The following is a 110952-nucleotide window of genomic DNA, read 5'->3' on the forward strand; positions in this document are numbered from 1 at the left end:
CTGTTCTACGACGCGCGCCACGCCGCCGAAGGGGGCTACACCGGGCGGCTGATCCCCGGGGCCCTGGTCTACGTGCTCGCCGAAGGGCGCGTCCGGGCCGGTCTCGCCGGTCCGGACCCGGACGACCGTGTCGACCGGGACCGCCCAGACCTTGCCGTCGCCGATCTTGTCGGTGCGGGCGGCCTTCACGAGCACGTCGATGATGTCGTCGGCGTCCTCGCTGTCCACCAGCACCTCGATGCGGAGCTTGGGCACCAGGTCGACCTTGTACTCGGCGCCCCGGTAGACCTCGGTGTGGCCCTTCTGCCGGCCGTAGCCGCTGGCCTCGCTGACGGTCATGCCGCGCACCCCGAACGTCTCGAGGGCCGCCTTGACCTCGTCCAGCTTGAACGGCTTGATCACCGCGGTGACGAGCTTCATCCCCGCACCTCTTCCCTGGTCTCGTCCTGCGACTCCTGCGCCGCATCCTGGTGCACGGGCGGGACGGCCGCGGCCGTGGCGCCCGATCCGGCGCGGACGGCGCCGAAGTCGTAGGCGGTCTCGGCGTGCGCGGTGCGGTCGATGCCCGCGAGCTCGTCGTCCTCGCTGATCCGGAAGCCCATCACCAGGTCGATGACCTTGGCGATCACGAAGGTGACGACGAACGAGTAGGCCAGCGTCGCGACGACCGCGAGGGCCTGCTTGCCGAGGAGGCCGAGGCCGCCGCCGGCCAGCAGCCCGTCCGCGCCGGCGTCGTTGACGGCCGTGGTGGCCACGATGCCGATCAGCAGGGCGCCGACGATGCCGCCGACCAGGTGGACGCCGACGACGTCGAGGGAGTCGTCGTAGCCCAGCTTGTACTTGAGGCTGACCGCGAAGGCGCAGATCGCCCCGGCGATGAGCCCGATGGCGATGGCGCCGAGCGGGGTGACGAACGCGCACGCCGGGGTGATCGCGACGAGCCCCGCGACGATGCCGGACGCGAGGCCGAGCGTGGTGGACGAGCCGTCCCGCAGCTTCTCGACGATGATCCAGGCGAACGCGGCGGCGCAGGTGGCGACGATCGTGTTGATGAACGCGACCGCGGCGGTCGAGCCGGCCGACAGCGCGGACCCGGCGTTGAACCCGAACCAGCCGAACCACAGCAGCCCGGCGCCGAGGAGGACGAACGGGAGGTTGTGCGGGCGCATCGGGTCCTTCGGCCAGCCCTTGCGCTTGCCGAGGACGAGCGCGAGCGCGAGGGCCGCGACGCCGGCGTTGATGTGCACGACGGTGCCGCCCGCGAAGTCGAGGGCGCCGAGCTCGAAGATCCAGCCGGCCTGGCCGCCCTCCTCGCCGTCCGACCACCACACCCAGTGCGCGATCGGCAGGTACACGAGCGTCACCCAGACCGGGATGAACAGGACCCAGGCCCCGAACTTGGCACGGTCCGCGACGGCGCCGCTGATGAGCGCGACCGTGATGATGGCGAACGTCGCCTGGAACGCGACGAACACCAGCTGCGGGATGCCGCTGCCGTCGTCGGCGGTCGCGACGTTCTCGAGGCCGACCAGGCCCCAGTCGCCGAATCCGCCGATGAACGAGCTGAGGGATCCGCCCGACGTGAACGCGAGCGAGTATCCGTACACGACCCAGACCATGCCCGCGACGGCGATCGAGACGAAGCTCATCATCATCATGTTGAGCACGCTCTTGGCCCGGCTCATGCCCCCGTAGAAGAAGGCCAGGCCCGGTGTCATCAGGAGGACGAGCGCGGTGCTCGTCAACATCCATGCGGTGCTTCCGCTGTCGACTGTCATCTCTGCCAGTGCCCCTCCTCGCCGGGGAAAACGAACTGTTCAGAGATTGGGCCTCGGCCGTTTCGCTCCGGGGGCTCTCGCGTTTCCGCGGTGTGAAATGGGCACCGGCCATGTTGCCGGTCTGTTTCCGACGCCTCACAGGCGCGTTCCGGCGGCTGTGAGGGCCGAAAAGGCCCGAAATCCCGCGTGTCCCGGGAAGGAAGGAGCCCCGCGCGCCGGGGCGGGCGGGGCTCCGAGGGGTACGGGACCCGGGGGTCAGTCGCCGAGGATCGCGTCGACGAACGCCTCCGGTTCGAACGGCGCCAGGTCGTCCGGGCCCTCGCCGAGCCCGACGAGCTTCACCGGGACGCCGAGTTCGCGCTGCACCTGGACGACGATGCCGCCCTTCGCCGTCCCGTCCAGTTTCGTCAGGACGACGCCGGTGACGTTGACGACCTCGGCGAACACGCGGGCCTGCTGCATGCCGTTCTGGCCGGTCGTGGCGTCCAGGACGAGCAGGACTTCGTCGACCTGGGCCTGCTTCTCCACGACGCGCTTGACCTTGCCGAGCTCGTCCATCAGCCCGGTCTTGGTGTGCAGCCGGCCGGCGGTGTCGACGATGACGACGTCGACCTTGGTGTCGATGCCCTGCTTGACGGCGTCGAACGCGACGCTGGCCGGGTCGGCGCCCTCGTCCTTGCGGACGACCTGGGCGCCGACGCGCGTGCCCCACGTCTCGAGCTGGTCAGCGGCGGCGGCGCGGAAGGTGTCGGCGGCGCCGAGCAGCACGGTGCGGCCGTCGCCGACGAGGACGCGGGCGAGCTTGCCGCAGGTGGTGGTCTTGCCGGTGCCGTTGACGCCGACGACCATCAGCACGGCGGGCCGTCCGCCGTGCGGGCCGGTGTTCAGCGAGCGGTCCAGGTCGGGGCCGATCTGCTTGACCAGCTCCTCCTTCAGCAGCGCCCGGACCTCGGCGACGTCGCGGGTGCCGAGGACCTGGACGCGCGTGCGCAGCTCGTCGGTGACCTGCGAGGCCACGGCGGCGCCCATGTCGGCGGTGATGAGGGTGTCCTCGATCTCCTCCCAGGCGTCGTCGTCGAGGGTCTCGCGCGACAGCAGCCCGAGGAGGGTCTTGCCGAAGGCGTTCTGGGAGCGGGCGAGCCGGGCGCGCAGCCGGACGAGGCGGCCCGCGCCGGGCGGCGGCTTCTCGATCTCGACCGTGGGCGGCGGGGCGGGGGCCTCCGTGGGCGGCGCCCGTTCGAGCGTCGGGGCCGTCCCCTCCGCCTCGTCGACGGCGGTCGCGCCGCCGCGCCGCTCCTCCGTGGGCTCCTCGGCGGGCGGCCGCGGCTTGATGCGGCCCGGCCGCAGCAGCAGGAAACCGCCGACGATCAGGCCGACGACGACCAGCACGGCGATGAGGATCAGGTATTCCATTCCCATAACGCCCCCAGTTTTCCAGACCGGCGCGCCGGTGCCGAACACGCTGTACCGGACGCGCGACCGCCCCGCCGCGCGCCCGGTCCCGAACGCACGTGATCAGCCCCGGAGTCGTGGCGGCTCCGGGGCTCCTCCCGGGACAGATGCCCGTTCGGAGCCCTCCCACTCGTCGACGTTGCGCAGCAGCGCCTCGAGGTAGGTGCGCAGGTGGTTGCGGTAGACGTCGCTGTAGGTGCGCAGGTAGGCGATCTCGCGCTCCAGGCGGTGCCGCTCGTCCGGGTCCATGTCACCGCCGGACCCGCCCCCGGACGGCGCCGCGGGTGCGGCGGGCGCCGGTTCGGCGGGCGCGGGGGCCCGTTCGGCCTCGCGCACGGCGGCGTCGGCGATCGCGGCGGCGCGGCGGTGGGCCTCCTCCAGCATCTGCTCGGCGCGGCCCTTGGCGTCGGACAGGATCGCCTCGCGGTGCAGCCGGGCCTCGTGGGCCAGCTCGCGCGTGTACCGCTCGGCGTCGGCGACGTAGAGGTCGGCGGTCTGCTGCGCCTGGGACAGGATCCGGACGGCCTGGAAGTGGGCGTCCTGGGGCGCCATCACGCCCGGGCCGCCGGCCCCCTGCCCCGGGTCGGCGCCGCCCGCGGCGGCCGAGCCGACACGGGCGCGCAGCCGGTCGACCTCCTCGGCCAGCGCCGCCTTCTCGCTGAAGATCTGGACGAGTTCCCGCTCGACGTACTGCAGGAAGTTGCGCACCTGGTCCTCGTCGTACCCGCGGCGGCCCAGCGCGGCCCGCGCGAACACCACCGACTGGAGTTCGCCCGGGGTCAGCCGCGTCCCCTGGGAGACGACGGGAAGGTTCGGGGAGTTCAACGGGGTCACCTCTCGGCGTCTGCGAAGGATTCCAGCCTGATGCGCGCGCGCTCGACGCCGAGCTGGACGAGCCGCTCGACGGTGCCGCGCACCATCTCGGCCGATCCGCACACGTAGGCGTCGTGGCCGGTCCAGGGGCCGCGGCGGGCGACGACGTCGGCGACGGTCCCGTGCTCGACGCCGTCACCGCCCTCCCGGAACAGGCCCGTCGGCCCGGCCTGGGGCGTCCCCGACTGGAGCAGCGTGGAGAAGCCGTGCCCGGCCGCCTCGTCCGACACGGCGGGCACGACGGTCAGCCAGGGCAGGTCCCCGGCCTTCTTGGTCAGGTCCTCGAGGTCGTAGAGGCCGTCGCGGTCGCGGGCGCCGAAGAACAGGTGCACCCGGGGCGGCGACGGCCGGCCGGCGATCTGCTCGAGGATCGCCTTGAGCGGCGCGAGTCCGGTGCTGCCCGCGACGAGCAGGACGTCGCGGGAGGACGACTCGTCCAGCGTGAGCGTGCCGATCGGGGCGCCCATCCGGACGCGGTCGCCGACCTGCGTCCCGCGCACCAGCACGGGGCTGACCGGGCCGCCGTCGACCAGCCGGACGTGGAAGTCGACGGTGTTGTCGGGGCGCGGCGCGTTGGCCGGCGAGTAGTAGCGCCAGTGCCGCAGCCGGGAGGGCACCTCCAGCGCCACCGACTGGCCGGGCAGGTACGGGAGCGGCCGGTCGGGCTGCACCCGCAGGACGCTGATGTCGAAGCGGCGGCGCTCGACGCCGACGACCTGCCCGTTCCACCACGCGGGACGGCTGAGGGCGTCCTCGTCGGCGGCCTCCAGCATGACCTTGGCGACGAGGCTGTAGGCGGCGTTCCAGTCGCTCTCGAGGTCGTCGCTCCAGGCGGGGCCGGAGAAGTGCCGCAGCGTGGTGAGGAGGCTGGCACCGACGTGCGGGTAGTGCTCGGCGATGATGCCGAACCGGCGGTGGTCGCGGCCGAGCTGCTGCAGGAACGGGACGAGGCTCGGCAGGTCGTCGACCCGCGCCACGATCGTCCCGAGGGCGCGCAGGAGCTTGTCGCGCTGGCCGGTCATCCCGATCGGGAACATGTCGCGCAGGTGCGGGTTGCGGACGAACAGGTCGGCGTAGAAGAAGAGCGCGACGGAGTCTCCGTGCCGCGCGACCTGCGCGAAGCTGTCCTTGAGGCGTTGTGCGTCCACGGTGGTGGGAGCCGGTCGGACGCCGTCAGGCGACGGGCTCGGCGGCGGCCTCCTGCATGACCTGGGCGACGACGCCGTAGGCGGCCGTCCAGTCCCGCTCCAGGTCCGCGTTCCACGCCGGGCCGCTGAAGTGGGCGAGGGTGGCGATCAGGCTGGCGCCGACGTGCGGGTAGTACTCGGCGGCGACGCCGAACCCGGTGTGGCGGCGGCCGAGGTCCCGCAGGTACGGGACGAGTTCCGCCTCGTCGTCCACGGACTCCACGATGTGCGACAGCGCGGTCAGCAGCTTCTCGTGCTGCTTGGCCATCGCGCCGCTGAACAGCGACCTGAGCTGCGGGTTCTTCTCGAACAGGTCGGCGTAGAAGTACTCCGCCACGTCGATCCCGTTGCCGCCCACGAGGGCGAAGTTCTCCTTGAGACGCCGCGCGTCCATGGCACACCTCTCCAGTGGTCCTCCGTCCCGGGCGGGGTGTCCGGAATGAGGGGTCCCGAGAACCACGGGGCACATGCGTAGTGGATCGAATCGGCGGGACACAAGCCCGCGACCGTCGCGGCGCGATCACCGTCCGTACCAATTAATGTGAGACTTATTCGGCATTTTCGGCGCGGCCGTCCCGCATCGCGCACGGTCCTGCGGTGATGGCCGCGGGACCGCCGCGCCGCCCCGCGCGCATCGCGCGCCCGCATTGCTAGGGACAGAGTGATTTTCCCCGCAGAACAACGAACATCCGCCCGCCAATTCAGACATTCCGGAAATGCCTTTTCGGACGGCGACCCGCGCCGGAACGTGTGCGCCCCGCGGCCCTAGTCGTCCTCGCGGAGGCGCTGGCTAACCACCTGCGTGACGCCGTCGCCGCGCATGCTCACGCCGTACAGGGCGTCCGCGCCCTCCATCGTCCGCTTCTGGTGCGTGATGATGATCAGCTGGGACGACTCGCGCAGCTCCTCGAAAACGGTGATCAGCCGCTGGGTGTTGGTGTCGTCCAGCGCCGCCTCGACCTCGTCCAGCACGTAGAACGGGGACGGCCGGGCCTTGAACACCGCGACCAGGAACGCGATCGCGACCAGGGACCGCTCCCCGCCCGACAGCAGCGACAGCCGCTTCACCTTCTTGCCCGGCGGCCGCGCCGCGACCTCCACGCCGGTGGCCAGCATGTCCTCGGGCTCGGTGAGCGACAGGCTGCCCTCGCCGCCGGGGAACAGCCGCGCGAAGATCCGCTCGAACTCGCGGGCGGTGTCGGCGTAGGCGGCGCCGAACACCTGCTGCACCCGCTCGTCGACCTCCTTGACGAGGCCGAGCAGCTCGCGCTGCGTCTTCTTCAGGTCCTCGAGCTGGGAGTTGAGGAACGCGTGCCGCTCCTCCAGCGCCGCGAACTCCTCCAGCGCGAGCGGGTTGACCTTGCCGAGCTGGTTGAGCTGCCGCTCGGCCGTCTTCGCGCGCTTCTCCTGCACCGCCCGCTCGTACGGGACGGGCGCCGCCTCGTCGCCCGCGTCCGGACCGGGCGGCACGGGGACGTCCGGCCCGTACTCGCCGACGAGCGCGTCGACCTCCAGCCCGAACTCGTCCATCGCGCGCTGCTCGAGCTGCTCCAGCCGGAGCCGCTGCTCGGCGCGCGCCACCTCGTTGCCGTGCACGACGTTCACGAGGCGCTCCAGCGTCGCCGACAGCTCCCGCACCTGGTTCCGGACGACCTTCAGTTCGGCCTCGCGCGCCGCGCGGGCCTCCTCGGCCGCCTCGCGACGCCGCACGGCCGCCGCCAGCGACAGCTCGATGCGCTCCAGCGCCGCCCGGGCGCCCGCGAGGACGGCCTTGGCGACGCGGGCCTGCATCTCGCGGCGGGCGCGGCGCTCGGCGGCGCGGGCCCGCTCCTCGCGCTCCCGGCGGGCGCCGCGCTCCAGCGCGTCGGCGCGCCCCGCGATGGCCTGCACGCGCTCCTCGGCCGTCCGGACCGACAGCCGCGCCTCCATCTCGGCCGACCGCAGCTCCTGGACGCGCGCGTTCAGCTCGTCGCGCGCCTCGGTGTCGTGCCCGGCCTCGTCGGCGACGTCGGCGGCCTCCTCGGCCTCGGCGAGCCGCAGGGCCAGGTCGTCGGCGGCCGCCACGTCCTGCGCGAGGGACTCGTTCGCGGCGTCCAGCGACTTGGTGAGCCGCTCCGCCTCGCCGCGCGCGGCGCGGACGTCGGCCTCCAGCCGGGCGGCGCGCTTGGCCTCCTGCGCGGCCCGCGCCTCGAACTCCCGGACGCGCGCGCGGACCCGGTCGAGGTCGGACTGCGCCCGGTTCACCCCGGTCTGGGCCTCGGTCGCGGCGGCCTCCGCGGCCTCCAGCGCGGACTGCGCCGACTGCTCGGCCTCCGTCGCGGCGGCCAGCCCGGCCGCGGCGGTCTCGGCGGCGGTCTCGGCGGCCGCGAGGTCCTCGGCGGCCCGGTCGAGGGTCGTCCGCATCTCCAGCAGGCTCTGCGCGCCGCCCGCCGCGCCGCCCTGCGCCCAGTGCGCGCCGACGAGCTCCCCGTCGCGGGTGACGGCGCGCAGCGCGGGCTCCCGCCGGACGAGCGCGGCGGCGGCCGCGACGTCGTCGACGACCGCGACGTCGCGCAGCAGGTGCGCGAGGGCGTGCCGGACGCCGTCCGGGACGGTCACGGCGTCGATCGCGTAGTCGACGCCGTCGAGCCGCGCGGACGCGTCCCCGTTCGGCCCGCCGCCGACGAGCAGGCCCGCGCGTCCCGCGTCGCGGGAGCGCAGCAGCGCCAGCGCCGCCTCGGCGGTGTCCAGCGAACCGACCGCGACGGCCTCGGCCGCGTTCCCGAGCGCCGCCGCGACCGCCGTCTCGTACCCGGGCCGGACGGTCAGCAGCGACGCGACCGTGCCGAGCACCCCGTCGAGGGACCCGTCGGAACCCGCCTCCAGCAGCGCCTCGCCGCCGTCGGCGGCGGCCGACAGCGTCAGGTTCAGCGCCTCGATGCGCGCCTGCAGGGCCGTGACCTTCTTCTGCGCGGCCTGGTCGGCGCTGCGCGCCGCCGCGATGGCCTGCCGCGCCTCCTTGACGGCGCCGCGCGGCCCCGCCACCCCGTCGCGCGCCCGCTCGGCGGCGTCCTTGGCGGTGGCGAGCGCCTCCTGCGCGGCCTCGTGCTCGGCGGCCAGCTCCGGGTCGTCGACGACCTCCGCCTCGAACGCCTCGAACTCGGCGTGCGCGGTCTCGGCCCGCCGCTCCGCCTCGTCCCGCGCCTCGACGAGCCGCCCGATCTCGGACCGTCCCGCGGCTGCCTTGCTGCGCAGCGCCTCGACCCGGCCGCGCAGCCGCGCCAGCTCCTCGCGGCGGTCGGCGGCGGCGCGCGCGGCGGCCTGCAGCCGCCGCTCCTCGCCGGCGAGGGCCTCCTCGACGCCCGTCCGCTCCTGCACGGCGTCGGCGAGCCCGTCCTGCGCCTCGTCCAGGGCGGCGCGCAGCATCTCCTCCTGCTCGCGGATCTCGGCGGCCTCGCGCTCCATGTCCTCGGGGTCGCGCCCGCGCCGCTCGTCCTCCCGCGCCTCGGCGGCGTTGCGGTGCCGCTCCGCCGCGAGGTCGGCGACGCCGCGCAGCCGCTCCTGCAGCGCCGACAGCCGGTACCAGGTGTCCTGCACCTGCTTCAGCTTCGGCGCCGCGACGGCCTCCTCGGCCTCCAGCGCCTCCTCGCGCTCCTGCGCCTGCGCGAGCGCCCGCTCGGTCTCGGTGCGCCGCTCGCGGATCTGCGCCTCGTCGGCGGCCTCCTGCTCCAGCTTCGTGCGCAGCGCGACCAGGTCGTCCGCGAGCAGCCGCAGCCGCGCGTCCCGCAGGTCGGCCTGGATCACCGCGGCCTTCCGCGCGATCTCCGCCTGCTTGCCGAGCGGCTTCAGCTGGCGGCGCAGCTCGCCCGTCAGGTCCTGGACGCGGGTGAGGTTGCCCTGCATCGCGTCGAGCTTCCGCAGCGCCTTCTCCTTGCGCTTGCGGTGCTTGAGGACGCCCGCCGCCTCCTCGATCACCGCGCGGCGGCCCTCGGGACCCGAGTGCAGCACCCGGTCGAGCTGCCCCTGCCCGATGATGACGTGCATCTCCCGGCCGATGCCGGAGTCCGACAGGAGTTCCTGGATGTCGAGCAGCCGGCACGAGTCGCCGTTGATCGCGTACTCGCTGCTGCCCGACCGGAACATCAGCCGGCTGATCGTGACCTCGGTGTAGTCGATGGGCAGCGCGCCGTCGGCGTTGTCGATCGTCAGCACGACCTCGGCGCGGCCGAGCGGCGCCCGGTTCGCCGTGCCGGCGAAGATGACGTCCTCCATCTTGCCGCCGCGCAGCGACTTCGCGCCCTGCTCGCCCATCACCCACGCGAGCGCGTCCACGACGTTGGACTTGCCGGACCCGTTGGGCCCCACGACGGCGGTGATGCCGGGCTCGAACTTCAGCGTGGTCGACGACGCGAAGGACTTGAAGCCGCGCAACGTCAGGCTCTTCAAATACACGCGCTCGCCGTCCTCCTCCGGTCGGTGTGCCGGGGGACCGTCGGGACGGGGCGCGCGCCGCTCGCGGCGCCGGAGGGCCTCCCCCGCCGGGCCCGGTGCTCAGTCGCCGTCCCCGCTCGCGTCACGGGTCACGCCGCGCGGGGGCCGGGCATTCCGAGGAGGATACCGGTCGGCGCGACCGGTGACCTGCTGCCGCGCCGGTGACGTTGGGGCAAACTTTAGGGACGCCAGAACCCCGGCGTCCCTGTTCGATCGGTTCTGCGACGCCGATCAGGTCAGCGCCGGTTCACGGTCCTTCACCGCGAGCGACATCACGTCGTCTTCGTTCGCCGTCGCGAGCGCGTCGTTCTCCGCCTGGAGCCGTACGAGTTCGGCTTCCAGGTCGCGTACGCGCTGCTGAAGGCGCCGCATCTCCGCGACCATCCGGGGGTCGGGACCGCCGACGTGGCCGAGTAGAGCCTTCGCCATGACTAAAGGTCCTCCACGCTGAGCAACCAGCAGGGATCGCGCACGAGAAGCAACTGATGTTGGTGCGCGTATCGTCTAGAGTCGCACCGGCCGCTGTCCTGGTCAAGACGCACATCACAGGCCGGTAACAACCTTTCACCATCTAGTTTAGCAGGTACAAACCGGACTTCCCTACCCGGTCACCGTTCCTCGAAACCCTCGGCCGTCCCACGCGGCTCGCTCCACCGTTCCGTCACGCCCGTCACGGCGCCCGGACGGCCGGGGCCATCGGGCGGCAGCGCACCGGCGGACGCGGCGTCGGGGTGCAGCATCTCCAGGAGGCTGCGGCATTTCCCGCGCGGCCCCTCGGCCACCACTTCGACGCGGCCGTCGCTCAAATTCGACGCGCTCCCGACCAGGCCGAGTTCCAGCGCGCGCGCCCGCACCCACCAGCGGAACCCGACGCCCTGCACGCGGCCCCGCACCCATGCGGTGAGCCGCACCGCCTCGTCGTCGCTCATTCGCGTCCCCCCTCGTCGATCACGCGGTCGATCACGCGGTCGATCACGCCGGCGACCCCCGCCGACCAGGGAACCCTAGTACCGCCCGCGGCGCGGGCGCGGCTGGCACACGGGACAGCTGTAGGACGACCGGTTCATGAACTCGTCGCGCCGGATCGGCGTCCCGCAGCGGCGGCACGGCTCGTCCCGGCGGCCGTAGGCGTCCAGGGAGCGCTCGAAGTAGCCGCTGTCGCCGTTCACGTCGACGTACAGGCTGTCGAACGACGTCCCGCCGACCGCGAGCGCCGCGCTCATCACGTCCTGCGCGGCCTGGACGATCCGGGCCGCCTCGGCGCGCGTCAGCGTCTCCGTCGGCCGCGCCCAGTGCAGCCGCGCCCGCCACAGCGCCTCGTCCGCGTAGATGTTGCCGACGCCGCTGACCAGCGACTGGTCGAGGAGCGCGCGCTTGATCCCGGTCTTGCGGCGCCGCAGCGCCCGGTACAGCGCGTCGCCGTCGAAGGCCGCCTCGAGGGGGTCGGCGGCGATGTGCACGATGGGCGCGGGGACGAGCCCGGCGCCGTCCGGCGCGGGCTCGGCGGCGCCCGCGACGGCGTCGGGGACGAGGTCGGCGACCATCAGGTGCCCGAACGTCCGCTGGTCGACGAACCGCAGGTCGAGGGGGTCGGCGGCGGGGCCGGCGGTGAACGCGATCCGCACCCGCAGGTGCTTCTGCGGCTCCCGGCCCGGTTCGCCGACGAGCAGCTGCCCGCTCATCCCGAGGTGGGCCAGCAGCGCCTCGGACGGCGCCGCGCCCGGGCCGTCCGCGAGCGGCAGCCACAGGTACTTGCCGCGGCGGCGCGGCGCGAGGACGGTGCGTCCGGCGAGGCGCCCGGCGAAGTCGGCCGGCCCGGCCTCGTGGCGGCGCACCGCGCGGGGGTGCAGCACCTCGGCCTTCTCGACGGTCCGGCCGGTCGTCCAGCGGTCGAGGCCCCGCCGGACGACCTCGACCTCGGGCAGCTCAGGCACCGGTGAGCCCGGCGGGACGCGAACCCCGGCCGTTCCCCGCGCCGGACGCGGCACCGGCTCCCGTCCCGTCCGTCCCGGCGGCGGGCTGCTCGCCGGCGGCCGGGTCGGCGCCCGCCTTCTCGGCGTTCTCCCGCGCGGCGGCCATGTCGCGGATGGCGTTCCAGGCGGCCTCGGCGGCGTGCTGCTCCGCCTCCTTCTTGCTGCGGCCCTCCCCGGACCCGTAGGTCTCGCCGCCGACCCGCACCGACGCCCGGAACGTCTTCTGGTGGTCGGGGCCGCTCTCGGCGACGTGGTACTCGGGGACGCCGAGTTCCTCGACGGCCGTGAGCTCCTGCAGGGACGTCTTCCAGTCCAGGCCGGCGCCGAGGCCCGCCGAGCGGGTGATGAGGGCGTCGAACAGCCGGTGGACGAGCGCGGACGCGTCGTCCAGGCCCCGGTCGACGTAGACGGCGCCGATCAGCGCCTCGAGGGTGTCGGCGAGGATCGAGGCCTTGTCGCGGCCGCCGGTGCCCTCCTCGCCGCGGCCCAGCCGGATGTGCGCGCCGACGCCGAGGCCGCGCGCGACGCCCGCGAGCGCCCGCATGTTGACGACGGCGGCGCGCAGCTTCGCCAGATGCCCCTCGGGCAGGTCGGGGTGCCCCCGGTACAGGGTGTCGGTGACGACGAGGCCCAGCACCGAGTCGCCGAGGAACTCCAGGCGCTCGTTGGTGGGCAGGCCGCCGTTCTCGTACGCGTACGAACGGTGCGTCAGCGCGCGCTCCAGCAGCGCGTCGTCGACCTCGACGCCGAGGGCGCGGGTCAGTTCCGCGCGGTCGGGCGCGGGGTCGGACTTCTTGGCGCTCAACGGGCCCTCCTCGCAGGCCGTGCGCCGCGCGGACGCGCGGTCGCCTCGATGGCGCGCGGCCGGAAGGCCGGGGACGGCGGAGGGCGCGGCACGAGGACGGACGGCCCGGGGCCGTCCCGCACGGGGACGGACGGGCCGGCCGGGCGGGGCGGTCGCCCCGCGGCGAGGTCCGCGAAGACGAGGTGCGCGCCGGTTCGGCTGATCCCGGCGTGCACCACGGCTCCGGGCACGGGCCGCCGTGCCGGACACCACGCCGACGTCGCGCGCCGGGGTGGTCGTGCCTTCACGCACCTGGAGGGGCGGACCGCGCCGTGTGCGCGGGGCCGCCCCCCGGGATGCGAGGAAGACTCAGGCCGACGGGGTGATGACCTGCCGCCGGTCGTAGGTGCCGCACGTCGCGCAGGCGGTGTGGGGCAGCTTCTTGTCGCGGCACGTCGGGCAGTCGACCAGGGTCGGCGCCGCGGTCTTCCACTGCGCGCGCCGGTGCCGCGTGTTGCTGCGGGACTTCTTCCGCTTCGGGACGGCCACGTCAGCCCTCCTGCTTTCCTTCTCGTCGGTCGGATGAACCGCGGGCGCCTGGGCTCCCGCTCCCCCGCTCCGGGGCGTCGCCCGCCATGTCGGCGGCGATGTCCCGCAGTGCCGCCCACCGGGGGTCGGCGACGTCGTGCCGGTGGTCCGGACCGGCGTCGGCCAGCCGGACCCCGCACTCCGCGCACAGGCCGGGACAGTCGTCCCGGCACAGCGGCGAGAGCGGCAGCGCGAGCACCACCGCGTCTCGGAGCAGCGGTTCGAGGTCGATCAGATCGTCCTCGAGGTAGAGCTCGTCGTCATCGGCGTTCCCGCCGGAGCGGGTGTCAGGATAGACGAAGAGCTCCTGGAAGTCCGCCTCGAACGTCGAGGCGATCGGGTCGAGGCAGCGGGCGCACTCCCCTTCGAGGGGAACCGTCGCCGTGCCGGTGACGAGCACCCCCTCCAGCACCGCCTCGAGCCGGAGGTCCAGCTCGAGCGCGGCGCCCTCGGGGACGCCCACCATCTCCACACCGAAATCCTCCGGAGCCGGCACGGTCAGGTGCTCCTCGCGCGACGACCCGGGTTGCCTGCCGAGAGCCCGAGTGTCGAGCACGAGCGGCGCATTGGGGTCGAGGCGTGTCAGCGGAATCCTGCTTTCGTGAGGCATGGGAATCAAGGCCTTTGGTGATGGCCGATGTCCCAGGGTACCGAACGCCGGGCACCGTCCCCAACTCGCGGCCCTCCCACCAGCGGATCGGCCCCGCCGCCGGGCCGCCGCCGGGCCGCCGCCGCGCCCCGCCCGCGCGCGTCCCGGCTAGCCGGTCTCGCGGAGCCGCTCGACGAGCCGGTCGCGGACGCTGTCGGGAACGAGGCCGGAGATGTCGCCGCCGAACTTCGCGACCTCCTTCATCAGGCTGGAGGAGAGGAAGGCGTACTCGGGGTTCGTCGCCATGAAGAGGGTCTCGACGCCGGCGATGCGGTGGTTCATCTGCGCCATCTGCAGCTCGTACTCGTAGTCGCTGACGGCGCGGAGCCCCCGGACGATGACCGGGATGTTCTGTTCCTTGCAGTAGTCCACGGTCAGGCCGTAGAACTTGTCGACGCGGACGTTGCCGTAGCCCTTGGTCACCTCGGAGATCATGTCCGCGCGCTCGTCGACGGTGAACAGGCTCTTCTTGTTCTTGTTGATCAGCACTGCGACGACCACCTCGTCGTACAGGCTGGAGGCGCGGCTGATGATATCGAGATGACCATTGGTCACGGGGTCGAACGATCCCGGACAGACGACACGGCGCACGGCGCGAACCCCTTCGTTCCCGGTTTCTGACCTGCGGCGCGAACGTACCAAATCCCATTCTGCCCGCTTTCACCCGGGCTCGGCGGTCCGTCCCGGGCGCGTCCCGGTGCGGCGTCGGGGCCGGGGCGGACGGTCACGCCGCGAGCGCATCGATGATCTCCGCGGCGATCGGGCCGGACTCGATGCCGGCGCCGGGCGCCTCGGTCATCACCGCGACCGCGTACCGGGGTCCTCGCGGGGCGTCCCGCGTTCGACCACGGCCTCCATCATGGCCCGCAGGTCGGCGGCCTCCCCGGAGGTCAGCGGGCGCGCGAACCGCTCGGGCGACGCCTCCCCGACGGTGGTGCCGTCCGCGGCGCGCGGCGGGCGCGATCACCCGTGCGGCGGACGCCGAAGATCACGCCCGCTCCCCGCCGGTGGCGGTGCCGTACCAGAACACCGCCTCCCCGTACCGGCGGTCCCGGTCGGCCTCGTATCCCTCCGGCCAGCGCAGCGCCGGGCCGCGCGCCGCGCGCTCGACGACGACGAGCGCGTCCGGCGCCGTCCAGCCGTGGTCGCGCAGGGCGTCGAGCAGCTCGGTGACGGCGGCGTCGGGCAGCGCGTACGGGGGGTCGGCGAAGATCAGGTCGTAGGGCGCGTCGGGCGGGCGGCCGACGACGCGTTCGACCTTGTCCGCGCAAGGCACCGCACCGGGCAGGCCGAGATCTTTCGCGTTCTGCCGGAGCACCTTCGCGGCGCGGGGGTGCGACTCGACGAGCAGGGCGTGCGCGGCGCCGCGCGACAGGGCCTCGAGGCCGACCGCGCCCGATCCGGCGTACAGGTCGGCGACGCGCAGGCCGTCCAGGGGGCCGAGGAGGGCGAGGACGGTCGCGAACAGGCCCTCGCGCGCGCGGTCGCTGGTCGGCCTGGTGTCCCGTCCCGGCGGGACGGCGAGCCGCCGCCCGCCCGCGGTCCCCGCGATCACGCGTGTCATGCCCCTCAGTATCGCGGTCCCAAAAAATGTCACAAACGGGAGCGGCGACTTCTGTGGACCTCCACCAAATCGGCCTCTTGATGTTCACAGCAACTACTTCGCGTGCCAACGTGCTCGCAGGTTGTGCAACCACCCGACCCTCAGGAGCACTGGTGCACCAAGGTAGGAGATTGGCGGTGACGGCCGGGGCGACGGTCCTGGGCATCGCCGCCATGAGCGGCGTCTCCCACGCCGAGACCTCCCGGCTCTCCGCCGAGCGCGCTCCCGCCCGCGCCGCGGCCGACCAACCGGCCAAGGGCGCGGCCGGCGCCAAGCGGGCGAAGGCCAGGAAGACGACGAACACGGGGAAGGCGGAGACGAGGCGGAACGACGCGGGGGCGGCGCTGCGGCGCACCGTCGAGCCCGTGGTCCGGACCCTCGACCGCGACGAGCCGGAGCGGACGGCGGGCGACGGGGCCCCCGCCGGGCGCGCGAAGAGCGAGACGAGCACGGCGCCCCGTGCGAGCGCGCCCGCCGAGCCGAAGCGGCAGGCGCGAGCGCAGCAGGAGCGGCAATCGGGCCGGGAGCAGAAGCCCGGCGCCGCGCCGGTGGAGCGGACGGAGCAGGCCGCCGGGCTGGAACTCCGCCTCGACGCCGCCCTCGGCTACGACGAGCGGACCCGCACGGCGACCGCCGGGCTCGGGCTGACCGCCGGGATCCGCACCCCGCACCTCGACACGGGCGTGCGGCTGCGGGCGGGCGGCAGCGTGTCGCTCGCCGACGCCACCGTCAAGGCGGGCGCGGAACTCGGCGCCCGCGCCGGGACGCCCGCCGGGAGCGCCGCGCTGAACCTCGGGACGGGCGCGACGCTGTCGGCGGGGACGCCGATGATCGCGGCCGGGACGACGCTCGGCGTCCGGGCGTCCGCGGCCGGGGGCACGCCGATCTCCGCCCGGCTCGGGCTGAGCGGCTGCGTCGGCTCGGGCTGCGCGGACGCGCCGCCCACTCCCCCGAACCCGCCGACTCCCCCGACACCGCCCACCCCTCCGGACCCGACGCCGCCCACCCCGCCGACGCCGCCGACTCCGCCCGTCCCGCCGGAGGACCCGGGCTCGCCGAGCCCGGAGCCCCCGCCGCTGCCCACCGACCCGTCGGCGCCGGCGTCGCCGGCGCCGCCCGACCTGCCGTCCGGCGCCGCCGGCGCGGCGGGCGCGGCCGGGAGCGGCGACGGCGAGGGGACGATCGCGGGTGGCTTCACGCCGCCGAAGGAACTGCCGTTCACCGGCACCGACGCGCTCCCGCTGGTGGCGCTCGGCCTGACCGCCATCGCGGCCGGCGGCGCCGCGGTGGCCATGACGCGCAGGCGCGAGACCGAGGAGTCGTGACCGAGGGCTCATGACGAAGGCCCGCTGACTCCGCGTGCGAGGGGGCGCCTCCCGGCCGGGAGGCGCCCCTTCACAGTTCCTGCGCGCCGATCACCCGCCAGCCGTCCCCGGCCCTGCCGACCCGGAGCCGGTGGAAGCCGATCCCGTCCCCGTCGTCGCACGCGGACGTGCACGCGCCGAGCGCCACCAGTGCCGTGACCTCGTCGCCGGACGCGCCGGGCCGCAGGCCCGCGTCCACGATCGTCCCCGCGGTGATCGACGGGTGCCGCGCCACGGCGGACAGGACGTCCTCGGCGCGGTCTCCCGGCCACGCCGCGCCGGTCGTCCGGGCGCGCGGGGACCCGGCCTTCAGCGTGTAGAGGGTGTCGAGCAGCCAGCGGTCGCCGCGCCGGACCATGGTGGCGCGCATCGGGTCCGCGAGGAGGTCCGGCTCGGCGCCGGACGCGCGGACCGTCCGCTTCACGTACGCCAGCACGGTCACCGCGTCCGGGGCGGCGGAGACGACGGCCGAGTCGGCGATGTCGGTGGTCACGGAGCCGTCCTTCGCCTCCAGTTCCGCGCGGTAGTCGCGGGCGGCGAGCTGCCGGTCGTAGTCGGCGCCGTACCGCTCGGTCGCCACCCCGTGCGCGGCGGTCACGTTCCGCTCGTAGGAGGCGTGGTCGAAGCTCAGCACCGTCGTGATCGCGTGCTCGGCCGGACGGACGGCGGCGGCCGCGGCGGGCGGCGGCGCGGCGGAGCCGGCGGCGGGCGGCGGGTCCGGCTCGCCGGACCCGGCGGCCAGCACCGCCCAGGTCGTCCCGCCGCCGGCGAGCAGCACCAGCGGCAGCGCGAGCGCCGCGATCCGCAGGCCGCGCCGCCGCCGCACGGGCGGGACGGTGTCGACCGCGTTCGCCGCGTGCCCCCCGACCCCGGGCGGGGACGTCCGCGGGTTCGTGGACGGCGCCCCGTGCGGGTCCGTGAACGGCGGCGCGGACGGCCCCGGACGTTCGGCGTCCGGCCCCGGGGCGGCGTGCGGGTTCGGGTCGGCGGGCGCGGGCGGGCGCGGCATGGGGTGCGTCGGGGCGTGCGGGGGGACGTGCGAGGGCGCGGCGAACTGCGCGCCGGTGCTCAGCGCCCGGTCGTCCCGCACGCCGCCGGGCCCGGCCGACGCGGCCGGCGCCGCGCCGCCCAGCAGGTCGAGCAGCACCTGCTGCGCCTCCGGGCGGCGCGCCGGATCCTTGGCGAGGCAGGCCGCCACGACGGCGCGCAGCGAGTCGGGAAGCGCGGACATGTCCGGCTCGTACTGCAGGATGCGGTGGAACACCGCGGAGATGTTGTCGTTGCCGAAGGGGTGCCGCCCGGTCGCGGCGAAGAGCATCGTCGCCGCCCACGCGAACATGTCGACGCCCGTGCCGAGGTCGCCGTCGGCGATCTGCTCGGGCGCCATGTAGGACGGCGTCCCCATGATCCCGCTGCCCCGGGACGACGACGAGCCCAGCACCCGCGCGATGCCGAAGTCGATGACGCGCGGACCGTCCGGCCCCATCAGGACGTTCGACGGCTTGAAGTCGCGGTGCAGGATCCCGGCGCGGTGGATCGCGGCGAGCGCGGTGACGGTGCCGATCGCGAGCCGGTCCAGGTCGGTCCCGGTGCGCGGCCCGCGCTCGCCGACGAGCGCGCTGAGCGACGGGCCGGGGACGTACTCGCTCACCACGTACGGGGTGTCGCCGGAGAAGTCGGCGTCGAGGACCTGCGCGGTGCAGAACCCGGCGACCCGCCCGATCACCCCCAGCTCGCGCTCGAACCGCGACCGCCACTCGGGGTTGCGGCTGAGCTGCGCGCGCAGCAGCTTGACCGCCGCCTGCGCGCCGTCCTCCCGCCGCCCCAGGTAGACGATGCTCTGCCCGCCCTCGCCCAGCCGCCCGGCCAGCTCGTACGGGCCCAGCCGCGCGGGGTCCCCCGGCAGCAGGGGGTCGACGCCCGTCATGGGTGCTCCTCCGTCGCACGCGATCCGCCACGGGACTCGTACCCGCGGCGGCACCGGATGGCCACTCCGCATCCGCCATAAAGTTGGACGCAGGTGACGAGCCGTGCGTTCTGCGTGACCGGCGGTCACTTCGGGCGTCAGGCCCGCAATCGGGCCGTCCCCCGGGCGGTCAGCCCTTCTCGAGGAAGTCGGCGCGCTCCTCGTCCAGGAGGGACGCCAGCTCGGCCGCCAGGCTTGGGTGGTCCGCCAGCTCGGGGTCGGCCGCGACGAGCGCGGTCGCCTCCTCGCGGGCGTCGCGGATGACGTCCTCGTCCCGCTGGAGGGTGAGCAGCCGCAGGCTGGACGCGCGGCCCGCCTGCGCGGCGCCGAGGACGTCGCCCTCCCGGCGCTGCTCCAGGTCGAGGCGCGACAGCTCGAACCCGTCGGTCGTGGACGCCACCGCGTCGAGCCGCTCGCGGGCCTTCGACCCCGGCTCGGCGTCGGTGACCAGGAGGCACAGCCCGTGCAGGGACCCCCGGCCGACCCGGCCGCGCAGCTGGTGCAGCTGCGACACGCCGAACCGGTCCGCGTCCATGATCACCATCACGGTCGCGTTGGGCACGTCGACGCCGACCTCGATGACCGTGGTGGCGAGCAGGACGTCCAGCTCCCGGTCGGTGAACCGGCGCATCACCGCGTCCTTCTCGTCGGGCGGCAGCTTCCCGTGCAGGACGCCGATGCGCAGCCCGGCGAGGAGCTCCTCCAGCTTCGGCAGCAGCTCCATGATCCCGAGCGGGGACCGGCGCCCCTCCTCGGACCCGTACGCGTCGCCCTCGTCGCCCTCCTGCTCGCCGATGCGCGGGCACACGATGTAGATCTGCCGGCCCTGCCCCGCCTCCTCCTTGATGCGCTCCCACGTCCGCGCGAGGAACGCGGGCTTCTCCGGCGGCACCACGACGGTCTGGATCTGCGAGCGGCCCGCCGGGAGCTGCCCCAGGACGGACGTCTCCAGATCGCCGAACACGGTCATCGCGACCGTCCGCGGGATCGGCGTCGCCGTCATGACCAGCACGTGCGGCCGTCCCCCGGCGGTCTTCTCGCGGAGCGCGTCGCGCTGCTCGACGCCGAACCGGTGCTGCTCGTCCACCACCACCAGCCCGAGGTCGGCGAACTGCACCGACTCCTGGAGCAGCGCGTGCGTCCCGACGACAATGCCCGCCGCGCCGGACGCCGCGTCCAGCATCGCCTCCTTGCGGGCCTTCGCACCCAGCGACCCGGTCAGCAGCGCCACCCGGGTCGCGTTCTCGGCCCCGTCGAGCTGCCCGGCGCGCGCCAGCTCCCCCAGCATCCCGGTGATCGACCGGTGGTGCTGCTGCGCGAGGACCTCGGTCGGCGCCAGCAGCGCCGCCTGCCCGCCCCCGTCCACCACCTGCAACATCCCGCGCAGCGCCACGATCGTGTTGTGGGTGGGCGTCCAGCCATCGGTGACGTAGAGACGATCAGGATGGGCCACGGAGATGCATTGGACCTCCTTGCGGCCGACGTACTCGATCGCGCGTATGCCCTTCCGCCTGCGCTCATACTTGGAACGCGGCTTCAGTCTTTCTGCTTTGCGGGAAAGCCTGAAGGGGGCGAAGGCGTTGGGCAAGGAGATGCTGGTCGTCCAGTAAAGACCCCCTGCTTTGGAGATCTGCCGGCAGCGCGCATACCCACCGAGCGAACGAACCAGCCAGGCAACGGCATCGGCCAATGCCCGGGACGCAGACAGGAAGCTGACGTCCCTGCCTTCCGCCCGCAGAGTCCCGTCCGTGTCGAGGAGCCCTTGCAGAAGCGCATGCCGTTCCTTCGTCGGCGCTTCCAAGTAGGCGGACGGGACGAACTTGTCGTGCGCACCCGTCCCGTACACCCCGAGTTCGCGCAGAGCGGCGAGCAGCGGGTTTCCCCCGCCACGGCGCTCACCGAGGATCAGCCAGTCGAGCGGACGACCCGTCTTCTGCCGTATGCGACACCCGACCGGCATCAGTGCTTCCACCGCGTCCACGATCTCCGGATCCCGGGTGGAAATCTCCACCCGGCCGTATTTCATGCATCCGTCGCCGAGCAGCAGCCCCAAGAGATACGGATCGATCGGCCGCTCGCCTCCGCACTCGAGCTCCGGCGGCTCGGTCAAAGGGACGTACCACTTGCCGCCCCCGGACTTGCGGAGAAGATCCTCCCGAAGCCGTCGTGTGGAAAGGACTTCGAGGGGGCCGCCCCGCTGCCACCCCGTGTCGGTCTTCACACCCCACAGATGCTCGTCATCGCATTCGACCGTCGTGCCGTCGGAGAACTCGAGCCGGTAAACGTCCCGGACGCCTTGGGGGAAGACACCCGTCACGGTCGTGATCTCGCCGCTCGGGGCGATGACCTCGTCGCCCGTCCGGATGTCTCCCATGCGCCTGAACCCACGGGGTGTCAGCACGCCCGCGTCCAGCGGCTGCGCCTTGCCCGCGCCGACGTCGCCCTGGAGGAGGCGGTGCATGGGGTGCTCGCGGGCGAGGTCGGCGGCGATCTCCGCGCCGACCGCGCGCTGCCCTTCGGTCAGCTCGAAGGGCAGGCGGGCGTCGAAGTCGGCGAGCAGGCCGGACGGCCGGGCCGGGCGCGGCGTCGCGGGGAGCGCGCCCGCGGCGCGGCGGCGCTGCGCCAGGGCGACCTGGACGACGAACGCCTCGTCCCACTTGAGGCGGGCCTTCGCACGGCCCAGCTCGTCCCAGCTCTTCGGCCGGTGGATGCCCTCGTACGCCTCGCGCAGCCCGATGAGGCCGCGGCGGCGCAGCAGGGACCCGGGCATCGGGTCGGTCGGCAGTTCGAGGTTGTCCAGCACCGTGCCGACGGACTTGCTGATCGCCTCGATGTCGAGGCCCTTGGTGGACGGGTAGATCGGGATGATCTCGTCGGCCCACTCCTGCGCTGCCTGCTCGGCGGTCTTCTCCGCGACGACCTTGTACTGCGGGTGGGTGAGCTGCCGCTGCACCTGCCCGCTGCGCGGCACGTACGTGCTGATCTTGCCGGCGAACAGGCCGCGGGTGCCGGGCGACAGCTCCTTCTCCGGCTTGTAGGAGCCCTTGCGGCCGAAGAAGCTGAGCTTGAGCCGGCCGGTGCCGTCCGTGACGGTGATCTCCAGGACGTAGCCGGGGCTGCGGGTGATGCTGCGGCCCTGCACCTTGACGACCTCGGCCATGACGGTGACGTGCTCGCCGTCCTGCAGGCCGCTGAGCGGGGTCAGCTCGCCGCGGTGCGCGTACCGGCGCGGGTAGTGGTGCAGGAGGTCGCCGACGGTGTGCAGGTCGAGGCCCTTCTCCAGGACCTTGGCCGTCTTGTCGCCGAGTACCTTCCGCAACGGCTCGTCGAGATTCGCCACGCCGTCCTTTGTAGCCCATACCGGTGACGTGAATCAGGCGTCGCCCCGCATCGGCGCAGGCCGATTCGCTCAACGCGGGCGCGGTGGGCTACTCTGATCCATGCGCCTCGTCCAGGCGTTCCCTCGTGAGCGCCGATGATGTCCGGTTCGCCCCCTACGGCGACGGGCGGCGCTCCGGTTAGAGCATCGACACCCACTTGGAGTTTCCCGTGGCTTCCGTTTGCGACGTCTGCGGCAAGGGACCCGGTTTCGGCATGCGCGTCTCCCACTCGCACCGCCGCACCCCGCGCCGCTGGAACCCCAACATCCAGCGCGTGCGCGCCGTCGTGAACGGCGGCACGAAGCGGATCAACGCCTGCACGTCCTGCATCAAGGCCGGCAAGATCATCAAGCCCACGGTCTGACCGCGGGCGTCCGGCCCGCGCGGCCGGGCTCAGCGGCGAGTCGGCTCATCGGAAGCGTCCGAGGAGCCGACTTTTCGCATGTCCGGAAGACCTCCGGCCCGGCGGCCGCCGACCGGCCTTGCCGCCCGGCGCGCCGCTACCGGGCGCGCTGCATCCAGGCGTGATCGACCGGGCCGATGCCGCCGCCGAGGGGGAAGCCCGCGGCGATGGCGCCCGTCACGTACTCCTTGGCGCGCGCGACGGCCGTCGGGACGTCCGCGCCCAGCGCCAGGTGCGAGGCGATCGCGGACGCGAGCGTGCATCCCGTCCCGTGGGTGTGCCGGTTGTCGTGCCGGGGGGCGGCGAAGCGGTGCTCGCGCTCCCCGTCGAACAGCAGGTCGGCGGGCTCGCCGGGCAGGTGGCCGCCCTTCACCAGCACCCACCGCGGGCCGAGCGCCTTGACGGCCTCGGCGGCCTCGCGCATCCCCGACTCGTCCACCACCTTGACGCCCGTGAGCTGCTCGACCTCGAACAGGTTCGGGGTGACGACGGTCGCGGCGGGCAGCAGCGCCCCGCGGACGGCGTCGACGGCCTCGGGCGCGAGCAGCGAGTCCCCGTGCTTGGACACCCCGACCGGGTCGACCACGGAGGGCGCGTCGGACGCCGCGAGGGCCTCGGCGACCGTCTCGACGAGCGCGGTCGAGGCGAGCATCCCGGTCTTGAGGGCGTGCACCCCGATGTCGGACAGCACGGAGTCGAGCTGGGCGCGGACGGCCTCCACGGGCAGCTCCCAGTAGCCCTGGACGCCGAGGGAGTTCTGCGCGGTGACGGCGGCGATCACGCTCATGCCGTGCACGCCGAGGGCGAGCATGGTCTTGAGGTCCGCCTGGATGCCGGCGCCGCCGCCGGAGTCGGAACCGGCGATGGTGAGGACGAGCGGCGGGGCCTGGGGAGCGGGCGCATCGTGGGGCATGCGTCCACCTTATTGCGGATCGTCCCGTTACGGATCGCCCCCGGTCCGGGGGCGGGCGGTTCAGGCGAGCGCGCACTCCAGCTCGTTGAGGACGCAGTAGGTCGGCTTCGCGGGCGTGCCGCTCGCGGTGAAGACGATCTTCACGGCGTCGCCCGCGGGGATCGCGGTGGTCCCGTGCACCTTCGTGACCCGCCCGACCTCGGCGACCGTGGCGCCCTGCACCTCGGCGACCACGGCGTTCGGGATCGTGAAGGCGAGGGCCCACTCGGCGACCGGCCGCTCCCCCTGGTTGGCGATGGTGGCGGTCGCCCGGAACCCCTCCGCGTTCTTGGACGCCACGTTGAACGCGACGACGAGCCCGTCAGGCCGTCCGCCGGTGTCGGCGCGTTGCCCGGGACCGTGCTGGAGCACCTGGCTGTCGTTGGCCGTCGCCTGCGGGTTCTTGGGCGCCCCGCCCGCGAAGTTGAGCGAGATCTGCTGCGTGCTCAGCGCGTACGACACGATGCCGACGGCGATCACGAGCGCGACGATCGGCATCAGCGGGAACGGCAGCGAGCCGACGAACCGGGCGACCCGCCGCGGCTTGGACGCGTCCGGCCCGTCGGGGTCCCCGGGGGCGGGGTCCACGGACCCGGCGGGCGGCACGGGACCGCCGGGCGGGAGCGGGCCGCCGCGTCCGGGCGGCATCGTGGGCGTGCCGTCGGGCACGGTGGCGCGGGGGCCGGTATGGGGGCCGCCCGGCCTCGGGTCCGGCGCGCCGCCCCGCCCGCGCGGCGGCCCGGACGGTCGCCGGTGGTTGCCCGGCCGGGACACGAACACCTGATCGTCGGTGGGGCCGGCGAAGCCGTCGTAGCGAGGTCCGGCGGACGTACCGAGGGACCGGCCCGGCGGCGCCTGCGCGCTCGCTCCGGGCTCGTCCTCGGGCTGCTCGGGTTTGGAGTGTCGTCCCATTCCATTCCTCGTCGGTCAGGGGATGTATACCAAACCGGCACCAAATATGCCTACCGGACCGATGAACGCCCCGCACTCCTCAATTCCGGTTAAAGCTCCGTTCACGTGCGGAAATGGTCCCATCCCCCGCCTTCCGGAACGCGCCCGTCGACCCGGACGCCCGTTCCGCGCGCGACGGCGCCGATCCGCGTCCAGGACGGCGGCAGGACGGCCGCCGCCGGGAACGTACCGGCGAACGCGTGGTCCTCGCCACCGGTGAGCGCGTGCCGCAGCCCGCCGGGACCGAGGACGGCCGCCACGGGGACCGCCGCGGACTCCACGTCGATCCGGACCCCGCTGGCCGCCGCGATGTGCCCGAGGTCCTGCAGCAGCCCGTCGCTGACGTCCAGCAGGGCGGTCGCGCCCAGCTCCCGCGCCTGCGGCCCGGCGTCGTAGGGCGGCTCCGGGCGCCGGTGGGCCGCGAGCAGCTCCGCGGGGCCGTCCCGTCCGGCGGTGAGCAGCTCCAGGCCCGCCGACGCGAAGCCCAGCCGGCCCCGGACGGCCACGACGTCGCCGGGACGCGCCCCGGCCCGGGTGAGCGGCGCGCCGCCCCCGAGGTCGCCGAGCGCGGTCACCGCCAGCGTGATCTCGGGCGCCGCCACGACGTCTCCCCCGGCGACGGACGCCCCCGCGGCCTCGCACTCGTCGGCGAGGCCCGCGTACAGGCCGTCCGCCCAGTCCGCCTCGGTGCCGGTCGGCGCGGCGAACCCGATGAGCAGCGCGGTGGGCCGGGCGCCCATGGCGGCGACGTCCGCGAGGTTCTGCGCGGCGGCCTTGCGGCCGATGTCGTAGGGGCCCGACCAGTCGCGGCGGAAGTGCCGGCCCTCGACGAGCAGGTCGGTCGTCGCGACCACCCGCCCGTCCGGCGCCGCGATCACCGCCGCGTCGTCCCCCGGCCCGAGCGGCACCCGCGGCCCCCGCGGCAGCCGCGCCGTCAGCCGTTCGATCAGCCCGAACTCGCCCAGCTCCCCGATCGTCGCCATCCGTCCATGTTTTCACCGCGCGGTCGCCGGTTCGTACCGCCCCGACCGCCCGCCGGAGCGGGTAACGCGATACGGTGAACCGTCCGACGGCATTTTCTCCGCCCGGGGAGGACGTGATGGTGCAGGCCTACATCCTCATCCAGACCGAAGTCGGCAAGGCCGCCGAGGTGGCGGGCCATATCTCCGGCATGACGGGCGTCACGCGCGCGGAGGACGTCACCGGCCCCTACGACGTGATCGTCCGGGCGGAGGCGAACAACGTGGACGAACTCGGCAAGCTCGTCGTCGCGCAGATCCAGACCGTCGAGGGGATCACCCGGACGCTGACCTGCCCGATCGTGCACATCTGACGGGAGAGCAAGCGGTCGATGGTGAAGCGTCGGGGGGCGCCGGCGACGGTCCTCGCCTTGGTGGCGGCCCTGGCCGTGGCGTGCGGCGACGGAGCGGTGCAGGTCGCGCCGCCGGAGCCGGACGCGGCGGCGCGGCGGCTCTGCGAGGGGCTGCGGCTGCCGGAGAAGCTGCACGGGCAGGACCGGCGCGACACCGCGCCGGAGACCGCGTTGACGGCGGCGTGGGGCTCGCCCCCGATCGGCCTGCGCTGCGGCGTCCCGCGCCCGGCGACGCTGCGGCCGGAGTCGCAGCTCGTCACGATCAACGGGATCAACTGGTACCCCACCCCCAGTGACCCGCCGGTCACTTACACGGCGGTGGCCCGGCAGGCGTACGTCGAGGTGACGGTCCCGCCGGAGTACCACCCGGCGGGCGACGTCCTCATCGAGCTCTCCCCGGCGATCAAGGCCACGATCCCGGAGAAGCCCGAAGGCCAGATCTGACCGGCCCCGCCTCGGCCCCGCCGCCGCACCCGCCCCGCCGCCTCACTCGGGGTCGGGCAGGATCAGCTCGGCCATCTCGGCGAGCCGGTCGGCCATGCGGGAGTACGACGTGTACCCCATGCCCGCGTGCAGCAGCGCGCCGGAGTAGGCGAGCTCCAGCGCGCCGAGCGTCCGCTCGTCTGCGTGCTCGCGCAGCGCGGCCGTGAGCCGCCCGCGGATCGCGACGCCGATGCGGGCCCGCAGTTCGCGGACGTCCGGGTCGGTGCCGAGCATCGCCGTCGTGCAGGCCGCCGCCAGCTCCGGCTCGTCCGACACCAGCAGCGCGATCTCCCGCAGCACCTCGATCACCCGCGCGCGCAGCGGGCCGTCCGCCCGGACCGGCGGCAGAGCGCCGAGCCGCCGCCAGAACACCTCGGTGATCAGGTGGTTCTTGGAGGCGAAGTAGGTGTAGGCGGTCGCGGGCGCGACCCCGGCGCGGCGGGCGACGTTGCGGACGGTCAGCCCGTCGTAGCCGCTCTCGCGCAGCTCGTCGACGGCGGCGTCGGTCAGCCGCCGCACCGTCTCGGCCTGCCGCTCCGTGAGCCGCCGCCGCGTGGCCTCGATCGTCACCTGTTCCCCGGACACCCGTCTAGACATAGTCCAGGACCGGACGCGCCGCAACACGGGCGGCTCGGTGGGGCGGGTGGGAGTCGAACCCACTCAGCGCGAGGCACCTGCTTTACAGGCAGGCCCGACTCTCCGGCGTCGGCGCCGCCCCTCGTGCGGGCCGGCGTCCCGAAGGACGCGGTCCGCGTCGTGCCCCCGGAGGGATTCGAACCCCCAGCACACAGCACCTCATGCTGCCGTCTCTACCGTTGGACTACGGAGGCGTGCGTGCGGCTCCCGGGATTCGAACCCGGAACGTCCACTTCCTGAAAGTGGTCCCTCTGCCGGTTGGGGTAGAGCCGCTCGTGTCGGGCGAGGAGGCGTCGCTCGCGGCGGCTCGGCCGGGGGGAAGGCCTTAGGAGGCGGGATACCGGCCGGGGCGGGCGTGCGACGCCGAGGGCAGTCGGCTGCCAAGTCGATACAGCGTCAGTGCCATGGCCGGTCCTCCTCTCGGGGTCTCGCGTCACCGTCTTCGACGGGCTGACGTGATCTACGGTGCCATCCGCCGCGGCGGGCGCACAACCGGTTTATTCACGCCCCGTCGGCCGGAGGCGCCAGTATGCCGATGAGGAGGATCAGCCAGAACGCGACCATGACCCAGCCGAGGGCGATGCCGGTGAGGGCGAGGCCGAGGCCGCGTTCGCCGGAGCGGCGCACGCGCCCCCAGGCGAGGTGCCCGGCGACGATCGCCGGGATGGACGGGAGGCCGCACGTCACGAGGCCGACGAGCCCGAACGTGAGGGCGTAGATCGCGTAGCTGTTGAGCGGCGGCTTCACGTGCGGGTTCGTGGTGGGGGCGGCGTGCGGGGCCGCCGGTGCGTGGTGGCGCGGCGGCGGGCCGTAGGACGGGCGGGTCGCGACGGCGTCGGCGTACCGGTTCCACGACTCGGCCTCGGCGGTGCGGCCCTGGCGGCCGAGCAGCGCGGCGAGGTTGCGCATCGCCGCCGGGTCGCCGGCCTGCGCGGCCTGCCGGTACTGCCGCTCGACGAGCGCCTCGGCCTCGCCGTCGGCGAGCGCGGGCCCCGGGTACGCGGACGGCCCCGACGCCGACACGGACGGGGCAGGGCGCGGCGCGGGCGGGCTCGTGCTCGGCTGCGGCTGCGGCTGCGGCGTGCGGACGCCGCTGGAGATGAGGCCGTCGAGGAGTTCCTGGGCGGACGGCCGGTGCGCCGGGTCCTTCGCGAGGGTGCGGCGCACGGTGTGCAAGAGCGAGCCGTCGAGCCCGCTCAGGTCCGGTTCGGCGCTCATGATCCGGTGGATGATCGCCGGGAGGGAGTCGCCCGCGAAGCAGGTGTCGCCGCGGGCGGCGAACGCGACGGTGGCGCCCCAGGCCCAGACGTCCGAGGCGGGGGACGCGCCGCGCCCGTCGAGCTGTTCGGGGGCCATGAACGCGGGGGTGCCGACGATGCCGCCGGTCGCGGTCAGCCGCGTCCCGTCGAGGGAGCGGGCGATGCCGAAGTCGATGACGCGGGGCCCGAAGGTGGACAGCAGGACGTTCGCGGGCTTGAGGTCGCGGTGGACGACGCCGGCGTCGTGGATGGCGGTCAGCGCGGTGGCGATGCCGACCGCGACGGCCTCGAGGTCGGCGCCGCGCAGCGACCCGTTCTCGGCGACGGCGGCGTCGAGGCTCTGCCCGTTGACGAACTCGGTCACGAGGTACGGGGGGTCGGCGCGCGGGTCGGCGTCCAGGACGGGCGCGGTGCAGAACGGGCGGACGCGCTGGGCGGCCCGCACCTCGGACTCGAACCGGGCCCGGTACTGCGGGTCGGCGGCGTACTCGCGCCGGATGACCTTGATCGCGACCTTGCGGCCGGAGGCGTCCGTGCCGGCGTAGACGGTGCCCATCCCGCCTTCGCCGAGCCGGTCCATCACCCGGTACGGGCCGATGCGATCCGGTGTCTCGGCATGCCACACGGGTGCGTTCTCCTCCAGGTCGGGACGGACGCCCTAAGCGTGGCACATCCGGACGTCCCTCGACGCGACGAACGATCTCGGCCGGGTCTCGCTTCGGCGGGAACCGGACGCGGCCCGCCCGCGTCTCACGCGAATGCGCGCACGTACGGTCCCGGCGGTCGCGATGGCCGCCGCGTCGGTGGCGGTGGCGGGCGGCTGCGCCCTGCGGGCGGAGGACGCCCCGGAGCCGGTGCCCCCGCCGCCGATGGCCCTGGTCGGCTACCGCACCTGCGAGCGGCTCCTGGACGGCCTGCGGCGGGCGACCGCCGCACAGGTGGGCCCGGACGGGACGTCCGCTCCGGACTCGTCGGCGCTCGACATGCGCCGGTCCGCGCCCGCCGCGCCGGGTGCCGCGGGGAAGGCGGCGGCCGTCCCGGAGCACTCCCGGACGAACGCGCACGAGCGCGGCGCGGACGAGCCCGACCTCGTGAAGACCGACGGCCGCCGCATCGTCGCGCTCGGCGACGGCGACCTGCACGTCATCGACCCGGCCGCCCGGAAGGTCGCCCACACGCTGGACCTGCCGGGGGCGGCCCGGGGCGCCGACCGGCGGCTCCTCATGGACGGCGACCGCGTCCTGGTCCTGGAGTCCCGGCGCACGCTCGTGGCGTTCAAGGGCCGGGCGCAGTTGCCGGACGACGGCTCGCCGCGGCGCCCGTCCCCGCCCCCGCCCGCTCCCCCGTCGCCGCGGACACGGCTGACGCTCGTGGACGTCTCCGCCGCCCCGCGCGTCGTCGCCACGCTGACGTCCGACACCGAGTACGTGGACGCGCGGCAGACCGGCGGGACGGTCCACCTCGTCGTGAAGTCGGCGCCGCGGATCGACTTCCCCGAACGCCGCCTCCCCGCCGCCCCGGCGGGACGGGACGAAGCGGAGGAGGAAGCCGAGAAGGCGGCCATCGAGGCCGACCGGCGGGCGGTGCTGCGGGCGCCCCTGAACGCATGGCTGCCGACGTTCCGGATCGACCGCGCAGGCGGCGCGAAGGCCGAGTTCCAGGCCCCATGCGACCGGGTCAGCCGCCCGGCCGCCTACAGCGGCAGCGCCTCGATGCTGAGCGTGCTGACCCTCGATCTGGCGGACGGCCTCGCCGACCCGCGCCCGATCGGCATCGCGGTCGACGGCTCCACCGTCTACGGCAACGGCGAGAACCTGTACATCACGGGCATGCCGCCGCGCCCGTACGCCGAGCGGTCCGCGACGGCCGAGCGCACGGACGTCCACAAGCTCACGCTGCGGCCGGGCGGGCGCCCGGAGTTCGCAGCGTCCGGGTCGGTGTCCGGACACCTCCTGAACCAGTACGCGATGTCCGAGCATGACGGAAATCTCCGCATCGCGACGACGTCCCTGCCCGGGGACGCGCGCAAGTCGAGCAGTTCGCTCCACGTCCTGCGGCAGCGCGGCCCCCGCCTGGAGCGGATCGGCTTCGTCGGCGGCCTCGGAAAGACCGAGCGCATCTACGCGGTCCGCTACACCGGCCCCACCGCCTACGTGGTGACCTTCCGCCGCACCGATCCGCTGTACATGCTCGACCTGTCGGACCCGCGCCGTCCCCGCGTCACCGGCGAACTGAAGATCACCGGCTACTCCGCCTACCTGCACCCCGTGGCGGACGGACGGCTCCTCGGCGTCGGGCAGGACGCGGACGCGTCCGGCCGCGTCGAGGGCCTGCAGGTGTCGCTGTTCGACGTCACCGGGCAGCCGAGACGGATCGCCGCGTACCGGGTCCCGGGCGCGACCTCGGCCGCCGAGTTCGACCCCCACGCCTTCCTGCACTGGGCCCGCACCGGCCTCACCGTCCTGCCGGTGGACGAGCCCGGCGGCGGGACGAACGAGGCGCTCGTCCTGACGGTGACCCGGGACGGCGTCGCGAAGGCGGGCGCCGTCCGGCATCCGGACGCGTCCATCCGCCGGTCGGCCGTCATCGGCGGCACGCTGTGGACGTTCTCGGACGCGGGCGCCCGCGCGTCCGACGCCGCGACCCTCGCCGACCGGGCCTGGCTCCCCTACGGGTAGGGGGTCGGGTCAGCGCAGGCCGGTGGAGCGGGCGACGGCGGTCTGGATGAGCCGGTCGACCACGGCCGGGTAGTCCAGGCCGGTCGCGGCCCACATCTGCGGGAACGCCGACGTGGGCGTCATGCCCGGCATCGTGTTGATCTCGTTGAGGATCCAGCGGCCGTCCGGCGTGTGGAAGAAGTCGACGCGGGCGAGGCCCTCGCAGTCGAGCGCCTCGAACGCCTGGACGGCGATGCGCCGCACCTCCTCGACGGCCGCGGCCGGCAGGTCGGGCGGGATCGCCATCGTGGTGGCGCCGTCGAGGTACTTCGTCTCGAAGTCGTAGAAGTCGCTGTCGCCGGACGTCAGCACCTCGGCGGGCAGGCTCGCCTCGGCCGGGCCGTCGCCCAGGCCCTGCAGCACGCCGCACTCGATCTCGCGGCCCTCGATCGCGGCCTCCACGATGACCTTCGGGTCGTGCTCGCGGGCCGCCTCGACCGCCGCCTCCAGGGCGTCCTCGGACGTGACGCGGCTGATGCCCATGCTCGACCCGGCCCGCGCGGGCTTGACGAACACGGCGCGGCCCGCGTCCAGGCCGAGCTCCTTGATCTCGTCGATCTTGCGCTTGCGCTCGCGGCGCCACTCCCGGTCGCCGACCAGCACGTACGGGCCGACGGGCAGGCCCTGCGCCTGCCAGACGAGCTTCATGAACCCCTTGTCCATGCCGACCGCGCTGGCCAGCACCCCGGCGCCGACGTAGCGGATGCCCGCGAGGTCGAGCATGCCCTGGATGGTGCCGTCCTCGCCGAAGGGGCCGTGCAGCAGCGGCAGGACGACGTCGACCTCACCGAGCGTGGCGGGGACCTCGCCCGGGGCGACGGCGAGCAGGCCGCGGCCGGCGGGGTCGAACGGGAGCGCGAGGGCGGTGCCGCGGCCGTCCACCTCGGGCAGCACGCCGTCCTCGATCGCGAGCCGCTGGTCGCCGGACGCCAGCACCCAGCGGCCGTCACGGGCGATGCCGATCGGCACCACCTCGTAGCGGTCCCGGTCGATCGCGGCCATCACGGCTCCGGCGGTGACGCAGGAGATCGCGTGCTCGCTGCTGCGCCCGCCGAACACGACGGCCACGCGGATCTTGGAATGGGACATGATCCCCGACCCTACCGCTGCCGGGCCGGGGTCGGCCACGAGCGCCCCGGGCCCGCCCGCCGGGACGCCCGCCGCAGGTCACACGCCATAACGCTCCGCCTTCGGGGACCGGGAGATCAGCGCCACGGCGGCCTCCTTGATCGGCACGCCGTGGTGCAGGACGGCCGTGACCGCCTCCGCGATCGGCATCTCCACGCTGTGCTTGCGGGCCAGTTCCATCACCGCCTCCGCCGACTTGACGCCCTCGGCGGTCTGCTTCGTCACCGAGATGACCTGCTCCAGCGTCATCCCCCGGCCGAGGTTCTCCCCGAACGTCCGGTTGCGCGACAGCGGCGACATGCAGGTCCCGACGAGGTCGCCCATCCCGGCGAGGCCCGCGAAGGTGTGCTCGTCCGCGCCCATCGCCACCCCGAGCCGGGTGATCTCGGCGAGGCCGCGGGTCATCAGCACCGCCTGCGTGCTGGCGCCGAACCCGAGCCCGACCGACATCCCGACGCACAGCGCCACGATGTTCTTCACCGCGCCGCCCAGCTCGCAGCCGATGACGTCCGTGGACGTGTACACGCGGAAGTACGGGGTCATCGTCGCCGCCTGGAGGCGGCGGGCGGCGTCCTCGTCCGCGCAGGCCGCGACGGCAGCGCCGGGCTCGCCGCTCGCGATCTCGCGCGCCAGGTTCGGGCCGCAGAACACCGCGACCCGCTCCTGCGGCACGTCCGCGACCTCCCGCACGACCTCCGACATCCGCAGCGTCGTGCCGTCCTCCACGCCCTTCATCAGGCTCACCATGACGGCGCCGGGCGGCAGGTACGGCACCCACGCGGCGAGGTTCGCCCGGAGCGTCTGGGCGGGGACGGCCAGCGCGACGAAGTCGGCGCCGCGCAGGGCCTCGGCGGGGTCGAGCGTCGCGCGCATCCCCTCGGGCAGCGCGATGCCCGGCAGGTAGTCGGTGTTCTCGTGCCGGTCGTTGATCGCCTCGACGACGCCGGGGCGGCGGCCCCACAGGACCACCTCGCCGCCCGCGTCGTGCAGCAGCTTGCCGAACGTCGTGCCCCAGGAGCCCGCGCCCATCACCGCGGTCTTGAACGTCACGAGCCCGCCGCCTCGCTCCGGGACGGGCGCGCCCCGGCGTCGTCCGCGGCCGGACGGGCGCCGGGCACCGCGGCGCCGCGCCGCTCCTCCAGCACGCGGTGGTGGTCGTAGCGCTCCGTCGGCGGCTCCTCGCCGCGCAGCTCGCCGAGCAGCCCGGCGATCGCCGTCATGACGTCGTCGGTCGCGGCGCGCAGCGTCTCGCGGTCGAGCGGGCGGCCCTCGTACCGCGACAGGTCGACGGGCGGTCCCGCGATGACCCGCATCGTCTTGCGGGGGAACGGGTGGAAGCCCTTCTTCAGGGAGCCCGCGAGGCCGGTCTGCTCGACCTTCTTGTACGGCAGCAGTTCGTGCGCGCCCCAGCTCGCCACCGGGACGACCTTCGCGCCCGTCTGCAGCGCCATCCGCGCGACGCCCGTCTGGCCGGTCATGGGCCACAGCTCGGGGTCGCGGGTGCAGCTTCCCTCGGGGTAGAACATCAGGCACTCGCCGTCCAGCAGCGCGCGTTCGGCGTCCCGCAGCGCCATCGCCGCGTCCGCGCTGTCGCGGTACACCGGGATCTGCCCGGTGCCGCGCAGCACGGCCCGGATGAACCGCACGTCGAACAGCGTGGACTTGGCCAGGTAGACGGGGTAGCGGCCCGCCTCGTAGACGAAGTGGGCGAGCGCCAGCGGATCGGACTCGGAGATGTGGTTCGCGGCGATGATCACACCGCCCTCCCCGGGTACGTTGCCCCGGCCCCGCCAGTCCCGTTTCAGCAGCCCGAACAGCAGCGGGCGCAGGATGACGATCGTGAGCTTGCGCCAGGCCGGCGAATACCCGTGGCTCATGCCCCGTCCCCTTCCGATCCGTACCCCGGGTGAACGCGGGGTGTCCTCAAGTTTCGCGGTTCCGTGCGCATAGTGTCGAGTTGCCATGTCTTCTGAAGCTGCGCCCAGCGCGCCCCGCCTCCAGTGGTCGCTCGTCGTGCCGGTCAAGGTCCTGGCCAGGGCGAAGACCCGGATGTCCGCGGCCGCGGGCCCGCACCGGCGGGACCTCGCCCTGGCCGTGGCCACCGACACGGTCGCCGCCGCACTGCGCTGCGCCCGCGTCCGCACTGTGATTGTCGTCACCGACGATCCCCTTCCGGCCGCCGAACTGGCCGCCCTCGGCGCCCGGATCGTGCCCGACGAGCCCGACGCGGGCCTCAACCCGGCCCTGGAGTACGGGGCCGCGCGGGGCCGGGAGGCCGCCCCGGACGCGGGTGTGGGGGCGCTTTCAGCTGACTTGCCCGCTTTGCGGCCGGACGAACTCGCGCGCGTCCTCGACGCCGCCGCGGCCGCGCCGCACGCGTTCGTCCCGGACGCGGCGGGCGTCGGCACCACCCTGTACACCGCGCGTCCCGGCGTCCCGTTCGCCCCGGCGTTCGGGCACGGCTCGCGCGCCGCGCACCGCGCCCGGGGCGCCCGGGAACTGGTCCTGGACTCCATCGACAGCGTACGCCGGGATGTGGACACCCCGGACGATCTTCGTGCGGTTCTCGCGCTCGGCGCGGGCCCGCACACCGCGTCCGTCGCGGCCCGGCTCCCCGCCCTCGCCGCCGACGCGTGAGCCCGGCGCGCCGTTAGGGTGATCGGCATGCAGGGGACGGTGCGGACGTTCGACGACGAGACGCGCTCGGGCAGCGTGCTGCTGGACGACGGGACGGAACTGCCGTTCGACGCCGCCGCGTTCGACGCGGGCGGCCTGCGGCTGCTGCGGTTCGGGCAGCGGGTCAACCTCGCGCTGCACGAGGGCCGCGTCGTAGTGGTGACCCTCTCGACGTTCCCGCTGCCGCCGACGTCCCCCTGACCCGGGCGGACGGCCGGGCGAGCGGACCACGGATAAAGCGAAGGCGCCCGGGATCATGCCGATCGGTCCCGGGCGCCCTCGCCGTATCGCTACTTCTTTCCGGCCACCAGGTTCTTGAAGTCGGCGCCGGCCTTGAACTTCGGCACGGACGTCGCCGGAACCTCGATGGTCTTGCCCGTTGCGGGGTTACGGGCCGTACGGGCAGGCCGGTCGGCCTTCTCGAACGAACCGAACCCGGTGATCGCGACCTTGTCGCCCTTGGCGACGGCGGTCTGGATCGCCTCCAGGATGGCGTCGACGGCCTCGGCTGCGGCCTTCTTGCTGCCCAGCCGGTCAGAGATCGCGTCGACCAGCTCACGCTTGTTCATGGGTTACTCCTCTAGTTCCCCCCTTGCCCGAACGAAACTAAGGGACCCTCAGCACCGACACAATCACCTGCACGCAATGACTGGCGTGTCGCGGCCGTTTTTGTCGTTCTCGTCCCCGTCTCGCCGGGTGACCGGACCGGATCCGGCCACTGCGCACGCTAACGGACGTCGGGCGCGTCTTGGAAATCGGCGAGGAACGCCTCCAGCCTGCGTGCGGCCAGGGCGGCGTCCCGCTTCGCCAGATCGGTGATCGCCAAGAGGTGCCTGATGAGCCGCTGCCGGACGGACGGCGGGAGCGGCGCGACGGCGCGATGGGCGTCGCGCAGCTGCCGTGCGAGCCGGGTCAGTTCCGGGTCGTCCCACGCCGGTCCGTCCCACGGGGCCGAGGTCACGTGTATTCCCCCCAACACTCGTTCGGGCCTCCGCACACCTCGATTGTCCCCGCTCCGCGAACCGCCCCCCGCACCCGGGTACGCCGAAGGCCCGGACCGCCCCCGCGATCCGGGCCACCGCCCGCGTCTTAAAGGGTGACGGGCTTCCAGGATTGGCGCGTCGCCTCGAAGTCTGCGATGGCGTCGGCGTGGCGGAGGGTGAGGCCGATGTCGTCCAGGCCCTCCATCAGGCGCCAGCGGGTGTAGTCGTCGATCTCGAAGGCGGCGGTCTCGGCGCCGTGGCGGACCTCGCGCTTCTCGAGGTCGACCGTGATCTCCAGCGTCGGGTCCTGCTCGACGAGGGTCTGGAGGCGCTCGACCTGCTCGCCGGTGAGGACGACCGGCAGCAGGCCCATCTTGGTGGAGTTGTTGCGGAAGATGTCGCCGAAGCGGGGCGCGATGACGACGCGGAAGCCGTACTGCTGCAGGGCCCAGACGGCGTGCTCGCGGGACGAGCCGGTGCCGAAGTCGGGGCCGGCGACCAGGATCCCCGCGCCCGCGTACCGCGGCTGGTTGAGGACGAACTCGGGGTCCTCACGCCACGCGGAGAACAGGCCCTTGTCGAAGCCGGTGCGGCTGACCTGCTTGAGCCACACGGCGGGGATGATCTGGTCGGTGTCGACGTTGCTGCGGCGCAGCGGGACCGCGCGCCCGGTGTAGGTCGTGAACGCTTCCATCGTGGTTCCTCAGAGGTCGGCGGGAGCGGCCAGGCGGCCGGTGACGGCGGTGGCGGCGGCGACGGCGGGCGACACCAGGTGGGTGCGGCCGCCCGGCCCCTGCCGTCCTTCGAAGTTGCGGTTGGACGTCGAGGCGCTGCGCTCGCCCGGGGTGAGCTTGTCGGGGTTCATGGCGAGGCACATCGAGCAGCCGGCCTCCCGCCATTCGGCGCCCGAGGCGGAGATGACCGCGTCGAGGCCCTCGTCCTCGGCCTGCTTCTTGACCTTCATGGAGCCGGGGACGACCAGCATGCGGACGCCGTCGGCGACCTTGCGGTCCTTGAGGACGTCCGCGACGGCGCGCAGGTCCTCGATGCGCCCGTTGGTGCAGGAGCCGACGAAGACGGTGTCGACGGCGATCTCGCGCAGGGGCGTCCCGGCGGTGAGGCCCATGTACTCGAGGGCGCGCTCGGCGGCCTGGCGCTCGACGGGGTCGGCGAAGGACGCCGGGTCGGGCACGGAGTCGCCGAGCGGGAGGCCCTGGCCGGGGTTGGTGCCCCAGGTGACGAACGGGGTCAGCGCGGCGGCGTCGATGACGATCTCCTTGTCGAAGACCGCGTCGTCGTCGGTGCGCAGGGACGTCCAGTACTCGACGGCCGCGTCCCAGTCGGCGCCCCGGGGGGCGTGGGGGCGGCCCTTGATGTAGTCGAAGGTCGTCTCGTCCGGGGCGATCATGCCCGCGCGGGCGCCGGCCTCGATCGACATGTTGCAGACGGTCATGCGGCCTTCCATCGACAGCGAGCGGATCGCCGCGCCGCGGTACTCGATGATGTGGCCCTGGCCGCCGCCGGTGCCGATCCGGGCGATGATCGCCAGGATGAGGTCCTTGGCGGTGACGCCGGCGGGCAGCTCGCCCTCGACGGTGACGGCCATCGTCTTCGGCTTAACCTGCGGCAGCGTCTGGGTGGCGAGGACGTGCTCGACCTCGCTGGTGCCGATGCCGAATGCGAGCGCGCCGAACGCGCCGTGCGTGGAGGTGTGCGAGTCGCCGCACACGACCGTCATGCCCGGCTGGGTCAGCCCGAGCTGCGGGCCGATGACGTGGACGATGCCCTGGCCGTCGTCGCCCATCGGGTGCAGGCGGACGCCGAAGTCGGAGCAGTTCTTGCGCAGCGTCTCGACCTGGGTGCGCGACACCGGGTCGGCGATCGGCTTGAGCAGGTCGGTCGTCGGGACGTTGTGGTCCTCGGTGGCGATCGTCAGGTCGGGGCGGCGGACCTTGCGGCCGTTCATCCGCAGCCCGTCGAACGCCTGCGGGCTGGTGACCTCGTGCACCAGGTGCAGGTCGATGTAGAGGAGGTCGGGCTCGCCCTCGGCACGCCGTACGACGTGCGCGTCGTACACCTTCTCGGCCAGTGTCCGGCCCATCGCTCCCACCTCACCTGTCATGATTCGTCCGACGCGTTGCTTACCGCGTCGCTGGTCTTGTCCGCCCCGATTTGCATCTCACATTCCGAGACTGCAATATCAAGACATGGACAACTCTAGCGGAGTCGGCGTACTTGACAAAGCGGTTCTCGTGCTGAACGCGCTCGAGGCGGGTCCGGCGTCGCTCGCCCAGCTCGTCCAGAGCACCGGCCTGGCCCGGCCGACCGCCCACCGGCTCGCCGTCGCGCTGGAGCACCACCGGTTCGTGCACCGCGACGCGCAGGGCCGGTTCATCCTCGGCCCGCGCCTCGCCGAGCTGTCCGTCGCGGCCGGCGAGGACCGCCTGCTCGCCATCGCCCAGCCGATCCTGTCGCAGCTCCGCGACCTGACGGGCGAGAGCGCGTCGCTGTTCCGCCGCCAGGGGGACGTCCGGGTCTGCGTCGCCGCGGCCGAGCGCAGCAGCGGCCTGCGCGACACCATCCCGGTCGGGGCCGCCCTCCCGATGACCGCCGGGTCCGCCGCGCAGATCCTGCTCGCGTGGGAGGAGCCCGACCGGCTGCACCGGGGCCTGCGCGGCGCGAAGTTCGAGGCCGCGACGCTCGCGTCCGTCCGCCGCCGGGGCTGGGCGCAGAGCATCGGCGAGCGGGAGCAGGGCGTCGGCTCGGTGTCGGCCCCGATCCGCGGCGCCGCCGGACGGGTGATCGCCGCGGTGTCGGTGTCCGGGCCCCTCGAGCGCCTCACCCGCTCCCCCGGCCGGCTGCACGCGGGCCCCGTCATCGCCGCCGCCGAGAAGATCTCCGAGGGGATGCGGCGCACCGCGTCCTGACCGTCCGATAACGCCGAATCGCCCGCGGGGGCCGCCGATTCGGGGATACCCTCCGGGCGAGGGGGTGCGCGGTGCAGATCTCCGAGCTGAGCGACCGCAGCGGCCTGACGGTGCAGACGATCAAGTTCTACATCCGGCAGGGGCTGCTGCCCGGGGGCTCGGCGGTGAGCGCCACCCGGTCCGAGTACGGCCCCGCCCACCTGGAGCGGCTGCGGCTGATCAGCGCGCTGCGCGAGGTCGGCGACCTGCCGGTCGCGGCGATCCGCGAGGTCGTCGCGGCCGTCGACGGCGACTGCGGCCCGCACGGGCTGGTCGGCGCCGCGCAGCGCGCCGTCGGCCCGGACGCCGCCGCCCCCGCCGACCCCGACTGGCGCGCCGCCCGCCAGGACGTCGACGCGCTGCTCCGCGAACTCGGCTGGCGCGTCGACGCCGACGCCCCCGCCCGCGACCTGCTCGCCGCCGCGTTCGTCTCGCTGCGCCGCCTCGGCTACCCCGTCACGCTCGCCGACCTGCGCCCCTACGTCCGCGCGGCCGAGGGCGTCGCCGAGCACGAGATCGCCCGCGTCGACGAGACGGCCCCGCGCGCCCGGACCGTCCGGTCGCTGCTGGTGACGACCGTCGTGTACGAGCGGGTCTTCGCGGCCCTGCACCGGCTGGCGCAGGAGGACGCCTCCGCCCGCCGGTTCACCCCGTGACGGGGCGTCGGAGCCTGCGCGCGGCCGACGCCGTGTACCGCCGGGCCAAGCGCTGGGGGCTCGTCGGCTGCACGATCGGGCTCTTCCTCTGGTTCTTCGGTTTCCAGGCCGTCGCCGGCGAATGGTTCGGCATGTGGATGAACGAGACGTGGAACGGCATTCCCGACGCGGTGCGGCTGTGCACCTACATCGGCATCGTCCTCATCTACCTGACGATCGAAAACGACCGGGTCCCGCGTGACGCCGAGCACGCCGGCGGCGCGGGCGGGCGGCCGGTGCGCTCGTCCTGACCTGGGCCGGTGCCGCGGGGCGCCCGCCGGTCCGGCGGGCGTCCCGCGGCCCGATCGAACTTTTCCCAGCTGTTGGATGGGAAAAGCCGACAAATGAAAAATTGCAGCCATCACCTAATATGAAGGGACGAGAGCGGCAACCGGCCGCCCATTTCCCGAACGCAGGTTCGCCACACCGATGACCGCGACGCGCTCCCCCGAGTCCCCCGGCGGGCGGTGGACCGACCGCCTGCTCGCCGAGGGCAGCGACCCCGACCCGCGCTTCACCCTCGCCAACGAGCGGACCTTCCTCGCCTGGATCCGCACGGCGCTGGCCCTGGTCGCGGGCGGCGTCGGCGTGGCGCTGGCCGGCGACCTCGTGGACGCGCCGCTGCGGCACGTCCTCGCGATCGGCTTCTCCTCCGCCGGCGGGCTCGTGGCCGCGCTGGCGTTCCGCCGCTGGCTGCGCACCGAGCGCGCGCTGCGCCGCGACGAGACCCTCCCGCCCCCGGCCCTCGCCCCCCTCATGTCGTACGGCCTGGCGATCGGGGCGGTCGCCCTCGTCGTCGCCCTCCTCGTCACCCGATGACCTCCCGGCGGGCGCGCCCCGCGCGCCGCGCGGCGGCCGACAGCGCGCGCGGGCGATCGTGAAGCTCTGGGACCGGGGCGCGCAGCCGGAGCGGACGGCGCTGGCCTGGTCGCGCACGACGCTCGCGCTGGTCGTCGCGGGACTGTTCTGCGTGCGGCTGGCGCCGTCGGCGGTCGGCGCGGCGACGGCGGCGGCGGTCGTGTGCGGGGCCGCCGCGCTGCAGGTGCGCCGGACGCGCGCGAACCTGCGGCGGCGCGGGGAGCGGCTGGCGCGCGGCGCGCGGATCGCCGACGCCGAGTCCGTCCTGCTCACGACGGGCCTGACGATCCTGCTGGCCGTCGTGGGGATCCTGCTCGCGGTCTGAGGCATGCGCGGCCCGCATGCCTGGTGTGCGAAGCCTTCGCTGGTGTCATGGCCCGCCCGCGCCTAGCGTCGGACGCGCCATGACACGGACACGAATAACGCACAGCGATCCCACGACCGTCCCGGCGCCGCCGACGCCGCTCTACTCGCACGCCGTCCACGTGACGTCCGGACCGATGCTCTACGTCTCGGGGCAGATCGCCCTGGAGGACGACGGCACGGTGGCGGCGCCCGGCGACATGACGCGGCAGTCGGAGGTGGTCTTCTCCCTGCTGGAGCGGATCCTCGCCGCGCACGGCGCGGGCTTCGCCGACATCGTCAACATCCGCACGTTCCTCACCGACCTCGGCCGGTTGCCCGAGTACGGCGCGGTGCGGGCCCGGTACCTGCCGGGCCCGGCGCCGACGAGCACGACGGTGGAGGTGCCGCGCCTCTTCCACCCGGACGCGCTGCTCGAGGTCGAGGTCGTCGCGGCCGTCTAGCCGGACGCGGCCGGGCGGGACGCCTCCGCGCCGGCCGCGGCGTCCCGCAGGTCCCGGAGGAACGCCGTCACCGGCGGGGACCTGCGGGCGTGCCGGCCCACCGCCGCGTACACGGTGCGGCGCGGCGGCTCCGGCGCGACCGCCCGCAGGACGACGCCCTCCCGCGTCGCGCCGGGCGCGGCCAGGGACGGGACGAACGTGACGCCGAAGCCCGCGGCGACGAGGCCGAGCTTGGAGATCCACTCGGCGGCCCGCAGCGGCGTGCGCGGGGTGAACCCGGCGGCCTCGCAGCGGGCGTGCAGTGCGGCGACGGCCGCGGGGTCGTCGGCGACGATCCACGGGTCGTCCGCGAGGCCGTCCAGGAAGACGCGCCGGCGCGACGCGAGCGGATGGTCGCGCGGGAGGGCGACGAGCAGCTCGTCGTCGAGGAGGCGGACCGGGTCCCCCGCGGGGGCGGGGACCTTGTGCGTGCTGACGACGGCGACGTCGAGATCGCCCGCGTCGAGCATCGGCGCCAGCCGCTCGGTCAGATCCTCGCGCAGGACGATCCGCACCCCGGGGTGCCGCGCCCGGAGGCGGGCCAGGGCGGCCGGGACGAGCGCGACGTTCGCGGTCGGGAACGCGCCGACCCGGAGGGTTCCGGCGTCGAGGCGGCGCAGCCCGTCGAGGGCGCGGGCGGTGTCGGCGAGCCGATCGAGCAGGGCGCGGGCGTGCGGCAGGAGGTGCTCGGCGGCGGGCGTCGGACGGACGCCGCGCGCGCCCCTCGCGAACAGTTCGACGCCGCAGAGGTCCTCCAGGGCGGCGATCTGCCGGGACACGGCCGACTGGGTGTAGCCGCCGGCGGACGCGGCGGCGGTGAAGGAGCCGAGGTCGGCGACGGCGACGAACGTGCGGAGCAGCACGGGGTCGAGGGCTTCGGGGCGCATCACCCGCGAGGATACGGGCGGGGCGGGCGGTCGGGGGCGGGCGCCGGGGAGCGGAGCGGCGTCCCGAGCGTGATCACCGGTTGGTACCCTTTTGCACCTCACCCTCCGTCATCATCGCAGGTCCCCGAGGTGTCCATGCCCGACCGTCCGTTCATCAGCCTGGCGACCGACTTCGGCGCCGCCTACACCGCCATCTGCGCGGGCGTGATGTACGGGATCGTCCCGCACGCGAACGTGCTGGTGCTCAGCGACGAGATCACGCCCTTCGACGTGCGGGAGGGCGCGATGCTGCTGCGGCAGGCGCTGCCGTACCTGCCGCGGGGCGTGCACGTCGGGATCGTCGATCCGGGCGTGGGGACGCCGCGGCGGCCGGTCGCCATCGGCACCGGCCGCGGGGACGTGCTGGTCGGCCCGGACAACGGGCTGCTGCTCCCGGCGGCCGAGGCGCTCGGCGGCGTCACCGCCGCGCACGCGCTGGAGGACCCGGCGTACCGGCTGCCCGACGTGTCGACGTCGTTCCACGGGCGCGACATCTTCTCCCCCGCCGCCGCGCACGCCGCCGCGGGCGTCGCCGTCGCCGAGTTCGGCCCGGCCGTGGAGCCGCTGCCCCTCGACGTCCCGGCACCGGTCGTCGCCGCCGGGGAACTGACCGTCCCGGTCCTGTACACCGACCGGTTCGGCAGCCTCGTGCTCGGCGCGCGGCCGGGCGACCTCGCCGCCGCGCTCGGCGGGCCGGAGCCCGGCACCCCGCTGGACGTCGTCTGGACGGGTCCGGACGGCGCCGAGCGCACCGCGCGCGTGCCCTTCGCCGAGACGTTCGGCAGCGTGCCGCCCGGAAGCGCGCTGCTGTGGACCGACTCGTCCGGCTGGCTCGGCCTGGCCGTCAACCAGGGGTCGGCGGCCGAGGTCCTCGGTCTCGCCGGCGCGACCTCGCTCGCCCTCCGGGCCGTCCCGGCCGCTTAGATCACCACCGAACACACCCATGGAGCCCCCGTGTCCCGCCGCCACCTGCCCCTGCTGACGGGGCTCGCCGCCGTCGTCCTCGCCGGCACCGCCTGCGCCCCCGAGGAGACCTCGACCGCCGAGGCGCCCGCCTCCTGCGCCAAGGAGGACCTGAACCTCAAGACGCCCGGCAAGCTCACGATCGCGACCGACAAGCCCGCGTTCGAGCCGTGGTTCGCGGGCGACGACCCGTCGAACGGCGAGGGCTTCGAGAGCGCCGTGGCGTACGCGGTCGCCGGCGAGCTCGGGTTCGGCAAGAACGAGGTGACCTGGACGGTCCAGCCGTTCGACTCGGCGTACGCGCCCGGCCCGAAGAAGTTCGACTTCGACATCAACCAGATCTCGGTCACCCCGGAGCGGGCGAAGGCCGTGACGTTCAGCGACGGCTACTACACCGTCCGGCAGGCCGTGGTCACGATGGACGGCTCGAAGTACGCGGGCGCCACGACGATGGCCGAGCTGAAGGACGCCCGGATCGCGGTGCAGGTCGGGACGACCTCGCTGCAGGCCGTCAAGGAGCAGATCGGGCCCGATGACGAGCCGAAGGTGTTCAACACGCAGATCGACGCGGTGAACGCGCTGAAGAACGAGCAGGTGGACCTGCTGGTCGTCGACCTGCCGACCGCGTTCTACGTCACCGGCGCGCAGATCGACGGCTCGAAGATCGTCGGGCAGCTGCCGCACCGCGACGGCGACACCGAGCACTTCGGGCTGCTGCTGGAACGCGACAACCCCCTGGTGACCTGCCTCAACGAGGCCGTCGGCGCACTGAAGTCGTCCGGTGAGCTGCAGAAGCTCGAGGACAAGTGGCTGGCGGACGAGGCCGACGCGCCGCTGCTGAAGTGAAGGCACCGGCCGAGGGCGGCGCGCCGGACGGCGGCGCCGCCTGGGTGAAGAGCGAGCGGCAGCGCGAGCGCGAGCGGCGCCGCCGCCGCGCGGGCGTCCGGTCGGCGTCGCTGGCCACCGTGTCGAGCGTGCTGTTCGTCGCGGTCGTCGCCGGGGTCGTGGTGTCGTCGCCCGGCTGGCCCCGGGTGCACGAGACGTTCTTCAACTGGGGCGAGTTCACGGGCGCGCTCCCGGACGTCCTGCGCGGTTTCTGGCTGAACGTCCAGATCTTCCTCATCGCCGAGCCGCTCATCCTGCTGCTCGGGCTGCTGGTGGCGCTGGCGCGGGGGCTGCGCAACCCGCTGTTCTTCCCGCTGCGGGCGCTGGCGACCGCGTACACGGACGTCTTCCGGGGCATCCCGACGATCCTGCTGGTGTACCTGGTGGGGTTCGGGCTTCCGGCGCTGCAGCTGCAGGGCGTCCCGGACAGCCCTGCGGTGCTGGGCGGGCTCGCGCTCGTCCTGTCGTACGGCGCGTACGTCGCGGAGGTGTTCCGGGCGGGGATCGACTCGGTCCACCCGAGCCAGCGCGCGGCGGCCCGGTCGCTCGGGCTGAGCCAGCCGCAGGCGCTGCGGTTCGTGGTGCTGCCGCAGGCGGTGCGCCGGGTCGTGCCGCCGCTGCTGAACGACTTCGCGTCGCTGCAGAAGGACACGGCGCTGATCGCGGTGCTCGGCCCGCTGGAGGCGCTGCGGCAGGCGCAGATCCACTCGGCGGAGACGTTCAACTACACGCCCTACCTGGCGGCCGCGGTGCTGTTCGTCGCGCTGACGGTGCCGCTGGCCCGGTTCACCGACCATCTCGCGGCGCGCGCCGAGCGCCGCCGCGCCCCCGGAGGCGGCTCATGAGCGGACCCCTGCTGCGCGTCGAGGGCGTCTGGAAGACCTACCGGTCGCATCCGGTGCTGCGCGGCGTCGACCTGGACGTCGCGCGGCACGAGGTGGTGTGCCTGATCGGCGCGTCCGGTTCGGGGAAGTCGACGCTGCTGCGGTGCGTGAACGTGCTGGAGACGGTCGACGACGGCGCGATCTTCCTGGAGGACGAGGAGATCACCGACCCGGACGCCGATCCCGACGACGTCCGCAAGCGCATCGGGATGGTGTTCCAGTCGTACAACCTGTTCCCGCACATGTCGGTGCTCGACAACATCACGCTGGCGCCCGTCCGGGTGCACCGGCGGAAGCGGCGGGAGGCCGAGGAGCAGGCGCGGGAGCTGCTGGAGCGGTTCGGCCTGGCCGACAAGGCCGGCGAGTACCCCGACCGGCTGTCGGGCGGGCAGCAGCAGCGGGTGGCGATCATCCGCGCGATGGCGGGCCGGCCGAGCCTGCTGCTGCTCGACGAGGTGACGTCGGCGCTGGACCCGGAGCTGGTCACCGAGGTGATGGGCATCATCCGGGAGCTGAAGGAGTCGGGGATGACGATGATCCTGGCGACCCACGAGATGGGGTTCGCCCGGGACATCGCGGACACGGTGTGCTTCCTGCACGACGGCGTCCTGCTGGAGCGCGGCACCGCCGAGCAGATCTTCACCGAGCCGGCCGAGCCGCGGACCCGCGAGTTCCTGAGCCGCGTCCTGGAGTCCCGGCGGCTCTAGGGTGCCGCGATACTGAGCGGCATGTCTGATTCCATCGCCGAGCTGGACGTCGTCGCGTGGGTGCGGATCGTGGACGGGCGGCTGCTCGCCGTCCGGTCGCGCGGCCGCGACCTGCTGTACCTGCCGGGCGGCAAGCGGGAGCCGGGCGAGAGCGACTGGTCGGCGCTGGCGCGGGAGGTGCGCGAGGAGCTGGGCCTGGAACTGGAGCGGGCGTCGCTGCGCGAGCTGGGCGTGGTGCGGGCCCCCGCGCACGACCAGCCGGCGTTCGCGCACGTCCGGATGGCGTGCTTCACGGCGGACGGGCGGGGTGACATGGCCGCGTCCGGCGAGGTGGACGAGTTCCGCTTCGTCGGGCCGGACGAGCGCGGGCTGCTCGCCCCCGCCGCGCAGGCGGCCCTCGACCTCGCGGCGGAACGCGGGCTGCTCGGCCGCGGGTGAATTTTCGGCATTTCGTTGACGGCGAACGCGAGAGTGCCTAACGTCGTTACGCCCTCGATCGTCAACGCCCTCGATCGTCACGCCCTCATCCGCGCCGGGAGCCCGTCCGATGACCGAGCTCGACCGTCCCGCCGTCCCCGTCACGACGACGCTCGACCAGCCGATCGCGATGCGGGACGGCGTGGTCCTGCGCGCGGACGTGCACCGTCCGGCGTCGGGCGGGCCGCACCGGACCGTCCTCGTCCGCGGCCCCTACGGCGAGCAGGTGTTCCGGTCTCAGCCGGTCACCGCGTTCCTGCACGCGGGCATGGCGGTGGTGCTGCAGCACTGCCGGGGGCGCGGGCGCAGCGACGGCGAGTTCGCCCCGTGGGTGCACGAGGGCCGCGACGGCGCCGACACGGTCGCGTGGATCCGGGCGCAGCCGTGGTCGGACGGCGAGGTCGTCGCGTCCGGGACGTCCTACCTCGCCGGGTGCGCGCTGCAGCTCGCGGCCGAGCGGCCCGACGGGCTGAAGGCGGTCGTGGCGTCGATGACGCCGCACGACTTCTACGACGGATTGAAGTACCACGGGGGCGCGTTCGCGCTCGGGTCCGCGTTCCATTGGGGCGCGCTCCAGGGCCTGCTGGGCGCGCTGCACGGTGCCGCGGGCGGACGCGCGCGAGGTGACGGGTTCGCGCGGCTGCTGGGCGCGCTCGCCGAACCGGACAAGGCGCTGCGCACGACGCCCGTCCGGGACATGCCGGGAGTGTCGGAGATGTTCCCGTTCTGGCGCGACTGGACGGACCATCCCCACCGCGACGCGTACTGGCAGGACCTCGCCGAGACGCTCCGGCACGACCGCATCGACGTGCCGGTGCTGCACACGGCCGGATGGTTCGACGTGTTCCTGCGCGGCACCCTGGAGAACTTCCGGCGCATCCCCGGCGGACGGCTGGTCATCGGCCCGTGGACGCACCTGTCGCAGGCGTCCGGCGTCGGGGAGCTGAACTTCGGTCACGCGGCCGCCGCCGCGACCGCGCTGGTGGAGGCGGATCAGATCGCGTTCCTGAGCGGATCGACGGACGGCCCGAAGGTCCGCTACTTCACGATGGGCGCGAACGCGTGGCGGGAGGCCGCCTCGTGGCCGCCGCCCGGCTTCCCCCGCACGCCCTACTACCTGCACGCGGACGGGACGCTCTCCCCCGAGCCCCCGGGGACGGACGCGCCCCCCTCGACGTTCGTCCACGACCCCGACGACCCGGTGCCGACGCACGGCGGCGGGCTGCTGCTGCCCGACCCGGTCAACGCGGGCCCCCGCGACCAGCGCGCCGTCGAGGAACGCCCGGACGTCCTGTGCTTCACCACGCCCGTCCTGAGCGCGGACGTCGAGGTGACGGGCCCGGTCACGGCGGTGCTGCACGCGGCGACGACCGCGCCGGGCGCCGACTGGACGGCCAAGCTCGTGGACGTGTGGCCGGACGGGCGCGCGATGAACGTCGCCGACGGGATCGTCCGCTCCCCCGGCGACCGGACGCGGCACGAGATCGACCTCGCCGCCACGAGCCAGACGTTCCGCGCCGGTCACCGCGTCCGCGTCGAGATCGCCTCGTCGAACTTCCCGCGGTTCGACCGGCACCCGGCGATGGTCCGCGCCGAGCACACCGTGTTCCACGACGCGGCCCGCGCGTCCCGGATCGTCCTGCCGCTCAGGACGTCCTGACCGGCCGGTTCGCGAGCAGCACGCCCGCACCGCCGAGCACCAGCCCGGCGACGGCCAGCGGGTGCAGGGACTGGCCGATGAGCGCCCACGCCATGACGGCGGTGACCGACGGCGTGAGGAAGAACAGGGTGCTGACGCGGCTCGCGGAGAACCGCTGCAGCATCGTGTTGAGCAGCAGGAACGCGGCGATGGCGTTGACCAGGACCATCCAGGCGACCGAGCCGGTGAACTTCGTCCAGTCCGAGACGTGCGGGGTCTCCAACAGGAGGCTGAGCACGCCGACGGCCGGGGCGGCGGCGAGGAGCTGCGCGGCGGTGCCGGAGCGGACGTCCATGTCCGGGACGAACCGCTTCTGGTAGAGGGTCCCGGCGCTGAGGCCGAGGAGGCCGACCAGGCACAGCAGCACGCCCCCGGCCGACAGGGCGAGCCGGTCGGCGACGGCGAGGGCGACGCCGGCGGCGCCGAGCGCGAAGCCGAGCCACTGGCGGACGGTGACGGTCTCGCCGAGGAACCGGGCGGCGAACGCGACCACGACGGGGTTGAGGCCCTGCACGAGGGAGACGACCGCCGCGGGGAAACCGAGGTCGAGCGCGGTGTAGAAGCTGCCGAACTGGACGGCCTGGATGAGCAGGCCGGTGACGGCGATGTGCGCGAGGGCCCGGCCGCGCGGCCACGGCGCGCGGACGGCCAGCGCGTACGCGGCGAGCAGCAGCCCGGCGAGGCCGAACCGGGCGAACATCAGCAGCAGCGGCGGCGCCGACTCCACGCCCGGCACGCCCGCGATGAACGCGCTGCTCCACAGCACGACGAACAGGGGCGGCGCCACCGCCATCGGGCTCACCCGGCGCGACGGCCCGGTCGAACCGTGCGTACGGGTACGGGCGGGGCGGGAGCCGGTCGTCCGGTCGCTGGTCGGCGGGGCCGACGACATGCGTGATCCTTCGATTCGGGGGCGGGACGCGAGGGCGGGCGGGCATTCGGCCGTGACCGGCCCCCGCGGGACGGTCCGCGCGGGGGCCGCAGGGGACGGAACGTCCGGCGGGGATCGCGGGCGGGCTCAGCGGGCGGCGGGGAGCGCGGCGCGGCGCAGGTCCCAGAGCTCCTCGTCGGACGTGCACACGCCCGCGGCGCCGTGGCCGAGCGCGGCGGCGACGTCCGCCGCGCCCTGGACGAACCCGGCGGCCAGGTACGGGATGCCGAGGTCCCGCGCCTGGCGCTCGACGTACGGCAGGACGACCGCGGGCATGAGCTGCACGAGGTCGGGCTGCGAGCGGGCGACCGACTGGACGCTGCGGTGCAGGTTGGAACGGTCCGTCACGAAGACCTTCTGCATCGCCAGCAGGCCCAGCGCGCTCGCCCGCTCGACGATCCCGGCGCGGGTGGAGCAGACCGCGACCGCCCCGATGCCCTTGAGGTAGGTGAGCGCGCCCGGGTCGTGGCCGAGGCCGGGAGTCGAGTCGATGTTGACGAACACGATCTTCCCGGCGGCCGCCGTCCTCGCCACGGTGGCCTGGAGGTCGACCAGCGGGACCGAGGCGAGGACCCCCAGCGGGGCCGGCGTCGCGGTGAACCGCTCCGCCATGGCCGTGCCGACGAGCGAGGCCATGACGGGGTACTCCGCCAGCGCGGTCAGCAGGCGGCGGTCCACCGGACGTTTCGGGCGTGGGCTCACAGCCAAATGCTACGCACCTGCTCCAAAACGGGACGGAAGGCCCAGCTTGCCCGGGTTCATGATCCCGGCCGGGTCGAGGGCCCGCTTGACCAGCGCGAGCGTCCCGAAGCCGCTGCCGAGCGCCTTCTCCATGTACGGGGAGCGGAGCAGGCCGACGCCGTGGTGGTGGCTGATCGCCGCGCCGTGCCGGATGAGGACGTCGTTCGCGGCGTCCCACGCGGCCCGGTACCACTCGCGGCGGCGGGACCGTTCGACGTCGCCGCGCAGCGAGAAGTAGATGCAGGCGCCGTCGGTGTAGGCGTGCGACTGGTGCGCGGACGCGCGCAGCGTGCCGGGCACGGCCTCGATCGCCTCGACGACCTCGGTGTAGATCGCCGACAGGGCCGACCAGGGCGCGGCGATCTCGCAGGTGTCGGCGACGAAGCCGGGGCCCTTCGCGAAGCCGTCGCCGGACTTGCCGACGAGCATCCGCTCGTCCAGCCAGCGCTCGAACACCGCGTCGCCGTCCAGGGTGACGGACGCGGCGGCGCCGCAGACGTCCGCGACGATCGCCATCGTGGCGTCGACCAGCGCCGGGTCGCCCTCGTCGGCGATGAGCAGCAGGTTGGTGTCCGGCTCGCCGAAGTGCGTGCCGCTCTCGTGCGCGTCGTACAGGCGCAGGACGGCGGGGGCGGCGCCGCGCTGGAGGATCTCCCGGCAGGCGTCCAGCCCGGCGGCGAACGTGGCGAACCCGTAGGCGAGGCCCTTGGCGTACTCGGGCAGGCGGTGCACGCGCAGCCGCAGGCGGGTGATCACGCCGAGGGTGCCCTCGGAGCCGATGAACAGCTGCCGCAGGTCGGGGCCGGTGGCCGCGCGCGGGTAGGTGCCGTAGGAGGCGGTGGACCCGTCGGGGAGGACGACGTCCAGCCCGACGACCATGTCCTCGATCTTGCCGTAGCGGGTGGACAGCTGCCCGGCGCCGCGGCAGGCGGCCCAGCCGCCGACCGTGGAGATGGCGAACGCCGACGGCCAGTGGCCGGTGGTGGCGCCGTGCACCTCCTGCAGCTCCTTCTCGAACAGGTCGCCGAACATGCCCGCCTGCACCTCGACGATCATCGACTCGGCGTCGAACGCGACGATGCGGTTCAGCCCGCACACGTCCAGCACGACCCCGCCGTGGACCGGCAGCGCGGCGCCGAGCACGTTGCTGCGCCCGGCGGAGACGGTCAGCGGGATCTCGTGCGCCGCGCACACGCGGACGACCGCGGCGACCTGGTCCTCGTCGGCGGCCTCGACGATCACGGCGTCGGGGGTGGCGGGGGCGCCGTCGGTCTCGCCGATGGACGTGCCCGCCCACCAGTCGCGGGTCCGCCGGACGACCTCGTCGCGCTCGGTGTGGACGGCGGCCGCGACGGCGCGCAGCTCGGCGACGACGGCGTCCGGCACGCGGACGACCTCGCCCTGCAGGCTCGCCGGCCCGTCCCCGGGCGGGCAGTCGGCGGCCCAGCGCGGCGGGGTGGGGGCGCCGACGACGTAGTCGCCGCGGTTGAACGGGTGCGTGACGGTCTGCCTGCTGATCATGAAAGTCCCTCCATCAGAACGGTCTTCTCCCGGTCGATGCCGGACACGTACTCCTCCACCTGCCGGGCGACCTCGTCGTCCGGCAGGCCCAGCTCGCGCTGCAGCAGCCGCCCCACCTCGGGCGCCGCCCGCACCGACAGGTCGCGGGCGAACAGCCGCATGCGGGTGCGCCGCGACAGGACGTCGTCCACGGACCGCGCCAGCTCGCAGCGCGCCGCGTAGACGACCTCGGCGCGCAGGTAGGCCGTGCCCTCGACGATCGGCTCGGCGAGCGAGGCGTCCTCGGCGAACAGCGCGGCGACGAAGCGGGACTCGGTGCCGTAGCGCTCGCCCAGGTGGGCGCCCGTTCCGCCGGTCGCCGCGGTGGCCTCGGCGTCGTATCCGGCGGCGCCGAGCAGCGGCAGCCTCGCGGTGCGGCACGCGGCCTTGCGGCCGAGCACCTTCAGCGCCTCGTCCACGACCAGCTCGCCCATGTGCCGGCTGGTGGTGAGCTTGCCGCCGGTGACGGTGACCATCCCGTGCGCGTCGGTGGTGACGCGGTGGTCGCGGCTCAGGTCGAGCGTCGCGCCCTCCTTGCCGTCCTTCGCGCCCACCAGCGGCCGCAGCCCGGCGATCGAGCCGACGACGTCGGCGTGCGTGAGGTCGGCGTCGAACGCGGTGTTGGCGCCGTCCAGGAGGTAGTCCATCTCCGCCCTGGTGCACAGCACCTCGTCGAGCGGCCCGTCGTAGTCGGTGTCGGTGGTGCCGACGACCACCACGTCGCCCCAGCGGGTGCAGGTCGCGCGGCGCGCCCGCCCCGGGACGGGCACGGTGACGGTGCCGTCGATGGGCAGCCGCGTCCACGGCACCACGATGTGGACGCCCTTCGCGGGACGGACGGTCGGCTCGTGCGCCGGGTCGGACAGGGCGTCCACCGTGTCGGACCAGACGCCCGTCGCGTTCACCACGACGCCGGCGCGGACCTCGATCGCGCGCCCGTCGACCTCGACGGTCGCGCCGCGCACCCGTCCGCCCTCGCGGATCAGGCCGGTGCAGGCGGCGCCGTTCAGGACGGTCGCACCGAAGTGCGCGGCGGTCCGCGCGATCGTCAGCGTGAGGCGGGCGTCGTCGGTGCGGCTGTCGTAGTACAGCAGCCCGCCCTTGAGCCGGTCGGCGCGCAGCTTCGGCGCCCGCGTCAGGACCTCGGGGACGGTCAGCTTCTGGTGCAGCCGGCCGATGCGCCAGCCGCCGGCCAGGTCGTACGTCCACAGCAGCCCCTCGAACGCCTTGGCGATCTTCGGGTCGAACACGCCGTCCTGCGTCAGGACGGGGAACACGAACGGCAGCCGGTGCACCAGGTGGGCGGCGTTGCGGCGGAACCGCTGCCGCTCCAGCAGGGAGCGCCGCACCAGCGGCAGGTTGCCCTGCTCGATGTAGCGGAGCCCGCCGTGCACCATCTTGGACGACTTGGACGACGTGCCGGAGGCGAAGTCGTCGCGCTCGACGAGGGCGACCGACAGGCCGCGGGTGGCGGCGTCCAGCGCGGTGTAGCAGCCGGTCACGCCGCCGCCGACGACGAGGACGTCGACGGGGCGGGCGGCGAGCCGTTCGACCTGCCGCGCGCGGTCCAGGAGCAGCGGGGTCCGGCGGATGGCGTTCCGCGTCTCGGATCTCGCCTTGCGTTCGGGCAGTCGGATCACGGCTTCGATTCCTCCGGTGACGTGCTGGTATGTGACGTGCTGGTGGATGACGGGGCCAGGTGGCGGGCGAGCAGGTCGCGCCACCGGGCGCGGGCCTCGGCCCGCCGGGAGCCGGGCAGGGTCGGCTCGAAGACGGGGGCGTCCTCGAGCGCGGCGGCGGTGGCGAGGTCGGGCCACAGCCCGGCCTTCACCCCGCCGAGGTAGGCGGCGCCGCGCAGGCTCGCGGTCTCGTTGCCGGGGGCGCGCCGCACCGGACGTCCGATCAGGTCGGCCTGGCTCGCCATCAGGACGTCGCTGGCGGCGAGGCCACCGCCGCAGAACAGGTCGGTGACGGGCGCGCCCCCGGCCACCTCGACGCCTTCGAGCAGGTCGCACACCGAGTGCGCGAAGCCGTCGAGGATGCCGCGGGCGAGCGCGGCGCGGGTCGTGGACAGGCTGAGCCCGGTGAGGATCCCGGTGGCCTCGGGCGCCCACGCGGGGGTGCGCAGGCCCGCGAGCGCCGGGACGAACAGGACGTCCGACGGCCCGTCGTGCTCGCGCGCGAGTTCGGCGAGGTGGCGGGGCGACTCGAACAGGCCGATCTCCTCGCAGAGCCAGCGCATCGCCGAGCCGGTGGTGGACGCGTAGCCCTCCAGGCTGAACACGCTGGTGCCGCGCGACCGCCAGCCGACGAGCGTGAGGATCCCCGGGACGGCGCGGCGGTGCGCGGGCGGCGCGGCGCCGGCGACGGCGTCCACGAACGTCCCGGTGCCGTGCACGCAGGTGGCCCGCCCGGGGCGGTGCGCGCCGAGCGCGATCATCGCGGCGTGCTGGTCGCCCATGACCGACAGGACCGGCAGCCGGACGCCGAGCACCGCCGGGTCGGTGCCGCCGAGGTCGGCGTCGTCGTCGACGATCTCGGGCAGGACGTCGCGCGGGCAGCCGAGGAACTCGACCCACGGGTCGTACCAGGTGCCGGTGCGCAGGTCGTAGGCGCCCGCCGCGACCGCGTTCGTCGCGGACATGACGTGCCGCGCGCCGCCGGTCAGCTTCCACACCAGCCAGGTGTCGACCGATCCGAACGCGAGCCGTCCCCGCTCGTGGGCGCGGCGCGCGGCGTCGTTGCGGGCGATCTCCTCGGCGGCCCACAGCAGCGGCGCGCGCGAGCCGACGGGACGTCCGGTGCGCTCGACGAGCCGGTCGTCCCACGCGGGCTCGAACGCGCGCAGCCGCGCGGCGTACCGGCGGTCCTGCCACACGACGGCCGGGCTGAGCGGCTCGCCGGTCGCGGTGTCCCACACCAGGACGGTCGCGCGCTGCGTCGCCACCGACACGCCGACGACCTCGACGTCCTCGGCGGCGGCCCACGCCAGGGCGCGCCGGCACACCTCGACGGTGTTCGCCCAGATCTCGGCGGCGTCCTGCTCCACCCGCAGGTGGTCGGGCGAGCTGACCGAGATGGGCAGGTAGGCGGGGGGCGCCGCGCCGCCGTCGTCGAGGACGACGGCGGCACGGGTTCCCGTGGTGCCCTCATCGATGCTCAGCACGCCGCGGCGGCGTCGCCCGTTTCTCAGCGCCCCGATCATCAGCGAAGGTCCTTTCCTCACACGGGCGCGCGTCCGGACGGGCGCGCGCGGTCGGACGGGACGCGTCAGACGGAGACCGTCTGGCGGCGGCGGCCGAGGCCGACGGCCTCTTCCTCCAGGTTGATCGTGGTGCGGGTCGGCTCCCACTTGATCACCAGGCAGGTGATGAAGCCGACCAGCGGGACGGCCGACAGCAGCATCAGGCTCGTGCCGATGCCGAGGTTCGACTCGAGCTGCGGGAACAGGTACAGGCCCGCGACGGAGCCGAAGCTGCCGAGCATTCCGGTGACGCCCGTCCCGAGGGTGCGGATGTCGCTGCGGTACGAGAGCGCGGCGATCGACTTGCCGTTCGGGCCGGGGCCGGCCGAGTGGAAGAAGATGAACAGCACCGGCAGCAGCGCGGCGAGGAAGATCGGCAGTTCCTTGAAGGTGGCGCCCATGACGAGCAGGGCGACGAACACCACCGCGTACCCGCCCATCGAGCTGACCCGCAGGCCCATCCGGCGGCCGAAGTAGGCGGACAGGCAGCCGCCGACGATGCCGACCGCGTTGAACATCATCGAGCCGAGGGTGGCCTTCTCGAACTGCTCGCCGAACAGCTCCAGGCTGATGACGGGCAGGTACCAGCCGACGGCGAAGTACTGCATGCCCTGGGTCAGCGAGATCATCGTGGAGAGCACGGTGCGCGGCAGGTAGGGGCCGCGGAACAGCACGCCCATGTCCTTGAAGCCGACCTGGCGCCGTGCCCGCGCGGCCTCGCCGGTGTCCGGCTCGCCGGCCCGCACGTCGAACCCGTACATCTTGCGGAGGCTCGCCGCGGCCTCGGTCAGCCGCCCCTTGGACGCGAGCCACGTCGGGCTCTCGACGAGGAAGACGAGCTGGCCGACCAGCAGCACGAGCGCGAACACCGCGGAGGACGCGACCGACCAGCGCCAGATGTCGGCGCCGACGTCGAACGAGTAGAACAGCAGGGTCAGCGCGAGGTTCGTCGTGGTCGCGGTGTACCAGACGCCCTGCCAGAAGTTCAGCCTGCCCTTCAGCCGGGCCGGGGTGTACTCGGCGAGCAGGGCCATCGCGACGGCGAAGTCGATGCCGTAGGCGATGCCGACGAGGCCGCGGCCGGCGAAGACCGTCAGGAAGTCCGAGCCGACGGCGGTCAGCAGCGCGCCGACCCCGAAGATCACCTTGGTCATCAGCAGCGGCTTGAGCCGGCCGATCCGGGCGGCGAGCCAGCCGCCGAACGGGTTCGACACGATCGCGATCGCGGGGGCCATCGCGGTCAGCACGCTGACCTGGGTCGGGGACAGTTCGAGCTGGTCGACCATCGTGGACAGCCCGGCGCCGAGCGCCGCGTTGGAGTAGGCGTCCAGGAAGAGCCCGGCCAGCGCGAGGAACCAGATCCAGTTGGTCCGGCCGCGCATGGCCTTGAGCGTGTCGATGAGGCCGGCAACGTCACCCGCGTTGCGGATGACCGTCGTGCTCGGTGGGGCGTCGTTCATGCCCGCCGCCTTTCAGGGGGTGGTGGCCCTTGCCAGCGGTCGGCAGAACGAAAAGGCACAGCACGAAGACCACTGACAGGGATGTCTTCGTCTGTGCCTGTCGAACGCTCGGAGGTTACGAGGTGAACATCCGGTGTGTCAACCGACACACCTCGATGCCCGCTTTCTCCGGCCGCCCCCTTAAAGTGCCAGGTCATGAGCTACATAGTGCAAGCCGTGTGGACCGCTCGGGACGGCGAGGAGGCCGCCGTCGCCGACATCGTCCGCCGGATGACCCCGCCGTCCCGGGAGGAACCGGGCAACCTCTCGTACGTGGCGCACGTGGACTCCGAGGACCCGCGCCGCTTCGTCATCATCGAGGAGTACGTGGACGCCGACGCGTTCGCCGCGCACCGCGCCAGCACCCACTTCCAGGAGCTGGTCGTCGGCGACTGCCTCGCCCGGCTCGCGTCCCGCGAGATCACCGTCCTGGAGCGGCTGGCCTGAGCGTTCCGCGAGGTCGGGCTGTTCATTGTGGGGGGCGACCCCCACACCCCCGCAGGGCCCTCTGACCGCCGACCTCCGCTCCGCTGGCGCTCCACTCCGGTCGACGGTCAGAGGGCCAGCGCGACGCCCGCGCCGGCCCCGAGCAGCAGCGAGCACGCGGCGGCGCCGGCGGCGACGAGCGCCGCGCCGCGCGCCGGGCGGAACGGGCCGTCCGGCGCGCGGCACATCGGGACGATCCAGCGGAGGTAGTAGAAGACGGACGCGACCGTGTTGACCGCCGCGACGACCGCGAGCCAGCCGAGCCCGCCGTCGATCGCGGCGCCGAACATGAGCACCTTCGCGGCGAACACGGCGGTCGGCGGCGTCCCGACGAACCCGAGCAGGCACACCGCGAGCGCGAGCCCGGTGACCGGCGCGGCCCGCAGGAGCCCGGTGTAGCCGCGCAGGTCGTCCCGTCCGGCGGCGAGGACGACCGCGAACGCGCCGGCGTTCGTCACCGCGTAGGCGGCGAGGTAGAACAGCACGGCGGGTTCGGCGAGGTCGGTGCGGCCCGCCGCCGCGACCGGCACGAGCAGGTACCCGGCCTGGCTCACGGTCGAGTAGGCGAGCAGCCGCCGCACGTTGCGCTGCCCGAACGCGGCGAGGTTCCCGAGCGTCATCGCGGCGGCGGCGATCACCGCGACGAGCACGGGCCACCCGGCCGCGCCGTCCGGGAGCGCGTCCGCGCCGAACCGGTACAGCGCGGCGAACGCGCCGATCTTGGGGACGGTCGTGACGAACGCGGCGACGGCCGGGGGCGCGCCCTGCGCGACGTCCGGCACCCAGAAGTGGCCGGGGACGGCGCCCGCCTTGAACAGCAGCCCGGCGAGCAGGGCGACGACGCCCGCCGCGACGGCCGCGTCCGGCGCGCCCGCCAGCCCCGTCCTGAGCTGCGCGTACGCCGTCCCGCCGGCGACGCCGGACAGCAGCGTGACGCCCGCGAGCATGAGCACGCCGAGGAACGCGCCCATCAGGTAGTACTTCAGCGCCGCCTCGGTGCCGGGCGCGTCCTTCCCGAACCCGGCGAGCGCGTAGGCGGGGATGCTCGCCAGCAGGTAGGCGGCCACGACCACGAGCAGGTCCGTCGCGCCGCCCAGCATGATCGTCCCGAGGGCGGACAGCAGCATCAGCACGTAGTGCTCGCTCTCGCGCGGATGCCCGCGCACCGGCCCCGCCGCGAGCGCCAGGACGGGCGGGACGGACGCGAGCACGACGATCCGCGTCACGTGCGTGACCGGGTCCACCGCGAACGACCCGAACGCCGTGAGCTCGGGGCGCGTCGCGGCGACGCCCGCCGCGACCAGCCCGGCGAGCGCGCCCAGCGCGCCGAGCGCGGCGACCCGCCACTGGCCCGTCCGGGGCAGGAACATCCCGCCGGCCAGGCCGAGGACGGCCGCGAGGAGCAGGCACAGCTCCGGCGCGAGGTCGGCCGGGTTTTCGTTCATCGTCACCGCGCGACCCACCCGGTCACGGCGGCCGACAGCGGCTCGATCGTGTCCAGCAGCGGCCCCGGCAGGACCCCGACGAGCACCGACAGCGCGAGCAGCGGGACGATCGCCGCCGCCTCCCGCCGCCGCAGGTCGCCGACCCGCCCGGTCAGCTCGCCGGGGCCGCCGAGCAGCAGCCGGTGCAGCACCCGCAGGAACAGCCCGGCCGTGACGACGATGCCGAGGACCGCGAGCGCGCCCGTGACGGCGGTCGCGGCGGCGCCCGTCCCGATCGTCCCGGCGAAGATCTGGAACTCGGCGACGAACCCGGAGAACCCGGGCAGCCCGAGGGACGCGAACGCCGCGACGGCGAGCGTCCCGGCGAACACCGGCGCGGCCCGCGCGACGCCGCCGAACCGCCGCAGGTCGTAGCTTCCGGCGCGCGCGTGCAGGACGCCGCACAGCAGGAACAGCGCGCCCGTGATCAGCCCGTGGCTCACCATCTGCGTGACCGCCCCGGTCACCGCGAGCCGCCGCGCGCCGCCGCCGTCCGTCCCGCCCGCGTACCCGGCGGCGCCGAGCGCCAGCACGACGTAGCCCATGTGGTTGACCGACGTGTACGCGACGAGCCGCTTGATGTCGTCCTGCGCGAGCGCGACCAGCGCCCCGTACAGCACCGACACGAGCCCGACGACCAGGACGGCCAGGGCGTACCGGCGCCACGCGTCGGGCAGCATCGGCATCGCGATCCGGACGAGCCCGTACGCGCCCATCTTCAGCATGACCCCGGCGAGGATCGCCGAGCCGGGCGCGGGCGCGTCGGTGTGCGCGGGCGGCAGCCACGTGTGGAACGGGACGACCGGCGTCTTGATCCCGAGCCCGACGCCCAGCGCGAGCAGCGTGAGCCCGGCGAGCGCGGGCGCGTCCTCCAGGGGCGGGTTCCGGGTCAGCTCCACCATGTCGAACGTGTGCGGGTCGGCGCCCAGGTAGAGGCCGATGAACCCCAGCAGCAGGAACAGCGAGCCGAGGAACGTGTAGAGGAAGAACTTCAGCGCCGACCGCGCGGCCCCGCCGGCGTGCCCCCACACCAGGATGACGAAGTACATCCCGACGATGGACAGGTCGAAGAAGACGAAGAAGAGCAGCAGGTCGAGGGCCGCGAAGACGCCCAGGCAGACCGTCTCCAGGAACAGGAACAGCATCGCGAACGCCCGCCCCCGGCGCTCCTGCCGCACCGAGTACACCGCGCACGCCGCGAACAGCAGCGCGGTGAGCGTCAGGAGCGGCAGCGACAGGCCGTCCGCGCCGACGTGGTACCCGGCCCCGACGGACGGGATCCACCGCACGTTCGTCTCGTAGGACGTCCCGTCGCGCGTGCCGTGCGCGGCCCACATCCCGGCGATCAGCCCGAGATTCGCGAGGCCGACCGCGACCCACGTCCACGGCACGGCCCGGCGCGGGACGGCCGGCAGCAGCAGCGCGGCGGCGAGCGGCAGGAAGATCACCAGCGTGAGCACCCGGTCACCCCGCCAGGATCGCGATCAGGACGAGCACCGCGAGCATCGCCGCCGCCTGCGCGTAGTACATGTGGACCTGCCCGGTCTGTGGGCGCCGCGCCAGCGCGCCCAGTGCGCGCGCGCCGCGCCCGATGGCCGCGACCACGCCGTCCAACCGCGGCTCGGCGTCCCGTCCCGCGAAGTCCGCGACCCGGCGGCCCCCGCGCGCGATCGCCGTGACCGTCCCGTCCACCACGCGGTCGTCGAACCGGGCGAGCCCCCGGGCGAGGGCGAGCACCGGACGGACGACGCCCGCGTGCGCCGCCCGCTCCAGGTACAGCCAGTGCAGGCCCCACGCGGGCACCCGCACCCGCCGCCCCTCGGCCACCGCGACGACCACCGCCACCGCGAGGACGCCCGACAACCCGAGTTCCCACGCGGACGGGCGGGGCCGCACCTCCCACCAGCCGCCGAACGGCACCGCGAACCCCGCGACGCACGCGGCGGCGGCCAGCACCGCCAGCGGCACCTTCTGCAGGACGGGCACGCCCGCGCGCCCTCCTCCCCCGCGCGCCCACACCGCGACCAGCGCCTTCGCCGCGTACCCGGCGGCCACGACCGACGCCGCCAGCCCCACCGCGAACAGGCCGGGCGACCGGTCGAGCGCCGCCGCCAGCACGGCGTCCTTCGTGAACCACAGCGACAGGGGCGGCACCCCGGCGAGCGCGAACGCCCCCAGGGCGAACGTCACGCCGACCCACCGGAACGTCCTCGCGGCCCCGCCCAGGTCGTCCATCCGCTGCGTGCCGGCGCGTGCGAGCCACACGCCCGCGCACAGGAACAGCAGGCTCTTCACCGCCGCGTGCGCCACCAGGTGCAGCGCGCCGCCCGCCACGGCCGCGGCCCCGGCCGCCAGCACGACGAACCCGATCTGCGAGCACGTCGAAGCGGCGAGCAGCTGCTTGAGATCGCGCTGCGCCAGCGCGACGACGCCCAGCACCAGCGCCGTGAGCGCCCCCGCCCAGCACACCACCGCGTCGGCCCACCCGCTCGCCGCCAGGAGCGGGTGCAGCCGCAGCAGCAGGTAGCCCCCCGCCGCGACCATCGTCGCCGAGTGCAGCAGCGCGGAGACCGCGCTCGGGCCCGCCATCGCCCGCGACAGCCAGAACGAGAACGGAAGCTGCGCCGACTTGCCCAGCGCCGCCACGACGACGCCCGCGGCGATGAGGTCGAGCCAGGGCGAACGCGCCGCCTCCAGTCCCGCCAAGCTCAGAGAGCCCGTCCCCGCCAGCGCGAACCCGGCCGCCAGGTAAAGGCCCGTGTCGGCGGCGCGTGTGGTGACGAACGCGACGTCCGCCGAGCGCACGACGCCGTCGTCCGTCCAGCGGTAGCCGATGAGCGCGTACGACATCGCGCCCATGACCTCCCAGCCCATCAGCAACAGCAGCAGGTCAGAGGCCGTGACCGTGACGAGCATCGCGCCCGCGAACACCAGCATCAGCCCGAAGAAGCGGGCGCCGAACCGCTCCGCCGCCGCGTACAGCAGGATCAGCAGGACGACCGCCGCGACCGTCACGACCATCGCGGCCGACAGCCCGTCCACCGCGAGCCCGCCCGGCGCCCCCGGCAGCACCGCGAACCGCGCCGCCGGCCTCGCCACCGCCGCCGCCACCGCGAGCGCGAGGACGGCGGCCGCGACCGCGACGCCCGCCGCCGGCGCGACCCGGTCGGCCCGGCGGCCCGCGACCAGCAGCAGCGCCCCGGCCAGCAGCGGCGTCCCGCAGACGGCGGCGATCATCCCCGCAGGTCCCCCGCGTCGTCGGTCAGGTCCGCGTCCCGCGCCCGGAACAGCGCGGTCACCACGGCGAACCCCACCGCCATCTCCAGCGCCATCACCGTGATCGCGACGAGCACCAGCACCTGCCCGTCCACCGCCGGGCGCACCGCGTACCAGAACCCGCCCGCCGCGACCAGCACCCCGTTGACCATCAGCTCGATGCCCATCATCAGCATCACGATCGACTGCTGCGACAGCGCCCCGTACAGCCCGACGCAGAACAGCGCCGCCGCCACCGTCAGGAAGGCCTCAAGCGTCATCGCCGTACCGCCCCGACCGCGTCGCCAGCACCACCGTCGCGATCATGGTGGCCAGGATGGCGACCCCGATCACCATCATGACCAGCATCTTCGAGCCCATGATCGCCTCCCCGAGCGCGACCGCGGGATCGTCCGGCGGACGTCCCGCCCGCTCCGGCCACCGGATCGCGAAGATCCCCGCGACCATCGCCGCGAAGGCCGTCCCCGCGATCGCCGCGGCGCCCCGCCGGTTGTGCAGCATCGACATCGGCATCAGCCCGGCCGGGTTCATCATGTACATGACCATGAAGACCGCCATCACCAGCATCTCCATGATCATCATGAGCACCACGAGGACGCCCAGGTAGTGCAGGCCCGCCAGCATCAGCAGGCCGCCCGTGCACAGGAACGACGCCAGCAGCGCGAACGTCGCCCGCGCCATCGAGGCCACCGCGAACACCGCGACGCCGAAGACCACCGCCGCGGCGCCCAGGACCCACACCATTCAGACCACCACGATCCCCACGACGAGCATCTGCAGCAGCACGGCCGGGATCAGCACCGTCCACGCCGCTGTCATGAACCGCTCCATCCGCAGCACCGGCAGCCGCCGCCGCGTCCACACCAGCAGCGCCAGCACCGCCGCCGCCTTCAGCACCGACCACGCCCACCCCGGCAGGACGGGCCCCGCGCCGCCCCCGAGGAACAGCGGCACCGACGCCGCCGCCGCGACCGCGAGCAGCCCGTACCGTCCCGCGAAGAACACCAGCCGATCCGCCCCCGACAGCTCCAGCACCGCGCCCCCGGCCACGTCGTCGCCCACCGGATGCCCGAACGGCCCCCAGAACGTCATCGCCAGCGCCGACACCAGGTACACGGCGAACGCCACCGGCATCCAGACGCCGAACCACAGGCCGTCCTGCGCCGCCGCGATCTCCCGGAAGTCCAGCGAGTGCGCCGCCAGCGCCACCGTGACCAGCGCGAACATGTGCGGCAGCTCGTACGCGAGCCCCTGCGCGAGGAACCGGTAGCCGCCCACGAGCGCGAACGCCGAGTTCGTCCCCCACCCCACCAGCCACACCGACGCCCACGCCACGACCTCCATCGCGTTGAACCACACCACGCCCACCGGCACCCCGACCGCCCGGTCACCGACCGGCACCACCGCCGCCGCGACCGCCACCGCGACCGGCAGCACCACCACGCCCGCCCGCATCAGCAGCACGTCCGACCGGACGGTCGTCCGCCGCGCGGTCGCCAGGAGGCGCGCGGCCTCCCGCAGCGGCGCGTCCCACGACCGCCCGCCGAACACCGCGTCCAGCGAGGCCGCCGCCACCGCCAGCACCCCCAGCACCGCGACCTCAGCCATCGACGTCCACGCTCGCGACGATCAGCCGCGCCCGCCCCAGTTCCTCCCCCGCGACCAGCCCCGGCAGCACGTCCACCGACGCCGGCCGCGAGGGCCCCGGGTCCGCGCCGCCGAACACCGCGCCGATCTCGTCGAGCCACGCGCCCAACCGGCCGTGCACGTCGACGCCGTCCGCGACCCCGACGCCCCGCGTCATCCACCGCAGCGTCCACGAGCGCCCGACCCGCCGCCGGAATCCCGCGAACCCCGCCGCGAGCCCGTCCTCCCCCCGCAGCGCCGCGTCCCGCAGCACCTCCGCGCGCTCCGCCGCCGCACCCCACCCCGCTACCCGCAGCAGCCGCGCCACCCCGTCCAGCCGCCGCGGCGCCCGTCCGTCCCCCCAGAACGACGGCGCCGACTCCACCACCGTCACCTCCGCCTCCCGGACGACGTCGCCCTGCAACGCCACGTCGAGCCGCACGCCCGCGGGCCAGTCCGGCAGCACGGGCCCGAGCGGCACGTGCAGGACGTCGAGCCGCAGCCCGTCCCGGTCGTCGCCCCGCTCCGCCATGCCGACGTCCCCGGCGTCCGGCGTCCCGCCGGGCCCCGCGTCCACCCCGTCCAGCCCCGCCGCCCGCCGCCGCGGCGCCGGCATGGACCGCCACACCCGGTCGATGGCCCGCTCCAGCTCCGGCCCCGGATTCCCGCACACCACGAGCAGCCCCGTCTCCCCCGGCGACACCGCCCGCCGCCACCCGCGCGCCCGCAGCTCCGCCTCGACGTCCAGCCGCACGCCCGTCCCGTCCGCCGCCGACACCACGAACGGGCACGGCGTCGCATACCCCCGCAACCATCGGGTCACGTCCACGGCGACATTCCATTTCGCGCGCTGTCAAGAACCCCGACCGGCGAAACGGGCGAGAAAGGCGTCGAATTTTTCCGCGACACTTCCGTCACGCCCATCGCAACGCCCCCTCCCGCCACGCGTACATGACCCCGACGAGCAGCAGCGCGAGGAACAGGAACATCTCCACGACCGCCTTCACGCCCACCGACGCGACGACCAGCGCCCACGGGTACATGAACACCATCTCCATGTCGAAGGCGAGGAACAGCATCGACACCGTGTACCAGCGCACGTGGTACCGCGACACCGCGTGCTCCCGCGGCGCTCCCCCGGACAGGAACGGCCCGCTCTCGACCATCCGCGGCGCCACCAGCGCGGACACCGCGTACACGGCCGCGACGACGGCGCCCGCGAGCCCCGCCAGCGACAGGAGCGCGACGTACGGAGCCATCGTCCCTCCCGTTCCGGCGCCGGTACGGGACCATGTACCTGATCGGCCGCCGCGAAAACATGCGCGGGGACGCAGGGCACTTCCTACGCTTGACCGAGTTTCCGTACACTTCGCTTTTGTGCCATCGCAAGGGGGGCGAACGTGAGCACGAATGACGACGGGCGTCCCTCCGACGCCCCACCGCCGAGCTGGGGCCGCGTTACCGACGGCACCGAGGACGACAAGCTGGTCGCGAGCTGGCGCACCTCCCCCGGCCGCGCCGCACCCCCACGCCCCCCGTCCGCCCCACCACGCGGCACGGCCCCCACCCGCCCCAACCCCCTCCCACCGGCCACCCAGGGCCCCCCGGTCATGGACGCCGCGGCCCCCACCCAGCCGCCCCCGGAAGCCGCGACCACCACACGCGTGGACCCACCTTCGCCCGCACCCATGCAGGCCGGGGAGACGCACCCCACCGCACCCCCCGAAAACCGACCCGCCCCCGCGCCGCCGCGCCCGGCACCGCCACGCATAGCACCCGCCGCACCTCCCGCAACCGAGCCCGAGTCCGCTGCGGGGATGCCTGCGCCACCACACCGCGAAAGACCCACCACACCGCCCGCGCCGCCGCGCCCGGCACCGTCCGCCCCGGACCCCACGCCGGTCGCGGAAGCAGCGCAACCGGCATCGCTGCGCAAGGCACCCGCCGCACCTCCCGCGAACAAGCCCGAGCCTGCTGCGGGTCCGCCTGCCCCCACGCCGGCTTCCGCGCCGCCGCGCCCGGCACCGACCACCGTCGAGGCCACGCCGGTCGCGGAGACGACGCAACCCGTCGCACCACCCGCCCACCGGGCCGCGCCCGCCGCACAAGCCCCCGCACCGCCGCGCCCAACGCCGCCCGCCCCGGGCCCCGCGCCGGACGCAGAGACGGCGCAGCCCGCGACCAAAGCGCCCGCGCCACCGCGCCCGGCACCGTCCGCCACCGCCGAGGCCGCGCCCGCCGCAGGGGCGGCGCAACCCGTCGCACCACCCGCGAACCGGACCGCGCCCGCCGCACCGGCGTCCGCGCCACCGCGGCCGGCGCCGGCCGCGCCCGGCCCCACTCCGCCGGCAGAGACGGCGCAGCCCGCTGCGCCGGGCGCGAACCGGCCTGCGTCCGTCCAGGGGAGGCCGGATGGGGGGCCGACGGGGCCGCAGCAGGCTCCGGGCGGGCCTCCGGCGAATCCGGGCGTGCCGGGACGGGACGATGCGGCGGCCACGCGCGTTGATCCGGCGCCGTCCGGGACGGGGCCGCAGTGGGTCGTCCGGACGGGCGAGCAGGCGGCGCCCGCGCGGTTCACGGCGCCGCAGCCGGCGTCGGGGAACGTTCCGTGGCTGGGCGCGAAGCCACAGGCCGCGCCGCAGCCCGCGCCGCAGGGCGCCCAGGACCGGGCGCGTGTGCGCGAGGCGCCCGCGCCGGGTCGGGAGGCGCCCGAGGCGGCGCCCGCGGCGTTCGATCGTCCGCAGAGCATGCCGACGCCTCCGGGGCCGGCGGGGCAGCGCGTCTTCCGGCCCGGCCTGCGGTCGGGGATCGCGGTCGCGGCCGTCGCCACGCTGGTGGCGGGAGGCGTCGCGTACCTGTTGAAGGGCGACGGCGTCCCGGGCGTGGGTTCGGGGCCGGGCGCCGACGGCGCGGCCGACGCGAGCGGCGTGTTCGCCGTGCAGGCCGCCCTCTACGACGGGCACGAGCAGGCCATCACGGGCGTCGCGGTCGCCGGGGAGACGGCGGTGACGGTCGGGAGCGAGACCGTCGACCGCCCGCGCGGCCAGATCCTCGTGTCGACCGACGGCGCGGAGCAGTGGAGCGTCGCGGAGGTGAAGCGGGAGGGCGCGGCGAGCCCGTTCGACGTCCCGAACGTCGTCGCGGCGTCCGGCAAGGCGTGGGCGGCGCTCGGCACCGGGCCGGCGGGTGTGGCCGTGTGGACGAGCGCCGACGGCCGGACGTGGACGCACCGTTCGGCCCCGCAGGGCTTCCAGCGGGGCGACGAGATCGCCTCCCTCACCGCCGCGCAGACCGGCTTCGCCGCCGCGGGCACCGGCCACGACGGACGGCCGATACTGTGGACGTCCGCCGACGGGGCCGTCTGGCAGCGCGCCGCGACCTCCCTCAAGGGGCCGCCGGCGAGCGTGGCGGCCGTCGGCGGCGCGGTGGTGGTCCGCACCGAGAAGGGCGAGCTGTGGCGGTCCGCCGACAACGGCGCCACGTGGACGCGGGCCGAGGTGCCGGACTCGGACGGCTCGTACGGGCCGGTCGTGGCGCTGACGAACGGGCCCGGCGGGTTCTTCGCGGCGCGCGAGGGCAGGAACGGCGACCGGCGCCGCGCCGTGTTCTACCGGTCGGCGGACGGCGTGGGCTGGACCCGCGCGAGCACCATCGACCGCCGCACCTACGACCGGCTCGCCGCGCTGAACGGCACGTCCGAGGGCCTGACCGCGCTGGTCCCGCTCACCGACGGGCGCCTCGCCGTGCAGCGCAGCGACGACGGCGTGCAGTGGGAGTCGGTGGAGCGGCTCGACACGGGCGGCGGCAAGGCCGCGACGACGGCGGCCGCGCTGCCCAAGGGCGTGCTGGTGGCGGGCACGCAGGACAACGGCGCGTACCTCACGGCGCCCGGCGCGCGGCACGACGACATCGACCTGCTCGCCGTCCCCGGCGCCGTCACCCCCGACCGGACCCTGACCCGCCTGGTCTCCGCCGGCGGGACGACCCTCGCCATCGGCAGCGGCGCGGGCGACGCGGCGGTGTGGCACACGCGGGACGGCGCGTCGTGGACGCGCGCGGGCGGCGGCGGCCTCGGCGGCCCGGGCGTGCAGCGCCTCGCCGACGCGGCTCACGGCCCGCAGGGCTGGGTCGCCGCGGGCGGCGGCCCCGGAGTCCCGCTGCTGGTCACGTCCGCCGACGGCACCGCCTGGAACCCGGCGACCGCACCGAAGGCCGGCAAGGCCGAACTGTCGGGCGCGGCGCACGGCGCGGCGGGGTACGTGGTCGTCGGCGCGGCCGACGGCGCGCCCGTCGTCTGGCATTCCGCCGACCTCGCCTCCTGGACCGAGGGCACCGGCGACCTCGGCGACGGCCGCATGCGCGACGTCGTCGCCACGAAGTCGGGCTACGCCGCCGTCGGCGAGGGCGCGGCGAACGTCCCGGCCGCCTGGACGTCCGCGGACGGGAAAGCATGGACGCCCGTGCAGGTCCCGCAGGCCGCGGGCGCCCTCACGAAGGTCGTCGCGCGCGGGGACACGCTCGTCGCGACGGGCGACGGCGACCTCGTCGGGGTCTCGGCGGACGGCGGCAGGACGTGGGCGCTCAGCACCCTCGAGGCCGCGTCGATCACCGCGTCGCTCGCGACGAACACCGGGTTCGTCCTGACGGGCACTCCGGCGGGCACCTCGGACGTCGCGCTCTGGACGTCGCCCGACGGCAGGACCTGGCAGGTGCGGCGGCCCGAGGGGAACGGCCTGAACGGGGACGGCGCCCAGCGGCTCACCGGACTGACCGCCCTCGGCGACGAACTCCTCGCGACCGGAACGAACGGCACGACGCCCACCCTGTGGCGCACCGACCTACCGTGAACCGACCGTCCCGCCGCATCGTCCCAGTGGAAAAGTCAAGAAGAGCGCGAACACCGGACGGGACGCCATGACCGCAGAGTCGAGCAACACCCCCACCTGCCCGCAGTGCGGCGGCACGCCCGTCCCGATCGTCTACGGCCTGCCCGGCCCGGACCTCTTCGAGAAGGCCGAACGCGGCGAGGTCGCCCTCGGCGGCTGCGTAGTGTGGCCGGACCGCCCGCACTGGCGCTGCCCCGCCTGCGGCAACGACATCGCCGCCCCCGAAGCCCGCGAAGCGCCATCCACCGAACACCCCTGACCACCAACAACCCGACCAGCACACCCCACAAGGCCCGCCCCCCGGCCGACATATAGGTGTCGCACAGACCGCATCCACGGGTCCGGCGGTTCCTCCGAAGCGGGAGCCGCGCGGCCGAGCGTCACGGCCTGGCCGGATGAGGACCCTGCCCGTTCGCGGCCACCGATCCAATCCCAAGGATCAAGCGAGGCGGGCAAGGGGCGATCAATCGACATGACCACCTGACCAGCACAAAGTTCCGATCAAGATATCCCCGCACACGGTAAGTAGCCACTTAATTCGATCTTATGCTCACGACTTGGCCTCGATTGGACCATTTGGACAGGGCTTGTCGCCCCGAAGCGCGGGTGAGAAACTTTCCATTGGATCAGGCGACTGGAAGTGAGCGACATCGTGACCAGGCCATGGGAAGCCGATCACGGCGCGGGGTTCCATCGGAGGCTGGGCAAGACGGCCGCCGAGGTGGGAGACAGCCGCACGACCCAGGACTGTCCTGAGATCTGGGAACTGGACAACGGCGACATCGCCGTCATCGGACGTGACGCCACCGGCGCTTACCGTGATCGGCTCCCGCCCGGAGTCAGCATCGGCTCGGACGAACGTCTCGTGGTCATTTCCGGGCGCCTGCTTGCGGCCGCGAAGCCGGACATCCGAGATGCTTAACCGGATTCCCGAGATCGCGGGCGACGCGCTCGACCACGCGGCCTATCACCAGGATTTCGCCCGTCAGATCGAAGATCTGGGCGACGTGATCTGGAAGCTCGAACGGTCCCAATTCTTCCGCGAGTTGAACGATCCCAGCTGGCAGGCGTTCACGTCCGGGAACTGGCGGCGCTCCCTGAACCTTCTGGAGGACGATCGGGACGCCGTGCGCACGGAGGCTCGGCTCAACAAGCGGCGCGGCGTGAAGATCCGGCGCGTCCGCGTGGTCGAGCGTCCCCTCACCCCCTACGTTCAATGGGAGCTGTACGCGCTGCGGATGCTGGCGGAGGAAGGCTTCGACCTGGCCGTGCTCCCGGCGGCCGAACTCTCCGAACTGGAGTCCGGCGGCCCGCTGCCCGAGCTGGTGGTCATCGGCAAACGCGTCCTCTACCAGGTCCGGTACGACCCGGATTGGACGCCTTGCGGAGCCAAACGCATCACCGCGCCGCATGTGATCCGCACGGCGGCGATGGAGATCGCGCACCTGTACGATAAGGGTGAGCCTTTGCTGGACTTCTTCGAAAGGGAAGTGGCTCCGCTCCCGGCACCGGCCGTGTGAACTATCGTTCTCAGATGCCTTCCGTTCGTTTCGACCGGCGCAGGGTCGCGAAAATCAACGTGGCCCTGCTCGCCATTGTGGTGATCGGCCTCATCGGCGTTTCTCCCTGGTTCCTGCGCGCATTCGACGGCCCCACCTCACGTTGGGAACGGCTGAGCTTCATCGGCCAGACGTACGGTGCCGCTTCCGCGCTCGTGGCCGCCTTCGCGCTGGTCGGCATCGTCGCCACCCTCATATTCCAGGCGCGGGAAACGAAGATCGCCCGCGAGGAGGCGCGCCGCGTCGCGATCGCCGAGTTGCTCAAGATGGCGATGGACGACCCGGATCTGGACGAGGCGTGGGGGCCGGTGCCGGACGGCGAGGACCGCAGAGCGCGACGTCAGCTCATGTACATCAACATGATCGTCTCCGAGTGGCAGATGTCCTTCGAGACCAAGGCCCTGCCCGAGGGGAGATTGCGCGCGATCTCCCGCGAGATGTTCAGCGGCCGTCCCGGACGCGCCTTCTGGGAGGAGGCTCGACAGGTCCGCCTGAGCACCTCGGAGACCAGGCGGGCCCGCCGCTTCCATCAGATCCTGGACGAGGAGTACGGTCGGGCTCCCGTTCCGCCGCCCGAACGGGCGCGCCGCCGGCCCTGGGGACTTCTGGCGGGTGCCGCGGCGGCCGGGGCCCTCGCGATGGCTCCCGTCGTGCGCCGTTCCCTCAGCCGCCGAACCGGTCGGAGGCCGCGCCGCTGAGGTGCGTCCGGGCGGGTGGGGTCAGGGGGTGGGGCGGCGGCGGTCGGCTGTGGCGGCGGCGAGGATCATCTCGTGGACGACCCAGCGTGCGTCGTCCGAGAGGTCGACCAGCGCGCGCAGCACCTCGGCGGGGATGGTGCCGTGCTCGACCTCGCGCCGCAGCGCCTTGAACGTGAGGTCCTCCTCGATGGGGGCGGCCTCGACCGGGAAGCCGAAGTAGCCGATCGGCACGCCGAAGAAGGTGGCGAGCGCGGTGAGCGTCTTCAGCTGGGGGTTCTCCTGCCGTCCGGTGCGGAGCTTCCACACGGTGGTGGAGGAGATGTCCTCGCCGGTGGCGCGGGCGATCGCGGCCGCGGTCTCGACGTTGTTGCGCGGGGGTTCGGCGGAGGCGGGCCACTGGTTGCGGATGAGCCATTCGACCTTCTCGGCGAGCGCCGCCCCCGGCGCGACGCCTCCGGCCCCCGTGTCGTTCAGCATCAGGTCCTCCCCGTCTCGAACGCTCAACGACTAGAGTTGACCACATCCTTCCTCGTCAGCCAAGGACACGCGCCGGGCGCTAGGATCGTCCGCCGGAGCGGCGGGGGACGGAAGCACATGTTGTTCTCGATTTCCGAGGCGGGCTGGGCGCTGATCGCGATCGTGGCGACGGCGTCCTTCATGGTGGGCATGCACGTGTTCGTCACCGGGATGCGGATGCCGGAGGAGGCGCGGGAGCGGCTGGAGCGGGAGACCCGGCCGAGCATGAAGCTCTTCCACATCCTGACGCCGCTGTTCGCCGCGGTCGTCCTGTGGGTGAGCCTTCTGCGGCCGGACTCCGGGGACCGGATCCTGTTCCTGTACAGCGTCGCGTTCGTGTCGATCCCGGTCGCGCTTCTCCCGGTGCGCGGCCGGCTGGCCAGGGCCTACGCCGCGCAGCGGCGGGATCCGGGCGCCCAGGCGAACCCCGACGTGCTCGCGACGGCGTGGATCGTCGGGTCCCTCCTCGTCGTGATCGTGGTCGCCGTGACCGCGCTGATGGTGAACGACTACGGGGCGTAGCCGGCCGAGGAGGCGGACGTCCGCAGGGCGAGGGACTCGATCTCGGCGACCGCCCCGTCGGCGGCCGTCTCGGCGGCGATCTCGGCGGCCATGCGCTCGGCCGCGCGCCGGAAGGCCGGGTCGTCGAGGACGCGGCCGACCGCGCGGGCGATCGCGCGGGGCGAGGCGTTCTTGCGCACGGTGATCCCCGCGCCGGTGTGCTGGACGTGCCGCGCGACCTCGTTCTGGTCGCGTCCCTGCGGAATGCACACCAGCGGAACGCCGGCGGCCAGCGACTTGACGGCCGTCCCGTGTCCCGCGTGGGTGATCGTCACCGCGGCCTGGCGGAGCACCGGGCCGTGCGGCGCCGTCCCGACCACCAGGACGTTGCCGGGTGCGCGGATCGTCCGCGGGTCCACCGCGGGCCCGGTCGTCAGCAGGCCCCGCACCGGCAGGGTGCCGAGGGCCTCGGCGATGCGCTCGAGCGGCCGCCGCTGGTTCATGAAGGACGAGCTCAGGCTGACGAGCGCCAGCGGCGCGTCGCCCGGCGGCAGTTCCGGCTCGGCGCCCGCCCAGGCGGGGTCGTCGAGCCGCGGGCCGACGTGGCGGACGTTGGCGGGGAAGCGCCGCCCGGGGTAGTCCAGCGCGCGCGGGGACAGGACGAGGCACCGGTCGACGCGGCCGAACGCGTCGACGACCGAGTCGACGGGCGCGAGGCCGCTCGCGGCGCGGGCGGCGTTGAGCGCGGGCAGCCCCTTCGCCCACGGCTTGACCATCAGCCCGCCCGCGAGCCGGTCCCGGGCGCGGCCGAGCGCGCCGGTGGCGGGCGCGAACGCCGGGCCGAACGGCGGCGCCCCCGGAGCGGGCAGCGGGTAGATCGTCGTGACGAGCGAGGCCACCGGTACGCCGGCGGCCTCACCGGCGGTGAGCGCCCCGAGCAGGACGTACTCGGCGACCAGCACGTCGGCGGGACGGGCGCGCAGCTCGGCGAGCGTGTCGCGGGCGTAGTCGGCCGCGGGGCCGCAGACGATGCGGTCCCGCAGCCGCGCGAACTCGCCCAGCGGGGTGCGGGTCTCGAAGTCCTTGATGACGTCCGTGGCCGGGTCGGACGTGTCGCCCTGGGGCGCGGTCGTCCAGGCGATCGGCTCGCCGCCGGCGGCCGCGACCCCGTCGTGCAGCGACCGGTCGGCCAGCACCCGGACGCCGTGGCCCCGGTCGCGCAGCGCGCGGACGATCGAGAGGGCGGGCGGCACGGCGCCGCCGCCCGCCCACAGGGCGAACAGGAAAGTCTTACCCATCGTCTCCCTTTCGCGGGTCGATCGAGGTCACCAGGTCCCGCATGGCCCGTTCGGCGTCCCGGCGCGACAACCCGAGGTCGCGCCGCCACAGCTTCCACAGGTAGACGTCCGTGGCGGCGTAGTGCAGGGCCAGCGCGTGCTCGCGGTCGGGGCCGCCGGCCGGCAGGCGGTCGGCGAAGACCTCCTCCAGCCACGCCCGGTGCTGGACGCGCGCGTGCGCGGCGGCGCGGGCGATCGCGGGCACCCGGTCGATCTGGGCGGTCCACCGCACGTTGGCGTCGCCGTGCCGCTCGTAATCGTCGAACAGCACGGCGACGATCGCCTCCACGTCGCCCGTGGGGGCCCGCCGGACGACCGCCGTCTGCGACGCCACGAGGTCGGCGACGGCCTCGATGAGCCCGTCCTTGCCGTCGAAGTGGTTGACGACGGTCTGCACCGACACGCCCGCCTCGTCCGCGATGTGCTGCAGCGTCACGTCGTCGTACCAGTGCAGCGTCCACAGCCGCATCGCGGCGTCCGTGATCCGCGTCCGCGTGGCCTCCATCGCCGCGGCACGGGCGCCCATGCGGTACGGGCGCCTCCCTGCGTTTTCCATGGAGTAAGAACTATATTCAATTGAGGCTGGAGTCAAATGAAAGGCGGCCGCTCTGCTCCCGGACGGTCACGGGCGTTCGGACCGGCGGCGGCGGTGGTAGGCGTACGTGACGGCGGCGAGCAGCGGCCCCCACAGGAGGAGCGGCGTGTAGCACGCGTAGAAGATCGCGGCCTCCCAGGCGCCCTGCTTGGAGGGGAAGGTCGCGGGCAGCGGCTCGCCCCGGATGGTGACGTCGGTGAACTGCCCCACGAACGCGTGCGTCCACAGCACCGTCAGGACGGCCGCGCCGAGGAATCCGGGGACGACGGCGGCCATCGGCGGCACGTTCCGCCCGCCCACGAGCGGGATCCAGCGGGGAAACCGCTCCCCCCAGGTGGCGACGAGCCCCACGGCGGTGAACGCGAGCAGCTCCGAGACGATCGACAGCAGGACGACGTACCCGCGCTCGGCGATCCCGGCCTCGACGCCCATCCCGTGGTCGTAGCCGAACGCGATCGGGAGGCGCCAGAGGCCGGACGGCAGCACGGCGAGCGGGACGGCGAGCGCCGCGATCCGCGCCCAGCGCGGGACTCCGGCGGCCGGGGCGTGCGCGGCCCGCACCGCGGCGCGCAGCCGTCCGGTGGTGGCGGGCGGATCGGTCAGAGCGGTCATCGGCGGTCCTCCGGTCGGGCGGGCCGGGCGCCCGCTCCGCCTCGAAGATCGCAACCGGACCTGGTCGCCTTCGCCACCCGCCGGAGGGAGCCCGCTCCCCCGCCCGGGGGAAATCCGCGCGAGAACACGGCTCTCCGCCTGCATGAACACGTGTCCTGAGGGAAGTTCATGTTCACGACCCGTCCCCCGACACCCCCGGAAGGGCAGGCACGGATCATGGACCTGAGCGGCGTGACCTGGCGAAAGAGTTCCCACAGCGGCGCGAACGGCAACTGCGTCGAACTGGCCGCGCTCCCCGGCGCCGTCGGCGTCCGTGACAGCGAGGACCCCGACGGACCCGTCCTGCTCCTGCCCCCCGCCACCCTGCGCGCCGCCCTCCGCGCCGCCCGCACGCTACCCGGCTAGCCGCCCGTCCCGGACGGGCGGGGCCGGGCGCCGCACCCGCCCGTCCGGGCCGCCGATCGCGGCCCGCGACGGCTCAGGAGGCGCTGCGGGTCAGGTCGTGGACGGCCTCGCTCATCGTGACCGGGTCGACGTCGCCGAGGGGGACGGCGTTCGCCGGCTCGGGCGCCGGGGCGGGGCCCGCCCACAGGGCGCGGATCTTCTGGTCCTGCCCCTCGCCGTACATGTACGCGTCCAGGCCCGGGGTCAGGTTCGCGACGACGTACAGGCCCGCGGGGTCGCGGCGGGCGATCCAGGCGTCCGAGAAGTCGCCGTCGGCGGTCGGCGCCGCCCAGCGGCCCTGCGAGTGCCCCTTCGCCTTGCCGTAGGGCAGCACGAGGCCCTCCACCCGGGCGAGGGCGCGCGCGGCCCGTTCGGCGTCCGTGAGCCGGTGGACGGGACGTCCGAGCTGGTCGAAGGGCTGCAGGATCTCGTAGTCGGCGAACAGTTCGACCCAGGCGTCGAGATCGTCCAGCAGGACCGGGTGGGCGATGCCGACGCGGGCGCCGGGCGCGGGGACGAACGGGTCGTCGCGGACGTCGGCGTAGGTGCGGTCCTCGGCGACGCGGAAGGCGGTGCCGTCGTCGGTGATCCACACGAGCCGGCGGGTGATGTGCCCGAGCAGCGGGTGGGAGACGAACAGGGCGCGGAAGTCGTCGGGCGTCCAGCTCCGCCGCTCGACCATCGCGGTCTCGAGGCGCTTGATCTCCTGGCCGGCGATCGTCCGCAGGTCCTTCTTGAGGCCGGTGAACAGGGCGTGCGCGGCGGGGGCGAGCGCCGGGTCGTCCTTCGGGCCGGGCTTGGGCGCGCTCTTGCGCGCCTTCCCGCCCGGTTCGACGACGAGGGGGACGAGCTGCTCGTCGAACGTCACGGTGAAGCGGCGGGGGCCGTAGTCGAGGACGAGCGTGCCCCGGTCGTCCAGGCCGAAGTCCGGGACGGCGCGGTCGGCGAGGGCCTCGGCGGTCATGCCGCGCGCGGCGGCGATCTCGTCGATCTTCTGCGTCGCGCGGGCCTTGAGCCCCTTGTACTTGCCCCGGCGGGTCAGCTCGAACAGGTGGGTGAGGGCGACGTCGGAGCCGATGCCGGCGAGGACGTCCAGCGCGGCGGCGGCCCGGGCGGCGGCGCCCTCGCCCGGCCAGCGCTTGATCAGCGGGCTGATGCGCCGCACCGTCGTGTCGTCCCCGATGAGGCCGAGCTGCGCCAGCGCCCACTTGTGCTTGGTGGGCGCGCCGCACGCGTACCAGCGCTGGAACAGCGCCCAGGAGAACTCGGCCAGCGAGTGCCGGTCGCAGCGGTCGCGGACGTCGGCGACCTCGGGGGCGCCGGCGGCGAGCAGGCCCAGCAGCCGCCCGGTCGCGGCCTCGGGCAGGGCCCGGTCGCCGGCGCGGGTGCGGATCTGCGGGAGCCGCGCCGGGTCGGCCCAGTCGGTCTTCGCGCTGCGGGCGGCCTTGCCCGCGAGCGGCGCGGGCACGTCGTCGGTGACCGGGACGGGCGGCGGCGGGGCCAGCTTCTCCGCCGCGGGGACGGCCAGGGCGGGGTGGGCGTACAGCAGCCCGCGCAGCAGCCCGGCGACGCGGAGCCCGTCGGTCGTGCCGTCGTCCGCGAGCGGCGCCAGCGCCCGGACGGCGTGCGCGGGATACCGGTCGGCCGCCTCCAGCAGCGCGGCGGGCCCGCCCTTCTCGGCGAAGCCGGCGAGCAGGGCGGGGAAGATCCGCTCGTCCGGGATCTCCAGCAGCGCGCGCACCAGGACCGCGCGGGTCTCGTCGGCGGCCTGCCGGTGACGGCGCCGCAGCGCGGCGTCGAGCAGCGGGACCGCGTCCGCGCCCAGCCCGTCGAGCAGCGTCCCGACCACGGCGGGCGTCACCGAGATCCAGGTGACCCGGGCTGTGTGCGCAGCCGTGGACATCGAGGCGAGCACGTGGTCCTGGCCGAGCGGCTGCCTGCGGGCGTCCTCCGCGAACGCCTCGTCCGCCCAGTGCGTCTCCGTCGGCAGGAGGTAGGACGCCGTGCGGCGCCGCTGGGGATCGCCGCGGTGCGCCGCCAGCCGGGCGACGGCCTCCCGGTAGACGTCCTCGGGCGCGGCCGCCAGCAGCGTGCGGAGCCGCTTGACCGCACGGTCGTCGGCGATCCACGCGCCCAGGGGGAAGGGGTCGTCGTCGGTGGTCCGCCGGAGCTCGCCGGCCCACCCGCGGGGCGCGTCGCCGGTGGCGGCGTAGGCGACGAGCCGGACGGCGCCGCCCGGATCGAGCGTCGCGCGCCGCGGCACCGGACCGGCCTCGATGGACGACGCCTCCGTGACGGCGCACGCGGCGAACGCGAGCCCGTGGTCGAGCGCCCAGGCGTCCAGGAAGGCGGGGGCGTCGACGTCGCCGAGGTAGCGCACCGCGACGGCCGCGACCGCCGCCGCGCCCGCCGGGTCGGGTTCGCCGTCCGGCCACGCCCGGACGGCCTTGCCGAGCGCCGGGTCGGTGAGTTCGTGCTCCGCCATCTCCGCGGCGATCGGGCGGGCCCGGCGCTCCGCCTCCCGGGCCCGCCGCGCGGCGTCCTCGTCGAGGACGACCGTCGGCCCGGGGACGCCGCCGCGCCGCGGATGGAGGTGCTCGCGCCACTCGACCGGAATCTCGACCATGGCAGGGGAACCTAGCGGCAAGCGCGGACAGAGCACCGCACGTAGGATTCCGGCGTGGAGGAAACGGTCATCACGGTCCGCGGCCTCGAGGTCGAACTGGGCGGCGTCCGGGTTCTGGACGGCTTCGACCTCGACGTGCCGCCGGGCGGGTTCGTCTCGATCATGGGGGCGAACGGCGCCGGGAAGTCGACACTGCTGCGCTGCCTGGCGGGCCTGCAGCGGCCCGCCGCCGGGGAGGTGGCCGTCTTCGGCCGGCCGCCGGTGGACGGGCCCGCGTTCTGGCGCGACGTCGTCCACATCGCGGACGAACCGGCCTGGTACCCGTGGCTGTCGGTGCGCGAGCACATCGACCTGATGCGGGCCGTGCACGGCGACGCCCGGTTCGGCACCGACGCGGCGCTGGAGATGTTCGACCTGGCCGGACGGGACGACCAGGCGCCGTCGCGGCTCTCGAACGGGCAGCGGCAGCGGCTGTCGCTGGCGATGGGGCTGGTCCGGCCGAGCCGGCTGCTCCTGCTGGACGAGCCGGAACGCGGCCTCGACCTCGACTTCCGCGACCGGCTCAAGGAGATCTTCGTCGCGTACGTCGTCGCGGGCGGCACCCTGGTGATGGCGACCCACGACGACGACCTCGCCTGGGCCACCCGCCGGCTGACGCTGGACGCCCCCGGATGAGCGGCGTGCGCACCGCCCGCGGGTACCTCCGGGCGCACCGCCGGACGTCCGCGAGCTGGACGGACTGGTACACCCGCGCGGCCGCGGCCCTGTTCGCGGCGGCGCTGCTCGGCGGGTCCCTCGGTTCCGTGCTGCCGTCCGCCGCGCGGGACGTCGACCCCTCCGAGGCGGGCGCCGGGCTCGCGCTGATCGCGCTGGCCTACGCGGGGTTCCTCGCGCTGGCCCGCAGGTTCGGCCCGGTCGCGCTCCCGGCCGCCGACGCGCGGTGGCTGCTGCTCTCGCCGCTCCCCCGCCGCGGCGTGCTCGCCCGGAGCGCGGTGATCCTGCTGGTGCTCGCGCTCGCCGCCGGGGCGGTGCTCGGCGTCGCGCTGCTCGCGGTCCTCGGCCTGCCCGGTGACGCCCCGGCCGCGCCGGCCGCCGCGGTGCTGCCGGCCGTCGCGGCGACCGTCGGCGGGGCGGCGACGGCCGTGCTCGCCCAGGCGTCGCCGTCCTGGGACGCGGCGTTGCAGGCGCTGATCGCGGGGAGCGCGGCCGCGGCCGTGGTCGCGCTGCTGCTCGGCGCCGGGCCCGGCCGCGAGCCGCTCGCCGCCGTCGCCGGGTCGGCACCGCCGGCCGGCCTCGCGCTCGCGGCGGCCGGCACGGCCGCGGGCGCGCTGCTGCTCCGGCTCGCGTGGCGGGCGCTCGACCGCGTCCCCGCGCGCTCGATCCTGGACGCGTCCACCCGCACGGGACACGTGGCCACGGCGGCGGCCGTCCTCGATCCGGGCACGCTGACGTGGATCGCCGAGGAGGCCCACTGGCGGGGACGGACCCTGCGCTCGCGCCCGTGGCCCGCGTGGGCGGCGCGCCCGGCGGCCCTCGCCTGGATCGACTGGCGGAGGCTGGCGCGCCGTCCGGGCCGGCTGAGCGCGCTGCTCGCGTCCGCTGCGGCCCCCGCGCTGGCGGTCGCGGCCGGCGCCGGCCCGGCCCTGGTCGCGGCCGTGGCGGGCGCCGGGGCGGTGACGGCCGCCGCGGCGGGCACGACCGGGGCCCGCCGGGACGCCGACGACCCGGGCCTGGCGCGGCTGTTCGGCGTCGCGCCCCGCGCGGCGCTGGCCGCGCGGGCGGTGCTCCCCGCGCTGCTCGGCGGGACCTGGCTCACGCTCGCCCTCGCCGGGCCGGGCATCGCGGACGGCGCGGCGTGGTGGGCGTTCGGCCCGGCGGCGGCGCCCGCGCTGGCGGCGGGGGCGCTGCGGATGGCGCGGCGGCGGCCCGTCGACCACGCCATGCCGACCCTCGACACGCCGTTCGGCTCCGTGCCCACCGGCCCGTTCGTCTGGGCCGTGACCGGGATCGACGTCGCCGCCCTCGGCTGCGCGCCGCTGCTCGCCGCGCTGAGCGCCCCGCCGCCCGCGATCGGCCCCTACCTGGCCGTCCAGGCGCTCACCGGGATCGCGGTCCTCGCCGCCTACCTGGCCACCGCACGCCGCTGACCGCGGCCGCCGGTCAGGCGGTGGGCTTCACTCCGGCGTCGGCGAGGATCTCGCGGTTCTCCCGGTAGAGGGCGTCGAACGCGGCCAGCTCCGCCTCGTCGTCCTCCTTCACGAACGACAGCGGGCCCTCGCCGGCCAGGGACGCCCGGTCGACCTCCGCCCGGAAGACGATCGTGCCGTTGCCCTCCAGGACGGGCTGCCAGCGGCCGTCGGCCTCCTGCAGCCAGGACCGCGCCGGGCCGCCCGGGTTCCGTACCAGGACGGGCACGTCCGGGTCGACGCGGCCGAGCCGGGACAGCACCGCGCGCGACGCCGCCACGCCCGACCCGCAGGACGGCGTCAGCCCCGCGCCGCGCTCGTAGGTCTGCACGTAGACGTCGTCCGGGCCCCGCCCGTCCAGCGGGAGGATAAAGCTGACGTTCGCGCCCTGCGGGAAGTCGCCGCGCGCGTCCGCGACCCGCAGGCCCGTCTCGATCAGCTCGTCCTCGCGGTAGCCGGAAATCACGCTGACCAGGTGCGCGTTCGGCACCGCGACCGCCGTGACCGGCAGCGACGCGTGGTAGGCGCCGAGCACCCGGTCGACGACCGGCTCGGCGGCCCCGGCGACGATCGGGTCGGCGGGCGCGAAGTCGACCGGCGGCAGCTCCACCGCCGTCCGCCGCACGCCGTGCGGCGACGTCCCCGCGTCCCGGACCGTGAAGTCGTACGGGCCGGTCCGCAGCACGATCCGCCCGGCGTCGTAGCGGTCGAGGAGCAGGCGCCCCGCGCCGCGCATCCCGTTGCCGCACAGCAGCGACTCCGAGCCGTCCGGGTTGAAGAACCACGCGCGGCCCGTGCCGTCGCCGCCGTCCACGATGAAGTAGACGCCGTCGGCGCCGAGCCCGTCCCGGCGGTCGCACAGCCGCCGCACCGCGCGGGCGGCCTCCCCGCCGGGGAACAGCTCGTCCGGGGTACCGTCGACGACGAGGATGTCATTACGGTTTCCGTGGACCTTGACGACCGGCAACTGCGACATGGCGGCTCTCTGACGTGCTGAAACGAATGATCCGACCATCGTACCGGCCGACCGGGAACCCTCGCCGGTCCGTGCCGTTAGCATCGCCGACGTCACATCCCCCGACACACCTGGACGCGCCATGTGGGACGACCTCGCCCGCCTCAGGACCGGATTCCTCCCCGACGTCGACGAGCAGACGCTCGTCCTGAAGATCGCCGAGGAGTACGGCGAGGCCGTCCAGGCGTACATCGGCGTCACCGGGCAGAACCCGCGCAAGGGCGTCCACGGCACCAGGGACGACGTCCGCGACGAACTCGCCGACGTCATCATCACCGCGGGCATCGCCCTCGTCGCCCTCACCGGCGACGATCCCGCCGCGGCCCGCGCCCACCTCGAGCGCCGGCTGCGCGCCGTGACCGAACGCTCCGGCGTCTGAACCGTCAGGCCTCCGCGACGTCCTCGAACATCCAGCGGTGGCCCTCGAGGTCGGCCGCACGGTACCGGCCGTCCACCCCGACGTCGCCGACCGCCCCGAGGATCGTCGCCCCCGCGCGCCGCGCCCGCTCGAAATGCACCTTGATGTCCGACACGTACACGTGCACGCCGTCGATCACGTACGGGACGGACGACCACGCCGCGGCGTCCGCGCACGTCTCGGCGTGCCGGCGCGGCGAACGGTACGCGGGCGTCGGCTCCGCGAGCATGATCACGCCGCCGTCCCCGGTCTCCATCTCCGCGTGCCCGATCGTCCCGTCCGGCATCGTGATCCGGCCGGTCTCCCGGAACCCGAAGGCGTCGCCGAGCCAGGCGAGCGCCGCGCGGACGTCCTCGTACGACAGCATCGGCGTGACGATCTGCTTCATGGCACCTCCGGGCTCACCGATCGGGCGGCGCGAGCCGATCGGGCGGCGCGAGCTTCGCCGCGATCGCGTAGTCGATGCGGACGTCGCGGTAGGTCGTTCCCGGCCGCGCCTCGTCCGGAACGCCCTCGCGGACGCTTCCCGACGACGATCGGGCGTCGGCGTCCCCGGTGAACTCCACCGAGCTGTCCGGGACCGTGCCGAAGCGCAGCTCGTCCGCCTTGACCGTCGCCCTGAACAGGATCGCCGCCGACGCCGCGACGTCGTCCTCCGGATACTCACCGGCCATCGTCCGTCACCCCGTCACCGGCTCGACTGCTTGGAGAACATGCGCATCAGGGTCCGCCCGAGCTCCTGCAGGGACTCCTCGGTCTCCCGGAGGGCCCCCCGCAACTCCGTGGCATCGTCACCCCCGCCGTCCTCGCCGTTCCCGGCTTCCGCGTCTTCGGCGCCTTCGGACGAGGGCCGGTCGTCGGACTTCCGATCGTCCGGCCGGTCGTCACCTGACTCGTCGCTCGGCTCGCCGCGCGATTCCTTGCTCTCCTCGTCTGCCCGCTTCTCGTCCGACGGCTCGTCCGACTCCTCGCGTGGCCGCTCCTCCGGCCCATCGCCCGACTCGCCTTCGGGTCGTTCGCCCGTCCCGCTGTCGGGGCGCTCGCCCCCGGCGTTCTCGGCGGCCTGGCCGGCCGCACTCCCGGCGCTTTCCCCGGCCCCTTCCGCGGCCCGTCCTGCGCCTTCACCGGCTTGCCGGGCGGCGTCGCCCGTCCCTCGGCCGACCTGCTCCGCCGCACCACCGGCACCCTGACCGGCCGCCTCCGCGGCGCCTCCGGCGCCGCTACCGACCTGCTCGGCCGCACCCCCGGCGCCCTTGCCGACCTGCTCGGCGGCACCTCCGGTGCCCCGCCCCACGTCCTGCACGGCGCCACCGGCGCCTTCGCCGACGTCCTCGACGGCGGACCCGGCGCCCCTGCCGACGTCCTGCACCGCACCCCCGGCGCCCTTTCCGACGTCCTGGACCGCACCACCGGCCCCCTTGCCGACGTCTTCGACCGCGCCACCGGCACCTCGGCCGACGTCCTTCACCGCGCCGCCGGCGCCCTCACCGACGTCCTTGACGGCGGACCCGGCGCCCCTGCCGACGTCTTCAACGGCGCCGCGGGCCCCCGTGCCCAGTTCACCGACGGCCCGTCCGGCGCCGGATCCGATGTACTCCACGCCACGGCCGATGTGCTCCAGGAGCTGCGGGTTCCGGTCGAGGGTGGTGAGGACGCGGTCGACGATGGCGGCCACCTCGTCGAGCCGGACCTCCAGGAGCGCCTGCGCCTCCACGCCCTTGATGTCGAGCTTGACCGCGCCCAGGCCGACGTCGGCGCCGACGTTGAGCCTCAGCATGTCGAGGACCTGTGCGGAGAGCGCCACGTGGGCCTCGAGGTTCTCGACCTCGAGGGAGATCTCCTCGACCTTGAGCTGCGGGACGTTGAGGTAGACGTCCGGCCCGCCCTTGGACGGTCGCCGCTCGATCGGGCGGTCGGGGTCGGGCCCGGGCACGTCGCGCACACGGTCGTCACGTTGCCTCTCCAGTTCGCGGTCCCGCCCGTTCGGCGGCTCGTCGGGCGTGGTGTCTGCCATGGGTCCCCCCTCGTCCGCGCTCGGTCAGCCGGCGTCGCTCTTCGCTTCGCTCTTCCCGGCGTCCTGCTCCTGTTCCTGCTCCTGTTCCTGCCCTTGCTCCTGTTCCTGCCCTTGCTCCTGCTCCTGCCCTTGCTCCTGCTCCTGTCCCTGCTCTTGCCCCTGTTCCTTCTTCTCCTGGGCTTCCTGCTCCTCCTTGACGGCGTCCTCGTGGGTCTTGACGACCTCGCCGTCGCGGATCTCGCCGCGCCAGCCCTCGATCTCGTCCTGTTCGAGGACGGCGTGGGTCATCATGTGGCGCTTGATGTGCTTGAACTCGAGGCGCAGCCGGCGCCCCTGCGCGCGCCACAGGTTCGCGGTCTTCTCGAAGAAGCCGTCCGGGTGGTACTCGGCGACGAGCAGGACGCGGGTCAGGTTGGGCGTCAGCTCCGCGAAGGTCACGGCGCCGTCGACGTACCCCTTGGCGCCCTCGGACTTCCACACGATGCGCGTGTCGGGGATCTGCTCGACGATCGTCGACTTCCAGCTGCGGTGCGAGAGGAAGATCTGCGCACGCCAGTTGATCTTCTCGTCGGACTCCTGCTCGACGCTCTCGACCTTGCTGGTGAACGAGGGGTAGTCGCCGAACCGCGTCCACTGGTCGTAGGTGGTGCGCAGCGGCAGCCCGACGTCGAACTCCTCGACGATATTGACGACCTTGGCCTCTTTCTCACCTCCCCCGCCGCCACCGCCGTCGCCTCCGGTCAGGCCGCTCGCGACGTCCTTGACCTTCTCCTTCGCGCCGGTCATCCCGGCGCTCATCCCCGCGCGGAGCGGCGATTTGCCCTCCGCCATCTCCTTCGCCCCGGCGGCGACCATCTTCATGCCGACGCCGCCGCCGTCTGCTGCGCTCTCGCTCAGCCGTCCGGTCAGGTCTCGGATCCTGTCGTTGGCGGACGTCAGCGCCCGCATCAGCACCGCGCGCGCGAGGTCCTGGCCCGCCTCCTTGAACTGGTCGAGGGGGAGGTCGTCGGTCAGACCCGGCGCGTCCTTCGTCTTGGTCTCGGCCATGGTCACCACTTCTCGCTTCGGCCGGCCGCTCCCCGCCTGGCGTGCGGACCGTCCCGTCGTCCGCACGGCGGAGCGCGGCGTCATCCCACCTCTCACCGCGACCGCCGAAGGACAAACGACCCGAACCCCGCCGCCCGGGTAAAACGTTGGTCTGACCGGGACGTTCTACCCGGTCGGGGCCGGGCTCGGGGTGGGCGAGGTGGACGGGACGTGGCCGGGCGGGAAGTCGCAGTCGATGTCGCCGACCTCCTTGTCGCCGTCGGACTCCTCGATAAGCACGTAGGCGCAGGCGCGGCCGTTCTCGTCGGTGAAGGACTGCTTGCTCGCGGTCTCGCCGCACGCGGTCAGCGTCAGCAGGACGGCGCCGCAGGCGGCGAGCAGCACGGCGGCGCGGGCCGGGCGGCGGGCGAGGGCTGCACGGGACGGGCGCACCGTCCCTCCGGAACGCTTCATGCCCGCAGCATGACCGGCTTTCCGCGCCCGGTCCGCGCATTTCGCCACATGGCCGGGGAACAGCGGATGACGGTTCCGTGGCGGGGTGCTCAGCCCGGCCGCAGGACGGCGAAGTCGCCGAGGTCGTGCGAGATCGTGAACGTGCGCGAGGTCATGCACCAGCCGTCGGGGGTCCGGGTCCAGTGGTCCTCGTACTCGCCGAAGCACTCGTACGCGCGCCCCTCGGCCTCCCCCTTGCCCTGGTGGTGGACGCGCGCGTAGGTCAGCGAGCGCGCCTCGTCGCCGCGGATCTCGACGCGGTGGTTGCCGAGGAGGTGCTGCGACGGCCCGCAGCCGCCGAGGTGCGCGCGGACCGTGGCGACGATCGCGTCCCGTCCGGTCCGGCCGTATCCGGTGGCGGACGGGACGAACATCGCGCCGACGGCGTCCCAGTCGCGGCGGTCGAGGGCGGCGGCCATCTCGGCGAGCCGCTCGATGATCCGGTCGCGGTCGCTCATCGTGGAGGTCATTTCTCTTCTATACGGCGATCGCACCGCCGGCCGCCGTTCGCTTCCCGCTCACCGGACCTCGGGCCCGCGGTATGCGCCGCGCTTCGGGATCCCCACCCGAAGATCCTTTTCTCTGGGCGCCCACCGGGCCGGGAACGCGAAAAAACCGCAGACCGTTGGTCTGCGGTTTCGTGGACAGTACCCCCGAGCGGATTCGAACCGCCGTTACCGCCTTGAGAGGGCGGCGTCCTAGGCCACTAGACGACGGGGGCTTGACGTGCCGTCCGCTCCCGCGCGTTGCCGGAAGAAGCGAACGTGTACCCCCGAGCGGATTCGAACCGCCGTTACCGCCTTGAGAGGGCGGCGTCCTAGGCCACTAGACGACGGGGGCCTGTCCGCTGTCGCGGACGCAGCTGGGGTACCAGGACTCGAACCTAGACTAACTGAACCAGAATCAGTCGTGCTGCCGATTACACCATACCCCAGAGAGGTACGCGGGCTTCCCGCCTTTCGGGCCGGTCGCTCGCGCCTCGATGAGAATACAGGAGTCGGGGACTTGGACCAAAACGATTAGCGGACGGTCACCCGCGCGCCTCCATCGCGAAGAGTTCGAGCTGCACGCCGTCCGGGTCGCGGAAGCACAGGACCGGCCCGAACGCGGTCTCGGCGACCGGCGAGCAGGTGACGCCGAGCCCGGTGAGGCGGGCGTGCCAGTCGTCCAGATCGGCGCGGGTCTCGACGGCGAACGCCAGGTGGTCGAGGCCCGGCCGGCGGTGGTCGAACGCGCCGTCGGCGTCCCGGTGCTGCTGGATGCCGAGGGCGCGCCGCCCTCGAGGAATGGCTGGGCGACCCGGGCGCGGGTCCGGTGCTGGAGTTCGAGGCGCTGGTGAAGGTGGCGTTCGCCGACCAGGGCGACCTGGACGGCCTCCGCACCGTCCTGCGGGGCATCCGGGAGGACGCCGAGCGGCGGGCGGCGCGCACCGCGGAGTACGCGGAGGAGGGCGGCCCCCACCCGGACCGGCTCCCGGTGATCGCGCTGACCGCGCGGCTGCTGCGGGAGCAGGACGCGGCGCTGCTGCGCTGGGCGGAGTGGGCGGAGGCCGAGGTGGCGCGCTGGGACGGCGTCACGCCGCGGACCGGCGCCCGGGTCCCCCCGGACGCCTTCCGCGATCCGGCGGGCTAGTCCCGGGCGATGACCCGGTTGGTGAGGGTCCCGACGTTCTCGACGGTCACGCTGACCTCGTCGCCGACCTCCAGCGGGCCCACGCCCGCCGGGGTGCCGGTGAGGATGACGTCCCCCGGCAGCAGCGTCATGACCTGGCTGACGTACTCGACGAGCTTGGGGATGTCGTGGATGAGCTGCGACGTGCGGGCGCTCTGCCGGACCTCGCCGTTGACGGTCGTGCTGATCGCCAGGTCCGCCGGATCGACCTCGGTCTCGATCCACGGACCCAGCGGGCAGAACGTGTCGAACCCCTTCGCGCGCGTCCACTGGCCGTCCTTGGCCTGCAGGTCGCGGGCCGTGACGTCGTTCGCGCAGGTGTAGCCGAGGATCACCTCGGCGGCCCGGGACGCCGGCACCTCCCGGCACATCCGGCCGATCACCAGCGCGAGCTCGCCCTCGTGGTCGACCCGCTCGGAGAGCTTCTCCGGGTAGGCGATCGCCTCGCCCGGCCCGATCACGCTCGTCGACGGCTTCGCGAAGATCAGCGGCTCGTCGGGGGCATCCCCGCCCATCTCCGCCGCGTGCTCGGCGTAGTTCTTGCCGATCGCGATGACCTTGCTGGGCAGAATCGGGGCCAGCAGCCGGACGTCGGCGAGCGGGTACCGGTGCCCGGTGAAGGTGAGCTCCCCGAACGGATGCGCCGCGACGGCGGCGACGGTGTTCTCCTCCACCACCCCGAAGGACATGCCCTCGTCGGTGGAGAACCTGGCGATACGCATGGTCGAGAGCCTAGTACCCCGGTCAGAGGCCGCACCCCGCGCCGTTGACGACGCACTCGGCGGGCGGCACCGGCTCCCCCGCGGCGCCGAACCGGACCGTTACCGTCCCCATCGGCGGGACGGCCGCCGCGCCCGGCGCGTTCTCGATCACCGCCCGCTCGCCGCCCTGCACCAGCCGTCCGCCCCACACGTTGCGGACGTCCGAACCGAGCGCCAGGAACGACAGCCGCCACGACGTCAGCGGCCGTCCGGTGCGGTTGGTCACGACGAACGAGCCCTCGTAGTAGCCGGGGCCGTCCTCGACGACCTGGTACGTGACGCCGTCGCCCTGCAGCGGCTGCTCCGCACCGGCGACGGGCCCGCCGGACGCCCCGGTGGACGCCCCGGTGGACGCCCCGGTGGACGCCCCGGTGGACGCCCCGGCGGATGGCGTGGACGGCTGCACGGACGTCGGGACGGACGTCGGCGCGGGCGCCGCGCCACCGGCCGTCCCCTCGGGCGTCGCGGCCCCGGGCGTCACCGCGCGCGTCGCGGCCGGCGCGGCGCTCGGCTCCCCACCATCGCCGAGGACGAACACCGCCCCGAGGGCCACGGCGACCACGAGCACACCGACCCCCAGCGCGAACGCCACACCCCGCACGTTCCCGCCCCCAGCGCCCCCGACTTTCCCGCCTTGGAGGCCATTTGCGCCTTTCCCGCTGTTCGCGCCACTCGGCCCGTTCGGGCCGTTCGGCCCGTTCGAGCCGGTGGGGCCGTCAGTGCTGTTCGCACTGTTCGCGCTGGTCAGGCCGCTTGGGCCGTTTGGGTGCGCCGACGGGGCGGAGGGGGTCTCCGGGTCGGGGAGTTCGGCGGTGCCGGACCGTCCGCGCCGGGCGGGCGGAACGTGCAGCGGCGCGACCCGCACGTCCTCGGGCTCGCGCGGGCCGCGCTCGTCCGGGGCCGTGTCGCCCGGCCCGGTGTCGCCCGGCCCGGTGTCGCCCGGCCCGGTGTCGCCCGGCCCGGTGTCGCCCGGCCCGGTGTCATCCGGCGCGCTGTTGTCCGGGGCGGCGGGCGGGTCGGGGTCGGTGGCGTTCGGATCCGGCGCGGCGTCGTCCAGGTCGGCGTCGTCCAGGTCGGTGGCGGGCGGGTCGGGGGCGGTGGTGTTCGGGTCCGGGCCGGGGGCGGCGGACTCGGTGGTGGCCGTGTGGTCCGGGGGCACGGACCGGCGCTCTCGCCGCGGGGTCGGGTCGCCGCTCATCGGTCGCTCTCCCGTCGTCGGTCTCATGGAGTCCGACGGCCGGGACGGCGGCGAGGTTCGTCCCCGGTGGGCGGTTCAGCCCGTCGCGGTGGGTTCCAGTCCCCGCCGCGCGGCCTGCCGCTGGTGCCGGTTCAGCATGTCGGTGATCAGCTCGATGGCGTCCGGCGTGGTGGCGGCCTGCACGCCGCTCAGCCAGCGCGTCGCCTCGGCGAGCAGGTCCTCGGCGGACTCGTCGGACGCGTCGGACGCGTCGGCGGAGCGGGCGTCGGCCAGCCGCCCCAGCACGGCGCCGAGCCGCAGCGGCGCGCCGGCGTGCCCGGACTCGGCCGCCCGCCGGTACCAGCCCGCGGCCCGCTCGAGGTCGCCCTCGAGCTCGTACACCCGGCCCAGCCCGAAGGCCACGTCGACCCGGCCTCCGTCCGTCGGACGCCCGAGCTCCTCGGGGTTCCAGGGGCGGACAGACATACGATCACTCCGGTGTTCGGGGGGTGGGGACGGCATGCGGGAACGCCGCGCGTGCCGCGCTCGCCCTATGGTGACCGTCCCGCCCGAAATCCGCCACCGATTTCCCCGATTTCGCCGGAACTCCTCCTCCCCAACGCCGATACCAGCGGAAAGTCGGGCGCGGCGGCGGGCGCGGCGGGCCGGACTCAGCGGTCGTCGTAGCGTGCGAGCGCGTCCTCGAAACCGTCGTGCCCGTCGGCGTAGGAGCGCAGCGGGACGGGGGCGCCGCCGGCGGGGTCGGCCAGGCGTCCGGCGACCTCGCGGGGGTCGGCCAGCACTCCGCCGCCGAGCCGGACGGGGTCGCGCAGCACCGTGCGCACGCCCTGCGCGCCGGAGACGAAGTCGCCGAGCACGAAGCCGTCGGTCTCGTTCCAGACGAGGGCCTGCGCCCCGAGGACGAACGTCGCGTCCCGGGGGCTGCACGGGTCGAGCCAGACGTCGGCGAGCCGCACGCCACCGGCCGCGAGTTCGTCGGCGACCGCCGTGATGTATCCGCGGGTGACGTCGACGAAGGGGTCCGGGTGAGGCAGGGGTCGAATGTCGCCGGTCACTGGGGCTCCCTCTCTGTTTGACTTCATTCGAAGTATGGGAGATGGAATCCGATTTGTCCCGTTTGGTGACCTAAATATCCCTCGGTGGGCAGCACAAATCAACCCCCTCGCCCCCGGACCTCCTTTCCGTTCCGTCGTTCTCCGTGGTCCGCGACCCGGCGGCGGGCGCCTCGACCCAGGGCGCCCGCCCCCTCCCCTACCGGGCCGCGCCCCGCCCGCCGGTCCCCGTCGGGGCCGAGCGGCGGGACGTCCATCGCCGCGCGGCGGCGACAATTCTCGGCGCGATGACCACGGTCGCCCCCACCACCGGGCACACCACGACCGACACTCCCAGGGCCCGCCTTTCGCGTATCGCGCGCGAAGCGGCGGGAAGTCCCTTTCCCCTGATCGAACTCCAATTCCGGGAACGCCGTTCCGCCGCCGGCAGCACGGCGCGCAGTGGACGGACGACGCCGACGGCCGACCCGGGGAACGCTTCGGCGATCGGCGGCGCCGCCTCCCGCACCGGCGTCAGAACCAGTCGCGGGTGCGCCCGCGCGGTCGGCAGCTCACCGAACCGGCTCTCTTCCACTGTGAACTCTCCTTCGGCCGAGCGGCCCGCCCGCCTCGACGGGCGGTCACGCCGCGGTGCGCTCCGGTTCGCGCTCGTCCCGGCGCACCACGTTGACCAGCGGCGCCGTGCGCGAGGAGCCGCCGCCGCGGAAGACCACGTTCCTGCTGGTCCACCCGGCGAACACGATGTAGAGCGCGATGGCCACGAACAGCAGCGTCGGCACGAGCACCCACAAGTAGCCGACGGCCATGCTGTCCTCCTTCTCCGCGCATCCGGGAGGTGCCTCATCGGGGACACCGCCGCCTGCTACGCTTGTCCGAGATTTCATCTCGTTGACTTGTACCAACAAGTATCTCATCAACAGTGTTACCCTTTCTAGAGGTTGCAAACATGTTGGCGGGGAACAGCTTGTTCGGTACCTGATGTCCGGTTCGGACCGGACGTCGGCAGGCGGACAGGTCGGAAGGAGCGGAACCATGGCCCGCACGACGCCTCCGCGGTGGCGCGACGTCGCCGAAGACCTGCTCCAGCGCATCGAGCGCGGCGATCTCGCGCCGGGCGACGGAACCGCCGGACGGCGGCGGCTGCCGCCGGAGAAGGACCTCGAACAGCAGTACGGCGTCGCGCGCAACACCGTCCGCGAGGCGCTGTCCTGGCTGCAGCGGCAGGGCGCCGTCATCTCCGAGCAGGGCAAGGGCACGTTCGTCGTCGACCGCCCGCAGGCCGACCACGTCACGCTGTCCGCCGCCGCGCTGGGCCTGGCGCCCGGCGGCGGGGACGGCGAGTGGTACAACCGGGACGCGTTCATCCCGGCGGGCCGGAAGGTGACCGTCTCGCCCGTCAAGGTGGAGGTCCAGGAAGGGTCGCAGCTGATCTCCTGGTACCTGCAGACGGACGAGGAGACCGAGTTCATCTCCCGGCACCAGCTGCTCCACCTCGACGGGCGCCCGTGGGCGATGCAGACGTCCTTCTATCCGCTGGAGTTCGCGACCGCGGGGGCGTCCCGGCTGCTCAAGCCGCGCAACATCCCCGAGGGCGCGGTCGCCTACCTGAAGGAGACCCTCGGCTACACCGAGGTCGGCTTCCACGACGAGATCCGGGCGCGCGTGCCGGACGAGAACGAGAAGTACTTCTTCAGCCTCGGCGACTCCGCCGCCGACGTCGTCTTCGAGACCGTCCGAACGGCGTACTCGGAGAACGGCCGGGCCTTCCGTCTCACCGTGACGGTCTGGCCCGCGGACCGCACCCGCCTGCACTACAACGCAGGAGACGTTCCCGAGGACGTCCTCCTGCGACCCGGTCAGGGAGGCTCGCGCGCCGTGTCACCGGACGACGACGACGGCTGACGCGCCGCGCGGACCGGCCCGGCCGGCACCCCGCAACCAACCGCACGCCTCCCGTGTCCCGCCGCCCGCGGCAGCCTCCGGCTCCCGGCGGGCCCGGGCCGCGGGGGCGCTTCACTCTCGGAGCGCAGCAGCACGTGGACACCGACACCGGGACCCGTCAACGCCGCCGGATCCCACTTCCCAGCTACCGCATCCGCCTCGCCCGCACGGACGAACTCGACGTCGTCCTCGGGCTCATCGACGGGGCCGCGGCATGGCTCCGGGCGGAGAAGCCCGCGACGCGCCAGTGGAACCGGCCTTGGCCGAATCCGGACGACCGCCGCAAACGGGTGTACGAGGGGCTGCTGAACGCCGAGACCTGGCTGCTGTTCGAGGAGGCCCCCGGCGCGGACCCCATCGATCCCATCGGCACCGTGACCATCAGGCTGATCGGCCACGAGGAGCTCTGGACCGCCCGCGAGCGCGAGATCGACGCCGTCTACCTGCACCGGCTCGTCATCGAGCGCGGGCACGCGGGCGCCGGGCTGGGCGCCGAACTGATCGACTGGGCCGGCCGGAAGGGACGGTCGATGCTGCCGACCGCGGAGCTCATCCGGATCGACGTATGGTCGGACAACGCCGACCTGCACGGCTACTACAAGGAGCAGGGGTTCCAGCACATCGGGACCCGGACGACGAGCGACCGGTCGCCGTCGGGCGCGGTGTTCGAGAAGCCGATCGGCCCGGCGCCCGCCGCGCCGCGCATCCACGAGGCCGTCCCGGAGCCGCAGCGTCCCTGAGCGGGCTTCCCGGGTGGGAGGCGGCGGTCAGACGAAGCGGACCAGCATCAGGTCGCTGTCGGGGGTCTCGCGCCAGTAGACGGCGCCCGGCTCCCGCGACATCCGCTCGATCTCGGCAGAGATGATCAGCGCCCGGTTGATGCAGTCGGTCTTGTTGTAGCCGGTCATCTCCTGGAGCCGCTGCAGCGCCTGGACGGCCTTGCCGGTGAGGTTGATCGTGACGCGCTCGCCCTGCGGAACCGCCTCCGCGCGGACCTGGGGGGCGTTCTCGTCGGCTCGAGCGTTGGTCATGGGCTGCTCATCTCCAATCCGGAGAGCGAGTGGCGGCTCCGTCCGACGCCGGGGGCCCGGCCGGACGCCGTCAGGCCGATGTGCAGCCCTCGGCCAGCCGTCCCCTGCCCCGGAAAAGGGTGTACAGGTGGATTTGCCCTGTCCCGGCGGCACGGAAACCTGGCGGCTCTCCTCTTCGTCACATTGTCGCCATCAGGTTAGCCAACATTCACCGCCTTATGTGCATCAAAGATATGGCGAATCCCTGTATCCGGTTCTAGCCTGTGCGTGGGGACGTGGGGATCCGACGAGTGCCGAGGAGCCGGCGGGAGCGGGCCGGACCTTCCTTGGGGAAGGAAGCATCGTGAGGACTCGACGAAACGGGGGACGCGCGGGCCCCGGGCTGCTGAGCGCGCAGGTGACCGCGCCCGTGACGCTGTTCGGGGCCGTGCTGGGATACGGGCTGGACGGCTCGTCCGGCGCGGCGGTCGCGGGCGTCCTGGCGTTCCTGTCGCTGCCGGCGGCCGCCCTGACGAACGCGGTCGTCCAGTACCTGCGGGCCGGGGCGCCGGAACCCGCGCCGGCGCCGGGCGCCGGCGTCGTGCCCGTCCCGCGGCCCCTGGAGCTCGCCGGGGGCCGCTACGCCGAGACGACGTTCTGGGGCGCGCTGTCGCAGGACGAGCGCCGCACGCTGCTCGAGAGCGCGCGCGGGCACGTCTACGGCAAGGAGGACGTGCTGTGCGAGGAGGGCGGGCCCGCCCACGAGGTCATCGTGATCCTCGACGGCTGGACGCGCGTGTGGGTGCGGGACGGGATCGACCAGCGGATCGTGGCGTTCCGCGGGCCGGGCGAACTGGTCGGCGAGCGCGCGGCGCTGCTCGTCCGGGACCGGTCCGCCACGGTGACCGCGGAGGGCGACGTGGCGGCGCTGCGGGTCCCGGCGGAGGCGTTCGCCGGGTTCCTGACCGAGCACCCGCGGGCCCGGGCCGTCCTCGAGCGGCAGGTGTACCGGCGGCAGACCGAGGACCGGGGGCCCGCCCCGCCGGACTGGACGAACGGCAACTGCTCGGTGCTCGTCACCGACATCACGGGGTTCAGCTCGCCGCGGCGCACCGACGCCGACCGGCGCGTGGTCGTGGAGGCGATGTACGAGCGGCTGGACGCGGCGTTCGCGGCGTCCGGCATCGACTTCTCCCTGCTCTACCAGGAGGACCGCGGGGACGGCGCGCTGATCGTGGTCCCGCCGACCACCCCGACCGAGCGGGTCGTGGACCCGATGCTCGCGCACCTCGCGGCGTCGCTGCGGCGGCACAACCGGCGCGCGGCGGACGCGACGCGGCTGCAGCTCCGCGCGGCGCTGCACGTCGGACCGGTGCAGCGCGGCGACCGCGGCGTCTCCGGCATCTCGATCATCACCGCCCGGCGGCTCGTGGACGCCCCGGCGGTGAAGCGCCGGGTCGCCGAGACGGGCGCGGACCTGGCATTCGTGGCGTCCGACTTCGTCTACGACTCGGTGATCCGCTCGGGCCCGGGCCTCGTCGACCCCGGCCGGTACTCGCGCGTCCGGGTCCGGGTGAAGGAGGCGCGGCTGTCGGCGTGGCTCACCCTGGAGGGCGGGACGTCGTGGCCTCAGGCCATGTAGGACGATGCAGGAGGAGCAAGCACCCGAGCCGAAGGAGACCCGCGTTGTCCGTCGTGAAGATCAACGTTTTGACCGTGAACCCGGAGATGCGCGAGGAGATCGAGCGCCGGTTCGCCGGCCGGGCCGGCCTGGTGGAGTCGGCCGAGGGGTTCGAGGGCTTCGAGCTGCTGCGCCCCGTCGAGGGCCAGGACCGGTACCTGGTGTACACGAAGTGGCGCAGCGAGGAGGACTTCCAGCGCTGGACGCAGAGCCAGGCGTTCCAGCGCGGCCACGCCGAGGCCGCGAAGGACCGCCCCGCCGGCCACGGCCACGGGCACGGCCACGGCGGCCCGGCCGCCGCGGGCGCCGAACTGTGGAGCTTCGAGGTCGTCCAGAGCGCCGCCCCGAAGCCCGCCGACTCCTGAACGGGCGGCGGCGTCCGGCCCGGTCGGGCGGACGCCGCCGGGTCCGTCAGCGGGCCACGAGGTCCTGGTAGTCGGGGTGCTTCTCGATCCACCCCTTGATGAACGGGCAGAGCGGGACGACGCGCAGGCCCTTCGCGCGCACGTCGTCGAGGGCTCCCCTGGCCAGCGCGCCGCCGACGCCCTGCCCCTTGAAGGCCGGGTCGACCTCGGTGTGCGTGAACATGACGACGCCCTCCCCCGGTTCGTACTCGGCGAAGCCGGCGGGGGCGCCGTCCACGGTGATGTCGTAGCGCTGCTCGGCGGTGTTGTCGGTGACGTCGGTGCTCATGCCCCGATCATCCCCGACTCCCGCGGCGCCGATTCAGCCGACCTCGTGGCCCGCGTGCAGCAGGCAGTAGGTGACGGCCTCCTCGAGGGCCTGCCAGGACGCGGCGATGACGTTGTCCTCGACGCCGACCGTGCCCCACTCGCGGGTGCCGTCGCCCGACTCGATCAGCACCCGGGTGCGGGCGTCGGTGCCGTGGGCGCCCTCCAGGATGCGGACCTTGTAGTCGACGAGCTCCAGCCGCGCCAGCTCCGGGTACAGCCGCTCGAGCGCGATGCGCAGGGCGTTGTCGAGAGCGTTGACGGGGCCGTTGCCCTCGCCGGTCGCGATGATCCGCTCGCCCTTGGCGTGCAGCTTCACCGTCGCCTCGCTGATCATGGAGCCGTCCGGACGGCGCTCCACGATCGACCGCCACGACTCGACCTCGAAGTGCCGCTGCCGGACGCCCGTCAGCTCCTCGCGCAGCAGCAGCTCGAAGGACGCGTCGGCGGCCTCGAAGGTGTACCCGGTCGACTCCAGCTCCTTCACCCGGTCGACGACGGCCTTCGCCTTGTCGCCGGACAGGTCGTAGCCCAGCTCGCGGCCCTTCAGCTCGACCGAGGCGCGCCCGGCCATGCTGGAGACGAGCATCCGCATGTCGTTGCCGACGGCCGCCGGGTCGATGTGCTGGTACAGGTCCGGGTCGACCTTGACGGCGGACGCGTGCAGCCCCGCCTTGTGCGCGAACGCCGACAGGCCCACGTAGGGCTGCTGCGAGCTCGGCGTCACGTTCGTGACCTCGGACACCGCGTGCGCGATCCGCGTCATCTCGGCGAGCTGGTCGTCCCGCACGAGGTTCATCCCCCGCTTGAGCTGCAGGTTCCCGACGAGGGTGAACAGGTTCGCGTTGCCGCTGCGCTCGCCGTACCCGTTGGCGCACCCCTGGACGTGCGTCGCGCCGGCCTTCACGGCGGCGAGCGAGTTCGCGACCGCGCAGCCCGAGTCGTCGTGGCAGTGGATGCCGACCCGCACGCCGAGGGACACCACGTCGTGCACGACGTCGGCGAGTTCGTCCGGCAGCATGCCGCCGTTGGTGTCGCACAGCGCGACGACGTCCGCGCCGGCCTCGGCGGCGGTGCGGACGGCCTCCAGCGCGTACGCGCGGTTCGCCTTGTAGCCGTCGAAGAAGTGCTCGGCGTCCAGGAAGACGCGTTGGCCCTCCGCACGCAGGTGGGAGACCGTGTCGCGGATCATCGCGAGGTTCTCCTCCAGGCTGGTGCGGAGGGCCAGCTCGACGTGCCTGTCGTGACTCTTGGCGACCAGGGTCACGACGGACGCGCCGGATTCGCGCAGCGCGGCGACCTGCGGGTCGTCGGCCGCCTTCACCCCGGCCCGGCGGGTCGCGCCGAACGCGGTGAGCCGCGCGTGCTTCAGGTCCAGCTCGGTCCGAGCCCGCCTGAAGAATTCGGTGTCCTTGGGGTTGGCGCCCGGCCAGCCGCCCTCGATGAAGCCGATGCCCAGGTCGTCCAGGTGCCGCGCGATGGCGAGCTTGTCGGCCACGGAGAGGTTGAGCCCCTCCTGCTGCGAGCCGTCGCGCAGGGTGGTGTCGTAGACGTGGAAAGCGTCACCTTGCATGGTTTCGGAAACCCCCAGATATGGGCGGATCGGCGCCAGGACACAAAAAAGACCCCTCACGGACGTGAGAGGTCTGCGCGCCGGCGATGTCCCGTCAGATGCCGGCGCGCCAGCCGATAATCACGAGGCTGTGGCGCATGATGCGACCCAGTGTGCCACATCCGACCCAATGCTGAGAACGCGATCCCACATCCCGAGACAGCCGCCCAGAATTCCGCAACGCAAGGGGGCGAGGACGACCCCCGCCCCCTCACGTCACGACACCAAAATCCGCACCACCTCAGCCATCCCCCCAACCAGAGCGGACCGGAAACACTGCGATTGCGTCCGAAGGCAGGTTCGAGCGAAGCGAGAACCTGATCGCGCAGCGAGCCCCTGGGCGAGTCGGAGCGATGCAGCAATCGCACGCGGCGACCGTTGAAGGAAGGCCGCCTAGCGGCCTGACGCCGAGGTCGCCGCAGAAATCTCGTGGACCCAGCCGTAGGGGTCGGGGCGGGTGCCGTACTGGATGCCGATGAGCTCCTCGCGGAGCCGCATCGAGATCTCGCCGGGTTCGCCGTCGCCGATCGTCCACTCGCGGTCGCGGCCCTTGACGTGCCCGACGGGGCTGATGATCGCGGCGGTGCCGCAGCCGAACACCTCGGTGATCTCGCCGGATTCGCAGCCCGCCTGCCACTCCTCGATGCTGATCTTGCCTTCCTCGACCTGGATGCCGAGGTCGGGCGCGAGCTTGAGCATGGAGTCGCGGGTGATGCCGGCGAGCAGGGTGCCGGTGAGCGCGGGCGTGAGGATGCGCGCGTCCGAGCCGGAGCCGTAGACGAACATGAGGTTCATCGAGCCGACCTCCTCGACCCAGCGGTGCTCCACCGCGTCGAGCCAGACGACCTGGTCGCAGCCCTGCTGGACGGCCTCGGCCTGCCCGGCGAAGGACGCCGCGTAGTTGCCGCCGAACTTCGCCTCGCCGGTGCCGCCGGGCGCGGCGCGGGTGTAGTCCCGCGAGAGCCACACCGAGACGGGCTTGATGCCGCGCGGGTAGTACAGCCCGGACGGCGAGGCGATGACCATGAACAGGAACTCGCTGGCCGGGTTGTTGACGCCGAGGGCGCGGGTGGTGGCGAACATGAACGGGCGCAGGTAGAGGCTGTGCCCCTCGGTGTCCGGCACCCACTCGCGGTCGGTGTCGACGAGGATCTCGCAGGCCCGGACGAACAGGTCGTCCGGGATCTGCGGCATCGCCATCCGCTTGGCGGACCGGTTCATCCGCGCGGCGTTCATGTAGGGGCGGAACGTGACGATCGAGCCGTCCGGCTGCTTGTACGCCTTGAGGCCCTCGAAGAGCTCTTGCGCGTAGTGGAACACCTGGCACGCCGGGTCCATCGGGATCGGCCCGTACGGTTCGAGCTTCGCGTCGTACCAGCCGCGGTCCGCGGAGTAGCGGATCGTGACCATGTGGTCGGTGAAGTACCGCCCGAAGCCCGGGTCGGCCAGGACGCGTTCGCGCTCGGCGGCCGACGCGGGCCGGTCGGTGAGCGTGATCTCGAAGTCCAGGTTGCTGCTCATCGCGGTTGTCCTCTCGCGGATCGCCGGTGCGGCCCCATCGCCGCATAGGCGTCTTTAGTCCTTATTGTCGTACTTCGTGGAGGTGACTCCTCGGTAACGGCGCACACGGAAAACCGGGCGCGCCGCACGGCACGCCCGGAGTATCCCTGGTCCGGCAGAGAGGCGCGCCCCTAGCCGGATACTCGCTTGGCGATCGCGTCGCCGATCTGCGCGGTCGACCGGGCGCCGAGCGCGCCGCGCTCGGCCAGGTCGTCCGACACCGCCCGCTCGACCCGGCGCGCGGCGTCGCCGGCACCGACGTGGTCGAGCAGCATCGCGACCGACAGGATCGTGGCGGTCGGGTCGGCCTTGCCCTGCCCCGCGATGTCGGGGGCGCTGCCGTGCACGGGCTCGAACATCGACGGGGCCGTCCGGTCCGGGTTGACGTTGCCGGACGCGGCGAGGCCGATGCCGCCCGCGATGGCGGCGCCGATGTCGGTGATGATGTCGCCGAACAGGTTGTCGGTGACGACGACGTCGAACCGGCCCGGGTCGTTCACGAAGAACATCGTGGCCGCGTCGACGTGCGTGTACGCGGTCGTGACCTGCGGGTACTCCTCGCCGACGCGCTTGAGCGTGCGCTGGTAGAGGTCACCGGCGAAGGTCAGGACGTTGTCCTTGTGGACGAGCGTCAGGTGCTTGCGCGGGCGCGACGCGGCGACCTCGAACGCGTACCGGATCACCCGCTCGACGCCGTGGGCGGTGTTGACGCTCTCCTGCGTCGCGACCTCGTGCCGGGTGCCCTTGCGCAGGACGCCGCCGACGCCCGTGTACGGGCCCTCGGTGCCCTCGCGGACGACGATCATGTCGATGTCGTCCGGGGTGACGCCCGCGAGCGGGGTCGTGACGCCCGGGAACAGCTTGACCGGCCGCAGGTTGACGTAGTGGTCGAGCTCGAACCGGGTCCGCAGCAGGAGCCCGCGCTCCAGCACGCCGCTCGGCACGCTGGGGTCGCCGACGGCGCCGAGAAGGATGACCTCCTGCTCGCGCAGCTCGCCGAGGACCGAGTCGGGCAGCGTCTCGCCCGTCCGGTGCCAGCGGGCGGCGCCCAGGTCGTAGGTGGTCTGCTCGAACGTCAGGCCGCCGGACGGCGCGACCGCCTCGAGGACCTTCAGTCCTTCGGCGACCACCTCGGGGCCGATCCCGTCACCGGGGATGACGGCCAGACGGATGCTGCGGGATGCCATGCGCGCACTCTACTGCAAACGTCTCACTGCATGGGCTTCCGTCTCGCATTCCGGGCACTCCGGGCCTTGCCGGGCGGTCAGCGCCTGATCAGCGCGCAGTCGCCGCACATGCCGCCGCCGGGCGGCACCCGGTAGTACAGGCAGCAGCTCCGCCGGACGAACCCCGCGGGGCCGAAGCCGCCGGTGCCGTCCAGCGGCGGGAGCGCCAGCAGCGCCCGGACGAGCGCCGCCCGTGCGGGGTCGCGCGGGCCGACGTTCAGGCTCCCGGCGAGCGCCGAGGCGGCGTTGCCCCACACGAGGCCGTCGGCGAGCCGGACGACGCCCGCGAAGGCGTCGCGGAGCGGCGCGAGGGTCCGGGTGACGACCTGGTCGTGGACGAGCCGGGCGGCGTCGTCCGTCCCGGTGGCGCGCCACCCGCCGGGCGCGGCGAGCCACAGGGCGACGGGCGCGCCGGGCGCCCACCGCCAGTGCAGCCCGGCGAGGTCGGGCACGACGCCGCGCGCCGCCGCCGCGACCGCCGGGGACCACAGCCGGGACGCGAGGCCCTGGAACAGGACGGACGCGGCCACCCGGCGTTCGGGCGTCCCGAGCCGTTCGGCGTACCGGGCGGTCAGGTCGGCGAGCCGCGCGCGGTCGGTCTCGGGGAAGGGCCGCCACGTGGGGTCGGCCTCTTCCGCCGGGTCGGTGCGGATCCCGAAGTACGGGCCGAGGCGCCCGACGTCCCGCAGGACGCCGGCGACCTCGTCCGGTTCGGCGGACTCCGCGGCCGCGCGGGAACTCGACGTCATGCCCCGACTCTGCCGCTTCGCGCGGGTGCCCGGCAACGCCGGGCCGTGCGGGTCAGCGGGTGGGGTGGCCGCCGTTGTCGCGGCGGTCGAGGGCGATCTGCAGGGCGCGGGCCGCCTCGTCGCGGGCGTCGTCGGCGGGCTGGGCCGCGGGCGTGGTGGTGCTGTCCATGGGAGTTGCTCCGTTTCGCTGAGCGGTCGGCGTGAGGGCCGCCGGCGGCCGTGGTTCGCACGGTCCGGCGCGGCATCGGACTCAGGGCCGTGGGCTGCCTCCGCAGCGGGCCGGCCCGCCGATAATCAGGCCCCGCTGCGGCAGCGAAGGATCACCACGAAGCGCCGCATACTCCCTGCAACGGTACCCGCACCGTCGCGCGGTTGTCCCGACAGGTGGCCGAAAATCTCAGTATCCGAGATGTAAAGGCGGAGGGGCGGGCGTCCGGCGCGGTGCCGGGCGCCCGCCCCTCGGCGGTGGTCGGGGGTCAGCCGTCCAGGTCGACGCGGCGGCCCATGTCGGCGCCGACCTCGGCCTTGATGGCGTCGACGAGCTGCGCCGGGATGGCGGAGTCGACGGTCAGGGCGATCAGCGCGCGGCCGCCCTTGGCGTCCCGGCCGACCTGCATGCCGGCGATGTTGACCTGCTCGTCGCCGAGCAGCTTGCCGACGGCGCCGACGATGCCGGGGCGGTCCTCGTAGGAGAAGAACGCCATGTGCGCGGTCGGGACCAGCTCCATGTTGTAGCCGTTGATCTCGATGAGCCGCTCGGCGTGCTTGGGGCCGGTCAGGGTGCCGGACACCGACACGACGTCGCCGTCGGCCATGGTGCCGCGCACTTGGACGACGTTGCGCCAGTCGGGGCTGTCCTCGCTGGTGGTGAGGGTGACCTCGACGCCGCGGTCGCGGGCCAGGAGGGGGGCGTTCACGAACGTGACGGCCTCCTCGATGACGTCCACGAAGACGCCCTTGAGCGCGGCCAGCTCGAGCACCTTGACGTCGTGCTCGGCGATCTCGCCGCGGACGACGACGTCGAGCCGGACCGGGACGCCGCCGGCGAGGGCGGTGAAGATCCGGCCGAGCTTCTCGGCGAGCGGCAGGCCGGGCTTGACGTCCTCTGCGACGGCGCCGCCCTGCACGTTGACGGCGTCCGGGACGAACTCGCCGGACAGCGCGAGCTTCACCGAGCGGGCGACCTGCGTGCCCGCCTTCTCCTGCGCCTCGTGCGTGCTGGCGCCGAGGTGCGGGGTGACCACGACGTTGTCGTGGTGGAACAGCGGGCTGTCGGTGCAGGGCTCGCTGCTGAACACGTCGAGGCCGGCGGCGGCGACGCGGCCGTCCTTGATCGCGAGGTCGAGGGCCTGCTCGTCAACGATCCCGCCGCGGGCGGCGTTGACGATCCGGACGCTCGGCTTGACCCGGTGCAGCTCGCGGTCGCCGATGAGCCCGAGGGTCTCGGGGGTCTTCGGCAGGTGCACGGTGATGAAGTCGCTCTCGGCGAGCAGCTCGTCGAGGGTGACGAGCTTGACGCCGAGCTGCGCGGCGCGGGCGGCCTGCACGTAGGGGTCGAACGCGATCACGTTCATGTCGAACGCGGCGAGGCGCTGGGCGACCAGGACGCCGATGCGGCCGAGGCCGAGGACGCCGACGGTCTTGCCCTGCAGCTCGACGCCGGTGTACTTGGACCGCTTCCACTCGCCCTGCTTCAGGGCGGCGTGGCCCTGTGGCACGTTCCGAGCGGTGGCCAGCAGCAGCGCGATGGCGTGCTCGGCGGCGGTGACGATGTTGGACGTCGGCGCGTTCACGACCATGACGCCGGCCTTGGTGGCGGCCTCGACGTCGACGTTGTCGAGGCCGACGCCGGCGCGGGCGACGACGCGCAGCTTGGCGGCGTGCCGGAACACCTCCGCGGTGACCTTGGTGGCGCTGCGGACGATCAGCGCGTCGACGTCGGCGACCGCGGGCAGCAGCTGCTCGCGGTCGCTTCCGTCGACGTGGCGGACCTCGAAGTCGGACTCCAGCACGGCGATGCCGGCGGGAGAGAGTTCTTCTGCGACGAGGACGACGGGCTTGCTCAAGGAAACGGTCCTTCGAAAGTCGGATGTGCGGGCGGTCGTGCAGCTGAAGTCGCGAGTCACCTCGTCGTGCGCTCGCCCCGTCGGCGAGTCTATCCCTCGCCGCGTCCGGTCATCGCGCACGGGGAAACACCCACCGGTAACTCACCTTTGTCCGGGTCGGTCAAGGGCGAGTGACGTCCGGACCGGTCAGGCCGCGTTGGGTTCGGGCTGGGAGGCGAGAATGGTCGCGACGCGATCGGCGTCCGCCACGGGAAGATGCGGGACGTCGACGAAGACGCGGAGCGGCCCGGACGGCAGGCCGAGCCGTTCGGCGACGCCGACCTGAACCTCGCGCAGCGGGAGGTAGGCCAGGTAGGCGCGGTGGACGTTCTGCGAGCGGAACATCGCCGTCATGGCCAGCCGGTAGCCGCGGATGCGGAAGGCGAGCGCGGTGGGGACGGGCGGGGCGCCGGCCTCGCCGGGCGCCGCGAGCGAGATCCAGGCGCTGGTGGTCCAGGGGCGGGCGCGCAGCAGGTCGACGACCCAGCGGATCTGGCCGGCGTCCGGGCGGGCCCCGCCGGACGCGCCGTCCGGCGGGCCGGCGCGGCGGACGTCCTCCCCGGCGGGACGGGCGAGGCGGGAGCGGTCGCCGTGCTCGCGCAGGATCGGGTCGTCGCGGCTCAGCGACGCGATCTCGAACAGCAGCGGCGGGCCCTCGATGACGGGGCCGCGGTCGGTCATGCCGGCCTCGCCGGCGGACCAGACGTGCCGCAGCGCGGCGATCCACGCCCGGCCGCAGGTGTCGAAGCGCCGGACGTCCGCGGCCGGCGCGCCGTGACCACTCGACATATTCCACCCCGCGCCGCGCTTCTCCGGGCCGGGATTTTCCCACCCGCGGCATCGGCGCGCGGTGGCGGAATTCCGCGCCTGCCCCGGACCGTTCGCCGGCCTCGCTCCGTGCTCCGCCCCTGCCTGCGCTCCGGCAGCGTGACCGGCGGTTTCGCGGACTGCGCCGCCCGCGCCGGACGCGGCCGTCACGACTTCTCCAAGTATCAGACAGTCCTGGCGAAAATGATAGGCCGATTTACCTTTCCGACACCTTCACGGTCATTCTGACCGGCGGATCATCCCGATGTATTGGACGGCCGTCCAAAATTCCCGGTGGGCGGGTAGCCGGGATGGTGCAGGACGACGTACCCCTCCCGCCGGAAGACCTCCCGGTACCCGAGGTCCAGCAGCCCCTGGACGCGGAGGCGCTGGTCGTGCACGGAACGGAAGGGGAACGTCGGGCGCTCGACGTCGGCGACGACCCACGGCGCGTTGCGGGGCCAGCGGTCCAGCAGCAGGACGCGCGTGCGGGCGCTGAGCGCCGGGCCGACGTTGTTCGCCGCCTCCACGAGGGCCCCGGACGGGACGTGCGCCGCCGCGGCCGCGGCGGCCTGCGCGCGCGCGTTGCGCCGGTAAAGGGACGGGTCCGCGAGATCGCCGAACGCGAAGAACGGGACGGTGACGGCCGCGGCGACCAGCAGGGCGGCGGCGGGGAGCGCGCGCGGCCCGCGGCGGGCCGCGCGGAAGCGGTCGCGCAGCCGCACCGCCCCGTCCACGGCCGCCAGGACGAGGATCGCGACGACGAACGCGTTGTAGTGGTACTGCGGCTGCCACCAGTTCTCGAAACCGCTGGCCAGCATCCGCTCGGCGAGCAGCGGGACGGCGGCGAGCGTCAGCGGCGACGCCAGCGGGAGCAGCAGCAGCGGCGCGGCGAGCAGCAGCATCGTGCCGAGTTTGGCCGGCGGGTCGCCCAGCAGCGCGAGGACGTCCCAGGGGTGCGTCAGCGCGTGCACGGCGGCGCTCGGCAGGTCGGGGCCGAGCGCGCCGTACGCCCAGTAGTAGTCGTCGTCCCCGCCGAAGGCCGGGATGACGAACCGGGAGGCGGCCCAGGTGGCGGCGAGCCCGGCCGCGATGTGGACGGCGCCGGACCGCCGCTCACCGGGGCGGGTGAGCAGGTAGAGGCCGAACCCGGCGAGCAGGAGGCCCATGTCCTCCTTGACCAGCAGCAGGAGCGCCGCGACGGCCGCCGCCTGCCCGCGCCGTCCGGCGTCGTGCCGCTCGACGAGCAGCGCCGCGAGCGGCGGGACGAACGCGACCTCGTGGAAGTCGAACGCGAGCGCCTCGGCGACCGGCCACGACAGCGCGTACGCGCCGGACGCGCAGTAGGCGGCGGCCGGGCCCAGCCGGCGCGCGGCGTACCGCCAGATCGGGACGATCGCGGCGGCGAACAGCACGGCCTGCGCGACGAGCAGCGTGCCGGGGCCGTCGTGGATCCAGTAGAGCGGCGCGAGGACGGCCAGGATCGGCGAGAAGTGGTCGCCGAGGACGGAGAAGTCGGGCCCGAAGCCGTTGTGGACGCCCTTGACGATCGCGACCGGCGGCCCGAACCCGCTGTAGGAGCGGACCGCCTGGTCGAAGATCACCAGGTCGTAGCTGCTGGCGCGGAACGCGTGTAGGCGCAGCAGCGAGTACGCGGCGTACACGGCCGCCGCGACCAGCGTCAGCGCGAGGACGCCGGACCGGGCGCGGGCGCGGGCGAGCAGGCGGCGCCCGCGCGCGGCGAACCGGCGGCGCGCGTCCCGTCCGGCGCGGCCCGCCGGCGCACGGTCGAGGGTGCCCGCTCCCCCGCCGGCCGTAACCCCCTCAGCCACGAGCCGGACGCTACCAGCAGCGCCGGCCCGTGGCCCCGCGCGGCGCGGCTACTCGGCCGTGACGCGCGTCATGGGGAGTCGCGAACGGGTGCACAGGCCCGCGACGACGGCCACGAGCAGCGGGACGGCGACGCCGATCAGCAGCAGTACCGTCCACGGGAGGTCGAAGAAGGGGCCGCGCACCGGCCCGCCCTCCTCCGGCTCGCCCTCGGTGAGGACGCGGGCCGCGGCAAGGCCGGGGACGAGACCTGCGGCGATCCCGAGCCAGCAGCCGAGCACCGCGATGTACGCCGCCTGGCCCGCCGCCAGCAGCCGCCGGGTGCGCGGGCGAGCGCCGACCGCGGCGAGGACGGCGAGGTCGGGCCGGGCGTCGGCGGCCGACAGCCCGGTCGCGATCAGCGCCCCGCCCAGCGTGAGGACGGCCGCGACCGCCGCGAGCAGCAGCAGGAGCGTGTCGTCGCCGCGGTCGAAGCCGCGCTCGACGTAGACCCAGCCGCCGTCGTACCCGTCGAAGCCGTGCAGCACCTCCTCCACGCGCTCCGCCTCCGCCTCGGTCATCCGATGCTCGGCCCGATCGATCCCGAACGCGGCGACGCGCGGCGGCACGCCGATCCGGTCGGCGGCGGACGGCGGCACGAGCACCTGGACGTGCGTGTCCACGGGCACCGTGACCGCCGGGAGCCCGCGCACCTGACGGAGTGTCCGCGGCTTCGGTTTCCCCTCCTCCCACACCTGCACGGTGGCGGTGGTCGACTCGGCGGGGGCCGTGCGCGCACCGAAGACGACGATCTTGCCGGCGGCCAGCGCCGCGGTGACCTCGGGAACGTCGCGGCCGAGCAGCATCCGGGCCTCGGCGGGGCCGCCCACCACCGTCTCCAGGGGACGCAGCGCGTCGCCGCCGCCCCGGGCCCGGGTGCCGAAGGTCACCGAGTGGCACGCGGGGTTGAGGGGCGGCGTGCAGTTGTCGCCCGGCAGGATCGGCAGGTCGAGCAGCGGCAGCCCGGGCACCTCGCGCTCGATCGCGGCGCGGACCTCGGCCGCCCGCGCGTCGTTCCGCCGGACGGTGTCCGTCCAGGCCGCGGTCGCCGGATCGCCGTCCGTCCGGTCGCCGTCCAGACGGACGGGGGGCGCCTCCTCCAGGGGGGGTCGGATCAGCGCCGAGCCGCGCGGGAGTTCGGCCACGTAGAGTTCCCGCCCCTGCTTCAGGTCGCTCGCGGCGGCGATGGCCAGCGCGCTCGCCCCCGCCACCGCCGCCATGATCGCCGCGACGGCGGGCGCGGTGCGGGCCCGGTTGCGGGCGCCGTCCCGGACGGCGAGGCGCAGCGGCAACGGCAGCCGTCCGGCGACCCGGCCCACCGCCCCGACCAGCCAGGGCACGGCCAGAACGGTGCCGATGACGATCCCGGCCGCGCCGAAGGCGGCGCCGAACTCGCGCAGGCTCCGCGCCCCGAACAGGCAGCAGAGCACCCCGGCGGCGACGAACGCCGCGCCCGCGAGCGCCCATCCGCGGACGCCGCGGGCCCGGCCGGGCTCCCGGCGTCCGGCGAGCGCCGCGACGACGTCCATCCGCGCGGCCCGCCGGGCGGGCAGGTAGGCAGCGGCGAGGCCGCTGACCGTGCCGAGCAGGACGGTCGCGGCGGCCGCCGTCCACGGCACGCCGAACGGCCCCGGGGGCGTGTCGGACGCCGCGCCCACGACCGCGGCGGTCAGGGCCCCGCCCGCGATCCCGAGCAGCAGACCCACCAGCGCGCCCGCGCCGCCGAGCAGCAGGCCGCCGGCGAGCACCACGGCCCGCAGGTGCCGGGGCCCACCGCCCGCGACCGCGACCAGCGCGAGCAGGCGCCGCCGCCTGCGGAGGTCGACCGTGAACGCGGGCCCGGAGAGCAGGACGACCTGCAGCACGATCATCGCCCCGGTCAGCGCGACGATCACGCTCGTCCGGGCCTCGGGCCGGTCGAAGGGCGACGAGAGACCGGACGGCTCGGGCAGCGCGGGCGGATGCTCCACGACGTCGCGGGACAGGACGAGGATCCCGTCCCGGTTGAAGCCGGTGACGTCGTCCCACGTCACCGGGCCTCCGACGTCGATCAGCCAGTGCCGGAGGGGGGCGTCGGCGGCCGGGTCCGGCGGATCGGCCGGGACGGCGCCGGGCAGCGCCAGCGCGAGTTGCCCGGGATGCTCCTCGCCCGGGCTCGTATACGGGTCGCGCACATATCCGACGACGTGCATGGGCTTCTCGGCGGTGCCGACCCGGACCGTCCCGCCGAGCTCGAAGCCGCGCCCGGCCAGCGAGGGCGACAGCGCGATCTCGTCCGGCGTCGCGGGCGCCCGTCCGTCGGTGATCTCCAGGATCCCGCGCGCCATCGGGTCGCGGACGTCCAGTTCGTACAGCGGGACCGGAAGGCGCCCGGCGGGCGTCGCGAGCCGGGTCCGTTCGTCGAGGTTCATCGGCAGGACGCGCACGTCCGGGCCGTACCGGGCGGCGACACGCCGGGTGATCTCCGCCGTGGTCCAGGGCCGCGCCTCGGCGGACGGGGCCCCCTGCGACACCGTGGTGTCCGGATCGTCCGGGACCTGGCCGACCGATCCCCGGGCGACGCCGGTGAGCCGCGCGTCGGCGGTGCCGATCTCGTACGCCAGTGACTCGCGCGGCGTCCATTCCAGCGTCTTGCCCACGACCCCGAACCCCACGACGGCCGCGACGGGCAGGCCGATCATGCAGAGGACGAGCGCGGTGCGCCCCTTGGCGCGCAGCGCGTCGTGGAGGGCGATGCGCAGCGCGGCACGGAAGGCGGTCACCGGGTCTCCTCCAGCAGGGTCTCCGGGCCCGGACGGGAGGGCGTGGCGTCGACGACGCGGCCGTCCCGCAGGAACACCACCCGGTCGGCCCAGGCGGCGTGCCGCGACTCGTGGGTGACCATCAGGCAGGCGGCGCCGGCGTCGCAGCGCTGCCGCAGGACGCGCATGACGTCGTCGCCGGTGTGGCTGTCGAGCGCGCCGGTCGGCTCGTCGGCCAGGACGAGCCGCCGGTCGCCGACGAGCGCGCGGGCGATCGCGACCCGCTGCTGCTGGCCGCCGGACATCTCGTCGGGGTATCGGCCGGCGAGGTCGGTGACCCCGACCTCCGCCAGGGCGGCGCGGGCCTCCGCGCGGGCCCGGCGCGTGCGGACGCCGTCCAGCTCGCGGGGCAGCATGACGTTCTCGGCGGCGGTCAGGCTCGGGATGAGGTTGAGGTTCTGGAAGACGTACCCGATGCCGCGGCGGCGCAGCGCCGACCGTCCGGACGCCTTCAGCCGGGCGATGTCCGCGCCCGCGACGAGGACCTCCCCGGACGTCGGCGTGTCGAGCCCGCCGGCGAGCGTGAGCAGGGTCGTCTTGCCGGAACCGGACGGGCCCATCACCGCGACGAACTCGCCCTCGGCGACGTCCAGGTCGACGTCGGCCAGGGCGTGGACGAGCGCGGCGCCCGTCCCGTGGTCGCGGGACACGCCCCGCAGGGACAGGACGCTCATCGGCGGGTCTCCCCCGGGACGGACGGGTCGGCGTCCGGCGCGTCCGCCGCGTCGGGCGCGGACGGGACGGGCGGGACGGCGCGGGCGACGTACGCCTCGCAGTGGTCGAGCCAGCGGATCTCCGCCTCGGCCTGGAAGATCATGGATTCGAGGACCAGCCGCCAGGCGTGGTCGCTCTGGCCGGGATTCTCGGCGGACGGCTCGGCCTTGAGGCGGGTGAGGTCCTGCAGCGAGCGCAGCGTCGCGGTGCGCTGCGCCTGCACGACCCGCCGGACGTCCACGCCGGGCGCGGTGACGGCCATCGCGAGCTTGATGGCCAGTTCGTCCCGGGGCCGGTCGGCGCGGGCGACGGGGGTGGCGAACCAGCGCCGCACCTCCTCCGCGCCCGCCGGGGTGATCCGGTAGACGAACCGGCCCTCGTCGTCGGCGCCGACGCGGGCGATCAGGTCGTCCCGTTCGAGGCGGGAGAGGGTGGAGTACACCTGGCCGATGTTGAGCGGCCACGTCGCGCCCGTGGACGTCTCGAACTCGGTGCGCAGCTGGTAGCCGTAGCGGGACCCCTGGGACAGCAGCGCCAGGAGGCCATGACGGATCGACATGCCTACGAAGTATGCATACCGCGTATGTCTTAGGCAATACCGAGTATGCATCCCGAGGGACAGGGTCCTGAAACTTTTACTGTGCGGAACCGAACGGTGGCTTAACGTGACCGAAGTCCCCGGCGATCAGGAGAGGGCACCGTGACGTCCGACAGCATCAGCGTCCCGACCGATGTCTCGATCAGCGTCCTGCGCGATGTCCTGCGCGTGTACGACCACCGATTCCTGGAGCTCGACCCCCTGCAGCGCGCCCGGCTCGTCGAGGGCACCCGCCGGCTGATCGGCGCCGACGGGCTGGACGACGTCGCCCGCGCGGCGCTGCCCGCGTCGGCGCGGCTGCGCGCGTTCTGCATCCAGCACGACCTGCTCGACGAGCTGGAACGGCTGATCCGCGACGAGGTCGAGGGCGGCCCGGCGGGCGCGGTGGTGGTCGGCGGCCGGATCTACGCGATGTACCCGTTCCTGCGCGGCGTCCCCCGGCAGGACGTCGACATCACCGGCGAGGTCGGCGTCGACCACCGGCTCGACGGCGCCGACTGGCAGGGCCGCCGGGTGCGGATCCGCGGCGCCGCCCGGCTGCAGCGCGTCGCGACCGACCGCTCGTCCGCCGAGATCCTGCTGCGGGAACGCTCCACCGGCCGGGAGCACCGCCTCCCCACCGCCCCGCGGGCCGACGTCCCCGGCGGCTTCGAACTGCTCGCCGACCCGGCCGCGATCGAGCCCGGACGGTACGACGTGCACATCGCCGCGACGGCGCTCGGCGTCCGGCGGGAGGCGCGCTTCGGGGCCGTCCGGCCCGCCGGCGTCCGGACGGGCCCGCAGCGGCGGGCGGTCGGCGCGAAGGACGCCACCCTCTACTTCACCCGCGGCGGCTACCTCGCGCTGCTGGTCGGCCGGGAACAGGAGAACCTGTCGCCGGTCACGCGGCTGCTGCGCCGCCTGCTGCGCTGACGCCCCGCCCCGGGGACGGGCCGGGCCCGAGAACGGACTGAGCCGACGCCACCGTCCGGGCGTCGGCTCAGTCTTTCGGCCTGCTCAGTCGTCGAACCGGCTCAGTCGTCGAACCGGCTCAGTCGTTCAGCCAGCTCATCATCGGGCGCAGCTCGGCGCCCGTCTTCTCGACCGGGTGCTCGGCCATCTTCTCGCGGTACTCGGTGAACTTCTTCTGGCCGCTCTCGAACTCGTTCACCAGCTCCTTGGCGTACTCGCCGGACTGGATCTCGCCGAGGATCTTCTTCATCGCGGCCTTGGTCTCCGGCGTGATCACGCGCGGGCCGCTGCGGTAGCCGCCGTACTCGGCGTTGTCGGACACCGACCAGTACATCTTGGAGATGCCGCCCTCGTACATGAGGTCGACGATCAGCTTCAGCTCGTGCAGCACCTCGAAGTAGGCGACCTCCGGCTGGTAGCCGGCCTCGGTCAGCACCTCGAACCCGGCCTTCACCAGCTCGGACGCGCCGCCGCACAGCACGGCCTGCTCGCCGAACAGGTCGGTCTCGGTCTCCTCGGTGAAGGTGGTCTTGATGCCGCCCGCGCGCAGGCCGCCGATGGCCTTGGCGTAGGCGAGGGCCAGCGGCCACGCGTTGCCGGACGCGTCCTTCTCCACCGCGACGATCACCGGGACGCCGCGGCCCGCGACGAACTGGCGGCGGACGAGGTGGCCGGGGCCCTTCGGCGCGACCATCGCCACGTCCACGCCCTCCGGCGGCTGGACCAGGTCGTAGCGGATGCTGAAGCCGTGGCCGAAGAACAGCGCGTCGCCCTCGACGAGCGCGGGCTTGATGTCCTTCTCGAAGATCTCCCGGTGGTGGTGGTCGGGAGCCAGCAGCATGATGAGGTCGGCCTCCTCGGCCGCCTCCGCCGGGGTGACGACGCGCAGGCCCTCGGCCTCCGCCTTCTCCCGGCTGGGGGACCCCTCGCGGAGCCCGACCCGGACGTCGACGCCGGAGTCGCGCAGGGAGAGCGCGTGCGCGTGTCCCTGGCTGCCGTAGCCGATGATCGCCACGTGCCGGCCCTGGATCACGCTCAGGTCGGCGGCGTCGTCGTAGAACATCTCAGCCACAGTGCTGCTGCCTTTCAGAGTGTCGGTTTTCTATGGTCACGCGCTGCGCTCGATGGCCCGCAGCGAGCGGTCGGTGATGGATCGCGCGCCGCGTCCGATGGCCACCATGCCGGACTGCACCAGCTCCTTGATGCCGAACGGCTCGAGGACGCGGATGAAGGCGTCCAGCTTGTCGCGGTTGCCGGTGGCCTCGATCGTCACCGCGTCCGGGGCGACGTCCACGACCTTGGCGCGGAACAGGTTGACGGTCTCCAGGACCTGCGAGCGGGTCTCGGCGTCGGCGCGCACCTTGACCAGGACGAGCTCGCGCTGGACCGACGCCGACTGGTCCAGCTCGACGATCTTCAGCACGTTGATCAGCTTGTTGAGCTGCTTGGTGACCTGCTCCAGCGGCAGGTCCTCGACGTTGACGACGATCGTCATCCGGGAGATGTCGGGGTGCTCGGTGACGCCGACCGCGAGCGACTCGATGTTGAAGCCGCGCCGGGAGAACAGCGCCGCGACCCGCGCGAGGATGCCGGGCTTGTTCTCCACCAGCACCGAGAGGGTGTGCAGGCTCATCGGGGTCAGTCTCCGTTCTCCCAGTCGGGCGCCATGTCCCTGGCGATCTTGATGTCGTCGTTGGCCGTGCCGGCGGCGACCATGGGCCAGACCATGGCGTCCTCGTGCACCACGAAGTCGATCACGACGGGCGCGTCGTTGATCTCCATCGCCTTGGCGATGACGGCGTCGACGTCCTCCGCCCGCTCGCAGCGCAGCCCCACGCAACCGTACGCCTCCGCGAGCTTCACGAAGTCCGGAATCCGCTTCGCGGCGTGCAGGTTCGTGTTGGAGTAGCGCTCGTTGTAGAAGAGCGTCTGCCACTGCCGGACCATGCCGAGGTTACCGTTGTTGATCACCGCGATCTTCACGGGGATGCCCTCGATCGCGCAGGTGGCCAGCTCCTGGTTGGTCATCTGGAAGCAGCCGTCGCCGTCGATCGCCCACACCTGCGTGTCGGGCGCGCCGACCTTGGCGCCCATCGCGGCCGGGACGGCGTAGCCCATCGTGCCCGCGCCGCCGGAGTTGAGGAACGCGCCGGGCCGCTCGTACTTGATGAACTGCGCGGCCCACATCTGGTGCTGCCCGACGCCCGCGACGTAGTAGGCGTCCGGCCCGACCAGCTGGCCGATCCGCTCGATGACCTGCTGCGGCGACAGCGACCCGTCGGCGGGGGCGTCGTACCCGAGCGGGTAGGTGTCGCGCCACGCGTCGAGCTGCCGCCACCAGTCGGTGTAGTCGCCGGTGTTGCCCGCCGCGTGCTCGTTCTGCACGGCGACGATCAGGTCGGCGATGACCTCGCGGGCGTCCCCGACGATCGGGACGTCGGCGTGCCGGTTCTTGGAGATCTCGGCGGGGTCGATGTCGGCGTGGACGACCTTCGCGTGCGGCGCGAACCCGTCGAGCTTGCCGGTGACGCGGTCGTCGAACCGGGCGCCGAGGGTGACCAGCAGGTCGGCGCGCTGCAGGGCGCCGACG

At 74.1% G+C, this 110952-nt stretch carries 113 protein-coding genes and 6 tRNA genes (1 of these 119 only partly in view); 36 read left to right on the forward strand and 83 right to left on the reverse strand.

The window, feature by feature from the left end:
- The 15 genes from AB0L25_RS17780 to rsmD form a co-directional block, all read right to left on the reverse strand.
- On the reverse strand, positions 1–420 hold a 420-nt coding region (locus AB0L25_RS17780), incomplete at its 3' end, for a P-II family nitrogen regulator (protein WP_500173298.1).
- A complete protein-coding gene (locus AB0L25_RS17785) occupies positions 417–1778 on the reverse strand; it encodes an ammonium transporter (RefSeq protein WP_500173300.1) in 1362 nt (453 codons plus the stop codon). The genes AB0L25_RS17785 and AB0L25_RS17780, both read right to left, overlap by 4 nt.
- Before the next feature lie 255 nt (positions 1779–2033).
- On the reverse strand, positions 2034–3191 hold the full coding sequence (ftsY, locus tag AB0L25_RS17790) for a signal recognition particle-docking protein FtsY (protein ID WP_500173302.1): 1158 nt from the start codon (positions 3189–3191) through the stop codon (positions 2034–2036).
- A gap of 102 nt (positions 3192–3293) precedes the next feature.
- Positions 3294–4055 (reverse strand): DivIVA domain-containing protein, encoded by a 762-nt coding sequence (locus AB0L25_RS17795; protein WP_500173304.1) that lies wholly within the window; start codon positions 4053–4055, stop codon positions 3294–3296.
- Between the two features lie 5 nt (positions 4056–4060).
- Positions 4061–5251, reverse strand: coding sequence for a globin domain-containing protein (locus AB0L25_RS17800; protein WP_500173306.1), 1191 nt, complete (start codon positions 5249–5251; stop codon positions 4061–4063).
- A gap of 25 nt (positions 5252–5276) precedes the next feature.
- Positions 5277–5684, reverse strand: a complete 408-nt coding sequence (locus tag AB0L25_RS17805) for a globin domain-containing protein (protein WP_500173308.1) — start codon at positions 5682–5684, stop codon at positions 5277–5279.
- Between the two features lie 371 nt (positions 5685–6055).
- The gene (smc, locus tag AB0L25_RS17810) at positions 6056–9721 is read right to left on the reverse strand and encodes a chromosome segregation protein SMC (protein WP_500173310.1); all 3666 of its coding nucleotides are present in this window, start codon (positions 9719–9721) and stop codon (positions 6056–6058) included.
- Between the two features lie 270 nt (positions 9722–9991).
- Complete coding sequence (locus tag AB0L25_RS17815; protein ID WP_026405305.1) at positions 9992–10189, reverse strand: hypothetical protein; 198 nt, start codon at positions 10187–10189, stop codon at positions 9992–9994.
- 179 nt (positions 10190–10368) lie between these two features.
- Positions 10369–10689 (reverse strand): acylphosphatase, encoded by a 321-nt coding sequence (locus AB0L25_RS17820; RefSeq protein ID WP_500173313.1) that lies wholly within the window; start codon positions 10687–10689, stop codon positions 10369–10371.
- 75 nt (positions 10690–10764) lie between these two features.
- On the reverse strand, positions 10765–11694 hold the full coding sequence (gene mutM, locus AB0L25_RS17825; RefSeq protein ID WP_500173315.1) for a bifunctional DNA-formamidopyrimidine glycosylase/DNA-(apurinic or apyrimidinic site) lyase: 930 nt from the start codon (positions 11692–11694) through the stop codon (positions 10765–10767).
- The gene (gene rnc / locus AB0L25_RS17830) at positions 11687–12538 is read right to left on the reverse strand and encodes a ribonuclease III (protein WP_500173317.1); all 852 of its coding nucleotides are present in this window, start codon (positions 12536–12538) and stop codon (positions 11687–11689) included. The genes mutM and rnc overlap by 8 nt, the downstream gene beginning before the upstream one ends.
- Before the next feature lie 348 nt (positions 12539–12886).
- Complete coding sequence (gene rpmF, locus AB0L25_RS17835) at positions 12887–13066, reverse strand: 50S ribosomal protein L32 (RefSeq protein ID WP_026405302.1); 180 nt, start codon at positions 13064–13066, stop codon at positions 12887–12889.
- Position 13067: 1 nt separating this feature from the next.
- Complete coding sequence (locus AB0L25_RS17840; protein WP_500173319.1) at positions 13068–13715, reverse strand: YceD family protein; 648 nt, start codon at positions 13713–13715, stop codon at positions 13068–13070.
- A 147-nt stretch (positions 13716–13862) separates the two neighbouring features.
- Positions 13863–14345, reverse strand: a complete 483-nt coding sequence (coaD, locus tag AB0L25_RS17845; RefSeq protein WP_500173321.1) for a pantetheine-phosphate adenylyltransferase — start codon at positions 14343–14345, stop codon at positions 13863–13865.
- Positions 14346–14742: 397 nt separating this feature from the next.
- Positions 14743–15318, reverse strand: coding sequence for a 16S rRNA (guanine(966)-N(2))-methyltransferase RsmD (gene rsmD / locus AB0L25_RS17850; RefSeq protein WP_500173323.1), 576 nt, complete (start codon positions 15316–15318; stop codon positions 14743–14745).
- 176 nt (positions 15319–15494) lie between these two features.
- Between rsmD and AB0L25_RS17855 the strand changes: the two genes are divergently transcribed.
- Positions 15495–16682: a hypothetical protein gene (locus AB0L25_RS17855; protein WP_500173325.1), complete on the forward strand. Its 1188-nt coding sequence runs from the start codon at positions 15495–15497 to the stop codon at positions 16680–16682.
- Between the two features lie 70 nt (positions 16683–16752).
- Here AB0L25_RS17855 and AB0L25_RS17860 read toward each other — a convergent pair whose 3' ends face one another.
- The gene (locus AB0L25_RS17860; protein ID WP_500173327.1) at positions 16753–18648 is read right to left on the reverse strand and encodes a serine/threonine-protein kinase; all 1896 of its coding nucleotides are present in this window, start codon (positions 18646–18648) and stop codon (positions 16753–16755) included.
- Between the two features lie 169 nt (positions 18649–18817).
- Positions 18818–22027, reverse strand: a complete 3210-nt coding sequence (locus AB0L25_RS17865) for a helicase-related protein (protein ID WP_500173329.1) — start codon at positions 22025–22027, stop codon at positions 18818–18820.
- A 209-nt stretch (positions 22028–22236) separates the two neighbouring features.
- Here AB0L25_RS17865 and rpmB point away from each other — a divergent pair, with 209 nt between their 5' ends.
- Complete coding sequence (gene rpmB / locus AB0L25_RS17870; RefSeq protein WP_500173332.1) at positions 22237–22431, forward strand: 50S ribosomal protein L28; 195 nt, start codon at positions 22237–22239, stop codon at positions 22429–22431.
- Positions 22432–22567: 136 nt separating this feature from the next.
- Here rpmB and thiD read toward each other — a convergent pair whose 3' ends face one another.
- From thiD to AB0L25_RS17885, 3 genes are all read right to left on the reverse strand, one after another.
- Positions 22568–23383 carry a bifunctional hydroxymethylpyrimidine kinase/phosphomethylpyrimidine kinase gene (thiD, locus tag AB0L25_RS17875; protein WP_500173334.1) on the reverse strand — a complete coding sequence of 272 codons (816 nt, stop codon included), beginning with the start codon at positions 23381–23383 and terminating at the stop codon, positions 22568–22570.
- 60 nt (positions 23384–23443) lie between these two features.
- The gene (locus tag AB0L25_RS17880; protein WP_500173336.1) at positions 23444–24334 is read right to left on the reverse strand and encodes a cellulose binding domain-containing protein; all 891 of its coding nucleotides are present in this window, start codon (positions 24332–24334) and stop codon (positions 23444–23446) included.
- Positions 24335–24435: 101 nt separating this feature from the next.
- On the reverse strand, positions 24436–25356 hold the full coding sequence (locus AB0L25_RS17885) for a thiamine-phosphate kinase (protein ID WP_500173338.1): 921 nt from the start codon (positions 25354–25356) through the stop codon (positions 24436–24438).
- A 116-nt stretch (positions 25357–25472) separates the two neighbouring features.
- On the opposite strand from AB0L25_RS17885, the gene AB0L25_RS17890 reads away from it, so the two are divergent.
- Together AB0L25_RS17890 and AB0L25_RS17895 are read left to right on the forward strand one after the other, a co-directional pair.
- Positions 25473–25706 carry an Lrp/AsnC ligand binding domain-containing protein gene (locus tag AB0L25_RS17890; RefSeq protein WP_192761073.1) on the forward strand — a complete coding sequence of 78 codons (234 nt, stop codon included), beginning with the start codon at positions 25473–25475 and terminating at the stop codon, positions 25704–25706.
- An 18-nt stretch (positions 25707–25724) separates the two neighbouring features.
- Positions 25725–26189 (forward strand): DUF3515 domain-containing protein, encoded by a 465-nt coding sequence (locus AB0L25_RS17895; protein ID WP_500173340.1) that lies wholly within the window; start codon positions 25725–25727, stop codon positions 26187–26189.
- A gap of 42 nt (positions 26190–26231) precedes the next feature.
- On the opposite strand, the gene AB0L25_RS17900 is transcribed toward AB0L25_RS17895, so the two are convergent.
- The 5 genes from AB0L25_RS17900 to AB0L25_RS17920 all read right to left on the reverse strand — a co-directional run bounded on the left by AB0L25_RS17900 (position 26232) and on the right by AB0L25_RS17920 (position 28748).
- Positions 26232–26813: a TetR/AcrR family transcriptional regulator gene (locus tag AB0L25_RS17900; protein ID WP_500173343.1), complete on the reverse strand. Its 582-nt coding sequence runs from the start codon at positions 26811–26813 to the stop codon at positions 26232–26234.
- Between the two features lie 50 nt (positions 26814–26863).
- A tRNA-Tyr gene (locus AB0L25_RS17905) sits at positions 26864–26946 on the reverse strand.
- 39 nt (positions 26947–26985) lie between these two features.
- Positions 26986–27058 (reverse strand) — tRNA-Leu (locus AB0L25_RS17910).
- 5 nt (positions 27059–27063) lie between these two features.
- Positions 27064–27137 (reverse strand) — tRNA-Leu (locus AB0L25_RS17915).
- A 228-nt stretch (positions 27138–27365) separates the two neighbouring features.
- Positions 27366–28748, reverse strand: coding sequence for a protein kinase domain-containing protein (locus tag AB0L25_RS17920; protein ID WP_500173345.1), 1383 nt, complete (start codon positions 28746–28748; stop codon positions 27366–27368).
- A 133-nt stretch (positions 28749–28881) separates the two neighbouring features.
- Between AB0L25_RS17920 and AB0L25_RS17925 the strand changes: the two genes are divergently transcribed.
- Entirely contained in the window at positions 28882–30801 is a 1920-nt protein-coding gene (locus AB0L25_RS17925) for a beta-propeller domain-containing protein (protein ID WP_500173347.1), read from the forward strand.
- A 9-nt stretch (positions 30802–30810) separates the two neighbouring features.
- Here AB0L25_RS17925 and AB0L25_RS17930 read toward each other — a convergent pair whose 3' ends face one another.
- The 3 genes from AB0L25_RS17930 to AB0L25_RS17940 form a co-directional block, all read right to left on the reverse strand.
- Positions 30811–31929 carry a D-alanine--D-alanine ligase family protein gene (locus tag AB0L25_RS17930; protein WP_500173349.1) on the reverse strand — a complete coding sequence of 373 codons (1119 nt, stop codon included), beginning with the start codon at positions 31927–31929 and terminating at the stop codon, positions 30811–30813.
- 78 nt (positions 31930–32007) lie between these two features.
- The gene (locus tag AB0L25_RS17935; RefSeq protein WP_500173563.1) at positions 32008–32997 is read right to left on the reverse strand and encodes an NAD(P)H-dependent glycerol-3-phosphate dehydrogenase; all 990 of its coding nucleotides are present in this window, start codon (positions 32995–32997) and stop codon (positions 32008–32010) included.
- Between the two features lie 17 nt (positions 32998–33014).
- Positions 33015–33845 carry a lysophospholipid acyltransferase family protein gene (locus AB0L25_RS17940; protein ID WP_500173351.1) on the reverse strand — a complete coding sequence of 277 codons (831 nt, stop codon included), beginning with the start codon at positions 33843–33845 and terminating at the stop codon, positions 33015–33017.
- An 85-nt stretch (positions 33846–33930) separates the two neighbouring features.
- Here AB0L25_RS17940 and cofC point away from each other — a divergent pair, with 85 nt between their 5' ends.
- Together cofC and AB0L25_RS17950 are read left to right on the forward strand one after the other, a co-directional pair.
- Entirely contained in the window at positions 33931–34605 is a 675-nt protein-coding gene (gene cofC, locus AB0L25_RS17945) for a 2-phospho-L-lactate guanylyltransferase (protein ID WP_500173353.1), read from the forward strand.
- Positions 34606–34632: 27 nt separating this feature from the next.
- Entirely contained in the window at positions 34633–34845 is a 213-nt protein-coding gene (locus AB0L25_RS17950) for a cold-shock protein (RefSeq protein ID WP_500173356.1), read from the forward strand.
- 89 nt (positions 34846–34934) lie between these two features.
- Here AB0L25_RS17950 and AB0L25_RS17955 read toward each other — a convergent pair whose 3' ends face one another.
- The 4 genes from AB0L25_RS17955 to leuC all read right to left on the reverse strand — a co-directional run bounded on the left by AB0L25_RS17955 (position 34935) and on the right by leuC (position 37728).
- Positions 34935–35213, reverse strand: coding sequence for an HU family DNA-binding protein (locus AB0L25_RS17955; RefSeq protein ID WP_026403810.1), 279 nt, complete (start codon positions 35211–35213; stop codon positions 34935–34937).
- Positions 35214–35371: 158 nt separating this feature from the next.
- The gene (locus tag AB0L25_RS17960) at positions 35372–35605 is read right to left on the reverse strand and encodes an SCO5555 family protein (protein ID WP_500173359.1); all 234 of its coding nucleotides are present in this window, start codon (positions 35603–35605) and stop codon (positions 35372–35374) included.
- A 128-nt stretch (positions 35606–35733) separates the two neighbouring features.
- Positions 35734–36321, reverse strand: a complete 588-nt coding sequence (gene leuD / locus AB0L25_RS17965) for a 3-isopropylmalate dehydratase small subunit (protein WP_500173361.1) — start codon at positions 36319–36321, stop codon at positions 35734–35736.
- Between the two features lie 9 nt (positions 36322–36330).
- A complete protein-coding gene (leuC, locus tag AB0L25_RS17970; RefSeq protein ID WP_500173364.1) occupies positions 36331–37728 on the reverse strand; it encodes a 3-isopropylmalate dehydratase large subunit in 1398 nt (465 codons plus the stop codon).
- A 106-nt stretch (positions 37729–37834) separates the two neighbouring features.
- On the opposite strand from leuC, the gene AB0L25_RS17975 reads away from it, so the two are divergent.
- From AB0L25_RS17975 to AB0L25_RS18000, 6 genes are all read left to right on the forward strand, one after another.
- The gene (locus AB0L25_RS17975) at positions 37835–38554 is read left to right on the forward strand and encodes an IclR family transcriptional regulator (protein WP_500173366.1); all 720 of its coding nucleotides are present in this window, start codon (positions 37835–37837) and stop codon (positions 38552–38554) included.
- A 71-nt stretch (positions 38555–38625) separates the two neighbouring features.
- Complete coding sequence (locus AB0L25_RS17980) at positions 38626–39249, forward strand: MerR family transcriptional regulator (protein ID WP_500173368.1); 624 nt, start codon at positions 38626–38628, stop codon at positions 39247–39249.
- Positions 39246–39539: a DUF2165 family protein gene (locus AB0L25_RS17985; protein ID WP_500173370.1), complete on the forward strand. Its 294-nt coding sequence runs from the start codon at positions 39246–39248 to the stop codon at positions 39537–39539. The genes AB0L25_RS17980 and AB0L25_RS17985 overlap by 4 nt, the downstream gene beginning before the upstream one ends.
- A gap of 178 nt (positions 39540–39717) precedes the next feature.
- Positions 39718–40107, forward strand: a complete 390-nt coding sequence (locus AB0L25_RS17990; RefSeq protein WP_500173372.1) for a YidH family protein — start codon at positions 39718–39720, stop codon at positions 40105–40107.
- Between the two features lie 58 nt (positions 40108–40165).
- The gene (locus AB0L25_RS17995; protein WP_500173374.1) at positions 40166–40471 is read left to right on the forward strand and encodes a DUF202 domain-containing protein; all 306 of its coding nucleotides are present in this window, start codon (positions 40166–40168) and stop codon (positions 40469–40471) included.
- Between the two features lie 79 nt (positions 40472–40550).
- A complete protein-coding gene (locus AB0L25_RS18000; RefSeq protein ID WP_500173377.1) occupies positions 40551–40952 on the forward strand; it encodes a RidA family protein in 402 nt (133 codons plus the stop codon).
- Here AB0L25_RS18000 and AB0L25_RS18005 read toward each other — a convergent pair.
- Positions 40949–41878, reverse strand: a complete 930-nt coding sequence (locus tag AB0L25_RS18005; RefSeq protein WP_500173379.1) for a LysR family transcriptional regulator — start codon at positions 41876–41878, stop codon at positions 40949–40951. The genes AB0L25_RS18000 and AB0L25_RS18005 overlap by 4 nt on opposite strands.
- Positions 41879–42013: 135 nt before the next feature.
- Here AB0L25_RS18005 and AB0L25_RS18010 point away from each other — a divergent pair, with 135 nt between their 5' ends.
- From AB0L25_RS18010 to AB0L25_RS18035, 6 genes are all read left to right on the forward strand, one after another.
- Positions 42014–42841, forward strand: a complete 828-nt coding sequence (locus tag AB0L25_RS18010) for an SAM hydrolase/SAM-dependent halogenase family protein (RefSeq protein WP_500173381.1) — start codon at positions 42014–42016, stop codon at positions 42839–42841.
- Positions 42842–42871: 30 nt separating this feature from the next.
- Positions 42872–43726, forward strand: coding sequence for an ABC transporter substrate-binding protein (locus AB0L25_RS18015; protein WP_500173383.1), 855 nt, complete (start codon positions 42872–42874; stop codon positions 43724–43726).
- On the forward strand, positions 43723–44610 hold the full coding sequence (locus AB0L25_RS18020) for an amino acid ABC transporter permease (RefSeq protein WP_500173385.1): 888 nt from the start codon (positions 43723–43725) through the stop codon (positions 44608–44610). The genes AB0L25_RS18015 and AB0L25_RS18020 overlap by 4 nt, the downstream gene beginning before the upstream one ends.
- Positions 44607–45356: an amino acid ABC transporter ATP-binding protein gene (locus AB0L25_RS18025; protein WP_500173387.1), complete on the forward strand. Its 750-nt coding sequence runs from the start codon at positions 44607–44609 to the stop codon at positions 45354–45356. Before AB0L25_RS18020 ends, AB0L25_RS18025 begins: the two co-directional genes overlap by 4 nt.
- A 21-nt stretch (positions 45357–45377) precedes the next feature.
- The gene (locus AB0L25_RS18030; protein ID WP_500173390.1) at positions 45378–45794 is read left to right on the forward strand and encodes an NUDIX hydrolase; all 417 of its coding nucleotides are present in this window, start codon (positions 45378–45380) and stop codon (positions 45792–45794) included.
- A gap of 109 nt (positions 45795–45903) precedes the next feature.
- Entirely contained in the window at positions 45904–47493 is a 1590-nt protein-coding gene (locus AB0L25_RS18035) for a CocE/NonD family hydrolase (RefSeq protein ID WP_500173393.1), read from the forward strand.
- Here the strand turns inward: AB0L25_RS18035 and AB0L25_RS18040 are convergent.
- From AB0L25_RS18040 to AB0L25_RS18065, 6 genes are all read right to left on the reverse strand, one after another.
- Positions 47480–48424: a DMT family transporter gene (locus AB0L25_RS18040; protein WP_500173395.1), complete on the reverse strand. Its 945-nt coding sequence runs from the start codon at positions 48422–48424 to the stop codon at positions 47480–47482. The two genes, AB0L25_RS18035 and AB0L25_RS18040, sit on opposite strands and share 14 nt — an antisense overlap.
- A 126-nt stretch (positions 48425–48550) precedes the next feature.
- On the reverse strand, positions 48551–49165 hold the full coding sequence (locus AB0L25_RS18045; RefSeq protein ID WP_500173397.1) for a glycerol-3-phosphate responsive antiterminator: 615 nt from the start codon (positions 49163–49165) through the stop codon (positions 48551–48553).
- Between the two features lie 9 nt (positions 49166–49174).
- On the reverse strand, positions 49175–50725 hold the full coding sequence (locus tag AB0L25_RS18050) for an FAD-binding oxidoreductase (RefSeq protein ID WP_500173399.1): 1551 nt from the start codon (positions 50723–50725) through the stop codon (positions 49175–49177).
- On the reverse strand, positions 50722–52404 hold the full coding sequence (locus tag AB0L25_RS18055) for a glycerol-3-phosphate dehydrogenase/oxidase (protein ID WP_500173401.1): 1683 nt from the start codon (positions 52402–52404) through the stop codon (positions 50722–50724). The genes AB0L25_RS18050 and AB0L25_RS18055 overlap by 4 nt, the downstream gene beginning before the upstream one ends.
- A complete protein-coding gene (locus tag AB0L25_RS18060) occupies positions 52401–53969 on the reverse strand; it encodes an FGGY family carbohydrate kinase (RefSeq protein WP_500173403.1) in 1569 nt (522 codons plus the stop codon). Before AB0L25_RS18060 ends, AB0L25_RS18055 begins: the two co-directional genes overlap by 4 nt.
- Positions 53970–54034: 65 nt before the next feature.
- Positions 54035–55468 carry an MFS transporter gene (locus AB0L25_RS18065; protein ID WP_500173405.1) on the reverse strand — a complete coding sequence of 478 codons (1434 nt, stop codon included), beginning with the start codon at positions 55466–55468 and terminating at the stop codon, positions 54035–54037.
- Positions 55469–55663: 195 nt separating this feature from the next.
- On the opposite strand from AB0L25_RS18065, the gene AB0L25_RS18070 reads away from it, so the two are divergent.
- Complete coding sequence (locus tag AB0L25_RS18070) at positions 55664–55954, forward strand: putative quinol monooxygenase (RefSeq protein WP_500173407.1); 291 nt, start codon at positions 55664–55666, stop codon at positions 55952–55954.
- A 107-nt stretch (positions 55955–56061) separates the two neighbouring features.
- Here the strand turns inward: AB0L25_RS18070 and AB0L25_RS18075 are convergent, their stop codons facing one another.
- The 8 genes from AB0L25_RS18075 to AB0L25_RS18110 form a co-directional block, all read right to left on the reverse strand.
- Positions 56062–57438 (reverse strand): NADH-quinone oxidoreductase subunit N, encoded by a 1377-nt coding sequence (locus AB0L25_RS18075; RefSeq protein ID WP_500173566.1) that lies wholly within the window; start codon positions 57436–57438, stop codon positions 56062–56064.
- A gap of 2 nt (positions 57439–57440) precedes the next feature.
- Entirely contained in the window at positions 57441–58937 is a 1497-nt protein-coding gene (locus AB0L25_RS18080; RefSeq protein WP_500173409.1) for a complex I subunit 4 family protein, read from the reverse strand.
- Positions 58938–58941: 4 nt separating this feature from the next.
- Positions 58942–60714 carry an NADH-quinone oxidoreductase subunit 5 family protein gene (locus AB0L25_RS18085; RefSeq protein ID WP_500173411.1) on the reverse strand — a complete coding sequence of 591 codons (1773 nt, stop codon included), beginning with the start codon at positions 60712–60714 and terminating at the stop codon, positions 58942–58944.
- Positions 60711–61013, reverse strand: coding sequence for an NADH-quinone oxidoreductase subunit NuoK (nuoK, locus tag AB0L25_RS18090; RefSeq protein ID WP_500173413.1), 303 nt, complete (start codon positions 61011–61013; stop codon positions 60711–60713). Before nuoK ends, AB0L25_RS18085 begins: the two co-directional genes overlap by 4 nt.
- Positions 61003–61497, reverse strand: a complete 495-nt coding sequence (locus AB0L25_RS18095; RefSeq protein WP_500173416.1) for an NADH-quinone oxidoreductase subunit J — start codon at positions 61495–61497, stop codon at positions 61003–61005. The genes nuoK and AB0L25_RS18095 overlap by 11 nt, the downstream gene beginning before the upstream one ends.
- Positions 61498–62361, reverse strand: a complete 864-nt coding sequence (locus AB0L25_RS18100; RefSeq protein ID WP_500173419.1) for an NADH-quinone oxidoreductase subunit H — start codon at positions 62359–62361, stop codon at positions 61498–61500.
- Positions 62354–63208, reverse strand: a complete 855-nt coding sequence (locus AB0L25_RS18105; protein WP_500173422.1) for a hypothetical protein — start codon at positions 63206–63208, stop codon at positions 62354–62356. The genes AB0L25_RS18100 and AB0L25_RS18105 overlap by 8 nt, the downstream gene beginning before the upstream one ends.
- Positions 63209–63293: 85 nt before the next feature.
- Positions 63294–63638, reverse strand: coding sequence for an NADH-quinone oxidoreductase subunit A (locus tag AB0L25_RS18110; RefSeq protein ID WP_500173424.1), 345 nt, complete (start codon positions 63636–63638; stop codon positions 63294–63296).
- A 1209-nt stretch (positions 63639–64847) separates the two neighbouring features.
- On the opposite strand from AB0L25_RS18110, the gene AB0L25_RS18115 reads away from it, so the two are divergent.
- From AB0L25_RS18115 to AB0L25_RS18135, 5 genes are all read left to right on the forward strand, one after another.
- Positions 64848–67226 carry a hypothetical protein gene (locus AB0L25_RS18115; protein WP_500173426.1) on the forward strand — a complete coding sequence of 793 codons (2379 nt, stop codon included), beginning with the start codon at positions 64848–64850 and terminating at the stop codon, positions 67224–67226.
- Between the two features lie 67 nt (positions 67227–67293).
- Positions 67294–67524, forward strand: a complete 231-nt coding sequence (locus tag AB0L25_RS18120) for a hypothetical protein (protein WP_500173428.1) — start codon at positions 67294–67296, stop codon at positions 67522–67524.
- Between the two features lie 393 nt (positions 67525–67917).
- A complete protein-coding gene (locus AB0L25_RS18125; protein ID WP_500173568.1) occupies positions 67918–68187 on the forward strand; it encodes a hypothetical protein in 270 nt (89 codons plus the stop codon).
- Positions 68180–68785 carry a DUF6879 family protein gene (locus AB0L25_RS18130; RefSeq protein WP_500173430.1) on the forward strand — a complete coding sequence of 202 codons (606 nt, stop codon included), beginning with the start codon at positions 68180–68182 and terminating at the stop codon, positions 68783–68785. The genes AB0L25_RS18125 and AB0L25_RS18130 overlap by 8 nt, the downstream gene beginning before the upstream one ends.
- Before the next feature lie 14 nt (positions 68786–68799).
- Complete coding sequence (locus tag AB0L25_RS18135; protein ID WP_500173432.1) at positions 68800–69522, forward strand: DUF6082 family protein; 723 nt, start codon at positions 68800–68802, stop codon at positions 69520–69522.
- Between the two features lie 21 nt (positions 69523–69543).
- Here the strand turns inward: AB0L25_RS18135 and AB0L25_RS18140 are convergent, their stop codons facing one another.
- The gene (locus tag AB0L25_RS18140; RefSeq protein ID WP_500173435.1) at positions 69544–69999 is read right to left on the reverse strand and encodes a hypothetical protein; all 456 of its coding nucleotides are present in this window, start codon (positions 69997–69999) and stop codon (positions 69544–69546) included.
- A gap of 117 nt (positions 70000–70116) precedes the next feature.
- Here AB0L25_RS18140 and AB0L25_RS18145 point away from each other — a divergent pair, with 117 nt between their 5' ends.
- Positions 70117–70560, forward strand: a complete 444-nt coding sequence (locus tag AB0L25_RS18145) for a hypothetical protein (protein WP_500173437.1) — start codon at positions 70117–70119, stop codon at positions 70558–70560.
- Here the strand turns inward: AB0L25_RS18145 and AB0L25_RS18150 are convergent.
- The 3 genes from AB0L25_RS18150 to AB0L25_RS18160 all read right to left on the reverse strand — a co-directional run bounded on the left by AB0L25_RS18150 (position 70548) and on the right by AB0L25_RS18160 (position 73083).
- Positions 70548–71837 (reverse strand): glycosyltransferase, encoded by a 1290-nt coding sequence (locus AB0L25_RS18150; protein ID WP_500173439.1) that lies wholly within the window; start codon positions 71835–71837, stop codon positions 70548–70550. The genes AB0L25_RS18145 and AB0L25_RS18150 overlap by 13 nt on opposite strands.
- Positions 71830–72402, reverse strand: a complete 573-nt coding sequence (locus AB0L25_RS18155; RefSeq protein ID WP_500173441.1) for a TetR/AcrR family transcriptional regulator — start codon at positions 72400–72402, stop codon at positions 71830–71832. Before AB0L25_RS18155 ends, AB0L25_RS18150 begins: the two co-directional genes overlap by 8 nt.
- Positions 72403–72498: 96 nt before the next feature.
- On the reverse strand, positions 72499–73083 hold the full coding sequence (locus AB0L25_RS18160) for a hypothetical protein (RefSeq protein WP_500173444.1): 585 nt from the start codon (positions 73081–73083) through the stop codon (positions 72499–72501).
- 231 nt (positions 73084–73314) lie between these two features.
- Between AB0L25_RS18160 and AB0L25_RS18165 the strand changes: the two genes are divergently transcribed.
- Positions 73315–73488, forward strand: coding sequence for a DUF397 domain-containing protein (locus AB0L25_RS18165; protein WP_500173446.1), 174 nt, complete (start codon positions 73315–73317; stop codon positions 73486–73488).
- A gap of 73 nt (positions 73489–73561) precedes the next feature.
- Here AB0L25_RS18165 and AB0L25_RS18170 read toward each other — a convergent pair whose 3' ends face one another.
- A complete protein-coding gene (locus AB0L25_RS18170) occupies positions 73562–76153 on the reverse strand; it encodes a DUF4132 domain-containing protein (protein WP_500173448.1) in 2592 nt (863 codons plus the stop codon).
- Between the two features lie 54 nt (positions 76154–76207).
- Here AB0L25_RS18170 and AB0L25_RS18175 point away from each other — a divergent pair, with 54 nt between their 5' ends.
- Positions 76208–76828, forward strand: coding sequence for an ABC transporter ATP-binding protein (locus AB0L25_RS18175; protein ID WP_500173450.1), 621 nt, complete (start codon positions 76208–76210; stop codon positions 76826–76828).
- A complete protein-coding gene (locus tag AB0L25_RS18180) occupies positions 76825–78300 on the forward strand; it encodes a DUF6297 family protein (RefSeq protein ID WP_500173452.1) in 1476 nt (491 codons plus the stop codon). Before AB0L25_RS18175 ends, AB0L25_RS18180 begins: the two co-directional genes overlap by 4 nt.
- Before the next feature lie 13 nt (positions 78301–78313).
- On the opposite strand, the gene dapF is transcribed toward AB0L25_RS18180, so the two are convergent.
- Positions 78314–79315 (reverse strand): diaminopimelate epimerase, encoded by a 1002-nt coding sequence (gene dapF, locus AB0L25_RS18185; protein ID WP_500173454.1) that lies wholly within the window; start codon positions 79313–79315, stop codon positions 78314–78316.
- A gap of 121 nt (positions 79316–79436) precedes the next feature.
- On the opposite strand from dapF, the gene AB0L25_RS18190 reads away from it, so the two are divergent.
- Entirely contained in the window at positions 79437–79733 is a 297-nt protein-coding gene (locus AB0L25_RS18190; RefSeq protein ID WP_500173456.1) for a MazG-like family protein, read from the forward strand.
- A gap of 4 nt (positions 79734–79737) precedes the next feature.
- On the opposite strand, the gene AB0L25_RS18195 is transcribed toward AB0L25_RS18190, so the two are convergent.
- The 10 genes from AB0L25_RS18195 to AB0L25_RS18240 all read right to left on the reverse strand — a co-directional run bounded on the left by AB0L25_RS18195 (position 79738) and on the right by AB0L25_RS18240 (position 84613).
- Entirely contained in the window at positions 79738–80160 is a 423-nt protein-coding gene (locus AB0L25_RS18195; RefSeq protein ID WP_500173458.1) for a VOC family protein, read from the reverse strand.
- Positions 80161–80173: 13 nt separating this feature from the next.
- Entirely contained in the window at positions 80174–80446 is a 273-nt protein-coding gene (locus AB0L25_RS18200) for a hypothetical protein (protein ID WP_500173460.1), read from the reverse strand.
- Positions 80447–80460: 14 nt separating this feature from the next.
- Complete coding sequence (locus tag AB0L25_RS18205) at positions 80461–81786, reverse strand: hypothetical protein (RefSeq protein WP_500173462.1); 1326 nt, start codon at positions 81784–81786, stop codon at positions 80461–80463.
- Positions 81787–81810: 24 nt separating this feature from the next.
- The gene (locus AB0L25_RS18210; RefSeq protein ID WP_500173464.1) at positions 81811–82833 is read right to left on the reverse strand and encodes an SRPBCC family protein; all 1023 of its coding nucleotides are present in this window, start codon (positions 82831–82833) and stop codon (positions 81811–81813) included.
- Between the two features lie 165 nt (positions 82834–82998).
- Positions 82999–83286, reverse strand: a complete 288-nt coding sequence (locus AB0L25_RS18215) for a hypothetical protein (RefSeq protein WP_500173466.1) — start codon at positions 83284–83286, stop codon at positions 82999–83001.
- An 89-nt stretch (positions 83287–83375) separates the two neighbouring features.
- A complete protein-coding gene (locus AB0L25_RS18220; protein WP_500173468.1) occupies positions 83376–83795 on the reverse strand; it encodes a nuclear transport factor 2 family protein in 420 nt (139 codons plus the stop codon).
- A gap of 178 nt (positions 83796–83973) precedes the next feature.
- Positions 83974–84046 (reverse strand) — tRNA-Glu (locus AB0L25_RS18225).
- 46 nt (positions 84047–84092) lie between these two features.
- Positions 84093–84165 (reverse strand) — tRNA-Glu (locus tag AB0L25_RS18230).
- A gap of 22 nt (positions 84166–84187) precedes the next feature.
- A tRNA-Gln gene (locus AB0L25_RS18235) sits at positions 84188–84259 on the reverse strand.
- Between the two features lie 96 nt (positions 84260–84355).
- Entirely contained in the window at positions 84356–84613 is a 258-nt protein-coding gene (locus tag AB0L25_RS18240; RefSeq protein WP_500173570.1) for a VOC family protein, read from the reverse strand.
- Positions 84614–84639: 26 nt separating this feature from the next.
- Here AB0L25_RS18240 and AB0L25_RS18245 point away from each other — a divergent pair, with 26 nt between their 5' ends.
- Positions 84640–84957 (forward strand): hypothetical protein, encoded by a 318-nt coding sequence (locus tag AB0L25_RS18245; RefSeq protein ID WP_500173470.1) that lies wholly within the window; start codon positions 84640–84642, stop codon positions 84955–84957.
- Here AB0L25_RS18245 and AB0L25_RS18250 read toward each other — a convergent pair.
- From AB0L25_RS18250 to AB0L25_RS18270, 5 genes are all read right to left on the reverse strand, one after another.
- Positions 84954–85718, reverse strand: a complete 765-nt coding sequence (locus AB0L25_RS18250; protein ID WP_500173472.1) for a fumarylacetoacetate hydrolase family protein — start codon at positions 85716–85718, stop codon at positions 84954–84956. The two genes, AB0L25_RS18245 and AB0L25_RS18250, sit on opposite strands and share 4 nt — an antisense overlap.
- Before the next feature lie 22 nt (positions 85719–85740).
- On the reverse strand, positions 85741–86955 hold the full coding sequence (locus AB0L25_RS18255) for a cellulose binding domain-containing protein (RefSeq protein ID WP_500173474.1): 1215 nt from the start codon (positions 86953–86955) through the stop codon (positions 85741–85743).
- A 75-nt stretch (positions 86956–87030) separates the two neighbouring features.
- Positions 87031–87420, reverse strand: coding sequence for a hypothetical protein (locus AB0L25_RS18260; RefSeq protein WP_500173477.1), 390 nt, complete (start codon positions 87418–87420; stop codon positions 87031–87033).
- A 185-nt stretch (positions 87421–87605) separates the two neighbouring features.
- On the reverse strand, positions 87606–88010 hold the full coding sequence (locus AB0L25_RS18265) for a DUF6292 family protein (protein ID WP_500173479.1): 405 nt from the start codon (positions 88008–88010) through the stop codon (positions 87606–87608).
- 617 nt (positions 88011–88627) lie between these two features.
- On the reverse strand, positions 88628–88813 hold the full coding sequence (locus AB0L25_RS18270) for a hypothetical protein (protein WP_500173480.1): 186 nt from the start codon (positions 88811–88813) through the stop codon (positions 88628–88630).
- A 226-nt stretch (positions 88814–89039) separates the two neighbouring features.
- On the opposite strand from AB0L25_RS18270, the gene AB0L25_RS18275 reads away from it, so the two are divergent.
- Positions 89040–89909 carry a GntR family transcriptional regulator gene (locus tag AB0L25_RS18275; RefSeq protein WP_500173482.1) on the forward strand — a complete coding sequence of 290 codons (870 nt, stop codon included), beginning with the start codon at positions 89040–89042 and terminating at the stop codon, positions 89907–89909.
- A gap of 134 nt (positions 89910–90043) precedes the next feature.
- Positions 90044–90688: a GNAT family N-acetyltransferase gene (locus AB0L25_RS18280; RefSeq protein WP_500173485.1), complete on the forward strand. Its 645-nt coding sequence runs from the start codon at positions 90044–90046 to the stop codon at positions 90686–90688.
- A gap of 27 nt (positions 90689–90715) precedes the next feature.
- Here AB0L25_RS18280 and AB0L25_RS18285 read toward each other — a convergent pair whose 3' ends face one another.
- Positions 90716–90979 carry a hypothetical protein gene (locus AB0L25_RS18285; RefSeq protein WP_500173487.1) on the reverse strand — a complete coding sequence of 88 codons (264 nt, stop codon included), beginning with the start codon at positions 90977–90979 and terminating at the stop codon, positions 90716–90718.
- Between the two features lie 343 nt (positions 90980–91322).
- On the opposite strand from AB0L25_RS18285, the gene AB0L25_RS18290 reads away from it, so the two are divergent.
- Positions 91323–92600 carry a cyclic nucleotide-binding domain-containing protein gene (locus AB0L25_RS18290; protein ID WP_500173489.1) on the forward strand — a complete coding sequence of 426 codons (1278 nt, stop codon included), beginning with the start codon at positions 91323–91325 and terminating at the stop codon, positions 92598–92600.
- 44 nt (positions 92601–92644) lie between these two features.
- A complete protein-coding gene (locus tag AB0L25_RS18295) occupies positions 92645–93004 on the forward strand; it encodes an antibiotic biosynthesis monooxygenase family protein (protein WP_500173492.1) in 360 nt (119 codons plus the stop codon).
- A 46-nt stretch (positions 93005–93050) separates the two neighbouring features.
- On the opposite strand, the gene AB0L25_RS18300 is transcribed toward AB0L25_RS18295, so the two are convergent.
- From AB0L25_RS18300 to AB0L25_RS18350, 11 genes are all read right to left on the reverse strand, one after another.
- Positions 93051–93332, reverse strand: a complete 282-nt coding sequence (locus tag AB0L25_RS18300) for a GNAT family N-acetyltransferase (RefSeq protein ID WP_500173494.1) — start codon at positions 93330–93332, stop codon at positions 93051–93053.
- Positions 93333–93365: 33 nt separating this feature from the next.
- The gene (gene cimA, locus AB0L25_RS18305; RefSeq protein WP_500173497.1) at positions 93366–94943 is read right to left on the reverse strand and encodes a citramalate synthase; all 1578 of its coding nucleotides are present in this window, start codon (positions 94941–94943) and stop codon (positions 93366–93368) included.
- 432 nt (positions 94944–95375) lie between these two features.
- Positions 95376–96503 carry a branched-chain amino acid aminotransferase gene (locus AB0L25_RS18310; RefSeq protein WP_500173499.1) on the reverse strand — a complete coding sequence of 376 codons (1128 nt, stop codon included), beginning with the start codon at positions 96501–96503 and terminating at the stop codon, positions 95376–95378.
- Positions 96504–96673: 170 nt separating this feature from the next.
- A complete protein-coding gene (locus AB0L25_RS18315; protein WP_500173501.1) occupies positions 96674–97729 on the reverse strand; it encodes a 3-isopropylmalate dehydrogenase in 1056 nt (351 codons plus the stop codon).
- A 77-nt stretch (positions 97730–97806) separates the two neighbouring features.
- Entirely contained in the window at positions 97807–98517 is a 711-nt protein-coding gene (locus AB0L25_RS18320; protein WP_500173503.1) for a (2Fe-2S)-binding protein, read from the reverse strand.
- 476 nt (positions 98518–98993) lie between these two features.
- Positions 98994–100583: a phosphoglycerate dehydrogenase gene (gene serA / locus AB0L25_RS18325; RefSeq protein WP_500173505.1), complete on the reverse strand. Its 1590-nt coding sequence runs from the start codon at positions 100581–100583 to the stop codon at positions 98994–98996.
- Positions 100584–100769: 186 nt separating this feature from the next.
- Positions 100770–101411 carry a hypothetical protein gene (locus tag AB0L25_RS18330; protein WP_500173507.1) on the reverse strand — a complete coding sequence of 214 codons (642 nt, stop codon included), beginning with the start codon at positions 101409–101411 and terminating at the stop codon, positions 100770–100772.
- A gap of 275 nt (positions 101412–101686) precedes the next feature.
- The gene (locus AB0L25_RS18335; protein WP_500173509.1) at positions 101687–103261 is read right to left on the reverse strand and encodes a DUF2079 domain-containing protein; all 1575 of its coding nucleotides are present in this window, start codon (positions 103259–103261) and stop codon (positions 101687–101689) included.
- A 48-nt stretch (positions 103262–103309) separates the two neighbouring features.
- Complete coding sequence (locus tag AB0L25_RS18340) at positions 103310–106060, reverse strand: FtsX-like permease family protein (protein ID WP_500173511.1); 2751 nt, start codon at positions 106058–106060, stop codon at positions 103310–103312.
- Positions 106057–106773, reverse strand: coding sequence for an ABC transporter ATP-binding protein (locus tag AB0L25_RS18345; protein WP_500173513.1), 717 nt, complete (start codon positions 106771–106773; stop codon positions 106057–106059). The genes AB0L25_RS18340 and AB0L25_RS18345 overlap by 4 nt, the downstream gene beginning before the upstream one ends.
- Positions 106770–107372, reverse strand: a complete 603-nt coding sequence (locus AB0L25_RS18350; protein ID WP_500173515.1) for a PadR family transcriptional regulator — start codon at positions 107370–107372, stop codon at positions 106770–106772. The genes AB0L25_RS18345 and AB0L25_RS18350 overlap by 4 nt, the downstream gene beginning before the upstream one ends.
- 141 nt (positions 107373–107513) lie before the next feature.
- Here AB0L25_RS18350 and AB0L25_RS18355 point away from each other — a divergent pair, with 141 nt between their 5' ends.
- Positions 107514–108323: a hypothetical protein gene (locus tag AB0L25_RS18355; RefSeq protein WP_500173517.1), complete on the forward strand. Its 810-nt coding sequence runs from the start codon at positions 107514–107516 to the stop codon at positions 108321–108323.
- Positions 108324–108441: 118 nt separating this feature from the next.
- On the opposite strand, the gene ilvC is transcribed toward AB0L25_RS18355, so the two are convergent.
- The 3 genes in view from ilvC to AB0L25_RS18370 are tightly spaced (at most 45 nt apart) and all read right to left on the reverse strand, a layout consistent with a single transcriptional unit that may run on beyond the window.
- Positions 108442–109425, reverse strand: a complete 984-nt coding sequence (gene ilvC, locus AB0L25_RS18360; protein ID WP_500173519.1) for a ketol-acid reductoisomerase — start codon at positions 109423–109425, stop codon at positions 108442–108444.
- A 45-nt stretch (positions 109426–109470) separates the two neighbouring features.
- Entirely contained in the window at positions 109471–109995 is a 525-nt protein-coding gene (gene ilvN / locus AB0L25_RS18365) for an acetolactate synthase small subunit (RefSeq protein WP_151015532.1), read from the reverse strand.
- 5 nt (positions 109996–110000) lie between these two features.
- On the reverse strand, positions 110001–110952 hold the 3' portion of the coding sequence (locus tag AB0L25_RS18370) for an acetolactate synthase large subunit (protein ID WP_500173522.1). 920 nt of this gene lie beyond the right edge of the window; the window shows 952 of its 1872 coding nt (coding positions 921–1872); its start codon lies beyond the right edge, outside the window; it ends in the stop codon at positions 110001–110003.

It is taken from the genome of Spirillospora sp. NPDC052242, assembly GCF_040679555.1.
GTDB lineage: Bacteria > Actinomycetota > Actinomycetes > Streptosporangiales > Streptosporangiaceae > Spirillospora.

Excerpts from the sequence above, each read along its gene's own strand:
- AB0L25_RS17785 (WP_500173300.1), bottom strand. The coding sequence starts at position 1,778 with ATGACAGTCGACAGCGGAAGCACCGCATGGATGTTGACGAGCACCGCG.
- ftsY (WP_500173302.1), bottom strand. The coding sequence starts at position 3,191 with ATGGAATACCTGATCCTCATCGCCGTGCTGGTCGTCGTCGGCCTGATC.
- AB0L25_RS17805 (WP_500173308.1), bottom strand. The coding sequence starts at position 5,684 with ATGGACGCGCGGCGTCTCAAGGAGAACTTCGCCCTCGTGGGCGGCAAC.
- AB0L25_RS17815 (WP_026405305.1), bottom strand. The coding sequence starts at position 10,189 with ATGGCGAAGGCTCTACTCGGCCACGTCGGCGGTCCCGACCCCCGGATG.
- AB0L25_RS17820 (WP_500173313.1), bottom strand. The coding sequence starts at position 10,689 with ATGAGCGACGACGAGGCGGTGCGGCTCACCGCATGGGTGCGGGGCCGC.
- AB0L25_RS17840 (WP_500173319.1), bottom strand. The coding sequence starts at position 13,715 with ATGCCTCACGAAAGCAGGATTCCGCTGACACGCCTCGACCCCAATGCG.
- rsmD (WP_500173323.1), bottom strand. The coding sequence starts at position 15,318 with ATGACACGCGTGATCGCGGGGACCGCGGGCGGGCGGCGGCTCGCCGTC.
- AB0L25_RS17860 (WP_500173327.1), bottom strand. The coding sequence starts at position 18,648 with ATGACGGGCGTCGACCCCCTGCTGCCGGGGGACCCCGCGCGGCTGGGC.
- thiD (WP_500173334.1), bottom strand. The coding sequence starts at position 23,383 with ATGCCCCACGATGCGCCCGCTCCCCAGGCCCCGCCGCTCGTCCTCACC.
- AB0L25_RS17880 (WP_500173336.1), bottom strand. The coding sequence starts at position 24,334 with ATGGGACGACACTCCAAACCCGAGCAGCCCGAGGACGAGCCCGGAGCG.
- AB0L25_RS17885 (WP_500173338.1), bottom strand. The coding sequence starts at position 25,356 with ATGGCGACGATCGGGGAGCTGGGCGAGTTCGGGCTGATCGAACGGCTG.
- AB0L25_RS17890 (WP_192761073.1), top strand. The coding sequence starts at position 25,473 with ATGGTGCAGGCCTACATCCTCATCCAGACCGAAGTCGGCAAGGCCGCC.
- AB0L25_RS17895 (WP_500173340.1), top strand. The coding sequence starts at position 25,725 with ATGGTGAAGCGTCGGGGGGCGCCGGCGACGGTCCTCGCCTTGGTGGCG.
- AB0L25_RS17925 (WP_500173347.1), top strand. The coding sequence starts at position 28,882 with ATGCGCGCACGTACGGTCCCGGCGGTCGCGATGGCCGCCGCGTCGGTG.
- AB0L25_RS17930 (WP_500173349.1), bottom strand. The coding sequence starts at position 31,929 with ATGTCCCATTCCAAGATCCGCGTGGCCGTCGTGTTCGGCGGGCGCAGC.
- AB0L25_RS17935 (WP_500173563.1), bottom strand. The coding sequence starts at position 32,997 with ATGGGCGCGGGCTCCTGGGGCACGACGTTCGGCAAGCTGCTGCACGAC.
- AB0L25_RS17940 (WP_500173351.1), bottom strand. The coding sequence starts at position 33,845 with ATGAGCCACGGGTATTCGCCGGCCTGGCGCAAGCTCACGATCGTCATC.
- cofC (WP_500173353.1), top strand. The coding sequence starts at position 33,931 with ATGTCTTCTGAAGCTGCGCCCAGCGCGCCCCGCCTCCAGTGGTCGCTC.
- AB0L25_RS17950 (WP_500173356.1), top strand. The coding sequence starts at position 34,633 with ATGCAGGGGACGGTGCGGACGTTCGACGACGAGACGCGCTCGGGCAGC.
- AB0L25_RS17955 (WP_026403810.1), bottom strand. The coding sequence starts at position 35,213 with ATGAACAAGCGTGAGCTGGTCGACGCGATCTCTGACCGGCTGGGCAGC.
- leuD (WP_500173361.1), bottom strand. The coding sequence starts at position 36,321 with ATGGAAGCGTTCACGACCTACACCGGGCGCGCGGTCCCGCTGCGCCGC.
- leuC (WP_500173364.1), bottom strand. The coding sequence starts at position 37,728 with ATGGGCCGGACACTGGCCGAGAAGGTGTACGACGCGCACGTCGTACGG.
- AB0L25_RS17975 (WP_500173366.1), top strand. The coding sequence starts at position 37,835 with ATGGACAACTCTAGCGGAGTCGGCGTACTTGACAAAGCGGTTCTCGTG.
- AB0L25_RS17990 (WP_500173372.1), top strand. The coding sequence starts at position 39,718 with ATGACCGCGACGCGCTCCCCCGAGTCCCCCGGCGGGCGGTGGACCGAC.
- AB0L25_RS18000 (WP_500173377.1), top strand. The coding sequence starts at position 40,551 with ATGACACGGACACGAATAACGCACAGCGATCCCACGACCGTCCCGGCG.
- AB0L25_RS18005 (WP_500173379.1), bottom strand. The coding sequence starts at position 41,878 with ATGCGCCCCGAAGCCCTCGACCCCGTGCTGCTCCGCACGTTCGTCGCC.
- AB0L25_RS18010 (WP_500173381.1), top strand. The coding sequence starts at position 42,014 with ATGCCCGACCGTCCGTTCATCAGCCTGGCGACCGACTTCGGCGCCGCC.
- AB0L25_RS18025 (WP_500173387.1), top strand. The coding sequence starts at position 44,607 with ATGAGCGGACCCCTGCTGCGCGTCGAGGGCGTCTGGAAGACCTACCGG.
- AB0L25_RS18030 (WP_500173390.1), top strand. The coding sequence starts at position 45,378 with ATGTCTGATTCCATCGCCGAGCTGGACGTCGTCGCGTGGGTGCGGATC.
- AB0L25_RS18035 (WP_500173393.1), top strand. The coding sequence starts at position 45,904 with ATGACCGAGCTCGACCGTCCCGCCGTCCCCGTCACGACGACGCTCGAC.
- AB0L25_RS18040 (WP_500173395.1), bottom strand. The coding sequence starts at position 48,424 with ATGTCGTCGGCCCCGCCGACCAGCGACCGGACGACCGGCTCCCGCCCC.
- AB0L25_RS18050 (WP_500173399.1), bottom strand. The coding sequence starts at position 50,725 with ATGATCAGCAGGCAGACCGTCACGCACCCGTTCAACCGCGGCGACTAC.
- AB0L25_RS18060 (WP_500173403.1), bottom strand. The coding sequence starts at position 53,969 with ATGATCGGGGCGCTGAGAAACGGGCGACGCCGCCGCGGCGTGCTGAGC.
- AB0L25_RS18065 (WP_500173405.1), bottom strand. The coding sequence starts at position 55,468 with ATGAACGACGCCCCACCGAGCACGACGGTCATCCGCAACGCGGGTGAC.
- AB0L25_RS18070 (WP_500173407.1), top strand. The coding sequence starts at position 55,664 with ATGAGCTACATAGTGCAAGCCGTGTGGACCGCTCGGGACGGCGAGGAG.
- AB0L25_RS18075 (WP_500173566.1), bottom strand. The coding sequence starts at position 57,438 with ATGAACGAAAACCCGGCCGACCTCGCGCCGGAGCTGTGCCTGCTCCTC.
- AB0L25_RS18085 (WP_500173411.1), bottom strand. The coding sequence starts at position 60,714 with ATGATCGCCGCCGTCTGCGGGACGCCGCTGCTGGCCGGGGCGCTGCTG.
- nuoK (WP_500173413.1), bottom strand. The coding sequence starts at position 61,013 with ATGACGCTTGAGGCCTTCCTGACGGTGGCGGCGGCGCTGTTCTGCGTC.
- AB0L25_RS18095 (WP_500173416.1), bottom strand. The coding sequence starts at position 61,497 with ATGGTGTGGGTCCTGGGCGCCGCGGCGGTGGTCTTCGGCGTCGCGGTG.
- AB0L25_RS18100 (WP_500173419.1), bottom strand. The coding sequence starts at position 62,361 with ATGGCTGAGGTCGCGGTGCTGGGGGTGCTGGCGGTGGCGGCGGCCTCG.
- AB0L25_RS18110 (WP_500173424.1), bottom strand. The coding sequence starts at position 63,638 with ATGGCTCCGTACGTCGCGCTCCTGTCGCTGGCGGGGCTCGCGGGCGCC.
- AB0L25_RS18120 (WP_500173428.1), top strand. The coding sequence starts at position 67,294 with ATGACCGCAGAGTCGAGCAACACCCCCACCTGCCCGCAGTGCGGCGGC.
- AB0L25_RS18130 (WP_500173430.1), top strand. The coding sequence starts at position 68,180 with ATGCTTAACCGGATTCCCGAGATCGCGGGCGACGCGCTCGACCACGCG.
- AB0L25_RS18135 (WP_500173432.1), top strand. The coding sequence starts at position 68,800 with ATGCCTTCCGTTCGTTTCGACCGGCGCAGGGTCGCGAAAATCAACGTG.
- AB0L25_RS18140 (WP_500173435.1), bottom strand. The coding sequence starts at position 69,999 with ATGCTGAACGACACGGGGGCCGGAGGCGTCGCGCCGGGGGCGGCGCTC.
- AB0L25_RS18145 (WP_500173437.1), top strand. The coding sequence starts at position 70,117 with ATGTTGTTCTCGATTTCCGAGGCGGGCTGGGCGCTGATCGCGATCGTG.
- AB0L25_RS18150 (WP_500173439.1), bottom strand. The coding sequence starts at position 71,837 with ATGGGTAAGACTTTCCTGTTCGCCCTGTGGGCGGGCGGCGGCGCCGTG.
- AB0L25_RS18155 (WP_500173441.1), bottom strand. The coding sequence starts at position 72,402 with ATGGGCGCCCGTGCCGCGGCGATGGAGGCCACGCGGACGCGGATCACG.
- AB0L25_RS18160 (WP_500173444.1), bottom strand. The coding sequence starts at position 73,083 with ATGACCGCTCTGACCGATCCGCCCGCCACCACCGGACGGCTGCGCGCC.
- AB0L25_RS18170 (WP_500173448.1), bottom strand. The coding sequence starts at position 76,153 with ATGGTCGAGATTCCGGTCGAGTGGCGCGAGCACCTCCATCCGCGGCGC.
- AB0L25_RS18180 (WP_500173452.1), top strand. The coding sequence starts at position 76,825 with ATGAGCGGCGTGCGCACCGCCCGCGGGTACCTCCGGGCGCACCGCCGG.
- dapF (WP_500173454.1), bottom strand. The coding sequence starts at position 79,315 with ATGTCGCAGTTGCCGGTCGTCAAGGTCCACGGAAACCGTAATGACATC.
- AB0L25_RS18190 (WP_500173456.1), top strand. The coding sequence starts at position 79,437 with ATGTGGGACGACCTCGCCCGCCTCAGGACCGGATTCCTCCCCGACGTC.
- AB0L25_RS18195 (WP_500173458.1), bottom strand. The coding sequence starts at position 80,160 with ATGAAGCAGATCGTCACGCCGATGCTGTCGTACGAGGACGTCCGCGCG.
- AB0L25_RS18200 (WP_500173460.1), bottom strand. The coding sequence starts at position 80,446 with ATGGCCGGTGAGTATCCGGAGGACGACGTCGCGGCGTCGGCGGCGATC.
- AB0L25_RS18205 (WP_500173462.1), bottom strand. The coding sequence starts at position 81,786 with ATGGCAGACACCACGCCCGACGAGCCGCCGAACGGGCGGGACCGCGAA.
- AB0L25_RS18210 (WP_500173464.1), bottom strand. The coding sequence starts at position 82,833 with ATGGCCGAGACCAAGACGAAGGACGCGCCGGGTCTGACCGACGACCTC.
- AB0L25_RS18215 (WP_500173466.1), bottom strand. The coding sequence starts at position 83,286 with ATGAAGCGTTCCGGAGGGACGGTGCGCCCGTCCCGTGCAGCCCTCGCC.
- AB0L25_RS18220 (WP_500173468.1), bottom strand. The coding sequence starts at position 83,795 with ATGACCTCCACGATGAGCGACCGCGACCGGATCATCGAGCGGCTCGCC.
- AB0L25_RS18250 (WP_500173472.1), bottom strand. The coding sequence starts at position 85,718 with ATGCGTATCGCCAGGTTCTCCACCGACGAGGGCATGTCCTTCGGGGTG.
- AB0L25_RS18255 (WP_500173474.1), bottom strand. The coding sequence starts at position 86,955 with ATGAGCGGCGACCCGACCCCGCGGCGAGAGCGCCGGTCCGTGCCCCCG.
- AB0L25_RS18260 (WP_500173477.1), bottom strand. The coding sequence starts at position 87,420 with ATGTCTGTCCGCCCCTGGAACCCCGAGGAGCTCGGGCGTCCGACGGAC.
- AB0L25_RS18270 (WP_500173480.1), bottom strand. The coding sequence starts at position 88,813 with ATGGCCGTCGGCTACTTGTGGGTGCTCGTGCCGACGCTGCTGTTCGTG.
- AB0L25_RS18275 (WP_500173482.1), top strand. The coding sequence starts at position 89,040 with ATGGCCCGCACGACGCCTCCGCGGTGGCGCGACGTCGCCGAAGACCTG.
- AB0L25_RS18285 (WP_500173487.1), bottom strand. The coding sequence starts at position 90,979 with ATGACCAACGCTCGAGCCGACGAGAACGCCCCCCAGGTCCGCGCGGAG.
- AB0L25_RS18300 (WP_500173494.1), bottom strand. The coding sequence starts at position 93,332 with ATGAGCACCGACGTCACCGACAACACCGCCGAGCAGCGCTACGACATC.
- cimA (WP_500173497.1), bottom strand. The coding sequence starts at position 94,943 with ATGCAAGGTGACGCTTTCCACGTCTACGACACCACCCTGCGCGACGGC.
- AB0L25_RS18310 (WP_500173499.1), bottom strand. The coding sequence starts at position 96,503 with ATGAGCAGCAACCTGGACTTCGAGATCACGCTCACCGACCGGCCCGCG.
- AB0L25_RS18315 (WP_500173501.1), bottom strand. The coding sequence starts at position 97,729 with ATGGCATCCCGCAGCATCCGTCTGGCCGTCATCCCCGGTGACGGGATC.
- AB0L25_RS18320 (WP_500173503.1), bottom strand. The coding sequence starts at position 98,517 with ATGACGTCGAGTTCCCGCGCGGCCGCGGAGTCCGCCGAACCGGACGAG.
- AB0L25_RS18330 (WP_500173507.1), bottom strand. The coding sequence starts at position 101,411 with ATGTCGAGTGGTCACGGCGCGCCGGCCGCGGACGTCCGGCGCTTCGAC.
- AB0L25_RS18345 (WP_500173513.1), bottom strand. The coding sequence starts at position 106,773 with ATGAGCGTCCTGTCCCTGCGGGGCGTGTCCCGCGACCACGGGACGGGC.
- AB0L25_RS18350 (WP_500173515.1), bottom strand. The coding sequence starts at position 107,372 with ATGTCGATCCGTCATGGCCTCCTGGCGCTGCTGTCCCAGGGGTCCCGC.
- ilvC (WP_500173519.1), bottom strand. The coding sequence starts at position 109,425 with ATGTTCTACGACGACGCCGCCGACCTGAGCGTGATCCAGGGCCGGCAC.
- ilvN (WP_151015532.1), bottom strand. The coding sequence starts at position 109,995 with ATGAGCCTGCACACCCTCTCGGTGCTGGTGGAGAACAAGCCCGGCATC.